At 37.5% G+C, this 115,343-nt stretch carries 120 protein-coding genes, 1 pseudogene and 3 other annotated features (2 of these 124 cut by a window edge); of the genes and pseudogenes, 76 read left to right on the forward strand and 45 right to left on the reverse strand.

The window, feature by feature from the left end; translation table 11 throughout:
* Window positions 1-625, reverse strand: partial view of an exodeoxyribonuclease III gene (locus tag JKP73_RS17775; RefSeq protein WP_160807497.1) — the 5' portion only. It extends 137 nt beyond the left edge of the window; the window shows 625 of its 762 coding nt (coding positions 1-625); it begins with the start codon at window positions 623-625; the stop codon falls past the left edge of the window.
* 240 nt (window positions 626-865) lie between these two features.
* On the opposite strand from JKP73_RS17775, the gene JKP73_RS17780 reads away from it, so the two are divergent.
* The 4 genes from JKP73_RS17780 to JKP73_RS17795 are packed head-to-tail and all read left to right on the forward strand — an operon-like array spanning window position 866 to window position 4,029.
* Complete coding sequence (locus JKP73_RS17780; RefSeq protein ID WP_021288748.1) at window positions 866-1,264, forward strand: GntR family transcriptional regulator; 399 nt, start codon at window positions 866-868, stop codon at window positions 1,262-1,264.
* Complete coding sequence (locus tag JKP73_RS17785; protein ID WP_021288747.1) at window positions 1,257-1,946, forward strand: ABC transporter ATP-binding protein; 690 nt, start codon at window positions 1,257-1,259, stop codon at window positions 1,944-1,946. The genes JKP73_RS17780 and JKP73_RS17785 overlap by 8 nt, the downstream gene beginning before the upstream one ends.
* A complete protein-coding gene (locus JKP73_RS17790) occupies window positions 1,943-2,779 on the forward strand; it encodes a hypothetical protein (protein WP_038245801.1) in 837 nt (278 codons plus the stop codon). The genes JKP73_RS17785 and JKP73_RS17790 overlap by 4 nt, the downstream gene beginning before the upstream one ends.
* Window positions 2,780-2,793: 14 nt before the next feature.
* Complete coding sequence (locus JKP73_RS17795; RefSeq protein WP_200411605.1) at window positions 2,794-4,029, forward strand: hypothetical protein; 1,236 nt, start codon at window positions 2,794-2,796, stop codon at window positions 4,027-4,029.
* Window positions 4,030-4,049: 20 nt separating this feature from the next.
* Here JKP73_RS17795 and JKP73_RS17800 read toward each other — a convergent pair whose 3' ends face one another.
* Complete coding sequence (locus tag JKP73_RS17800) at window positions 4,050-4,391, reverse strand: thioredoxin family protein (protein WP_021288744.1); 342 nt, start codon at window positions 4,389-4,391, stop codon at window positions 4,050-4,052.
* A 110-nt stretch (window positions 4,392-4,501) separates the two neighbouring features.
* Here JKP73_RS17800 and JKP73_RS17805 point away from each other — a divergent pair, with 110 nt between their 5' ends.
* Window positions 4,502-4,669 carry a YczO family protein gene (locus JKP73_RS17805; protein WP_200411606.1) on the forward strand — a complete coding sequence of 56 codons (168 nt, stop codon included), beginning with the start codon at window positions 4,502-4,504 and terminating at the stop codon, window positions 4,667-4,669.
* A gap of 194 nt (window positions 4,670-4,863) precedes the next feature.
* Here the strand turns inward: JKP73_RS17805 and JKP73_RS17810 are convergent, their stop codons facing one another.
* Window positions 4,864-5,406, reverse strand: a complete 543-nt coding sequence (locus JKP73_RS17810; RefSeq protein ID WP_021288742.1) for a CotY/CotZ family spore coat protein — start codon at window positions 5,404-5,406, stop codon at window positions 4,864-4,866.
* A 433-nt stretch (window positions 5,407-5,839) separates the two neighbouring features.
* On the opposite strand from JKP73_RS17810, the gene JKP73_RS17815 reads away from it, so the two are divergent.
* Entirely contained in the window at window positions 5,840-6,043 is a 204-nt protein-coding gene (locus tag JKP73_RS17815) for an SHOCT domain-containing protein (protein WP_101953562.1), read from the forward strand.
* 46 nt (window positions 6,044-6,089) lie between these two features.
* Here the strand turns inward: JKP73_RS17815 and trpA are convergent, their stop codons facing one another.
* From trpA to trpE, 7 genes are read right to left on the reverse strand one after another with little or no spacing between them, the layout of a single operon-like run.
* Window positions 6,090-6,863 (reverse strand): tryptophan synthase subunit alpha, encoded by a 774-nt coding sequence (gene trpA, locus JKP73_RS17820; protein WP_021288740.1) that lies wholly within the window; start codon window positions 6,861-6,863, stop codon window positions 6,090-6,092.
* The gene (trpB, locus tag JKP73_RS17825) at window positions 6,864-8,060 is read right to left on the reverse strand and encodes a tryptophan synthase subunit beta (protein ID WP_200411607.1); all 1,197 of its coding nucleotides are present in this window, start codon (window positions 8,058-8,060) and stop codon (window positions 6,864-6,866) included.
* The gene (locus JKP73_RS17830; RefSeq protein ID WP_021288738.1) at window positions 8,038-8,670 is read right to left on the reverse strand and encodes a phosphoribosylanthranilate isomerase; all 633 of its coding nucleotides are present in this window, start codon (window positions 8,668-8,670) and stop codon (window positions 8,038-8,040) included. Before JKP73_RS17830 ends, trpB begins: the two co-directional genes overlap by 23 nt.
* On the reverse strand, window positions 8,660-9,445 hold the full coding sequence (gene trpC, locus JKP73_RS17835) for an indole-3-glycerol phosphate synthase TrpC (RefSeq protein ID WP_202406577.1): 786 nt from the start codon (window positions 9,443-9,445) through the stop codon (window positions 8,660-8,662). Before trpC ends, JKP73_RS17830 begins: the two co-directional genes overlap by 11 nt.
* Before the next feature lie 6 nt (window positions 9,446-9,451).
* On the reverse strand, window positions 9,452-10,477 hold the full coding sequence (gene trpD, locus JKP73_RS17840) for an anthranilate phosphoribosyltransferase (RefSeq protein WP_021288736.1): 1,026 nt from the start codon (window positions 10,475-10,477) through the stop codon (window positions 9,452-9,454).
* On the reverse strand, window positions 10,461-11,060 hold the full coding sequence (locus JKP73_RS17845) for an anthranilate synthase component II (RefSeq protein WP_021288735.1): 600 nt from the start codon (window positions 11,058-11,060) through the stop codon (window positions 10,461-10,463). Before JKP73_RS17845 ends, trpD begins: the two co-directional genes overlap by 17 nt.
* Window positions 11,041-12,441 (reverse strand): anthranilate synthase component I, encoded by a 1,401-nt coding sequence (trpE, locus tag JKP73_RS17850; protein WP_160807493.1) that lies wholly within the window; start codon window positions 12,439-12,441, stop codon window positions 11,041-11,043. The genes JKP73_RS17845 and trpE overlap by 20 nt, the downstream gene beginning before the upstream one ends.
* Before the next feature lie 70 nt (window positions 12,442-12,511).
* Window positions 12,512-12,765 (reverse strand) — a binding site (T-box leader).
* Between the two features lie 42 nt (window positions 12,766-12,807).
* Window positions 12,808-13,054, reverse strand: a binding site (T-box leader).
* Between the two features lie 370 nt (window positions 13,055-13,424).
* On the opposite strand from trpE, the gene ddlA reads away from it, so the two are divergent.
* Entirely contained in the window at window positions 13,425-14,525 is a 1,101-nt protein-coding gene (gene ddlA, locus JKP73_RS17855) for a D-alanine--D-alanine ligase (protein WP_160807492.1), read from the forward strand.
* A 66-nt stretch (window positions 14,526-14,591) separates the two neighbouring features.
* On the opposite strand, the gene JKP73_RS17860 is transcribed toward ddlA, so the two are convergent.
* The 3 genes from JKP73_RS17860 to JKP73_RS17870 form a co-directional block, all read right to left on the reverse strand.
* Window positions 14,592-15,146, reverse strand: coding sequence for a nitroreductase family protein (locus JKP73_RS17860; protein ID WP_021288731.1), 555 nt, complete (start codon window positions 15,144-15,146; stop codon window positions 14,592-14,594).
* Window positions 15,147-15,516: 370 nt separating this feature from the next.
* The gene (locus JKP73_RS17865; protein WP_021288729.1) at window positions 15,517-16,278 is read right to left on the reverse strand and encodes a DeoR/GlpR family DNA-binding transcription regulator; all 762 of its coding nucleotides are present in this window, start codon (window positions 16,276-16,278) and stop codon (window positions 15,517-15,519) included.
* A 96-nt stretch (window positions 16,279-16,374) separates the two neighbouring features.
* Window positions 16,375-17,475: an alcohol dehydrogenase catalytic domain-containing protein gene (locus JKP73_RS17870; RefSeq protein ID WP_160807490.1), complete on the reverse strand. Its 1,101-nt coding sequence runs from the start codon at window positions 17,473-17,475 to the stop codon at window positions 16,375-16,377.
* A 203-nt stretch (window positions 17,476-17,678) separates the two neighbouring features.
* Here JKP73_RS17870 and JKP73_RS17875 point away from each other — a divergent pair, with 203 nt between their 5' ends.
* The 4 genes from JKP73_RS17875 (at window position 17,679) to JKP73_RS17890 (ending at window position 22,000) form a co-directional block, all read left to right on the forward strand.
* Entirely contained in the window at window positions 17,679-19,361 is a 1,683-nt protein-coding gene (locus tag JKP73_RS17875) for a ribulokinase (protein WP_188943701.1), read from the forward strand.
* 193 nt (window positions 19,362-19,554) lie between these two features.
* The gene (locus tag JKP73_RS17880; protein WP_188943699.1) at window positions 19,555-20,592 is read left to right on the forward strand and encodes a PTS sugar transporter subunit IIC; all 1,038 of its coding nucleotides are present in this window, start codon (window positions 19,555-19,557) and stop codon (window positions 20,590-20,592) included.
* Between the two features lie 73 nt (window positions 20,593-20,665).
* Window positions 20,666-21,529, forward strand: a complete 864-nt coding sequence (locus tag JKP73_RS17885; protein ID WP_038245792.1) for a fructosamine kinase family protein — start codon at window positions 20,666-20,668, stop codon at window positions 21,527-21,529.
* A gap of 18 nt (window positions 21,530-21,547) precedes the next feature.
* Window positions 21,548-22,000 (forward strand): DUF2269 family protein, encoded by a 453-nt coding sequence (locus JKP73_RS17890; protein WP_038245791.1) that lies wholly within the window; start codon window positions 21,548-21,550, stop codon window positions 21,998-22,000.
* 145 nt (window positions 22,001-22,145) lie between these two features.
* On the opposite strand, the gene JKP73_RS17895 is transcribed toward JKP73_RS17890, so the two are convergent.
* The 3 genes from JKP73_RS17895 to JKP73_RS17905 are packed head-to-tail and all read right to left on the reverse strand — an operon-like array spanning window position 22,146 to window position 25,714.
* Window positions 22,146-24,038 (reverse strand): PTS fructose transporter subunit IIABC, encoded by a 1,893-nt coding sequence (locus JKP73_RS17895; RefSeq protein ID WP_200411608.1) that lies wholly within the window; start codon window positions 24,036-24,038, stop codon window positions 22,146-22,148.
* 15 nt (window positions 24,039-24,053) lie between these two features.
* A complete protein-coding gene (pfkB, locus tag JKP73_RS17900) occupies window positions 24,054-24,965 on the reverse strand; it encodes a 1-phosphofructokinase (protein ID WP_021288721.1) in 912 nt (303 codons plus the stop codon).
* Complete coding sequence (locus JKP73_RS17905) at window positions 24,962-25,714, reverse strand: DeoR/GlpR family DNA-binding transcription regulator (protein WP_021288720.1); 753 nt, start codon at window positions 25,712-25,714, stop codon at window positions 24,962-24,964. The genes pfkB and JKP73_RS17905 overlap by 4 nt, the downstream gene beginning before the upstream one ends.
* A 224-nt stretch (window positions 25,715-25,938) precedes the next feature.
* On the opposite strand from JKP73_RS17905, the gene JKP73_RS17910 reads away from it, so the two are divergent.
* On the forward strand, window positions 25,939-26,475 hold the full coding sequence (locus tag JKP73_RS17910) for an HD domain-containing protein (protein WP_021288719.1): 537 nt from the start codon (window positions 25,939-25,941) through the stop codon (window positions 26,473-26,475).
* A gap of 39 nt (window positions 26,476-26,514) precedes the next feature.
* Here JKP73_RS17910 and JKP73_RS17915 read toward each other — a convergent pair whose 3' ends face one another.
* Window positions 26,515-27,537: a D-alanyl-D-alanine carboxypeptidase family protein gene (locus JKP73_RS17915; protein ID WP_038245789.1), complete on the reverse strand. Its 1,023-nt coding sequence runs from the start codon at window positions 27,535-27,537 to the stop codon at window positions 26,515-26,517.
* 154 nt (window positions 27,538-27,691) lie between these two features.
* Between JKP73_RS17915 and JKP73_RS17920 the strand changes: the two genes are divergently transcribed.
* On the forward strand, window positions 27,692-28,897 hold the full coding sequence (locus JKP73_RS17920) for an MFS transporter (RefSeq protein WP_200411609.1): 1,206 nt from the start codon (window positions 27,692-27,694) through the stop codon (window positions 28,895-28,897).
* A 7-nt stretch (window positions 28,898-28,904) separates the two neighbouring features.
* On the opposite strand, the gene pepT is transcribed toward JKP73_RS17920, so the two are convergent.
* On the reverse strand, window positions 28,905-30,134 hold the full coding sequence (gene pepT, locus JKP73_RS17925) for a peptidase T (RefSeq protein WP_200411610.1): 1,230 nt from the start codon (window positions 30,132-30,134) through the stop codon (window positions 28,905-28,907).
* Window positions 30,135-30,358: 224 nt separating this feature from the next.
* Here pepT and JKP73_RS17930 point away from each other — a divergent pair, with 224 nt between their 5' ends.
* On the forward strand, window positions 30,359-31,207 hold the full coding sequence (locus tag JKP73_RS17930; RefSeq protein ID WP_200411611.1) for a sulfurtransferase: 849 nt from the start codon (window positions 30,359-30,361) through the stop codon (window positions 31,205-31,207).
* Entirely contained in the window at window positions 31,204-31,767 is a 564-nt protein-coding gene (locus JKP73_RS17935; RefSeq protein WP_200411612.1) for a DNA-3-methyladenine glycosylase I, read from the forward strand. The genes JKP73_RS17930 and JKP73_RS17935 overlap by 4 nt, the downstream gene beginning before the upstream one ends.
* A 114-nt stretch (window positions 31,768-31,881) precedes the next feature.
* On the opposite strand, the gene JKP73_RS17940 is transcribed toward JKP73_RS17935, so the two are convergent.
* Window positions 31,882-33,648 carry a methyl-accepting chemotaxis protein gene (locus tag JKP73_RS17940; RefSeq protein ID WP_200411613.1) on the reverse strand — a complete coding sequence of 589 codons (1,767 nt, stop codon included), beginning with the start codon at window positions 33,646-33,648 and terminating at the stop codon, window positions 31,882-31,884.
* Between the two features lie 161 nt (window positions 33,649-33,809).
* On the opposite strand from JKP73_RS17940, the gene JKP73_RS17945 reads away from it, so the two are divergent.
* The 10 genes from JKP73_RS17945 (at window position 33,810) to rsgA (ending at window position 44,306) form a co-directional block, all read left to right on the forward strand.
* Window positions 33,810-34,322 carry a hypothetical protein gene (locus tag JKP73_RS17945; RefSeq protein ID WP_200411614.1) on the forward strand — a complete coding sequence of 171 codons (513 nt, stop codon included), beginning with the start codon at window positions 33,810-33,812 and terminating at the stop codon, window positions 34,320-34,322.
* A 140-nt stretch (window positions 34,323-34,462) separates the two neighbouring features.
* The gene (locus JKP73_RS17950) at window positions 34,463-35,878 is read left to right on the forward strand and encodes a glycoside hydrolase family 18 protein (protein WP_200411615.1); all 1,416 of its coding nucleotides are present in this window, start codon (window positions 34,463-34,465) and stop codon (window positions 35,876-35,878) included.
* Window positions 35,879-35,945: 67 nt separating this feature from the next.
* Window positions 35,946-36,059, forward strand: coding sequence for an RAxF-45 family protein (locus JKP73_RS23565; protein WP_021288710.1), 114 nt, complete (start codon window positions 35,946-35,948; stop codon window positions 36,057-36,059).
* Window positions 36,060-36,243: 184 nt separating this feature from the next.
* Window positions 36,244-37,869 carry a ribosomal protection-like ABC-F family protein gene (gene abc-f / locus JKP73_RS17955; RefSeq protein WP_200411616.1) on the forward strand — a complete coding sequence of 542 codons (1,626 nt, stop codon included), beginning with the start codon at window positions 36,244-36,246 and terminating at the stop codon, window positions 37,867-37,869.
* Between the two features lie 74 nt (window positions 37,870-37,943).
* Entirely contained in the window at window positions 37,944-38,768 is an 825-nt protein-coding gene (locus JKP73_RS17960) for an aldo/keto reductase (RefSeq protein ID WP_021288708.1), read from the forward strand.
* A 242-nt stretch (window positions 38,769-39,010) separates the two neighbouring features.
* Window positions 39,011-39,967, forward strand: a complete 957-nt coding sequence (locus JKP73_RS17965; protein WP_021288707.1) for an ABC transporter permease — start codon at window positions 39,011-39,013, stop codon at window positions 39,965-39,967.
* A complete protein-coding gene (locus JKP73_RS17970) occupies window positions 39,954-40,910 on the forward strand; it encodes an iron chelate uptake ABC transporter family permease subunit (protein WP_038245784.1) in 957 nt (318 codons plus the stop codon). The genes JKP73_RS17965 and JKP73_RS17970 overlap by 14 nt, the downstream gene beginning before the upstream one ends.
* Window positions 40,907-41,683, forward strand: a complete 777-nt coding sequence (locus JKP73_RS17975; protein ID WP_021288705.1) for an iron ABC transporter ATP-binding protein — start codon at window positions 40,907-40,909, stop codon at window positions 41,681-41,683. The genes JKP73_RS17970 and JKP73_RS17975 overlap by 4 nt, the downstream gene beginning before the upstream one ends.
* Before the next feature lie 229 nt (window positions 41,684-41,912).
* Window positions 41,913-42,932, forward strand: coding sequence for a siderophore ABC transporter substrate-binding protein (locus JKP73_RS17980; protein ID WP_101953570.1), 1,020 nt, complete (start codon window positions 41,913-41,915; stop codon window positions 42,930-42,932).
* Window positions 42,933-43,241: 309 nt separating this feature from the next.
* On the forward strand, window positions 43,242-44,306 hold the full coding sequence (gene rsgA / locus JKP73_RS17985; protein WP_038245783.1) for a ribosome small subunit-dependent GTPase A: 1,065 nt from the start codon (window positions 43,242-43,244) through the stop codon (window positions 44,304-44,306).
* A 329-nt stretch (window positions 44,307-44,635) separates the two neighbouring features.
* On the opposite strand, the gene JKP73_RS17990 is transcribed toward rsgA, so the two are convergent.
* Window positions 44,636-45,178 carry an HD domain-containing protein gene (locus tag JKP73_RS17990; RefSeq protein ID WP_200411617.1) on the reverse strand — a complete coding sequence of 181 codons (543 nt, stop codon included), beginning with the start codon at window positions 45,176-45,178 and terminating at the stop codon, window positions 44,636-44,638.
* A gap of 2 nt (window positions 45,179-45,180) precedes the next feature.
* On the reverse strand, window positions 45,181-45,780 hold the full coding sequence (locus JKP73_RS17995; protein WP_021288701.1) for a TetR/AcrR family transcriptional regulator: 600 nt from the start codon (window positions 45,778-45,780) through the stop codon (window positions 45,181-45,183).
* A gap of 85 nt (window positions 45,781-45,865) precedes the next feature.
* Here JKP73_RS17995 and JKP73_RS18000 point away from each other — a divergent pair, with 85 nt between their 5' ends.
* The 6 genes from JKP73_RS18000 (at window position 45,866) to JKP73_RS18025 (ending at window position 51,099) form a co-directional block, all read left to right on the forward strand.
* Window positions 45,866-46,411 carry a hypothetical protein gene (locus tag JKP73_RS18000; RefSeq protein ID WP_021288700.1) on the forward strand — a complete coding sequence of 182 codons (546 nt, stop codon included), beginning with the start codon at window positions 45,866-45,868 and terminating at the stop codon, window positions 46,409-46,411.
* A 128-nt stretch (window positions 46,412-46,539) separates the two neighbouring features.
* On the forward strand, window positions 46,540-47,595 hold the full coding sequence (fni, locus tag JKP73_RS18005; protein ID WP_021288699.1) for a type 2 isopentenyl-diphosphate Delta-isomerase: 1,056 nt from the start codon (window positions 46,540-46,542) through the stop codon (window positions 47,593-47,595).
* 188 nt (window positions 47,596-47,783) lie between these two features.
* Complete coding sequence (locus JKP73_RS18010) at window positions 47,784-48,242, forward strand: DUF2188 domain-containing protein (RefSeq protein WP_021288698.1); 459 nt, start codon at window positions 47,784-47,786, stop codon at window positions 48,240-48,242.
* A gap of 92 nt (window positions 48,243-48,334) precedes the next feature.
* The gene (locus JKP73_RS18015) at window positions 48,335-49,204 is read left to right on the forward strand and encodes an MBL fold metallo-hydrolase (protein ID WP_021288697.1); all 870 of its coding nucleotides are present in this window, start codon (window positions 48,335-48,337) and stop codon (window positions 49,202-49,204) included.
* A gap of 72 nt (window positions 49,205-49,276) precedes the next feature.
* On the forward strand, window positions 49,277-49,993 hold the full coding sequence (locus JKP73_RS18020) for a DsbA family oxidoreductase (RefSeq protein ID WP_021288696.1): 717 nt from the start codon (window positions 49,277-49,279) through the stop codon (window positions 49,991-49,993).
* Window positions 49,994-50,361: 368 nt separating this feature from the next.
* Window positions 50,362-51,099 carry a SurA N-terminal domain-containing protein gene (locus JKP73_RS18025; RefSeq protein WP_021288695.1) on the forward strand — a complete coding sequence of 246 codons (738 nt, stop codon included), beginning with the start codon at window positions 50,362-50,364 and terminating at the stop codon, window positions 51,097-51,099.
* Between the two features lie 38 nt (window positions 51,100-51,137).
* On the opposite strand, the gene hisC is transcribed toward JKP73_RS18025, so the two are convergent.
* Genes hisC through hisZ form a run of 9 tightly spaced genes read right to left on the reverse strand, consistent with a single transcriptional unit; the run spans window position 51,138 to window position 58,690 of the window.
* A complete protein-coding gene (hisC, locus tag JKP73_RS18030) occupies window positions 51,138-52,202 on the reverse strand; it encodes a histidinol-phosphate transaminase (protein WP_021288694.1) in 1,065 nt (354 codons plus the stop codon).
* Entirely contained in the window at window positions 52,195-52,836 is a 642-nt protein-coding gene (gene hisIE, locus JKP73_RS18035; protein ID WP_021288693.1) for a bifunctional phosphoribosyl-AMP cyclohydrolase/phosphoribosyl-ATP diphosphatase HisIE, read from the reverse strand. The genes hisC and hisIE overlap by 8 nt, the downstream gene beginning before the upstream one ends.
* The gene (hisF, locus tag JKP73_RS18040; RefSeq protein ID WP_021288692.1) at window positions 52,827-53,600 is read right to left on the reverse strand and encodes an imidazole glycerol phosphate synthase subunit HisF; all 774 of its coding nucleotides are present in this window, start codon (window positions 53,598-53,600) and stop codon (window positions 52,827-52,829) included. Before hisF ends, hisIE begins: the two co-directional genes overlap by 10 nt.
* Window positions 53,590-54,312: a 1-(5-phosphoribosyl)-5-[(5-phosphoribosylamino)methylideneamino]imidazole-4-carboxamide isomerase gene (gene hisA, locus JKP73_RS18045; protein ID WP_200411618.1), complete on the reverse strand. Its 723-nt coding sequence runs from the start codon at window positions 54,310-54,312 to the stop codon at window positions 53,590-53,592. Before hisA ends, hisF begins: the two co-directional genes overlap by 11 nt.
* Window positions 54,309-54,914, reverse strand: a complete 606-nt coding sequence (hisH, locus tag JKP73_RS18050; protein ID WP_021288690.1) for an imidazole glycerol phosphate synthase subunit HisH — start codon at window positions 54,912-54,914, stop codon at window positions 54,309-54,311. The genes hisA and hisH overlap by 4 nt, the downstream gene beginning before the upstream one ends.
* Window positions 54,915-54,940: 26 nt before the next feature.
* On the reverse strand, window positions 54,941-55,525 hold the full coding sequence (gene hisB, locus JKP73_RS18055; RefSeq protein ID WP_021288689.1) for an imidazoleglycerol-phosphate dehydratase HisB: 585 nt from the start codon (window positions 55,523-55,525) through the stop codon (window positions 54,941-54,943).
* Window positions 55,512-56,810 carry a histidinol dehydrogenase gene (gene hisD, locus JKP73_RS18060; RefSeq protein ID WP_021288688.1) on the reverse strand — a complete coding sequence of 433 codons (1,299 nt, stop codon included), beginning with the start codon at window positions 56,808-56,810 and terminating at the stop codon, window positions 55,512-55,514. The genes hisB and hisD overlap by 14 nt, the downstream gene beginning before the upstream one ends.
* A 2-nt stretch (window positions 56,811-56,812) precedes the next feature.
* The gene (gene hisG, locus JKP73_RS18065; protein WP_200411619.1) at window positions 56,813-57,442 is read right to left on the reverse strand and encodes an ATP phosphoribosyltransferase; all 630 of its coding nucleotides are present in this window, start codon (window positions 57,440-57,442) and stop codon (window positions 56,813-56,815) included.
* A complete protein-coding gene (gene hisZ / locus JKP73_RS18070; protein WP_200411620.1) occupies window positions 57,443-58,690 on the reverse strand; it encodes an ATP phosphoribosyltransferase regulatory subunit in 1,248 nt (415 codons plus the stop codon).
* Between the two features lie 114 nt (window positions 58,691-58,804).
* Here hisZ and JKP73_RS18075 point away from each other — a divergent pair, with 114 nt between their 5' ends.
* The 3 genes from JKP73_RS18075 to murB all read left to right on the forward strand — a co-directional run bounded on the left by JKP73_RS18075 (window position 58,805) and on the right by murB (window position 61,476).
* Window positions 58,805-59,596 carry a histidinol-phosphatase HisJ family protein gene (locus JKP73_RS18075; protein WP_200411621.1) on the forward strand — a complete coding sequence of 264 codons (792 nt, stop codon included), beginning with the start codon at window positions 58,805-58,807 and terminating at the stop codon, window positions 59,594-59,596.
* A gap of 103 nt (window positions 59,597-59,699) precedes the next feature.
* The gene (locus JKP73_RS18080) at window positions 59,700-60,512 is read left to right on the forward strand and encodes an alpha/beta fold hydrolase (RefSeq protein WP_021288684.1); all 813 of its coding nucleotides are present in this window, start codon (window positions 59,700-59,702) and stop codon (window positions 60,510-60,512) included.
* Between the two features lie 58 nt (window positions 60,513-60,570).
* Window positions 60,571-61,476, forward strand: a complete 906-nt coding sequence (gene murB / locus JKP73_RS18085) for a UDP-N-acetylmuramate dehydrogenase (RefSeq protein ID WP_234447132.1) — start codon at window positions 60,571-60,573, stop codon at window positions 61,474-61,476.
* Between the two features lie 87 nt (window positions 61,477-61,563).
* On the opposite strand, the gene ehuA is transcribed toward murB, so the two are convergent.
* The 4 genes from ehuA to ehuB form a co-directional block, all read right to left on the reverse strand.
* Window positions 61,564-62,334, reverse strand: a complete 771-nt coding sequence (ehuA, locus tag JKP73_RS18090; protein WP_188943669.1) for an ectoine/hydroxyectoine ABC transporter ATP-binding protein EhuA — start codon at window positions 62,332-62,334, stop codon at window positions 61,564-61,566.
* Window positions 62,334-63,044 (reverse strand): ectoine/hydroxyectoine ABC transporter permease subunit EhuD, encoded by a 711-nt coding sequence (gene ehuD / locus JKP73_RS18095; RefSeq protein WP_021288681.1) that lies wholly within the window; start codon window positions 63,042-63,044, stop codon window positions 62,334-62,336. Before ehuD ends, ehuA begins: the two co-directional genes overlap by 1 nt.
* Window positions 63,044-63,670, reverse strand: coding sequence for an amino acid ABC transporter permease (locus JKP73_RS18100; protein ID WP_038246092.1), 627 nt, complete (start codon window positions 63,668-63,670; stop codon window positions 63,044-63,046). The genes ehuD and JKP73_RS18100 overlap by 1 nt, the downstream gene beginning before the upstream one ends.
* A 178-nt stretch (window positions 63,671-63,848) precedes the next feature.
* Window positions 63,849-64,742, reverse strand: coding sequence for an ectoine/hydroxyectoine ABC transporter substrate-binding protein EhuB (gene ehuB / locus JKP73_RS18105; protein ID WP_021288679.1), 894 nt, complete (start codon window positions 64,740-64,742; stop codon window positions 63,849-63,851).
* A gap of 478 nt (window positions 64,743-65,220) precedes the next feature.
* On the opposite strand from ehuB, the gene JKP73_RS18110 reads away from it, so the two are divergent.
* The 4 genes from JKP73_RS18110 (at window position 65,221) to JKP73_RS18125 (ending at window position 68,131) form a co-directional block, all read left to right on the forward strand.
* Complete coding sequence (locus JKP73_RS18110; RefSeq protein ID WP_200411622.1) at window positions 65,221-66,138, forward strand: ketopantoate reductase family protein; 918 nt, start codon at window positions 65,221-65,223, stop codon at window positions 66,136-66,138.
* A 17-nt stretch (window positions 66,139-66,155) separates the two neighbouring features.
* Entirely contained in the window at window positions 66,156-66,338 is a 183-nt protein-coding gene (gene ytzI, locus JKP73_RS18115; RefSeq protein ID WP_021288677.1) for a YtzI protein, read from the forward strand.
* A 4-nt stretch (window positions 66,339-66,342) separates the two neighbouring features.
* Window positions 66,343-67,323 (forward strand): Gfo/Idh/MocA family protein, encoded by a 981-nt coding sequence (locus JKP73_RS18120; protein WP_038245777.1) that lies wholly within the window; start codon window positions 66,343-66,345, stop codon window positions 67,321-67,323.
* A 94-nt stretch (window positions 67,324-67,417) separates the two neighbouring features.
* Window positions 67,418-68,131: a nitroreductase gene (locus tag JKP73_RS18125; protein ID WP_200411623.1), complete on the forward strand. Its 714-nt coding sequence runs from the start codon at window positions 67,418-67,420 to the stop codon at window positions 68,129-68,131.
* Window positions 68,132-68,173: 42 nt separating this feature from the next.
* On the opposite strand, the gene JKP73_RS18130 is transcribed toward JKP73_RS18125, so the two are convergent.
* A complete protein-coding gene (locus JKP73_RS18130) occupies window positions 68,174-68,734 on the reverse strand; it encodes a M15 family metallopeptidase (RefSeq protein WP_188943661.1) in 561 nt (186 codons plus the stop codon).
* Window positions 68,735-68,869: 135 nt separating this feature from the next.
* Here JKP73_RS18130 and JKP73_RS18135 point away from each other — a divergent pair, with 135 nt between their 5' ends.
* The 9 genes from JKP73_RS18135 (at window position 68,870) to JKP73_RS18175 (ending at window position 76,619) form a co-directional block, all read left to right on the forward strand.
* The gene (locus tag JKP73_RS18135; RefSeq protein ID WP_200411624.1) at window positions 68,870-69,487 is read left to right on the forward strand and encodes a glycerol-3-phosphate acyltransferase; all 618 of its coding nucleotides are present in this window, start codon (window positions 68,870-68,872) and stop codon (window positions 69,485-69,487) included.
* Between the two features lie 18 nt (window positions 69,488-69,505).
* A complete protein-coding gene (locus JKP73_RS18140; RefSeq protein WP_021288672.1) occupies window positions 69,506-69,991 on the forward strand; it encodes a DUF456 domain-containing protein in 486 nt (161 codons plus the stop codon).
* A gap of 19 nt (window positions 69,992-70,010) precedes the next feature.
* Window positions 70,011-70,577, forward strand: a complete 567-nt coding sequence (locus JKP73_RS18145; RefSeq protein WP_038245776.1) for a cysteine hydrolase family protein — start codon at window positions 70,011-70,013, stop codon at window positions 70,575-70,577.
* Window positions 70,570-71,109, forward strand: coding sequence for a GNAT family N-acetyltransferase (locus JKP73_RS18150; RefSeq protein WP_021288670.1), 540 nt, complete (start codon window positions 70,570-70,572; stop codon window positions 71,107-71,109). Before JKP73_RS18145 ends, JKP73_RS18150 begins: the two co-directional genes overlap by 8 nt.
* A 35-nt stretch (window positions 71,110-71,144) precedes the next feature.
* Window positions 71,145-71,367 (forward strand) — a binding site (T-box leader).
* 69 nt (window positions 71,368-71,436) lie between these two features.
* Complete coding sequence (gene proS, locus JKP73_RS18155) at window positions 71,437-72,876, forward strand: proline--tRNA ligase (protein ID WP_021288669.1); 1,440 nt, start codon at window positions 71,437-71,439, stop codon at window positions 72,874-72,876.
* 372 nt (window positions 72,877-73,248) lie between these two features.
* Window positions 73,249-74,403: a M20 family metallopeptidase gene (locus JKP73_RS18160; RefSeq protein ID WP_200411625.1), complete on the forward strand. Its 1,155-nt coding sequence runs from the start codon at window positions 73,249-73,251 to the stop codon at window positions 74,401-74,403.
* Between the two features lie 22 nt (window positions 74,404-74,425).
* On the forward strand, window positions 74,426-75,211 hold the full coding sequence (locus JKP73_RS18165) for an ABC transporter substrate-binding protein (RefSeq protein WP_373308334.1): 786 nt from the start codon (window positions 74,426-74,428) through the stop codon (window positions 75,209-75,211).
* Window positions 75,212-75,244: 33 nt separating this feature from the next.
* On the forward strand, window positions 75,245-75,904 hold the full coding sequence (locus JKP73_RS18170) for an amino acid ABC transporter permease (protein ID WP_021288666.1): 660 nt from the start codon (window positions 75,245-75,247) through the stop codon (window positions 75,902-75,904).
* Window positions 75,897-76,619 carry an amino acid ABC transporter ATP-binding protein gene (locus tag JKP73_RS18175; RefSeq protein ID WP_021288665.1) on the forward strand — a complete coding sequence of 241 codons (723 nt, stop codon included), beginning with the start codon at window positions 75,897-75,899 and terminating at the stop codon, window positions 76,617-76,619. The genes JKP73_RS18170 and JKP73_RS18175 overlap by 8 nt, the downstream gene beginning before the upstream one ends.
* Window positions 76,620-76,664: 45 nt before the next feature.
* Here the strand turns inward: JKP73_RS18175 and JKP73_RS18180 are convergent, their stop codons facing one another.
* Window positions 76,665-77,144 carry a glutathione peroxidase gene (locus JKP73_RS18180; RefSeq protein WP_021288664.1) on the reverse strand — a complete coding sequence of 160 codons (480 nt, stop codon included), beginning with the start codon at window positions 77,142-77,144 and terminating at the stop codon, window positions 76,665-76,667.
* Between the two features lie 76 nt (window positions 77,145-77,220).
* The gene (locus tag JKP73_RS18185) at window positions 77,221-78,096 is read right to left on the reverse strand and encodes a LysR family transcriptional regulator (protein WP_200411626.1); all 876 of its coding nucleotides are present in this window, start codon (window positions 78,094-78,096) and stop codon (window positions 77,221-77,223) included.
* 143 nt (window positions 78,097-78,239) lie between these two features.
* On the opposite strand from JKP73_RS18185, the gene JKP73_RS18190 reads away from it, so the two are divergent.
* Complete coding sequence (locus JKP73_RS18190) at window positions 78,240-79,565, forward strand: aspartate aminotransferase family protein (RefSeq protein WP_438874671.1); 1,326 nt, start codon at window positions 78,240-78,242, stop codon at window positions 79,563-79,565.
* Window positions 79,566-79,615: 50 nt separating this feature from the next.
* On the opposite strand, the gene trhO is transcribed toward JKP73_RS18190, so the two are convergent.
* On the reverse strand, window positions 79,616-80,584 hold the full coding sequence (gene trhO / locus JKP73_RS18195) for an oxygen-dependent tRNA uridine(34) hydroxylase TrhO (RefSeq protein WP_038245771.1): 969 nt from the start codon (window positions 80,582-80,584) through the stop codon (window positions 79,616-79,618).
* 230 nt (window positions 80,585-80,814) lie between these two features.
* On the opposite strand from trhO, the gene JKP73_RS18200 reads away from it, so the two are divergent.
* The 18 genes and pseudogenes from JKP73_RS18200 to yxiS all read left to right on the forward strand — a co-directional run bounded on the left by JKP73_RS18200 (window position 80,815) and on the right by yxiS (window position 99,333).
* On the forward strand, window positions 80,815-82,548 hold the full coding sequence (locus JKP73_RS18200) for a PrpR N-terminal domain-containing protein (protein ID WP_038245770.1): 1,734 nt from the start codon (window positions 80,815-80,817) through the stop codon (window positions 82,546-82,548).
* 291 nt (window positions 82,549-82,839) lie between these two features.
* On the forward strand, window positions 82,840-83,829 hold the full coding sequence (locus JKP73_RS18205; protein WP_200411627.1) for a 2-keto-3-deoxygluconate permease: 990 nt from the start codon (window positions 82,840-82,842) through the stop codon (window positions 83,827-83,829).
* An 83-nt stretch (window positions 83,830-83,912) separates the two neighbouring features.
* Window positions 83,913-85,211, forward strand: a complete 1,299-nt coding sequence (locus JKP73_RS18210) for a four-carbon acid sugar kinase family protein (RefSeq protein ID WP_038245768.1) — start codon at window positions 83,913-83,915, stop codon at window positions 85,209-85,211.
* Window positions 85,208-86,206: a 4-hydroxythreonine-4-phosphate dehydrogenase PdxA gene (pdxA, locus tag JKP73_RS18215; RefSeq protein ID WP_038245766.1), complete on the forward strand. Its 999-nt coding sequence runs from the start codon at window positions 85,208-85,210 to the stop codon at window positions 86,204-86,206. The genes JKP73_RS18210 and pdxA overlap by 4 nt, the downstream gene beginning before the upstream one ends.
* A gap of 391 nt (window positions 86,207-86,597) precedes the next feature.
* Window positions 86,598-87,947: an NAD(P)-dependent oxidoreductase gene (locus JKP73_RS18220; protein ID WP_200411651.1), complete on the forward strand. Its 1,350-nt coding sequence runs from the start codon at window positions 86,598-86,600 to the stop codon at window positions 87,945-87,947.
* 29 nt (window positions 87,948-87,976) lie between these two features.
* On the forward strand, window positions 87,977-89,257 hold the full coding sequence (gene preA, locus JKP73_RS18225; RefSeq protein ID WP_200411628.1) for an NAD-dependent dihydropyrimidine dehydrogenase subunit PreA: 1,281 nt from the start codon (window positions 87,977-87,979) through the stop codon (window positions 89,255-89,257).
* 19 nt (window positions 89,258-89,276) lie between these two features.
* Window positions 89,277-90,704 carry a dihydropyrimidinase gene (hydA, locus tag JKP73_RS18230; RefSeq protein WP_200411629.1) on the forward strand — a complete coding sequence of 476 codons (1,428 nt, stop codon included), beginning with the start codon at window positions 89,277-89,279 and terminating at the stop codon, window positions 90,702-90,704.
* Window positions 90,705-90,889: 185 nt separating this feature from the next.
* On the forward strand, window positions 90,890-92,248 hold the full coding sequence (locus JKP73_RS18235; RefSeq protein WP_308436510.1) for an NCS1 family transporter: 1,359 nt from the start codon (window positions 90,890-90,892) through the stop codon (window positions 92,246-92,248).
* Window position 92,249: 1 nt separating this feature from the next.
* The gene (locus JKP73_RS18240; RefSeq protein ID WP_021288652.1) at window positions 92,250-92,474 is read left to right on the forward strand and encodes a hypothetical protein; all 225 of its coding nucleotides are present in this window, start codon (window positions 92,250-92,252) and stop codon (window positions 92,472-92,474) included.
* Between the two features lie 43 nt (window positions 92,475-92,517).
* A complete protein-coding gene (locus JKP73_RS18245; protein ID WP_200411630.1) occupies window positions 92,518-93,753 on the forward strand; it encodes a Zn-dependent hydrolase in 1,236 nt (411 codons plus the stop codon).
* Window positions 93,754-93,887: 134 nt separating this feature from the next.
* Window positions 93,888-94,448: a biotin transporter BioY gene (locus JKP73_RS18250; protein ID WP_200411631.1), complete on the forward strand. Its 561-nt coding sequence runs from the start codon at window positions 93,888-93,890 to the stop codon at window positions 94,446-94,448.
* 99 nt (window positions 94,449-94,547) lie between these two features.
* A complete protein-coding gene (locus JKP73_RS18255; protein WP_200411632.1) occupies window positions 94,548-94,802 on the forward strand; it encodes a hypothetical protein in 255 nt (84 codons plus the stop codon).
* Between the two features lie 200 nt (window positions 94,803-95,002).
* Window positions 95,003-95,305, forward strand: a complete 303-nt coding sequence (locus tag JKP73_RS18260) for a metal-sensing transcriptional repressor (protein ID WP_021288648.1) — start codon at window positions 95,003-95,005, stop codon at window positions 95,303-95,305.
* A 23-nt stretch (window positions 95,306-95,328) separates the two neighbouring features.
* Window positions 95,329-97,481: pseudogene (locus JKP73_RS23430) on the forward strand (heavy metal translocating P-type ATPase); the annotation flags it as partial.
* Between the two features lie 63 nt (window positions 97,482-97,544).
* Entirely contained in the window at window positions 97,545-97,751 is a 207-nt protein-coding gene (copZ, locus tag JKP73_RS18270) for a copper chaperone CopZ (protein WP_021288644.1), read from the forward strand.
* 271 nt (window positions 97,752-98,022) lie between these two features.
* The gene (locus JKP73_RS18275) at window positions 98,023-98,220 is read left to right on the forward strand and encodes a cold shock domain-containing protein (protein WP_021288643.1); all 198 of its coding nucleotides are present in this window, start codon (window positions 98,023-98,025) and stop codon (window positions 98,218-98,220) included.
* A 115-nt stretch (window positions 98,221-98,335) separates the two neighbouring features.
* The gene (locus JKP73_RS18280; protein ID WP_200411633.1) at window positions 98,336-99,022 is read left to right on the forward strand and encodes a class I SAM-dependent methyltransferase; all 687 of its coding nucleotides are present in this window, start codon (window positions 98,336-98,338) and stop codon (window positions 99,020-99,022) included.
* Entirely contained in the window at window positions 99,019-99,333 is a 315-nt protein-coding gene (yxiS, locus tag JKP73_RS18285) for a protein YxiS (protein WP_038245759.1), read from the forward strand. The genes JKP73_RS18280 and yxiS overlap by 4 nt, the downstream gene beginning before the upstream one ends.
* A gap of 34 nt (window positions 99,334-99,367) precedes the next feature.
* On the opposite strand, the gene JKP73_RS18290 is transcribed toward yxiS, so the two are convergent.
* Complete coding sequence (locus tag JKP73_RS18290; RefSeq protein ID WP_188943639.1) at window positions 99,368-100,240, reverse strand: NAD(P)-dependent oxidoreductase; 873 nt, start codon at window positions 100,238-100,240, stop codon at window positions 99,368-99,370.
* A gap of 107 nt (window positions 100,241-100,347) precedes the next feature.
* On the opposite strand from JKP73_RS18290, the gene JKP73_RS18295 reads away from it, so the two are divergent.
* Together JKP73_RS18295 and JKP73_RS18300 are read left to right on the forward strand one after the other, a co-directional pair.
* Window positions 100,348-100,797: a GNAT family N-acetyltransferase gene (locus JKP73_RS18295; protein ID WP_021288639.1), complete on the forward strand. Its 450-nt coding sequence runs from the start codon at window positions 100,348-100,350 to the stop codon at window positions 100,795-100,797.
* A gap of 108 nt (window positions 100,798-100,905) precedes the next feature.
* Complete coding sequence (locus tag JKP73_RS18300) at window positions 100,906-101,241, forward strand: hypothetical protein (protein WP_200411634.1); 336 nt, start codon at window positions 100,906-100,908, stop codon at window positions 101,239-101,241.
* A 1,012-nt stretch (window positions 101,242-102,253) separates the two neighbouring features.
* Here JKP73_RS18300 and JKP73_RS18305 read toward each other — a convergent pair.
* Window positions 102,254-102,604, reverse strand: a complete 351-nt coding sequence (locus tag JKP73_RS18305) for a P-loop NTPase family protein (protein WP_051739228.1) — start codon at window positions 102,602-102,604, stop codon at window positions 102,254-102,256.
* 138 nt (window positions 102,605-102,742) lie between these two features.
* Between JKP73_RS18305 and JKP73_RS18310 the strand changes: the two genes are divergently transcribed.
* The 3 genes from JKP73_RS18310 (at window position 102,743) to JKP73_RS18320 (ending at window position 104,911) form a co-directional block, all read left to right on the forward strand.
* Window positions 102,743-103,711 (forward strand): helix-turn-helix transcriptional regulator, encoded by a 969-nt coding sequence (locus JKP73_RS18310; RefSeq protein WP_021288636.1) that lies wholly within the window; start codon window positions 102,743-102,745, stop codon window positions 103,709-103,711.
* 259 nt (window positions 103,712-103,970) lie between these two features.
* Window positions 103,971-104,639 (forward strand): TraR/DksA C4-type zinc finger protein, encoded by a 669-nt coding sequence (locus JKP73_RS18315; RefSeq protein WP_021288635.1) that lies wholly within the window; start codon window positions 103,971-103,973, stop codon window positions 104,637-104,639.
* A 65-nt stretch (window positions 104,640-104,704) separates the two neighbouring features.
* Window positions 104,705-104,911 carry a zinc ribbon domain-containing protein gene (locus JKP73_RS18320; protein WP_021288634.1) on the forward strand — a complete coding sequence of 69 codons (207 nt, stop codon included), beginning with the start codon at window positions 104,705-104,707 and terminating at the stop codon, window positions 104,909-104,911.
* 54 nt (window positions 104,912-104,965) lie between these two features.
* Here the strand turns inward: JKP73_RS18320 and JKP73_RS18325 are convergent, their stop codons facing one another.
* The gene (locus JKP73_RS18325) at window positions 104,966-106,339 is read right to left on the reverse strand and encodes a S1C family serine protease (protein ID WP_200411635.1); all 1,374 of its coding nucleotides are present in this window, start codon (window positions 106,337-106,339) and stop codon (window positions 104,966-104,968) included.
* A gap of 306 nt (window positions 106,340-106,645) precedes the next feature.
* Here JKP73_RS18325 and JKP73_RS18330 point away from each other — a divergent pair, with 306 nt between their 5' ends.
* The 5 genes from JKP73_RS18330 (at window position 106,646) to JKP73_RS18350 (ending at window position 112,605) form a co-directional block, all read left to right on the forward strand.
* Entirely contained in the window at window positions 106,646-107,335 is a 690-nt protein-coding gene (locus tag JKP73_RS18330; RefSeq protein ID WP_021288632.1) for a response regulator transcription factor, read from the forward strand.
* Window positions 107,332-108,672, forward strand: a complete 1,341-nt coding sequence (locus JKP73_RS18335) for a sensor histidine kinase (protein ID WP_021288631.1) — start codon at window positions 107,332-107,334, stop codon at window positions 108,670-108,672. Before JKP73_RS18330 ends, JKP73_RS18335 begins: the two co-directional genes overlap by 4 nt.
* An 82-nt stretch (window positions 108,673-108,754) precedes the next feature.
* Window positions 108,755-110,584 carry a translational GTPase TypA gene (gene typA / locus JKP73_RS18340; RefSeq protein WP_021288630.1) on the forward strand — a complete coding sequence of 610 codons (1,830 nt, stop codon included), beginning with the start codon at window positions 108,755-108,757 and terminating at the stop codon, window positions 110,582-110,584.
* 441 nt (window positions 110,585-111,025) lie between these two features.
* Window positions 111,026-112,108: a PQQ-dependent sugar dehydrogenase gene (locus JKP73_RS18345; protein ID WP_200411636.1), complete on the forward strand. Its 1,083-nt coding sequence runs from the start codon at window positions 111,026-111,028 to the stop codon at window positions 112,106-112,108.
* A 224-nt stretch (window positions 112,109-112,332) separates the two neighbouring features.
* Complete coding sequence (locus tag JKP73_RS18350; RefSeq protein WP_200411637.1) at window positions 112,333-112,605, forward strand: YkvA family protein; 273 nt, start codon at window positions 112,333-112,335, stop codon at window positions 112,603-112,605.
* 22 nt (window positions 112,606-112,627) lie between these two features.
* On the opposite strand, the gene JKP73_RS18355 is transcribed toward JKP73_RS18350, so the two are convergent.
* From JKP73_RS18355 to JKP73_RS18370, 4 genes are all read right to left on the reverse strand, one after another.
* Window positions 112,628-113,494 carry a dimethylarginine dimethylaminohydrolase family protein gene (locus tag JKP73_RS18355; protein ID WP_200411638.1) on the reverse strand — a complete coding sequence of 289 codons (867 nt, stop codon included), beginning with the start codon at window positions 113,492-113,494 and terminating at the stop codon, window positions 112,628-112,630.
* A gap of 105 nt (window positions 113,495-113,599) precedes the next feature.
* Window positions 113,600-113,779, reverse strand: coding sequence for a hypothetical protein (locus JKP73_RS18360; RefSeq protein WP_021288625.1), 180 nt, complete (start codon window positions 113,777-113,779; stop codon window positions 113,600-113,602).
* A gap of 107 nt (window positions 113,780-113,886) precedes the next feature.
* Window positions 113,887-114,843 (reverse strand): ABC transporter permease, encoded by a 957-nt coding sequence (locus tag JKP73_RS18365; RefSeq protein WP_200411639.1) that lies wholly within the window; start codon window positions 114,841-114,843, stop codon window positions 113,887-113,889.
* Window positions 114,836-115,343, reverse strand: the 3' portion of a protein-coding gene (locus JKP73_RS18370; protein WP_021288623.1) for an ABC transporter ATP-binding protein. It continues 410 nt past the right edge of the window; only the last 508 of its 918 coding nucleotides appear in the window; its start codon lies off the right edge, out of view — the gene reads right to left on this strand; it ends in the stop codon at window positions 114,836-114,838. The genes JKP73_RS18365 and JKP73_RS18370 overlap by 8 nt, the downstream gene beginning before the upstream one ends.

The following is a 115,343-nucleotide window of genomic DNA, read 5'->3' on the forward strand; positions in this document are numbered from 1 at the left end:
TTTCCCGAATTGTCTTCATATAGGACCACCAAGAATATAAGCCTTCCGTATGCGGGTGAAAATGTCGAAGGCTATCGGTAAATCCATTTTCTAGTATGCGTGACATTTTGCCTCGTTCTTCTGTGGTGAATCCTGAATTTCCATGATTTGTTTTATGATTTCTTAAGTCAATCTCTTGATGGGCGACGTTTAGATCGCCGCAATAAATAACTGCTTTTTTTGTATCTAATGCTTTTAAGTACGTATAAAGTTCGTTCTCCCATGCCAAGCGGTAATCTAATCTTGTTAAATCTCGCTTTGAATTCGGTGTATAGACATTAACTAAATAAAAATCTTCATACTCTAATGTAATAATCCGGCCTTCTTCTTGAGACGATTCGTTACCTAAGCCATAAGAAACGGATAACGGTTTTTGTTTGGTAAATACAGCTGTTCCAGAATATCCCTTTCTTTGTGCGTAGTTCCAATATTGGTGATAACCGTTTAGGTCTAGATCAATTTGTCCTTCCTGTAATTTAATTTCTTGAACGCAGAATATATCTGCATCTACTTCATAAAAATAATCTAAAAATCCTTTGCGTATACAGGCACGAAGCCCATTTACATTCCACGATACAAGTTTCATAGATTTATCTGTTCCCTTCTAAAATTCAGTCTGCTGTGCTTTATTCTAGCATATTTATGGCATTGTTCGCTTCCTATAATAACACGGTGAAAATAAGGCATTGACAATTTTAGTGTATCAACCGTATAATACACTTCAGGAGCGTATTACGTGGTTAATACAATATATATTTTTGCATCGCGTGTATTAATTGGTTAATACACAATGGAGAACATCAGACGAATAATAGGAGTTGTTGCTATGAAGGTTAATTTTAATAATCGGGATCCGGTTTATGTTCAAGTTGTTCGTTATTTTAAACAACAAATTGCTACCAATATGCTTGAACCTGGTCAGGAGATTCCTTCACGTAGAGAATTAGCAAGTGAATTAAAGATTAATCCAAATACCGTTCAGCGAGCTTATAAAGAAATGGAGGAAGCAGGCTTGATTTATACAGAACGTAATTTACCTAGTAAAATCACCAAGGATGAAAAAATGCTGCATTCCGTGCGCGAGGAACTTATTATTGAGGCGGTTGATTCGTTTGTTGCTTCCGTTCATTCGATACAGGTGCCATTCGAAGAAGTAGTTGCTATCTTAAAAGAAAAATATGAAGAAGTAAGTGATGAGAATAAAAGGGGGGAGAGCAATGATTGAAGTTCATAATATTATAAAGAAATTCGGCCGAAAACAAGTACTAAAAGGCGTGAATTTCACAGCAAAAAAGGGAGAAATTACTTGTCTAATTGGTATCAATGGGGTTGGTAAAACAACTATTATGAATGCCATTATGGCTTTAACACCAATTAACAAAGGCAGTATACAGATTGACGGTAAGGCTATAAAAAAAGACACCTTTGATAGAATTACTTTTATTCCTGATGCAATTACTGTCCTTCCTCATATGACAATTGAAGAATCGATGCAATTCATGCGTGATTATTATAAATCATGGAATGATCAACGAGCATTGGAGCTATTATCGTTTTTTAAGTTAAACCCAGATGAGAAAATCGCAAGTTTATCGAAAGGAAATACAGCAAAAGTAAATTTATTGCTCGGATTAGCGTTGGATGTGGACTATGTATTAATGGATGAACCCTTTTCCGGAATTGATATGTTTAGTAGAGAACAAATTGCAAATGTGTTTACAAGTCATCTGATAGAAGATCGTGGTGTCATTATTACTACACATGAAATCAATGATATAGAACATCTGATTGATAAAGTCATATTGCTAGATGATGGTGTGGTAATTAAACAATTTAACACCGAAGAAATGCGTGAAGTAGAAGGGAAATCTGTTGTGGATGTCATGAGAGAGGTGTATCAATCGTGAAAAGCTATTTAAAACTAACAAACTTTGAAATTGATCGGTTTTTTAAGATTTACCTTGTTTTGATAGCCATTACGGTTACTGTGCAGATAATCGGAACGATTATTGTAGCAAATGACTATATGAATAGAGCTAGTCGTATTATGAATGAAGAGTCTCTGCAAACATCAGCGTTCATTCATAATTATGGATATTTTAGTTTACTTAATTTAATGGACAGCCTTTGGTTTTTTGGGCCAATTGCATTCTGTGTTGCCGGCCTTATCTTTTATACTTTCTTTATTTGGTACCGTGATTGGTATGGTAAGAATACATTTATTTATCGTCTGCTTATGCTGCCTACTTCGAGGTTAAATGTATTTTTTGCAAAAGCGACAGCTATTTTCTTAATGGTATTGGGGTTAATTGCTTTACAACTCGTGCTTCTTTATATCGAAGAACTGATCGTAGAGTTAATTGTACCGTTGGAGTTCATTCAATTTACCAGTATTCCACAGATCATGAATGCGATTAATAGTGCATATGTAGTGCTTTTTCCGAAGACTTTCATCGAGTTTATTCTTATTTATGGAACTGGTTTAATAGCAGTATTCACTCTATTCACCGCTATTTTATTAGAACGAAGCTATCGTTGGAAGGGCGTATTAATGGGGGCTGGATACTGTATCGTGGCAAGCGGAATCTTCCTCTCACCTGTACTTATTAGTGAACTCAGTGGAAATTATTATCTGTATATCGGTGAGATTATTATCTTAGAGGTTGCTTTGGGCTGTATCATCATTGCTAGCTCTATCTGGCTTAGTCGTTTTTTACTAAATAAAAAGATCACGGTATAGAGGGGGTCACAATAATGGGACGATTTTGGAAATTAATACTAATACCGTTCGTTGTAATGATTTGTATTGGCGCATTTTACTTACAAAGAGCGATTGCGAACGGTCAACTGCCAGATTACGATTGGGATACTCAAAGTGGAGATGAGCAATTATTAGAAAATGTAACAATCTATGGTCACCCTATTGATCAAACGGGTGCGATGAAAATAACGAAAAATGATACGATTTATCAAAATGAGCTATTCTTTATTGAGCGAATGAACGGATTAACAACCCATCCGATTATTGAAGATTTAATTGAAGACCATCGTAATTTTATGCGTGGGAAAAGTAAAGAGCTAAACCATTTTTATGAAGATGAAGAACTTCTGGTATCCGTTGAAATAGAATCAAACAGAGAACTTAATCAGGTTAGGGAGACAGACTTCCGATTAGCCGTTGAAGTGTTTAGAAAAGATACCAAAGAAGTAAATTCCTTCAGCGTGAATATTCCAAACGAAGATGCTTACAATTATATAAGCCTATTGGATATTCGAGTAGAAAATGGCAATCTATTTGTTATTACGAATAACGATACAATGGAACCAACATCCGATCATCCATCAAATGAAACAAGGGTATATCGTTTAAATATAGCAGGAGAAAAGCTAATTAGTGAAGAGCGGTTGCTTTCTTTTGTAGGTTATGATAACAATCACCCAAATGAAGTTGCTTCTTTATTGGGTGGTGCGGAGGAAATATATTCAAATGAATACATGGCCGTGTCAGTAAGAGAAGTAAATGAGGAGGAAGTCAACAAACTCATTGTAGTAAACTTGAAAACAGAGGAACAATTCCGTGTTGATCTTCCTAAAGATACCCTTTCGCAAGAGGCATGGATAGACAAGCAGTCGAATATGTTATATTTCTGGAAAAGTACGGAAGGCGGATTAGAGATCACCCCTTATGATCTTTCAAAGCAAGCAGTACAAAATACGATAGAAGTAAAATTACCAGAATCGACATTTACTGAGCCTCGTTCATTTGATGGGAAAAATCCAGGTTCAAATGCCATTCAAGAACCCTATCGGATGAATGTGATTCGTATCCATGAAGGGAATGCCTATGTACTGAGTGGACAGAATCCGGACAAGACGGATGTTTATTTGCATGTTGTACGTCTTTCCGATGGAGAAGTCTTATATAAAGGTAAATTAGATAACCGTCAAAAAGATGGTGGGTTTGAAATTTACAATATGACCATTAGATAAGAAAAAATGTGGTTGGTTCGTTAATCCGTTCCAACCACATTTTTGTAGATACGCTTGATTTTCGCTTCGAGTAAGTCTAAATGCACAATACGTGCTTCGCGGATATATTCTTTTCCATTGACAAAGAGAAGGAGCACCGGGACGGTAAAGATGGAAAAACGACTGGCGACTTCTTCTACCAGTTCAGCTCGAATATGCACTGCTGTTATTTGTGGATAATCGGTTAATAATTGCTGTACTTGTGGTAATAGACTATGACAAACACTACATCCCTCACGCGATATAAACAGAAAAGCCAGTTCATGTTCCTCAATAAAGGAATTGATATCATTTATCTGTTTTAATTCTTGAAATGTATGCATGGCAAGACCTCCTTTTATTAGAATAGCACAGAAGATATGTTTCTACTCATTCTACGTTTTACGCATGAAGAATGCAGGAATAGGTAAGTAAAAACAATGAGGTGGTATATATGAGCAATGAGCATAAACCAGAAAAACGAAAAAAAGAAGATCGAACAAAATTAGATGAATTTGAAGACCAAAAGCATGTCGATGCTATTCCATTAGAAGATTTGAGAAAGGAAATGAAAGAGGAAAAACAAAAAAGAAAATCTAAAAACTCCTCTCAGAGTGAGTAAAGGGCCCGAAAAGAATGAAAACGAGCGCTCGATAATGAACCGCCAAATGATTCATTCCTTTTGGTAGGAATCATCTGCTTGCAAAAATAAACGATAAAAAATCTGAACTACTTTTCGAATCTAGCTTCGGCTTTAGATGATCGTTCAGATTTTTTATCTAACTTACTTTTTTTAAGACTCCTAGGGGAGTGCATCTATTCCCATGGAGTAATGGGGTCTAAACAAGTAATTGCAAAAAAATGACTTAAATCAACGGTGATACATACGCCAGTTGCTTGAAAATCAGTGACCCTAGTATCGTCTGGAAAAAAGGCGCAAGCATGACTGCAATGCCCAGTAGAAGTTTCGTATCCATCTGATATCGGTAACAGCAGCTCAAGATTTACACAGCATTTGCTTCCCTTCGCAAAGTGTTTGGCACGGAAAATTGGTGATTCAATGCATTCAAATCCGTGGCGATGACACGAGCAAGTCTTCGAAACACCACTACCAATAAATGGTTCACAACTACATTTATCATACAACATAAAAGGGATGGTAGTATGCCTTGGTCCGTGTTTTTTCCCACGTAATTGTTCAATCGAGGTGTGACAGCTGGAATCACAATGACAGTCGTTACGTACTTCATGTTGAGCATCTATAATTCGGCGGACAATATCACAGATGCAATCCTTTCGTTGTTTTTTTGAAGAACAGCCTTTTGAACAGGTCTTTTTCTTTCTTTTATTACAACCCATATGATCTCTCCTTTTGTACAGCTAACGAATTATAATAGTTTATGCTTCGCTCTCATTTTAGCCTGTATAAAAGTCTAGTTTTTAAAAAATAAGGTAGTAGTCTAGTAAGTAATTAAAAATGTATGGATACCCTAGTGGATATGCCGATGCCTTTATAGGAATAAGTCATATGATAATATAAATCATTACAAGCTTGTATAGATTTTACCCATGAATTGTTCTCCCAGAAAAAAGCCGACTGATCCTCGGCTTTTTTCGTTTTATGTAGTTTGTTATGTGTCAATCAGCATTCTAGTGATATCGGAGTGGCCGCTGTTAGAGGTAGATATTATTATGAGCGGCAAAAATGTAACATCAGATGGATGCGCGTGCGCGTGGGGAAAATAATGCTTAAAATGATGAAAACGGGTTATCGTATAAATAGAGGTGATAGATGATGACTGCAATATTTATGGATCAAACCTTCCGTTTTTGGTTATCGCTTGCTTTAGTGATCATTATCCTGGGGATTCTTTTTCGCTTTCGTGCCAAAAAGAACCCAAAGAAAGATTCGCTTGAATTGTTAAAGGAACGATTTGAGCGTGGGGAAATAAGTAAGGAAGTGTATGATAGGGCACGTAAACAAAGGGGGAAATGATTAAAGAACAGAAAGAGATCGATCAGTGACCAACCTCTTTCCAGTTCTAGATGCTTGCTTGAATTAATTGTTTAATTTGTTCTGTCTTTCCTTCATGAAAAAGATCGACAATCTTGCTTCCGACGACAACGCCGTCGCAATAAGAACCAAGCTCTTTCGCTTGTTCATTAGTGGAAACGCCAAATCCGGCTAAAACAGGAACAGGACTTTGTTGTTTTACTTGTTGAAGGTATGTCTTTACCTTTGATTCATAAGAAGATCTCACGCCTGTCGTTCCAGTGACTGTAACCGCATATAGAAAGCCTTCTGATCGATGGGCCAATGTTTCAATCCGTTCACTAGAGCTAGTTAGCGCTGCAAGTCGAATCAGTGCAATTGCCCTATGTTGAAGCGCATCTGTTACCATGGCTTCCTCTTCTAATGGCAAATCTGGAATAATCAGCCCATCTATGCCAGCTTGGACACAAGAATCTGCAAATGATTCTACGCCATATTTATATATTGGGTTGATATATGCCATTACAATAATTGGCACTATACGCTTCTCTTTAAAGGATGCGAGCTTATCTAATACTGCAGTTAATGTTGTTGCATGATCTAGGGATCGTTTGCCGGCATTTTGTATGGTTGGTCCATCTGCGACGGGATCGGAAAATGGAATACCAACTTCGATAGCTGCTGCACCACATTCTTGTAAAAATAGAATGCGTTCTTCTAGGTTATCTAGGCCACCATCTCCAGCCATAATATAGGGAACGAAGAGGTTTTTATTTTCACTTTGAAGTTGATTAAGGTAATTATCTAGTTTTTCTTTCCCCATTTATTTCTCCTCCAATACTTGTTTTATTTGCTCAACATCTTTATCTCCGCGTCCAGAGAGACAAATGACCAACCTTTGATCTGAATTCATTTCTGCAGCTAATTTTTCAGCATAAGCGATCGCATGTGCACTTTCTAGTGCGGGAATAATTCCTTCGGTTTGCGACAATGATTGTAATGCAGTGACCGCTTCATCATCGGTAATCGATACATATATAACGCGCCCCGTATCATTTAAATGGCTATGTTCTGGGCCGACACCAGGATAATCTAGTCCAGCTGATATAGAAAAAGCCTCTTGAATTTGTCCATGTTCATCCTGAAGTAAATTCGTCATGGTCCCATGTAAGATCCCTGGGTTTGGATTTACTAATACGGATGCATGTTGATTCGTATCTAATCCAGCTCCCCCGGCTTCGACCCCGTACAACCTTACTTGCTTATCTTCAATAAACGGGTAAAACATTCCCATCGCATTACTGCCTCCACCTACACATGCAATCACGGCATCGGGTAATGAACCATCTTGTTTGAGGATTTGCTGTTTTGTCTCTTTGCCAATAACGGATTGAAAATCACGAACAATTTTCGGAAATGGATGAGGTCCAACTACTGATCCGAGGATATAATGGGTATCTTCGACATTCGTCACCCAATATCTTAGTGCATCATTGACAGCATCCTTTAACGTACCACTTCCGTTTTTGACACTACGTACTTCTGCACCTAATAACTCCATCCGAAATACATTTAACTTCTGTCTCCGCATATCCTCTTCACCCATAAAGACAACACATTCCAGGCCAAGAAGGGAACAAACCGTAGCAGTAGCAACTCCATGTTGTCCAGCTCCTGTTTCTGCGACTACCTTTTTCTTTCCCATTCGTAATGTTAATAGAGCCTGGCCAATGGTGTTATTTATCTTATGTGCTCCGGTATGGTTTAAATCTTCCCTTTTTAAATAGATTTGTGGACCACCAAGCTTCTTTGTTAGGTTCTCTGCATAGTATAAAGGTGTTTCTCTACCAATATATTGATTCAGGTAATAATGTAATTCCTCTACAAATGCAGGATCATTTATTGCTTCTCCATACGCCTTTTCTAATTCAAGTAGAGCGGGCATTAGTGTTTCTGGAACATATCTTCCCCCAAACTCTCCAAATCTTCCATTGGCATCAGGCATTGTGTAGGTTGTCATGGAACTCATCCTTTCGTTTAGCATTAGCTATAAATTGCTTTATTTTCTCTGGATCCTTTCTACCTTTCGTTTCTACTCCGCTTGATACATCAACAGCATATGGGCGAAGTGTTCGAATGGCCTCTCCGACATTTGCTGGTGTCAGACCACCAGCAATCATAATTTTATCCCTTGGAATTGATAAACGATTGAATAGACTCCAATCGAATGTAACACCATTACCACCTGGCCTTTCCTTTACTGGTCCGTCTAACAAATAAACATCACATGGATAGGTTTTAATACGAGATAGCTGCTGGGCATCTACGGGATATGCTTTTATAACCTGACGTTGAAGTTGCTTAGCAACGGTGGTACTCTCTTCACCGTGAAGCTGGATATAATCAAGCGGAACAAGTGAAGCAATTGTATTCATTGTTTCAATGCTTTCATTTACAAAGACACCTACTTTTTTAACTGACTGAGGCAGGTTATTTACAATGGTGGCAGCCGCTTCGGGAGTGATGGATCGCTTGCTGCCGGCAAACACAAAGCCGATGAAATCAGCACCTGCTTCAACTGCTGCCTGAGCTGCATCCATTGATTGAATGCCACATATTTTAACGCGCATGTTTTGCACTCCTTTGCTTTGCAATTTTTAAGTGATTAAACGTTTTGGATAAGTTATCGGAACGCATTAATGTTTCGCCGATAAGTAGCACCTCTGCGCCGGCATCACGTGCTAAAATTGCATCTGCACGAGTTTGTAATCCACTTTCACTGATAATTAATGTATTTCTATTTTTTATACGAGCTGCTAGGTGAGTTGTTGTTCGTAAGTCTACTTCAAATGTTTTTAAATTTCGGTTATTAATTCCAATGATTGCAGGATCTAACGCTAGTAAATCCTCCAATTCCTCTAATTGATGAACTTCGCAAATGACTTCTAATTCCTTTTCCGTAGCATAATGATATAACTCGTATAATTGCTGTTTAGATAATGCAGCAACAATTAATAGGATAATGGAAGCGCCAGCAGCTTTAGCTCGGTCTATTTGGATAGGGTGAATGATGAAATCCTTACATAAGACCGGTATTTGCACAGCGTCAGAGACTGCTTGCAAATCCTGAATGGATCCTTTAAAAAAGGTAGTATCCGTTAATACGGATATAGCGGCTGCACCATTTGCTTCATATTGTTTCGCCTGCTGTACATGGTTTATCTTTGTTTTTATATCCCCTTTTGAAGGGGAGGCCCGTTTTATTTCCGATATAATCTGCACATGTGTTGAAGCGGCAATTTTGCTTTTAAAAGGGACCGGTTGTTTTGCTGAATCAAACGTCATTCCTTTGTTTACGAGTTCCTCTACTTCGATTTGTTTCTTCGCTAGGATTTTTTCCAACATTGTCACTTATACCACCTCGCTATCGTATTTTTTACTGAAATGAACTAAGTTAGTTAAACACTCCAACGCTTTTCCTGAATGAATACTTTCCTTTGCTAATTCGATTCCATGCTTGATGGAGGATGCTGTACCATGTGCATATAGTCCAAGTCCAGCATTTAAAATCACTGTATCTAAATAAGCACTGGGGTTTCCTTGCAGAACATTTTTTGTAATGGTGGCATTTTTCTTAGCATCGCCACCTTGAATTTCTTTAATGGAATATACTGGCAACCCAACTTCTTCTGGATGTAAAGTGAAGGGTTTTAGTTCACCATCCTCAAGTAAAATAAGGTGATTTTTACCTGCCAGCGATGCTTCATCCATTCCTCCAGCACCATTCACTACTAACGCTCGTTTTCTACCTAAGTTTCGTAATGCCTGTGCAACGATATGAAGTTTATCTTTACGATAGACACCGATAAATTGCGAATTTAACATAATCGGGTTCGTTAACGGTCCAATTACATTGAAAATAGTTGGTAAACCTAAATCTTTGCGCACCTTTGTAAATGGTTTTAACGCGTTATGCACATGGGGAGCGAATAAAAAAGCAATTTGATTTTGTACTAACGATTCTTCTACTTGAGAACGGGTGAAAAATAATGACACTCCCAAATATTCTAAGACATCGGCACTGCCTGTTTTACTGGAGACACTGCGGTTTCCATGTTTAGCAACAGGAACGCCGGCACCGGCAATCACAAATGCTGAAGTTGTACTAATATTAAAGCTTCCTGACATGTCTCCTCCAGTTCCGCAATTATCCATTGCGTTCACTATGGAGTCAGTGTTAAAAGCGGATTGAGATAGAATAACTTCTACTAAACCAGTAACTTCTTCTGCAGTTTCTCCTTTTACTTGTAAAGCTGTTAGTAAAGCTGCAATTTCAGATTCTGTAATAGACTCCTTGAAACAAGCAAGAGCTGCTGCCTTCATCTCTTCTATACTTAAATTATTTCCTTGAATTAATTTCTCAAGATAAGTTCTCATGGGGAGTCTCCTCTCTAAGTTCTTGAATGAAGTGATTCATTATTTTACGTCCAATCGATGTACCAATTGATTCTGGATGGAATTGTACACCATATACCGGATAAACAGGATGTTGAATCGCCATCACCGCATGGTCATCCATTGAAGTCGCCACCACTTCTAACTGTGGTGGGATGGATGCTGCTTCTAGTATATTTGAGTGATAACGCATGACTTCGAGTGGTTGAGATAAATATTGAAAAATTCCTGTTCCTTTATGCGTAATTAATGATGTTTTTCCGTGCATAATTTGGTTTGCTTGGCGAACAGAAGCTCCTAATGCTTCTCCAATAATTTGATGTCCTAAACAAACGCCTAATATTGGAAGCTGTCGATAAAATGCTTGAACTAAATCAAGACAAATTCCTGATTCTTTAGGTAGCCCTGGTCCGGGAGAAATAATGATTGCTTGTGGCTGTAGAGCATTCACTTCATCGACGGTGACGTGGTTATTACGAACTACTTGAACATCGAATCCCGCTTCAGATACGTATTGATAAATGTTGTATGTGAAAGAATCATAATTATCGACTAATAGAATCATGAGCTGGCACCTCCATAAGTGATTGGGCTTTAAATAATGTTTCTTCATATTCCTTATTCGGCTTCGAATCATAAACAATCCCTGCACCTGTTTGCAGGTATGCATAATCTTCTTTAATAACAAGCGAACGGATAGCGAGTGCAATCGTTAAGTCGTGATTAAAACTAATAAAACCAACTCCACCGCCATAGACACCACGCTGTTTATCTTCTAAATCATTAATGATTTGCATCGCTCGTATTTTAGGGGCACCAGAAACGGTACCTGCAGGTAGGCAAGATTTCAGGGCATCGAATGATGTCGTATCATCTCGAAGCTCCCCGTGTACTTCTGAGACAATATGCATGACATGCTGGTATTTTTCGACCACCATATAGGTAGGAATGGTAATACTTCCGATTGCACATATTCGTCCGAGATCATTTCTGCTCAAATCAACAAGCATGCGATGTTCGGCAATTTCCTTTTCATCGTTTAGCAACTCTTTCATATGCTGTTCATCTTGTAATGCTGTTTTGCCACGCGGCCTAGTCCCAGCAATTGGATTCGTCATGACTGTTTTTCCGCTTGTTTGAATAAGACTTTCCGGTGAAGCACCGAGTAAAAGATAGTCTTTAAAGTCAATATAGAACATATACGGAGATGGGTTTACCTTTCGTAGTTGGCGGTAAAAGGAAAAGGAATCGCCATGGACGTTTGCTTTCATTCGTTGCGATAAAACAACCTGAAAGATATCCCCGCGCTCTATATGCTGTTTAGCGATTTCTACATTTTGTTCAAAATGTTTGCGTTCGATCTCTGGATAAAAATGAAAAGTGGTTGTGCCCTGATCAGTTGTAGCCGTTGGCTGGAGTATTTGTTCCTTCATACTGTCTATACGTTTAGATAAATCAGTGCTTTGGTCGTCTGGTAATTGTATGGCAACGATATAGACGGATTCGCTAGTATGATCAAACACAATAATCTCTTGATAGAGCATTAAGTGGATATCGGGCATTTCAAGGTCATCAGGCAGATTTTCTCCGATATCTTCTACACAACGGATCGCATCGTAACCAATATATCCAATGGCTCCTCCATAAAAGGGGAGGGGGAGGTCAATTTCGATACATGGCAAGTGCTGTTCCACATAAGTTAAGGCATCTTGATTAATTTTCGTAACGGTGTTTTTTTTAGAATCGACAACCGTTGTTTGTTTCCCATCGCCAATAATTTCTTGGTAAGGATTGCAACCAATAAACGAATACTTTCCCTTTGTTTCGTGTTGAAATGTACTTTCTAGGAGAAATTTTTTGTTTCCAGTTAGCCGTTTATATAGCTCAATCGGGGTTAAGGTATCGGCATTTAACTTTAGTATTTGATGATTTGTTTTAGTTGGCATGTCTTTCATCCTTTCCTTTCTGTTTTTCGTTTCATAAAAAAAGTCCTCTATAAACACATCAGTTGTGTTTATAGAGGACGATTATGGGACCGCGGTGCCACCTCTGTTGAAAAGCAAATGCTTTTCATCTTTGTTCGAATACGGGATCTAATACAATCCGATATTCTATCCGTGTAACGGCGGAACTCCGTGTTTCCCTACTACTTATTTCAAGAAACCTCTTGTAAGTCCATTCAGCAGGGTAGATCGTGCTAGCATCCCAGCATCACTAGCTCTCTTTGAACGACCTAATCCTTGCTTACTCCTCTTACGCAACGATTTTCATTATTTAATTACGTACACGAAAACGAAAAAGCCCCTCATCCAAAAAAGGACGAGGGGACCGTGGTACCACCTTTATTAGCTAAATACAGCTCACTTTGACAATAGGAAGCTAAAACTGCTGCCTATCTGTCTCAGGTAACGATAAGACGAATTCGCCAAAGCCTACTGCAATTATGGTTCGGTTTGGAAGCTCAGAAGTCCATTCTTCTAATGAATCACACTGATTCTCACCAGCCATCAGCTCTCTTATGAGTTCAATTAGAATACTACTCTTCTTCAATGCTTAAGTTGATTAAGTTTATTGTCATTAATACTAAGAGAGTTTTTTCAAAAAGTCAACCCCATTTTTGCTTTTTTTGGAATATAATTGATTTACTATATGAGGAGCATGCAATGAAATGAATCATATTCATTCCTTTGGATTTGAGATATAATTGACAATAAAATAGTACTTTCTTATCCAAGCCACTTTGTGCTATTTTTAATATAGCCTTCATCCTTAAAATGGGTGAATGGTCAAAAATTTTAGCGCTAATTATTGTTATTTTTCTGTGAAAATCATTAGGATTCACATAGGTTAGGAGAAAAGCAACCGATGTAAAAGTTAAACCATTCGTTGCATGTTATAGGTTGTGTATTGTAGGAAAGGACGGAGGAGAATGGAAAAGAAAAAGGTGGGTATCATCTTTGGTGGTAAGTCTGCTGAGCATGAAGTATCGCTTCAATCAGCTAAAAATATTGTAGATGCAATTGATAGGGATCAATACGAAGTTGTGTTAATTGGAATTGATAAAGAAGGAAAATGGCATTTGAATGACCAATCATCTTATTTATTGCATGCAGAAAATCCAAAACTTATTCAATTAAATAAATCGAACGATACGGTAGCTGTAATACCTGGAGAACGTGATAACCAGTTCATTCATGCATCAACTTCGTTACAAGTAGACCAACTTGATGCTGTTTTCCCTATTGTTCACGGGACGTTAGGGGAAGATGGCAGCCTGCAAGGGATGCTGCGACTAGCGAATATTCCATTTGTAGGATCAAGTGTGTTAGGTTCTTCGGTATGTATGGATAAGGATATTGCGAAGCGTCTCTTACAGGCTGCAGGAATCAATGTAGCTAAAGGAATGGTATATTCTAAAGCGAAAAAGCATCAAATATCGTATTCGGATGCAGTTGATCAGCTTGGGACTCCAATCTTTATCAAACCAGCCAATCAAGGATCTTCGGTAGGTGTAACAAAGGCTGCGACAGAAGAAGCGTTTTACAAAGGTATTGAAGAGGCGTTTCAATATGATCATAAAGTTGTGGTAGAAGAAAATATAATTGGTAGGGAAATCGAATGTGCTGTATTAGGCAATACAGAACCAAGAGCTTCGTTGCTTGGTGAGATTCTACCCCAAACGGAATTTTATTCGTATGAATCAAAATATATTGATGAAAAGGGAGCGGATTTAGCAATCCCAGCGGATGTTTCAGAAGAAACAACCAAGCGCGTTCAAGAAGAAGCGATTAGGGCATTTGAAGCTCTTGAATGTGAAGGATTGGCTCGAGTTGATTTCTTCATCACAGAAGATGAGGCGATTTATGTTAATGAAGTGAATACACTTCCTGGGTTTACAAAAATTAGTATGTATCCAAAGCTTTGGGAAATTAGTGGTCTCCCCTATAAAGAGTTAATTCATACATTAATTGAACTTGCTATGGAAAGACATGAGCAGGATAACCAATTAAAAAGTACAAAGTGGGAGTAAGCTGCTTTTATGTATCAATATAAAAAAGGCTGCTGCATCAAGATGCAGCAGCCCTTTTTTATGCTTTTAAAAAAGCGAGAATTTTTCTTCAATAGGGGTCCGTTCTTTGACAGCAGGTTTTTCGTCAAAATAGCCTAAATGTAGGAAGCCAATAATTTTTTCATTTTCTTTCAGTTGTAATAAGTCATTTACTGCAGGATCATATATATGCGGATTTGTTTTCCAAACAACGCCTAATTGTTTCTCCCATGCCAATAGCCAGAAATTTTGAACCATACAAGCAACGGCACCATAATTCTCCTCCCACTGCTTTTGAATTTCTGCTTCTTCCATGACGACGACTAATATAGCATTTGGTTCATTCAAATAATCTTCACGGTTTTTTTGTCTTTCTTCAGGATAAGTTGCCGCGACTTTTTTAGCAAAATCAGGACGTTTATTCTGTCCGACGAAGATAAAACGCCAAGGTTGTCTCATCCCATGGTTGGGAGCCCAAATAGCATCTTGGAGTAGTTCTAATATCGTCTCTTTCTTTACTTCTTTATTATTATAGCCTTTTTTAACCGCACGGCGTTCACGGATAACCTTAGCCAGCTGTGATTTAGTTGCTGTATATTCCATGTAATACATCTCCTTATATACATGCTGCATTATATTCGAACAATTGATAATTATTTTCAATGAAAATTGTAGCCGATAAGAAGGAGAAAAGCAAATCTTCATACATTAGGTAGAATTCTGTTGATATATGCATGCGCATAGTAGTCTATTCAACCTTATCGGAAGATGTTACAACATGAATAATAGGATTAACCCTAATGATAGGTGCTGAGCTCATGTTTTAATAGTCCCATCCATAATAGAGTTCTGAAATTCACGTCTAACTCTTGATTTTCAATAGGTCTTAGAAATACTCTGGACAATTCGAGAAACTTCATCATAGAGAAGTCGAAATTCTTTGGCATGTATCCCCCTTTCCGTTAATAAGTGGTCAAACTGTATATACGGTAAGTCCAGCATCTCTAAACTGCTGGATTTGTGCTTCTGATGCCTCTTTACCAGTGATTAGTTTATTTATTCGATCTATAGGTGATACCGTATGAAGCGAAACACCACCTAGTTTTGTGTGATCGGTTACAACGATAGTCTCTTCTGCAGCCTCAATCATGCTTTTTTTTGCCGATATAAGTTGTTCATCAAAATGTGTTAACCCACGTTTCGGATGAAATGCAGGGATGGCAACAAATGCTTTTGAAACATACAAGTTGTTTAACACGCTATCTGTATAGACCCCATTAAGAATGTAGCTGTCCGGAAAGAGAATCCCGCCAGTTACAATTACCTTGATGGAAGCACATGCTTTAAATTCAGCGGCAATATTGATATCATTCGTAACGATGGTGATATTTACTTTATTCGTTAACTCTTGAGCAATTTGATAGGTGGTCGTCCCTGAATCAAGAATGATATTATCACCTTCATCCACCATCGAAGCTGCCTGCTTAGCTATTCGTTGTTTCTCATCAATCCGTTCACTTGCACGTATGGTGAATGTTGGCTCTGAACTTACATCTTCTACTAACACCACTCCGCCATGGGTTCTTCTAAGCTTTCCTTCTTTTTCAATTTCATTTAGGTCTCTTCGTATCGTCGCCTCATGAACTTGGAAAGTGGAAGATAGCTCAGCTACCGATGCGGTTTCTTTGTGCTTAACATATTCTATGATTTTTAGCTTTCTTTCTGCTGCGAGCAAGGCAATTAACTCCTTTAACAAAATACTAGTTAATGCTAGTCTAGCATACATGTAATTGATTATTCACTTTTGCTCATACTGACGTATTAGATAATTTTATGACCATTTAAAATCTAGTATAGTTTTTTTCCAGCCTTTATGGTTCGAAGCATCATTCATTGCGTTTTGAAAATCATGGGCGCTATATATAGAAGTATAATGATCGGGGATAATTTCTTTTAGTGCATGTTGGTAGTTAAGATTTTCAAAGGCTTCCATAACAGCATGGTAATCTGGTACGGAACTTCTACTGCTACCATATAAAGAAATCCCTTTCTCAAGAATATCTCTCGTATTAATTGGCACTCTATCCTCAGAAACACCCATTAGGATTAACGAGCCTCCTGGATATAACAAATTAATCGCCTGATTAATGGCTGATTCACTAAATGTCCCTCCAGTACAATCAATGGCAACGTCTATTCCGTTTGTCTTTTTAAAATCAACCTCATGTACTAACTGACAGGTTGCAAAAGTAAAGTGAGATAATTTTTCAGGTATTGCACCGAAAACAAGTAAACGAGAATAATCGACCCCGAACAGGAAGCGTAGCATGGCAGCAGTCAAATATCCAACTGGTCCATCTCCAAAGACAGCTATTCTGGTACTGTTTGCGTTTAATGTTCCTTTAAGAGGATGTAATGCATGGTAAGATACGGTACAAAGTTCACTTAGAACTGCAATTTCATCTGGTATGTGTTCCGGTATAGGTATTGCGCATGATGAAGGTACCACAACACGATGTTGCGCAATGCCATCATAACCACTTCCCATAAATGAACTTTTTTCGCAGTAGTTATCCGGATTACCTTTACGGCAAGAGTTACAACAGGCTTCTTTTTCATTTCCTTTGAGTAAATAGTTTGGTAGATTTGGTACGATCACGACACGTTGACCGAATTGGAATTCCGAATCATTACTTTCAACGATGGTTCCAATTCCCTCATGCAATAAAGCCATTGGTAACTTTTTAGCCAAAGCTTCTGGTTTTCTTAACCCAGCATAATAACGTATATCAGCATGACAAATGCTAGCTAAAGTGGGTTCGATGACTACATAACCTGCTTTTATATCTTTTTTTTGAACGTTTTCTTGAATCTTGCCTGGCTGTAGGAGCTGATATGTTTTGGATGAAACGGAATGTAAGGTTCTAGCCATAATAATACCTCCTCATATCTTGTTTTTTATCTATCTTAATGTTCATTTATGCTTATGTCAATTTAAAACAAACATAAATAAACAGTGATAATTAGGTTTTTAATACATAATCACGAATATATTTATCGCATTGTTGCTCGAATTTGCTCGTTTTGATAAAATGAGTTTATGTGAAAAGGGTTTCAATACAGGGAGGGTATGAAATGGTGGATAACTATTTTTCGATCGGAATAGATTTTGGAACGGAATCGGGAAGGGTTCTGCTTGTAAATGTGCATAGCGGTTCAATTGAGGCGATAAAAGTTATTCCCTACAGGCATGGCGTGATTGAAGATACGTTGCCTATTAATAAACAACGAATTCCGAAAGGGAGTGTGCTTCAACATCCCGGGGATTATTTGCATGTATTGAAAGAGGGTGTTGCGCATGTACTTGCTGAATCAAAAGTCAATCCAACACATATCATCGGTATCGGTGTTGATTTTACTTCTTCAACAATCGTGCCGGTGGATCATACATTAACGCCATTATGTTTTTACTCTAACTATCATCAATCACCGCATTCATGGGTGAAGTTATGGAAACACCACCATACAAAGGCAGAAACAGAAAAGATTTATCGTGTAGCCACACAACGAAAAGAAAAGTGGATGCGGAAATTAGGCTATAATATATCTGAAGAATGGATGATTCCTAAGATTCTTGAGGTGTTTGAACAAGATAGAGAAATATATACCCATACAGCCTATTACTTAGAAGCGGTTGATTGGATTGTATCAACACTTGCATCGAAAGTATCAAGAAATAATTGTTCATTAGGATTTAAAGCGTTTTGGAATGAAAAAGATGGCTATCCAGAGGAGTTTTTCACTGCAATAGACCCGGAGTTTGGAAAGACAATTCTTCCAAAACTAGCAGGAGAAGTAAAAAATATTGGGGAATGTGCGGGGTATTTAACAGAGGAATGGGCCAGAAAACTTTCACTACCTGTAAATCTTCCTATATCAACAGGAGTTATTGATGCTCATTCAGCAGTGCTTGGAACAGGCGTTTACCAAAGTGGAGAGCTATTAATGGTAATGGGAACGTCGACTTGTCATATGATGTTACATTCTGAAGAAAAGGAGATTCCGGGAATATCTGGAGTGGTTAAAGATGCCATTATCCCAGGCTTATACGCTTATGAAGCTGGACAGTCAGCAGTGGGTGATCTGTTTGGGAGTTATATTAAGAACCATGTACCCGAATCATACAAACAGGAAGCTGACAAACAAGGGGTTTCCATGTTTGACTATTTAGAGAAAAAAGCTGCTAAACTTTCGCCAGGGGAGAGTGGATTAATAGCATTGGATTGGCATAATGGTAATCGCTCTATTTTATCGAATACGGATCTTTCTGGTTGTTTAATTGGCCTAACACTTCATACGAAACCTGAAGCCATTTTTCGAGCGTATTTAGAAAGTACAGCTTTTGGAGCGAATATGATTATTGGAGCTTATCGTGATTGGGGAATGGACGTAAGAGAAGTGGTAGCTTGCGGCGGATTACCACAAGCAAACAAACTATTAATGCAGTTATATGCTGATATATTAAATATGCCAATTCATGTATCCCAATCAAATTACGCTCCGGCAATTGGGGCGGCAATATTAGGTGCTGTTGCAGCAGGGAGGATCAATAACGGATACGATGATATGGAGGCAGCTATTCGTTACATGGCTCAACCAATAGAAAAAACGTATTATCCAATAAAGAAACATGTGGAAGTTTATCAACAGCTCTTCGCTCATTACAAGGAATTGCATGACTACTTTGGGATGAAACGATTATCGATGATGCGAAATTTAAAGCATGGAATTGATAAAGAAACAGAGACTATATATTAAGAAAGATGTGTTTCAAAATTTTGATGAACAGTACGAAAGCATGACAATGAGCTGTCTATGGTGCAGCTCTTTTTTGTTTGTATAAATAGTACTTGATTATGGGAGCGTTTTAGCGTAATAATAGAGATTGGACGCGAACGTGTGAGGAATACTGAAATATTTGTGAAATGAATCACAAAAGGAGGGCAATCAGATGCGGGATTTTTTAAAGCGTAAAGGCGTTTCGTTATCTGGGAGAACCTATTTTATTACAGCTTTAGGTTATATGGCGTTAGGTTTGTTTTCATCATTAATTATTGGACTTATAATTAAAACAATCGGAGAACAAATTATTATTAATTTTTCCCCAAGTATTGCCCAAACACTAATTGAAATGGGCAGCTTTGCGATGGATACGAAAATAATGGGCGGCGCAATCGGGGTAGCTATTGCTTATGGACTAAAGGCACCGCCATTAGTGCTGTTCTCTGCTTTATTTGCCGGAGCGTTCGGAGCGGAATTAGGTGGTCCAGCTGGCAGCTATGTGACAGCATTATTAGCCACAGAAGTTGGAAAACTTGTCTATCAAGAGACGAAAGTGGACATAATTGTTACTCCATTTGTAACGATTGTATTCGGTTTTACAATAGGAACTTTTGTTGGTCCAGCAATTAATCAATTTATGATTGGGTTTGGAGAGATGATTAATTGGTCCACAGAGCAACAGCCATTCATCATGGGAGTGCTAGTTGCTGTGCTTATGGGGATAGCATTAACTGCTCCAATTTCATCAGCAGCTATTGCTATCATGCTATCCTTGGATGGATTGGCAGCAGGTGCTGCTGCTATAGGTTGTTCTGCTCAAATGGTAGGCTTTGCGATAGCAAGTTATCGTGATAACGGCTTTGGCGGGGTAATCGCCCAAGGTGTAGGAACTTCTATGCTCCAAGTTGCGAATATTGTAAAAAAACCAATCATTCTGTTACCTCCAACACTTGCTGGTGCGATCTTGGCACCATTTGGAACGGTTTGGCTTGAACTAACAAATAATGCCTCTGGAGCAGGAATGGGAACGAGTGGTTTTGTTGGTCAAATTATGACGTTTGAATCGATGGGATTTTCAATGGATGTTTTTTGGGCAGTGCTAGTGCTGCATATAATAGCTCCAGCAATTATTAGTTTTTTACTAGCCGAAATACTACGAAGAAAAGGCTGGATTATGCCAGGGGACATGAAGATAACATATGAATAAGGTTTATCATGAATCTGGATCATGATAGGATGTGTACAATTCATTTGTATAATCATAAAGGAGTATCTATAACATGAATACTTTATTCAAAAGTGCGCTAGAGAGGGCAGGAGATAGTAGTACCTTGCTTACAATCAAAAAAGTGGCTGGCGGTTCGATTAATGAAAGCTATATTGTTGAAACTAAGAAAAGGAGCTACTTTATTAAGTATCATAAAGATGCCCCCGAACGTTTTTTTGAACTGGAAGCTAAAGGGCTGCAATTGATAAAATACACAAACACAATTGATGTACCAGAGGTTATTGATTATTCAGATGAACAGAAGGAAGCTTACTTAGTGCTTGAACATGTACAAGGAGAGCGTAATAATCATACGGAGAGACTGTTAGGGGAACGCCTTGCTGGGTTACATCAAACCATAGGACAAGCACATGGCTTTAGAGAACCAACATTTATTGGTACGTTAACGCAGCCTAATGGATTGTATGACAGTTGGCTGGAGTATTATCGCGATCGTCGATTAGCTGCTCAGTTGAAGTTAGGGATAAGAAATAAGCGAATGGTTGGTAAGCGTAAAAAGAAATTAGAGAATTTACTGAATCATTTGGATCAGTGGATTCCTAGAGACATTGAACCTTCCTACTTACATGGAGATCTATGGGGAGGGAATTGGATCGTTGGGGGAGATGGGCATCCTTATTTAATTGATCCTTCATTCTTATATGGGGACCGCCATTTTGAATTGGCATTTACTGAAGTATTTGGGGGATTTTCCAAGCAATTCTATCAAGCATACGAAGCTACATATCCAACGAGCAATCATTACCAATCGTGCAAGAAAGTATATCAGCTCTATTATTTACTTGTACATTTAAATCTATTTGGAGAAATGTACGGCTCAGAAGTGGATGCAATTCTTAACCATTATGTTCGCTGACTATCCGGGGGCATTAAAATGACTTTTTACGATCTTCTTGCTTTCGTTCATATATTCTCCGCTATTTTAGGGCTAGGTCCTGGTTTTATGATGATTCCTGTCGTCTCGAAAGCAAAAACTATGGAAGAACTACGCTATGCTTTTGCTATCAGGGGAAGACTCCATCGTTGTGTAATGATAGGAGGAACTTTGTTATTAGTAACAGGTTTAATAATGGGAAGTCTTCGACCACATTTATTCACAGAAGGTTGGTATGTACTAAGTTTAGCTTTATTCCTAATAGGATTAGCATTCGGACCATTGGTGTTGTCGCCAAAATCAAAACCAATAAAGAAATTATTGAATGAATATCAAGGAAAAAATATACCGGTGGCGTATGATCAACTTTCACGTAAGTTATTCTTCTACGAAAACATCGAGAACTTTTTATTTTTACTTATTATCGTATTAATGATTAGTAAGCCATTTTAGTAATAAAAATAGCAGCACACTTTAGTGTGCTGCTTTACAGGCTGTCGACTTTTTGACAGTCGTTTTAAATAAAAGAACGGTACTTGATCATGGTGTCAATTTTGAGTGTATAAATCAAAGATTTGGAGTTAGAACTCGTCTGTATTTAAGCCTCTATTTTTTTCTTTAGTACTCCTGCTAGTAAGGCAGTGACTATTGCACCAATAATGATTGCTAGACCGTAGAGGAGTGCAGAAGAAACGCCGCCTTCGACTAGTCCAATTACAAAGATTCCACCATGTGGTGCACGTAGTCCAATATCGAATAACATCGTGAGCCCGCCTGTAATGGCTGCCCCGGTCATAACGGATGGAATAACTCGAGCAGGGTCCGCTGCAGCGAATGGAATAACTCCTTCGGTGATAAAGCATGCACCAAGTACATAAGAAGTTTTACCTGCTTCTCGTTCTGTTTGCGTAAAACGATTTTTAAAAAACGTCGTCGCTAAGGCCATACCTAAAGGTGGTACCATACCGGCTGCCATTACAGTTGCAATAAACGAGTAATTTCCAGCATCTAGCATTGCGATGCCGAAAGTGTAAGCTGCCTTGTTAACAGGTCCTCCAAGATCAAATGCCATCATGGTCCCCAACAATAATCCTGCCAGAATTTGATTTGTTCCTCCCATTCCTTCTAAGAAGGAAGAAATACTTGTGTAAACTTGTGTAAGAGGGGGATTTATCGTCATCATGATCAACCCAGTAACAGCAATACTAATTAATGGATAAAATAAGACAGGCTTTAAACCCTCTAATGCTTCTGGTAATCGGGAAAGTATCTTTTTTATTAATAAGGTAATGTATCCTGCTAGAAATCCGGCGATTAACCCTCCGAGAAATCCAGAACCCCCATCTGCTCCTTCAACCCCAGATACAGTAACGGCAATTAATCCACCTATCATTCCGGGGGCAAACCCTGGACGATCGGCTATGCTAGAAGCGATAAACCCAGCAAGCACTGGCACCATGAGGAAGAATGCTTTACCCCCGCCTATTTCATTTAACATGGCAGCGAATACATTATACTGATCGCTGTCAGGGTTGCTTGATTCTACGCCCCAAAAGAATGAGAGGGCAATTAGAATTCCTCCACCTACAACAAATGGAAGCATATTGGAAACGCCGTTCATGAGATGTTTGTAAAAGCCATTTTTTCCTTCCTTTTCTTTAGAACCATTACTGTGTGCTTCTTGGTAAATAGGTGCCTCTTTTTGGATGGCACGTTTTAGCAAATCCTCTGCTTCATGAATGGCTTTACCTACAGGTACCTGAATAACAGGTTTTCCATGAAAGCGAGCCATTTCTACTTTTGTATCAGCAGCGACGATGATAGCGTCAGCAGCTTCGATGTCTTGTTTGGTTAGTTGATTTTTCACCCCACCTGAACCATTCGTTTCAATTTTAATAGAAGTACCCATGTCTTTCGCAGTCTCAGATAATTTTTCAGCAGCCATATATGTGTGAGCAATCCCTGTAGGACATGCGGTTACTGCTAATAGCTGTTGGTTGGTTGAATTGGTACCTTTATTAGATTCTTCATCCACGTCTAATTCTTTCTTGCTTATCGCTTGCAGGACCTGAGAGATATCCGCAGCTTCATATAATTTGGTTCGGAATGTTTCATCCATCAAGAACGTTGATAATCGAGATAATGCTTCAAGATGTTCATTATTCGCGCCATCTGAAGCGGCTATCATAAAGAATAGATGCGCCGGTTCTCCATCAAGTGAATTATAATCAATTCCAGATAGTGACCTACCAAATACAATAGCGGGTGTTTTTATTGCAGATGATTTGGCGTGAGGGATGGCAATCCCTTCGCCGATTCCGGTAGTACTTTGAGCCTCCCTTGCAAAGATATCTTTATGAAAAGCCTGTTTATCTATTAATTTACCAGTTTTGTTTAATTGATCTATGAGTTCATTCAATACCGCTTCTTTGGTGTTCGCTTGTAGATCTAATAAGATCGTATCATCACCTAATAATTCCGTAATCTTCATTTATTTACCCCCCATTTATACCTGTGTTATGGATACGCGATCTATTAAATGCTCGATATGTGATTTATCGCATAAGTCGTGACTGAACGCCGTAGCACTTCCTGCTGCTACCGCATAGCGAAAAGCTTCTTGGCTTTCTTGGTTAATTAAATAAGATGCTAAGAATCCAGCTACCATTGAGTCTCCAGCTCCTACCGTGTTTATTACGTTTCCTTGTGGCGATTCAGCTACCAAAGTAGTATCCTCGTTAACTAAAATAGCGCCCTTTTCTCCCATAGAAACCATTACATGCTTAATACCTGTACGCATAATTTGCTTTGCACGATCAATTACTTGCTCTGTCGTGTGAAGTTTCGTGTTAAATAATGCTTCCAGCTCTGTTTGGTTCGGTTTAATCAAAAAAGGTTCTGTCTGCAATAATTGATGTAATGCTTTCCCTGATGTATCAATTACTAAATGTACTCCTTTGCGATTGCAAGTAGCAGCTATCGCTTCGTAGAAGGATGAGTCAATGGTTTCTGGAAGACTCCCAGCTAATAAAAACCAATCGTTTTTTTGAAATTGTTCTATTTTTGTAAGTAGCGCACGCTGTTGTTGTTTTGAAATAATTGGTCCTGGTCCATTTAACTCTGATTCCTTTTCTGCCTTAATCTTTACATTAATCCGCGTAATTTCATTGGTTGCTATAAAGTCTGTTTGAATCCCTTCTACAGTCAATGCTTGTTGAATAAACTCGCCAGTAAAACCACCTGCAAATCCGAGTGCTGTAGTAGATATACCTAAACGATGGAGTACTCTCGACACATTAATCCCTTTTCCGCCTGGATAATAATGAACATGTTCCGTTCGGTTCAGCTCTCCCGGTTTAAAGGTTGGTAGATGGATTGTATAATCGATTGATGGTGTCATTGTGCAGGTATATATCATTGGTTTGCCACCTTTACTGTTGTTAAGTCGGAGAAAATTTTGTACGCTTCTTCAGAAAGGTGACAAGTAATGAGGGCGGCATCGCTTATATCAGCTATTTTTGCAAAACTAACGTTATTTCTTTTCGTTTGGTCAGCCAACATGAACGTTTCAAGAGCATATGCACTTGCTTGTCTCTTTGTACTTGCTTCTTCAGGATCAGGAGTTGTATAACCGAATTGTTTATGGAATCCATTTACTCCTAAGAAGCTTTTATCAAAACGATAATTGCTAATTGATTGAATGGTTTGGGCTCCAATTAGAGCTCCTGTTTTGGTCTTTATATATCCCCCTGTAACATAAGTAGGGATGCCATAATTCATTAAAGCTTCTACATGAGTCAGACCATTTGTAACTACAACAACCTCTTTATCTTTAAGAAAAGGAATCATTTGCATCGTAGTCGTACCGGCATCAAGGAATATGCAATCTCCTTTATTCAAGAGGGAAACAGCATATTGAGCAATTTGAACCTTCTCGTGAAGGTTTTTGGTGGATTTTTCTTTGATACTGAATTCCTGTAACTTCCGTTTAGGTAAAGTGGCACCACCGTGAATTCGAACTAATTTATCTTGTGCTTCTAGCTCGGTTAAATCTCTGCGAATCGTTGATTCAGAAGCGTATGTTAACTCGATAATATCTTTTATTGTAAGGTTTTTATATTTCGTTAATTGTTCTAAAATAAGGGAATGTCTTTCTGTAGTCAGCATTTGAATTCCTCCTATATCGATTACGTATTCAGTATATAGTAAACGATTACAAAAATCAATCATATTCGTTCATTTTTGTTCAAAATCATTCATTGAATGTTAATGTGGATGAAGGAAAAGTTTAAAATATGTAAAGTTAGGGAAATAAGTATTGCAAAGTATAGCTGATTTATGCTATATTTTTAAAAATTTATATTTCATTAAAAAAGAAAGGAGTAGTTTAAATGCGAAATGTTACTCTTGAAGACGTATTTGTTCACCCAATCACACAAAGACATTTAAAGCGTTCAGGCATTGCTCATGCTATTGCAGTAGCTGAATATGCATTTATGTTATCCAAAAAATATGGCGTGAATCCAGATCATGCTGCAAAAGCTGGATTATTGCATGATGTAGGACACTATAATTGGTATCGAGAAGGTAAATGGGATTATGAATTATATAAAGAAAATGATATTCATGCGATTAAAGGTGCAAGTAGAGCGCATAAATTATTAATACGAATTGGTGAAGAACGTCACGTAGCAAAAGAGATTGCGGTTGCTATTCTGCTTCATACTGATTCGTATTTGCCTAAAGGTGAATTACAATTAAAACCATTGCAGCAAGTGGTGAACCTTGCAGATGAAGCGGATGAGGAAATCGGTGGAAATCACCATTATAAGGTAATTGAAGATCATGTAGCATTAGAGCGAATTCGTGTCTTGGATAAGCAAATTGATCATTGGATAAATAAAAACCAGACAAAGGAAATTGTCTGATTTTTACTCATTCTCCATGTTATTTCTTCTCATTCTTCTCTAATTTTCTTCTTGCTTTAAATACTCTTCCAGTGTTACATCCTGTTCCGTAATTTCTTCTGCGGCCTTCTTCCCTACATAACGAATATGCCAGGGCTCATATTGGTATTCTGTAATATCCTCTTTCCCTTTAGGAAATCGAATAATAAAGCCATAATCAGCTGCATGCTGTGCTAACCATTTACCTTCATCTGTATTTGCGAATTCCGTTGTTAACTGAAAATCAATATCAGGGCTGGTAACATCCATTGTGAGCCCGGTTTGATGCTCGCTTTCCCCTGGACGTGCGCTAAATTTATTAGCTGCTTCCTCACCATCTGCCTCCACATTTGATGCGAAAATTGTTTCTTGTCTTTCATAGGAACGATAGCCAGACTGAGCAAATAAATCAAGTCCTGCTTCGTCAGCTGCAACAAATAGCTCTTCTAAAGAACTAGCAGCGATTTTTCTCATTTGTTTTTTTGGTAAATCTTCAGTGAACGGAAAACGAACGTCAGGAATTACTAAATCTTCTGGTATATAATCTTCAGGAAGTGCATGTTGTTTGTTTACTAGAGCCAATTGTTCATAAGGATTTGCAATGACTTCTGTACCATGATTAGTTGTAGCAGTTTCTGTTTTCGCAGGTAGTCCATTTCCTGGTTCGAATGTTCCTGTATTCTCATGGAGAAGCGTGTCTATTGTTTGAGCTGTATCTTCTGTGTAGATTCCAGTAACCAGTAAAGCATCATGTTGAAGTTGAATATCTGTAATTGCCCATACAGTAGAAGCATCAAATTCTCCGTTTATTGTGATTTCATAACCTAATTTATTTAGAACTGTTTGTAGAGATTGAACAGCATCACCATTGTCTAATTTTTGTAATTGCTCTTTTGGAAGTTCCATTGTATCGTTTTCTGCATTTGAAGTATTCTTTTCTTGGTCTGGTTGTGTAGTTGTTTCAAGGCTTTCTTTATCGGTGCATGCGGCAGCGATAAGCAAAATTATAAACACTACGAATACAACAATTCGCTTATGTTTCATGACGTTCCTCTCCTGTGCGAAATAATTTTAAAGGTCTTAATAAAACCATCTTTTATTCTCTCATAGTTTTCGCTCAGGTGGCAATCCATTTTTATAGGCACATCATCTTTTAGCGTCTCATATGGATAAAAGAAGAGTGAAGAGGGTGACATAAGTGTTTCAAAATAGCTCAAAAAGATATTATCTATATACGTTTATTCTTTTTTGGTGTGCGCTAGTCGTTGTTTCAAGTGTATATGTTGTAACGCCATTAACAGATACCTTTTCCAGTTATTTTCAAGTAAGTGAACAAGAAACGACTTGGATAGGAAGTGTGTTTTCTGGATGTTATGCAATTGGATTCCTTTTATTTGTACCGCTCGTGGAAAGCTTTGGAAAAAGGCAGCTAATTGTATTTGGGCTCGTTATGCTTACATGGTTAACTTTTTTGCTTGCTTTCGCTGAAGCTTTTTGGTTTATGTTGATGTTTCGTGCCTTGCAGGGCCTTTTTGCTGCAACATTTGCTCCTACTGCACTCGCATATGTATTTGACCTGTTTCCAAAAGAGAAAAGGATGGTGGCAATTAGTTACATTAGTTTTGGATATGTTCTAGCAGGGATCTTTGGTCAAGCAGTCGCAGACATAATTAATCAAACGTTTGAATGGCAACTTGTATTTTACGTGTTTTCGGTAATCTATTTGATTAGTATATTTCTTGTTTATTGTTTTCTTCCATCTACAACACAAACAGTCAGACAACTTAAAGTAAAAAGTTATATTTTGCAAATAAAGCAATTAATAATAAGAAGAGAATTACAAGTATGTTATTTCATTGCGTTTACTCTCTTGTTTACGTTTCTCGGTATGTATAGCCTTATTGGGGACTATTTACAGGGAAATCCGTATTATCTTCTTGATCGGGAGGTTTTTAATGTAAGAGTATTAGGTATCACTGGAATGCTGTTGTCTCCATTTGCAGGGTTCTTTGTCAAACGATGGGGAGAATTAATTGTACTGCGTTTTAGTCTCAGTATGGCGCTCATAGGGTTATTTTTCATGTTAATTAGTAATAACCTCTGGTTTACAATTAGTGCGAGTGTTGGATATGTAGCAGGGATTTCGCTTACTTTCCCTGTACTAATGAAAATCATTGGCGATTTAGGCGGGGAAGCTAGGTCTGTTGCATCTGCACTTTATGCATTTATATTATTTGTGGGTGCTTCTCTAGGGCCGATGACTTCTTTATATTTTAAGGGGATAGCTGGTTATCATGGTGCGCTTTTAAGTTTAGCAAGTTGTTTATTTATTTCATGTTGGGTTGCTTTTCTCTCTAAGTTATTAAGAAAAAAGTCAGATGCTTCGTTTAGTGAAAGCACCTGACATTAGCTTATCGCTGTTCAAATAATTTGCAAATTTCGATTATGGTGTTGGTTGCTTTAATCATATTATCTACAGAGATGTATTCATATTTACCGTGAAAGTTTTCTCCACCTGTAAAAATATTTGGTGTCGGTAATCCCATATAAGAAAGCTGAGAACCATCAGTACCACCGCGAATTGGCTCTACAATTGGTTCAATAGCGAGGTTTTTCATTGCTTGATGTGCGATATCAACAATTTCTTTTACAGGTTCGATTTTTTCTCTCATGTTATAGTATTGGTCGATTAATTCTATCGAAATAATATTTTCGCCGTATTTCTCCTGTAACTCATCGACAAACTGAATAACTGTATCTTTTCGTTTCTGGAAAATACCCTTATCAAAATCACGAATGATGTAAGTTACTTCTGCATACTCAACATCTCCTTGAACAGAGATTAGATGATAAAAACCGTCGTAGTTTGCTGTATGCTCTGGAGCTTCTAATTCTGGAAATTTACTAATAAATTCTGCTGCCATTTTACCAGCGTTTATCATTTTATTTTTGGCGGTCCCTGGATGTACGCTATTTCCCTTGAAGATAACCTTTGCCGCAGCTGCATTAAAGCTTTCATATTGCAATTCACCTAATGGCCCCCCATCAACCGTATAAGCGTATGATGCCTCAAATCGATCTACATCAAATTTATGTGGACCTCTACCAATCTCTTCATCTGGAGTAAATCCTACACGAATGCGTCCGTGTTTAATTTCTGGATGGTTTACGAGGTAATCCATGGCAGTCATAATTTCTGAAATACCAGCTTTATTATCTGCACCTAACAATGTCGTGCCATCTGTTGTAATCAAAGTATGACCTTCGTATTTGGTTAGCTCTGGAAAATCTTCATTCGATAAAATGATATTTGAATCTTCGTTTAGAACAATATCACTTCCATCAAAATTCTCAATCACTTGGGGTTTTACGTTTTCGCCAGTAAAATCGGTGGCGGTATCCATATGAGCTAAAAAACCAATTGTTGGTATGTCTTTATCGGTATTTGCAGGTAGTGTGGCCATTACATAACCGAAATCATCCACGGTTACATCAATTAGGCCAATCTCTTGAAGTTCGTTACCTAATTGATTAGCTAATTCTAGTTGTCCCGGTGTAGATGGAGTTTGATCATTATTTTCATTTGATTGTGTATTCATTTTTGCATAGGTAATAAATCGTTTCATTAAGTCATCTTTCATTTTGAATTCATCTCCTATTTAAATAATTCTAATTTTATTATAGCTTATTCTTACGTGCGATCTAAATAGAAATTTCCATTAGGGGTATGGAACGCTTGATAGATCGATAGTCATGAAATTGTTGAATAGGGTAGGAATGCATGAATACTTCGTTTAAAATAAAAGGTAATAAAATATTGTCTGTTACTTTTATCCGAAATAAATTCCAGTTTGGAGGTCTGAATATGACGTACTTAATTAGTGTAAATCGGTTAAAGAATCGCTTAAATAATAGTCTAAATAATACGGTAATTATTGATGCTCGTTTTGAACTAACGAAACCAGATGCAGGAAGGAAAGCATACTTGAAGGACCATATTCCTGGAGCTGTTTATATGGACTTGGAAAAGGATTTATCTGGTAAAAAGGAAAAACATGGTGGGAATCATCCTTTGCCAGATCTTGATATGTTGGTTAATAAACTCAGTAATATTGGAATTGATCATGAAACGACAGTTGTTGTATATGATCAACGCAATGAAATGTATGCGTCAAGAGCATGGTGGCTCCTGCATTATTTAGGACATGATAAAGTGTATATTCTTGAAGGAGGCTATCAGCGTTGGAAGGAAGAAGGAAATCCAACGACAGATGCTATTCCAGAGTTATATGCAAAGGAATTTGAAGCGAAGCTGAGACAGAATCAAACCGTTGAGATGAAAGAGGTAAAAGATAAGCTAGCGAAGCAAACGGCGGTTGTCATTGATTCAAGGTCGAAGGAAAGGTATTTAGGCGATGTAGAGCCATTATATGCTCGAGCAGGTCATATCCCGGGAGCAACCAATTATTTTTGGAAAGACGTATTATCGAAAGTCGATGGTAAGTGGAAGGATAAACATGAATTAGAGCAGCAGTTTGCTGGATTATCCAAAGATGATGAAATTATTGTATCTTGTGGTTCTGGTATCTCGGCGTGCCCAAACATTCTCGCTTTAAAATCACTCGGATTTACAAATGTAAAATTATACCCCGGAAGCTTTAGCGATTGGATTTCATATGATGAAAATGAAGTAGCTATAGGAGAGGATTCATGAAGCAGAGATGCCATTGGGTAACTAATGACCCTATATATATCGAATATCATGATAATGAATGGGGAAGAGCCGTATACGATAATCAGAAATTATTTGAAATGTTATCTTTAGAAGGAGCCCAAGCAGGATTAAGTTGGATTACAGTCCTTAAACGAAGAGAGAATTATAGAAAGGCTTTTGAACAATTTGACCCAGCTGCTGTCAGTGGGTTTTCGGAATCAAAAATAAATGAATTAGCGGCAAACGAAGGAATTATTCGACATAGAGGAAAAATTGCATCGGTTGTCACAAACGCACAAGCATTTTTGCAGATTCAACAAGAATTCGGTAGCTTTTCAAGGTATATCTGGAATTTTGTGGATGGGAAGCCAATTGTAAATAATTGGCAGTCCTATGAAGAGGTTCCTGCTTATACAAAAGAATCTGAAAATATGAGTAAAGATTTAAAACGTCGTGGATTCCGATTTGTTGGGCCGACGATTTGTTATGCTTTTATGCAAGCTACTGGCATGGTAAATGATCATATTCAAGGGTGTTTCTTGTATAATGGCGACATTTAACTGTGTTATCAAGGAATTTATTCTAGTTTCTCATTACATAACCCGTAAGCTTTTCCCAGTTCCGCTCTGGAAGTATTGGCTTACGGGTAAGGTAACTTCATGCTCCTATATTCCTTATAGTTTAAATACATTTACTTCTTTATTTAGTTGTTCGGCAAGCACCGATAATTCATTTGCATTACCCGAAACTTCTTCCATGGAACTGGAGGATTGTTGGGCAGAAGCGGCAGCTTGTTCAACAGCTGCGGCAGACTCCTCAGATACAGAAGCAATTTCTTCAATTAAATTGTTCATATCCATACTGCTCGCTGCTATATCGTTGAGATTCTGGGAAATATCATTTATTCTGCTAGTCATTTCTAATACAGCGGTGTTAATTGAGTTAAAGTTGTCGCCAGTTGCTTCAATTTGATTCGTACCTTCCTTCACTTCGTGATACCCATTATTCAATGATTGAACCACTTGATTGGTTTCGTCCTGAATAGTTGTCACAATCGAGGTAATCTCTCCTACAGAAGAAGCGACCTGCTCAGAGAGCCGACGAACTTCATCTGCAACCACAGCAAAACCTTTACCGTGTTCTCCTGCCCTTGCTGCTTCTATAGCTGCATTTAACGATAATAAATTTGTTTGGTCAGCAATATCTTTAATCACTAATACAAGCTTAGAAATTTCAGTTGATTGATGTTCTAATCCTTGTACCTTGTCTACGGCTTCAGCAACAATTGTATCAATTTGCTTCATTTGTGTGACAGATTGCTGCATCAGTTTTTTACCCTGATTCGTTAATTGTTGTACTCCTTCAGAGCTGGTTAATATGTCTTTGCCTTTTTCTTCAGAAGAACGAACTTTATCTACAAAGCTTAGCATCGTTTCGGATAGGTTACTTGCACTATTCGCTTGGGATTCTGAACCTGTTGATAATTCTTCCATCGTTGTTGCAATTTGGTTACTGCCTTCTTTCACCTCATTAGCTGATTGTGTGAGTTCTTCACTTCGAGAAGAGACAGAGGAGGAAGCGTTTTGTACTTTCATCAGTATTGCTTTAATATTTTCTTTCATTAGATTAACAGAAGTAGCTAATTGACCGATTTCATCCTTTCCATGATCCTTTATTGAATCGGATTGTAAATCTCCATTTGCCACTCTTGAGGTTAAATGGACGACTTGTTTTAACCTTGAAGTGATGCCGCGGCTGACAATTATCATTAATGGGATTCCGATAATTAATACGAGTAGATTGGCACTTGCTAAAACATAAATACTCGTATTTGAACTGTTTTTCGCTTGGGTTAGTGCATTCGATTGATCCTCTTTCATTAATTCCATAAGCTCATTTACTAAAAGTATCGTATCGTTTCTCATCCTAGACGAATAATCTCGTAATGTATTAGCCATGATGTCATTATCACCTTCTAAGGAAGAGACCATTCGATCGAGAAAAGCAGTGTCGATGGATTCATTTTTTTCTCTGATCTCTTGAAACAAGCTTCTTTGTTCTTTTGTAACCAATGTGGATTCGAGTTTGCTTGCTAATTCATTAAAATCATTTTGATATTCTTTAAAAGAATCAATATACTGCGCATTTTGTGTCAGAAGGTAGTCTGCAGATTGTACATCTTTTGCCTGGATAAGAATTGCTAATTGGGATACGTCGTTTAATTGGTTACTATAGTCGTCTACTGCTTGTATATCTTTTTGACCATGATTTAATTGTAAGTACACAATAATGGCAGAGGTGACAAATAAAGCGATCGTAAGGAAAAAAACGATCATGTATTTCTTGCTGAGCTTTAGGTTTCTCCATTTTAAGAATAGAAGTTTCGGGTGTTTCCTGTTTCCTTTCTTATGTTTTACTTTTTCCAACTTTTTCTTTTTCATTGTTATCCCCCAATTAATAAGACAGCTTTTCTTCATTATCGACATAATTGATGTAGGTATGAAGTACTATTTCAAATTTTTTAACATTTGCATCATTTAAGCATATCCTGTACAATGCACCATTGTGTGTTTTATTTTAGATAAATTGCAGGTGATTAAAATTGAGTTATACTGCATTCGTTGATATAGATAGGAATAAGGAAGAATTAAAAGAAGAACTGGATTCTATAGAGTTTCAATTATTTCGAATGCAAGAAAATGTAAAAGAAATAGCTAAAAAGTTTGAGATTATCAGTATCGATCGAACAAAGGAAGAGAACTGGGCTGTTATCTATGTTGATAAAAAATCCACCACTTTCCAAATTATGCTACATGCGTGCACAAAGCCATTTCGTGGAAATTGGGACTCTGCGATCGAAGTAGAATATAAAAATGAAAGAACCATTCACATCTGTGATATAAAGGGAGAAGAGAATAAAGGATTTGGTTCTGTCCTAATCAATCAGTTAAAAGAAATAGCCCGTGAAGAAAATAAGCAATTTATCACAGGTGATATTGTCCAACGCGATTTTGATCATGTTCATCGACTAAAGCATTTTTATTGTAAACATTATTTCAATGTAAACATAGACCATAACCAACAATCTGGAGAAATTATTTGGACAGATAGTTGATGTGTGAGGCTGTTCCGCGAATGGAGTGGAATGGTCTTTTTTATTCTCTGATTTAGATAACAGGACAAACACCCAATGAATAAAATATGAAGTAGCAAGATCGAAACATATCTAATTGTTTACATGGGGAGCGAATAGAAATGCAAATACATGTGATAAGTCGTAATGATACATTATGGAATATTGCTAATAATTATGGTTCTGACGTAAATCAAATTGGTTTACTTAATCAAATAAATAATCCAAATACATTGGTAGTCGGGCAAGCTTTAGTTATTCCAAATGCCCAACTGGAGTACGTAGTTCAATCTGGGGACAATTTATGGGCGATTGCTCAAAGGTATCAGATATCGGTTAGTGAGCTCGCCTCGTTTAATAATATTACAGATCCATCCTTGCTTTTCGTTGGTCAAATGCTGCAGATCCCTTTTTTAACATATGTTATTCAACCAGGGGATTCCTTATGGGCAATTGCTAATCGTTTTGGGGTGAGTGTGGATGACATTGTCAGGGAGAATGAAATCGTTGATCCTTCCCTTATTTATTCTGGACAGCGCATCAGGATTTCACAACCAGCAAGGCCAACTACAGAGATAAATGCATATTCCACAAATACTAATCAGCAAGGAGCTCAAGAAGTAATGGCCTATGGAAGGCTTCTAACGTATCTATCCCCATTTTCGTATCATATTCAGTCTGATGGAGGAATAAATGAATTAGATGATAGGCCAATTCTTCAAGCAGCTGAAGCAACCAATACGTTTCCTTTACTTGTGTTGACTAATTTTGTAGAGGGAGAATTTAATTCAGATGTAGCTGCTAGTCTTCTACGTAATCCGGAATTGCAAGAAACAATGATTACAAATTTACTAGAAATTATGCAAGAAAAAGGCTACCAAGGGGTTAACTTTGATTTTGAATATGTCTATCCAGAAGATAGAGAAAATTATAATGCGTTTCTAAGACGTGTCGTTGCTCGGCTACATCCAGAAGACTATATTGTTACAACTGCTTTAGCTCCTAAAATTAGTGATGATCAAGAAGGTTTATTATACGAAGCCCATGATTATCAAGCACAAGGTGAGATCGTGGATTTCATTGTGTTAATGACCTATGAATGGGGATGGGCAGGAGGCAGGCCTTTAGCCATAGCACCGATTAACAACGTTCGTGAAGTATTGGATTATGCAGTTACCGTCATGCCACGTGAGAAGATTATGATGGGTATTCCCTTATATGGTAGAGATTGGAAGATTCCATGGCAAGAGGGGACGGTTGCTCGAACTGTCAGCTCACAGGAGGCAATTCAGCTGGCTGCAACGTATGGAGCAGAGATTGAGTACAATGATACGTATCAGTCCCCCTACTTCCAATACACAGATGAAGAAGGTCAAGCACATGAAGTATGGTTTGAAGACGCAAGAAGCATACAGGCAAAATATAACACAGTAGAGGAATATAACCTAAGGGGGGCTAGCTACTGGGTAATGGGGGTACCATTTCCTCAAAATTGGCCAGTATTGCAAGATACCTTTGCTGTGCAGAAAATTGAGTGAGGGGATGTATTGACATTAATCTGAATTTTTCGGTACACTAAACGTAACACAAAAGGAGGTGGGTTAGATGAATCATACTGGTAGTGTAACGAAGCTTATGGAATATCTCTATATTCGTTATGCGATTTTTTCCGGAATTGCCACTAAAGGGATACGTATGTCCTTTTTAGCTACCAATTAAATGGAAAAAATACCAGTAAGAGGCATCTACCTACAAACGGATATTGCATGGACTCAGCTTACTATTCTGATGATTGAAGAGTAGCTGCTAAACTATGCTTTATAAAGACACGGATGGGAGTAGAAACGTCTTCGTGTCTTTTTGTGTATCGAAAATGCCTCTTCTGACGATGGAGGAAGGGCAAATGATTATTAGTAGTTTGCAACAGGTTACTCAAATGCTAGGAGCAAATGTAATATTTACAGATTTATCATTGGAAATCAAACAAGGAGAACGAATTGGACTTATTGGAAGAAATGGAGCAGGCAAGTCTACATTATTACATTTACTGGCCAAGAAAACAAAACCTGCAAGTGGTGAGATAACGTGGAAAAAGAATGTAACGATTGGCTTATTAGAACAAGCTCCCGACATGGAGGGAAGTGCAGTAGTTGAAACATTATTGTTTGATGTTTTCACTGAATTAAATCAATTAAAGGCTCAGATGGAAGAATTGGAAAGCAAAATGGCTAATGAGAAGAATCACAAAAAATTAAATGAACTTATGGAAACATACGGAAAACTTCAAGAACGGTTTCAAGATGGTGGTGGATATGTAGTAGCTGCTGATGTAAGACGTGTTATGAAAGGCCTGCAAATGGAGCGCTTATCCAATAAAAAATGGAATACCTTAAGTGGCGGTGAGAAAACAAAGGTTGGTTTAGCGAGACTATTATTAACAAAACCGGACCTGCTTTTATTAGATGAGCCAACCAATCATCTTGATTTTTTAGCCATCGAATGGCTAACTACATTTATAAATCAATACCAAGGTACGGTGGTTATCGTTTCTCATGACCGTTACTTTCTGGATGAAACGATTACTTCTATTGTAGAAATAGATCAAGGAGATATTTTGAAATATCATACAAATTATACAAATTATGTAAAAGAACGAGAGGAACGCTTACTTCAAGAATTTCAAGCGTATCAGGATCAACAAAAGAAGATAAAGAAGATGAAGGATACGATAAAACGCTTAAAAGAGTGGGCAAATCGAGCAAATCCCCCAAATGATGGTTTACATCGACGAGCAAAAAGCATGGAAAAAGCTTTAGAGAGAATGACAATTCATAAACGTCCGATCTTAGAAAACAAACGAATAAAAGTTGACTTTCAAATGGAAAAACGAAGTGGGACAGATGTAGTGAAGTTAGAGAATGTATCAAAAAAGTATGATGATAAGCGGGTGCTTCACCGTGTGAATATGCACATTCGCTATCAGGATCGTATTGCTATTGTTGGTAAAAATGGAACGGGGAAGTCTACATTATTAAATCTAATTTTAGGTTTCATTAATAGCGATGAAGGAAAAGTTGACTTAGGCAGTAATTTGTCCGTTGGTTTTCTCTCGCAACATATGATAGAAATGGATAACGAACGGTCTGTTTTACAAGAATTTCGAGAACATGTACATGTGGCTGAAGGAGCAGCGAGGGGAATACTCGCTCAATTCCTTTTCTATGGCGCCAGTGTTTTTCGTAAAGTAAGCCAGTTGAGCGGAGGAGAGAAAATGCGTTTACGTCTTGCAGAACTGGTACATCAAAATCATAATTTGCTTGTTTTAGATGAGCCAACGAACCATCTTGATATTGAATCGAAAGAAGTACTTGAGGAAGCATTGGAACAGTTTGATGGTACGATTGTTGCTGTTTCCCATGACCGGTATTTTCTGGATCGTTTATTTCCTGTAACCTATTTGATTGACCATTATTCGTTAGTAAAGTTTGAAGGTACCTATTCAATGGTAAGAAAGAAATGGCATCTTTAAAAGCATATTAATTAATATGGGCTAAAAGCTATGATAAGATGAGATTAATTAAATCAAAGGGGTGTTTTAATAGGATGCAATTTATTACACTTAATAATGGTCTTAAAATGCCACAGTTAGGCTTTGGTGTATGGCAAGTGCCAAATGATGAAGCAGTACCTGCAGTAGAAAAAGCACTTGAAGTTGGCTATCGCTCGATTGACACGGCGAAGGTATATGATAATGAGCGAGGTGTTGGGGAAGCACTAGCTAGTAGTAATATTCCGAGAGAAGACTTGTTTATTACTACAAAAGTGTGGAATACAGATCAGGGCTATGAGAATACATTAAAGGCTTTTGATAAAAGTTTAGAAAAATTAGGGCTTGATTATGTGGATCTTTATCTTATTCATTGGCCAACTCCAGAATATGATGAATATGTGGAAACGTATAAAGCGTTAGAAAAGCTGTATAAAGATGGACGAGTGAAAGCGATTGGAGTATGTAATTTCAATGTGGAACATTTACAACGATTGTTAGATGAATGCGAAATTGTTCCTGCAGTAAATCAAATAGAATGTCACCCATACCTACAGCAAAAAGAAGTAAAAGAATTCTGTGCCAAGCATGATATTTATGTGGAGGCATGGAGCCCATTAATGCAAGGCGGAGATGTGTTAAATAATGAAGTCATTACCAACATTGCAGCCAACTATAATAAAACAGCAGCTGAAGTAGTGCTTCGCTGGCATCTGCAATATGATAATATTGTAATTCCAAAATCAGTTACTCCATCAAGGATTGAAGAGAATTTTGATGTGTTCGATTTTGAATTGAGTGCAGATGAACTAGAAAAAATTAAAGACTTGGATCGTAATGAGCGTAAAGGCCCAGAGCCTAGCGAAATGAATGTACGATAAATTTTATATCTATTATGTTAGGACCAGACGAGAGGATAGCGTCTGGTCTATTTTTTGGGTAGAATTTTCATTACCTATGATTGATTTTAACTCTTGTCTATACTAGGTTCGATTTTATTATTTATCTAGCAGCAGTATAATTCAGGTTGATTTTATACGATGTATTTTATATAATAAATTTACATTTAGAATGATAATCATTTTCAATTATAAAATGACAACAACACGTGTGAGGATAACCTATGAGACTATGGATATTAATTATAATTACTGTTATCCTGTCATTTATTTCGCTATTTATTGGTGCTATAGATATTCAACTAAGTGATTTGTTAGATTGGGAGTCCGATAAAGCGCAGACATTTCTTATTAGTAGAGTGCCTCGTTTAATAGCAATTATTTTGGCAGGAGCAGGGATGAGTATTGCAGGATTAATTATGCAGTCGTTAAGTCGGAACAAATTTGTATCACCGACTACGGCAGGTACGTTGGATGCAGCAAAACTTGGGATATTGATCTCCATGCTGTTCTTTACAAATGTTACATATACCCAGCAAGTGATTTTTAGTTTTGCTTTTGCATTAATCGGATCGTTTTTGTTCATGCAGATTTTGGATCGTATAAAATTTAAAGATGCCATATTTGTTCCTTTAATAGGAATTATGTATGGAAATATTTTGTCCTCCATTACGACATTTTTTGCTTATGAAGCAGACTTGTTACAAAATATTTCCTCTTGGTTAATGGGAAGTTTTACATTAGTTATTGCTGGTCGATATGAACTATTATATGTCAGTGTTCCGGCAGTTATATTAGCCTATTTGTATGCGAATAAGTTTACTGTTGCTGGTATGGGTGAAGAATTCGCTAAGAATTTAGGGATGAGCTATAAAGTTGTGTTAAATATTGGGCTTCTTCTTGTTGCTGTAATTTCTACGACGGTGGTATTAACGGTTGGAGTTATTCCATTCCTGGGTCTAATCATACCAAATATCGTTTCACTTTATTTGGGTGACAATCTAAGAAAAACAATTCCACATACTGCTGTCATGGGAGTTGCTTTTTTACTGGCTTGTGACATTCTTGGAAGAGTGATTATTCATCCTTTTGAAATTCCAGTTAATATTACGGTTGCTGTAATTGGTAGTGCGATCTTCTTAATCATGTTGTTTAGGGGGAGAGCATATGCGCAAAAATAGGATCAGGTTATTTATTCTAGCTGGAATTGGATTGGTTTGTATATTACTCTACGCTTTTTATGATATAAAGGGTGGTTTTGACTACGCCTTCCCTAGACGAATGATACGTATTGCCGCAATGATTGTAACAGGTATCGCTATTTCATATGCAACAGTAGTGTTTCAGACAATTACTAGGAATCGAATATTAACGCCCTCAGTAATGGGATTAGATTCGATGTATGAAGTTGTCCAAACGTTGATTTATTTTTTTGCGGGATCTATGTCGGTATGGGTGTTGAATCAATACCTGAACTTTGGAGCTGCAATCATTGCGATGGTGGTTTTTGCTCTCCTATTATATCGATTCTTATTTCGGGCGGATAAACATCCGATTTATTTACTATTATTAATAGGAATGATTATTGGAACGTTCTTAGGAAGTTTTGTTACATTTTTACAAGTTATTATTGATCCAGTAGAATATTTGGCTTTACAATCTCGATTGTTTGCAACATTTTCAAATGTTAATTCTGATTTATTACTGGTTTCTGTAGGTATGTTATTGGTAGCATTCATTTATGGATACTCGATAATGGACAAATTAGATGTGATGTCACTTGGCAGGGAGAATTCAATTAACCTAGGTATTAATTATGATCGTATGGTAATGAATGTCCTGATTCTTTCTTCTATTCTTATAGCGACATCAACAGCTTTAGTTGGTCCAATTACATTCTTTGGGTTAATTGTAGCGAATCTATCTTATCAATATTTAGCTTCTTATAAGCATTCTGTATTAATATTAGGGGCAAGCTTGATCAGTATTATTGCTCTAGTTGGCGGACAATTTCTCGTAGAGCATGTGTTAGAGCTTCGTACAACCTTGAGTGTAATCATTAATTTTGTTGGTGGAATTTACTTTATTTACTTATTAATCAAAGAAAGTAGGTCTTCCCGATGATAGAGATAAAAGGATTAACGAAACGATTTGGTAAGAAACCAGTAGTAGAAGATGTTTCCGTTACTATTGAACCTGGAACGATAACTTCATTTATAGGTCCCAATGGCGCAGGGAAATCAACACTGCTATCAATGGTTAGCAGGTTATTAGATGCGGACACTGGGGAAGTATTGGTAGATAAAAATAATGTGAAGAAATGGAAATCAAATGAATTTGCAAAAAGGGTTTCTATTTTAAGGCAATCCAATTTTATTAATGTCCGATTGACAGTACGTGAATTAGTAGCTTTTGGCAGATATCCTTATTCAAAGGGAAGATTGACAGACGTAGATATCAATTACATTGAACAAGCATTGGATTATATGAATTTAGTTAATATACAAGATAAATTCTTAGATGAATTATCCGGGGGGCAAAAGCAGCGTGCATTCATTGCGATGGTCATTGCACAGGATACGGAGTATATTCTGCTTGATGAACCATTAAATAATTTAGATATGAAACATTCTGTTCAAATTATGAAGACTTTACGAAGGCTTGTAGATGACCTTGGTAAGACAGTAATTATTGTTTTACATGATATTAATTTTGCATCGGTTTATTCAGATAGAATTGTGGCATTAAAGGAAGGTAAACTCGTTAAAAACGGTAAAACGAATGAAATTATCAATTCTACAGCTTTAAGAGAAATATATGATATGGATATTCCTATACAGGAACAAAATGGTTGTAGGATTTGCGTTTATTTTAATTCACACACAGAGGCAAACTAAATAAAGCTGTATGTAGTCTAGAGTTACGGTTGGTTAAACAGTTGCTCTAGACTTTATTTCTTGTATATGACAAATCGATGAAATGTTGAAAGTTTATTAAAGAGTCTTGACGGTTGATGTGAAAGGGATTATACTATAAATATAACAGATGATAATGATTATCAATATCATTTGTTGCGAATATATTACATAATTTTGAGGGGTGTCATAAAGCGTGAATAAATTTAGAATGGCAGTTGTACTTATATTTTTATCATTCGTACTTGTTGCTTGTGGGTCAAACGAAGATAGTGCCACAGAACAATCAGGTGATTCAAATGCTGAAAGCCAAGGTGCTAATTCTGAAGATCAAAGTAAAGATTCAAAATATCCGATGACAGTTTCTCCAACTGTTTCTAACAGTGAAGGTAGGGACGGATCATCTTATACTTTCGAAGATGTAGAATTCGAATCGATGCCAGAGAATATTGTAGTTTTTGACTATGGCATGTTAGATACTTTAGATGCATTAGGTGTTGAGGGTATTGTAGGAGTAGCTAAAGGTTCTACGTTACCATCTCATTTGGAAAAATATGCATCGGATGAATATACGAACATTGGTACATTAAAAGAACCGTTACTTGAAGATATTGCTGCTTTAGAGCCGGATGTTATTTTTATCTCTGGGCGCCAGTCAGCATTTTATGACCAATTAAAAGAAATTACACCAAATGTTGTTTTTGTTGGAACACAGCAAGATGATTATTGGAATACTTTCCAAGAGTCCGTTAATATTGCAGCAACAATGTTTGATAAAGAACAAGAAGCAGATGAATATCTTGCTGAATTTGATTCCGCATTAGAAGAAGTAAATGAACTAGCCGGAAATTATGAGACTAGTTTAGTTACCATGTATAATGAAGGTAACTTATCTGGATTTGCTAGTAATTCTCGGTTCGGCTATCTTTATGATGTATATGGTTTCAACCCTGTAACAGAAGATATTGAATCTTCTTCACACGGTTCAAACTTTGGCTTTGAAGCATTACTAGAGTTTGATCCAGAAGTGTTATTTGTTATTGATCGCACAGCTGCTATTGGTGGGGATTCGAATATTAATAAGGATATGGAAAATGATATTATTAAACAAACTAAAGCTTATAAGAATGATCAAATTATTTATTTAGATGGTCCGCTTTGGTACTTAAGCGGTGGCGGATTACAATCTGAAATGGATAAAATTAATGAGATTCTAGACGAATTAAAATAATTATACCTATAAGCCTTTCACCACTAAAACAGTTAGTGGTGAAAGGCTTTTTATTAAGATAAGAAAGTGTCGCTTCGACGAAACACACTTTGACAGCACGCATATTCTCTTGTTCATTTCTCTTTTACAAACTTTACGTATACATAAAAATGATGTATAACTAATCTAAGAGTATAAGGTTTTTCCATTTGAAAGGAGTGATGTTTTATGAGTGAATTCGTAATAAAAAAGCAAACCACCCATATTACACGTAAAATGGAGGAACGGTCGGTATAATGGCTTTCCTCCAGAAAATAGGAGGAAACAATCGTGAGTAATTTAGAAAAGTTAGGCTGGGATGAACATTTTTTCCCTGCAATAGATACGGATAAGCTGGCACGCGTTGCAGCGGTTCAACGTAATCAGTATCGAATTACCGATGGGGAGAATGACTATATTGCCCATGTAAGCGGAAGATTTTTAAATGGTACTACCTCCATATTAGAATTTCCAACCATTGGTGACTGGGTTCGCGTAGATAAATTGATGGAGGAAGGAAAAGCAGTTATTCATCAAGTGGTGCCGAGAAAGAGTCAATTTATCCGGCAAGCGGCAGGAGAGAAAACAGAGGGTCAGCTCGTGGCGGCAAATGTAGACACGATCCTTATTGTTAATTCATTAAATGAGGATTTAAATATACGGCGGATGGAGCGTTATGTCCTTGCTGCCTATGAAAGTGGAGCTACACCTATTATTGTTCTAACAAAGAAGGATGAATGTACAGAAGCGGTACTAGCAGATGCGATTAGCGAAATCGAAGAGATAGCGATTGGAGTGCCAATTGTTGCTTTAAGTAGTTTGACTGGTGAAGGGTTGAACGATCTTTTGGAGTATGTAGTTCCGAAGAGAACAGCAGCATTACTGGGGTCTTCTGGTGTAGGAAAGTCAACACTAGTTAATATATTGTTGGGCGAAGAAGTACAGACGACGAAAGCTATTCGTAGTCAGGATAGCAAAGGACGTCATACGACAACCCATCGAGAGTTGTTTCAATTGCAAAGTGGCGCATTGCTTATTGATACACCTGGAATGCGTGAACTACAGCTATGGGAAGGCGATCATTCTTTTAACACTACATTTCAAGATGTAGAAAGTTTTGTTGAAGCATGCTATTTCACAGATTGTCGGCATGATACAGAACCAGGTTGTCGGGTGAAAGCTGCAATAGCTTCAGGTGAACTATCGGAACAACGCTTTCAGAGTTACCTCAAATTGCAGCGTGAACTGGCATATGAAAAAAGAAAACAAGACCAAAAAGCACAATTAGAAGAAAAAAACAAGTGGAAACAGATATCGAAGACCATGAAAAAACGATATAAATATCACAAACGGTAGAAAGAATCACGGATTTAAACCATTTATTGAATGGGGGGACATATAGACCCCCCTCAAACTTAAAATGAAGAAAAGGAACACACTTGCTTAATAGTTAATTATACAGTAGAAAAACATTACAGAGCTTCTATGGCTGCAGCAGTGGTTGTAATGATCCACTCGGGTAAGCGATTTCTTACTCGAGTCAGCTGAGGCCGATCCAGTGAAAAAGCGAAACGATTTTAAACTGCAATCGAATGAAGGGCCCGAATCGAATGTAATAGAGATCGGGTTTACGTGCCGGTTTTATTTAGCTATATTACTTTCCCATAGCAGCTTTTTTATATTTGTTATGAAACAAAGATTCGATGAACGAGTTCTTCATACGTCTTAAAATAATCTGGTATGTCTTCTTGATTGATCCCGTTATACATTACTTTAGCAATCGCTTGGTTATACCATTTCTGTTGATCATATGGAGCATTAAAATGATCCCATACTGCATCACCTTGATTAGCTAAGTCAGCCTCTAGACTTAATAAATTATCAAGTTTATCGGCTATTATTAACTGTTTGATTTCTTTACCACCTACTCTGACAGTATCAATGGTATGTTGTTTTCGTTCTTTCCAACGTAAGGATTTATCCTCTGTGTGAGCTGCAACCAAATAAGCTACATGACTGCCAAAGTGTTCTTTAATGTCTTCAATTGTATAAGGCGTATCCTCAACGACATCATGTAGATAGCCTGCACAAATTAATTCTTCACCGAAACCAGCCGCTTCAAGTCTTTCAGCTACACGAACTGGGTGTGTAATATATGGGGCATTCGAACTTTTTCTCCGTTGCCCATGATGTGCACTTGTTGCAAAGTGTTTGGCTCTTTGTTTCATCTCTACCCCTCCTGTTTACATAATGTTTGTAGATGATGCTGGATAACAGCATGCATGGTATCCACAGATAAACTGTCTGGTTGGAGTATATGATGGATCGCAAGTCCATCAATGAGTGCATATAACCGTTCAATCTCGACTTCCGCCGCAAAATCATTTGCTACGAATTGTAAGGATATAAGGCTATGGATAACCGTAGAAACAACTTGCCTTAAATCATGATATACTTGTCGATTTAAATTCATTAAATCTGGATCGACAAGGCTTCTTGCTGTGAAGCTGAGCCATACCTCCATTTCTATTTTTCTATTGTTATCGAAAGGCAAAAATTCGAAAAGTATTTCCTGCATGACTTGAAGTGGTGGCCCTGTGTAATGTTTATTGGCCATCCGTTCGCTTACTCGTTCAGAAATGAGCTGCATCGAATAGCGTAATAATTCAGGTTGTGTCGTAAAATAATGCCTTAAAGAGCCGACGGATAGTTGAGCAGCTTCAGCCACATTCCGAACAGTCGCTCGTTCTATCCCAGCTTCGGCAATTACTTTCCATGTTGCTTCAGCTATAATGATTTTTCTTTTTTCATGATCTACTTTTTTTGGCATGTTTTTATTATAGCACAGTTGTATTATTTAAATAAGTCGCATATAATTTAATTAGTACAACTGTACTAAAAAAGGGGTGGAGATAATGATTGGTTGGTTGATCATAGCTTGTGAAATAGGCTTTTGGATATTTGTTGCAGCTGGATTGGTAACAAGGTATATCTTAAAAAGGCAACGGCTGAGTACGATTTTGCTTATTCTTACACCGGTTGTCGATTGCATTTTGTTAATAGCAACCGTCATCGATTTAAAAAACGGTGCAGTGGCTTCGACTGTCCATGGTATTGCTGCAATTTATATTGGTGTGAGTGTTGCATATGGCCATACTATGATTAAGTGGGCAGATCAGCAATTTGCTTTCCATTTTGCAAATGGAGAGAGGCCTGCCAAAAAGAAAAAATATGGCAAAGAGCTTGCTAAACGTGAAAGAGTTGGCTGGTATCGTCACTTAGCAGCTTGGTGTATCGGAAGCTTATGTCTAGGAGGAATTATCTTATACATCAATGATACAGCACAAACTTTTGTACTTCTTGGAACACTTCGTTTATGGTCGTTGATTTTATTAATTGATTTTATCATTAGCTTTAGTTATACCGTGTTTCCTAAAAAAGAAAAAAATTCGTATACTTAGCGTATGCTGGCTTAGAACTAGGCAAAAGAATATGGAAGCAAACTTCTTCATTTCTAATCGAAACATACGATTTCATAGACAAGTTATGTTATGATAAGATCCGAGGTCAAATATTGGAGGTCTATAGCATGGAAGAGGGAATCAACCGCAGGAAAACCGAACACATCAGGCTCTGCTTAACCGAAAATGTGGAAGGTGTTAACAAAGCAACAGGGCTAGAGGGTATTTCATTTATACATAATGCACTTCCAGAAATTAATTTTGATACCATCAAAACCGATACAAGTTTTTTAAATAAATCGTTAAAGGCTCCTTTCTTGGTTAGTTCGATGACAGGTGGATCAGAATTAGCAGCTGAAATCAATCAAAACCTAGCAATAGCAGCAGAAGCAAAAGGTTGGGCTGTTGCACTAGGTTCTACAAGAGCGTTGTTAGAAAGTGATTCGCATAAAGCTTCTTTTTTGATTCGCAAACAGGCTCCGACAGCGCCATTAATTGCTAATCTAGGGGCAGTTCAATTAAATTATGGTTATGGAGTAGAAGAAGCTCAGCGGATTGTTGATCTAACGGAGGCTGATTCGCTTGTTTTACATTTGAATAGTTTACAGGAAGCCGTGCAAGATGAAGGCGACTTAAATTTCGAAAAATTGTTACCAAAGATTGAAGAAATTTGTAATAAATTAACAGTACCAGTTGGTGCGAAAGAAGTTGGTTTTGGGATTGATGGCACTGTGGCAGAAAAACTATATGGCGCAGGTATTTCCTATATTGACGTATCTGGAGCAGGCGGTACATCCTGGAGCCAAGTGGAAAAACTTAGATCTCAGGATCCTTTAAAAAAAGCTGCAGCTGAAGCGTTTAATAATTGGGGAATACCTACGAAGGATTGTATTGTTTCTGTTAAGAGTAAGCTTCCAAGTATTCCACTAGTGGCAAGCGGAGGGATGAAAACAGGAGTTGATGCTGCCAAAGCAATAACAATTGGTGCTGATGTGATCGGTTTTGCTCGTCAGTTATTACAGGCAGCAACTGAATCAGCTGAAGCAGTTGTTACGACCATGGATCAAATCGAATTAGAGTTGAAAATGGTTATGTTTGGAATTGGCGTAACCACACTTGAAGATTTAAAAAATACGAAACGTGTGAATATAATGGGAACATCATTATTAGAAGAAAACAGCTAATGCTTATATAAGCATTAGCTGTTTTTTCAAAAGATAAGAAAGTGTTCAGTTACTCCCGCTGATATGCCCGTTAGCATATAATAAAAATGCCTCTTTCCTGCTTGGATGAATAACGTATATCATGTGTTTTTAATGATATCGAAAAGGGTAGTCTATAACTAAGAATTTTCGTCGGGAGGTTTTTTTCTATGCCATGGACACGAACGGATTATCCATCCTCTATGAAAAACTTAGAAGCTATTACGAAGAAAAAAGCGATTGATATTGCAAATTCGATGCTTGATGAAGGGTATGAGGAGAGTAGAGCTATACCGATTGCAATTGAACAAGCCAAACAATGGCGCAAACAAGCTTCAACTGAAGAAATAAATCAGTATAAAAATAACGGCAAGCCAACGAAACGTTCAAGCGAAGGAAAGCAATATGAAAATAATCCAGAGCGATTAGAGGAAGGCGAGCATGTCGTTGCTCATGAAGGCGGCTGGGCTGTACGATCAAGTAATGGGAAGAAGCCAAGTAATGTTTTTCAAGATAAGCATGGGGCTATCCAACGTGCTCGAAAAATAGCAAAAAATAAAGGAACGTATTTGATTGTACACCGACAGGATGGTTCTATTGAAGAAAAGAAGAAGTATGCTTCAACATAACTATTCATGTATAAATAACTGCTCTTAGAGTGGTTATTTTTTTGCTCCCTGATAAATACTAGAGGTAATACGATACAAAGGAGCTAGTTATTATGGATAACGAATTTCATCAATCCGAACATCATAAATTTATTCCAATGACATCGATCACGAGTGGTGGGGGAATTCAAGTTAAAACCGATATATATTACTACACGGATCAAATCGTCAATATTGGGTTTATTGGCAATCCAGAGACAGGTGACTGGGTGTTAATTGACGCTGGTTTACCAAATGCTGCTCCGGAGATAAAGTCAGTGGTTGTGGATCGTTTCGGAAGAGGGAGTCAGCCGAATGCAATCTTATTGACACATGGGCATTTTGATCATGTTGGAGGGATAGCTGATTTATTAGAGGAATGGGATGTTCCTGTATATGCTCATCCACTAGAAATCCCTTATTTGACGGGTGAGAAGAGTTATCCAGATCCTGACCCCTCCGTAGAAGGAGGGGTATTAGCTAAAATATCCTCTATGTATCCAGTAGAACCGATTGATTTAGGAGAAGCAATTCAATCTTTACCGGAAGATAATTCCGTTCCGGGGTTAGCTGATTGGAAATGGATTCACACACCAGGACATACGCCAGGGCATGTTTCGTTTTACCGTGAACGTGACGGATTTTTATTCTCAGGTGACGCGGTGGTTACGGTTCGACAAGATTCATTGCCACGTGTTTTTATGCAAACACAAGAGGTATGTGGTCCACCAAGATATCTTACAACCGATTGGAAAGCTGCACGAGCGTCGGTTGAAAAGCTGGCTGAGCTTAATCCATCAACTTTGGTATCTGGACACGGTGCAGTTATGAAAGACGAGAAACTATCCAAAGGATTTCAAAGGTTAGTATCTTCTTTTGATGAATTAGCTATGCCTAACCATGGAAAATATGTCGATCAAGATGACTCTCCCAATTATCATTAATCGGGACCAAGCAGGATTCTTCATTAGGAAAGTTCAGCTATGCTACAATAATAGGAGAAATGAGGTGCAGCTATGAAAATTGAAATTTGGTCTGATTTTGTGTGCCCTTTTTGCTATATTGGAAAAAGAAAGCTAGAGAACGCTTTAGAAACTTTCTCTCATCGAAACGAAGTAACATTAGAATTCAAAAGTTATGAGTTGGATCCAGAATCAGAGGCGATGCCAAATGAAACCATACATGAACACTTATCAAATAAGAAAGGTATGTCATTGGATCAGGCAAAGCAAATGAACAAAAATGTAGGAAAGCAAGCGGAGCAAGTTGGTCTAACCTACCGTTTTGATACAATGCAGCATACAAATACGTTTGATGCACATCGATTAGCTAAATATGCTGAAAAGCAAGGAAAAGGGAGGGATATGGCAGAACGGTTAATGCATGCGTATTTTACGGAATCCAAATTAATAAGCGATTATCCTACACTAGCCGAATTAGCAGCTGATGTTGATTTAAATAAACAAGATGTTCTAGGAATGCTGGAATCTAATGAATATACAAAACATGTAAGAGAAGATGAATCACAAGCACGAGAAATTGGAGTTCAAGGAGTTCCTTTCTTTGTCTTTAATGAAAAATATGCACTATCTGGTGCACAGCCTCAAGAAGTGTTTGAAGAAGTACTAAATCAGATATGGGAAGAAGAACAAAAAGAAAGTAAACTCAAATCCCTAAATCCTACTTCTGCTAAAACAACTTATTGTACAGATGAAGGCTGTGAGAGTGAATAGGGAAACTATGCCGCTTATTAGAGTTTTTTCTCTGATAAGCAATTTTTTTGCAGAAAATTGCATTTAGACAAGTGTTGTTGATTATAATTCATGAAGTAGCTAGGGTAAAATAATCTCAGCTAAACACTTGAAAACCTATCATTAAAAGGCGCTCCTGCTAGTGTCGATAATTAAGTAGGTACATAAAAGCCTGTCGAATGTGGCATAATTGAGAAAAAGGCCCGAGTATTGTTGATAAACTGTAAATGGGGCTTTATCCCTTGCTACAGTTGTTTTTTCACTGAAAAAAGCACATTTGGCACTTGAAAAGGTTATACGAAGTATGTTTGAATGAAAGGACATTCACGAAGAAAAGAGGGATTGTACGAATGAAGAAATTGATTTTGTTAGGTTTCACTTTAACTTTAGCAATTGTATTAGCAGCTTGTGGTGACGACAACGCTGAAGGAGATAATAGTAACGAACAAGCTACAGAGCAAGAGCAAGGGAGTTCGTCTGAAGAAGGTCAGCAGCAACAACAGCAAAAAGTAGAAGTAACAGATGAGGAGAAAGTAGCTGCCGATAAAGCAGTAGCTTCTGTAAATGGGGAAGAAATTAAAGGTGACCGTTATAACCCAACATACTCTCAACTAAAGATTACAATGGGACAATATGGCCAAGATGTTAGTGATCAAGAAAAGTTGAAAGAACAAGCAATTACAGTTCTTGTTGAGCAACATTTAATTCGTGAAGATGCTAAGAGTAAAGGGATTGAAGTATCAGATAAAGAGGTTCAATCTGAATTCGATACACTCAAAGAACAAAATGGCGATCAATTAACTGCAGCGATGGAACAATTCCAATTAAATGAAGAACAATTCAAAACGATGTTAAAAGATGATTTAATTACAACGAAATATATTGACTCACAGTTGGATATTAAAGTAACGGATAAGGAAATAGAAGAGTACTACAATCAGATCAAAGAACAAAATCAAGAGATTGGTGAGTTGAAAGATTTAGAGGAACAAATAAAAGCTCAAGTTGAACAGCAAAAAACAAATGAACAGCTTCAAGCAAAAGTGGATGAATTGAAAAAAGATGCTGAAGTAGAAACCTTAATATAGACAATAAAATGGATCTCCCTTCTACAAGGGAAGATCCATTATTTTTTGCTGAATATATCATCAATAATACCCAGGAACTGTTCCATGGATTCTTTTGTCCCTATCGTAATTCGCAAGTAATTCGATATCCGCAGTTTATTAAAATGACGCACTAAAATGCCGTTTTCTTTTAACCCTTTATAAAGCGATTCAGCATGAAACATTGGGTGATGGACAAAGAGAAAATTCGTTTCGGAAGGCAGTACCTTAAAGCCACGTTTTTTTAACTCCGATAAGAGCCAGTTCCTCGTATTCATTATTTTTCTCGTTGTTTCTTGATAATATTTATTATCTTCTATTGCAGCCTCTGCACCGGCGATAGCTAGACGGTCAACAGTATAAGAATTAAAGGAATCCTTTATTCGGGTGAGCCCTTCAATTAGTTCTTTATCTCCAATAGCGTACCCGATTCTTAATCCAGCTAGCGAGCGCGATTTAGACATCGTTTTTACAACGAGGAGATTCTTGTATTGCTTAATAAGTTCAACCGCACTATCAGAAGCGAAATCACTATAAGCTTCGTCAATGATAACGACATTATCATTATTATTCTCGATAATGGCTTGAATTCGGTCCAATGCAGTATGAATACTTGTTGGTGCATTTGGGTTCGGTAGAATAACGCCTCCCTGAGATCCAAAAAACAGCGTTTCATCCAAGGTGAAATCCTGTTTTAATGGCATTTCTCTATAGGGAATTTGAAAGAGGTTGGCGTATACTGGGTAAAAGCTATAAGAAATATCAGGAAATAAAATCTGTTGATGTTCTTCAAAAAATGCCATAAAGGAAAAAGCTAATACTTCATCTGAGCCATTTCCGATGAAAACATTTTCTTTATCTACTTGGTAGTGATAAGCTATTTTTTCTCTTACATTATCCAATGTAGGAGAAGGGTAGCGATTCATTTGGTTTTCCACTTCTTGTTTAATTGCTCCCACTACAAGAGGGGAGGGAGGATACGGGTTTTCATTTGTATTTAGTTTAATAATATTTGGATCATTTAATTGCTCACCAGGTACATAAGGTGTACATCGTTTCGCTGCTTCACTCCAAAATTTAGTCATTTTGTTCAGCCTTTTTTTGAATATGTCTTTCGCTTAACTCATCATAAATATCCGTGACAGCTACTCCCAATACTTCCATGAGTACAAGCGTATGATAGGTTAAATCAGCAACTTCCCAAGTGACTTCTTCTTTATCGGTGTTTTTAGCACCAATAATGACTTCACTCGCTTCCTCTCCAACCTTTTTTAAAATTTTATCCACCCCCATATCAAAGAGATAGGTTGTATACGAACCTTCTACGGGATTATTTCTTCGTTCAGATATCCGATTTGTCAACTGCTGAATTACTTCAAAATTTGCTGGTTTATTCTGGTATAGCATGTCATGAAAACATGTAACATCACCTGTATGGCATGCAGGTCCGAACGGATTAACTTTTAGTAACAAGGCATCTTGATCACAATCTAAGGAGATTTCTTGAACAACTTGTTTGTTTCCTGAAGTCGCTCCTTTATTCCATAGTGCTTGACGCTTTCTGCTGAAAAACCATGTTTCCTTTGTCTCTATTGTTTTTTCAAAGGCTTCTTTATTCATATAGGCTAGGGTTAATACTTGTCCTGTGTTTGCATCTTGTACAATAGCTGGAAGCAAACCATTCTCATCAAATGTGATATTATTAAAATCTATTTCCATTGCAAATCTCTCCTAACTTCTATTCCAGATTGATACAATTCCGTTTTTAATTCAGGTATGGAAATTTCTCCATAATGGAACACAGAGGCAGCTAAGGCAGCATCTGCAATCCCATCTTGTAACACCTCAGCAAAATGCTGTGTTGTACCTGCACCACCACTTGCAACGATCGGGAGATTTACTTCAGCTGCAACGGATTGCATTAATGCTAGGTCGTAGCCATTTTTTTCTCCATCTGTATTAATTGCATTTAGGACAATTTCTCCTGCACCTAGTGCTTCCCCCTGTTTGGCCCAATCGACAACATCTAGGTTTGATTGTTGACGTCCTCCATTAATATAAACACCCCATCTATTATTGGCAGCTTGCTTTGCATCAATGGAAAGTACAATACATTGAGATCCAAATCTCAGCGCAGCTTCTTTAATGACCAATGGGTTTTTAACAGCTGCGCTATTGATTGATACTTTATCTGCCCCAGCCCGTAGTACTTGATGAATATCTTCTACGGTACGGATTCCGCCTCCGACAGTAAAGGGGATAGCTATTTCTGCAGCAACACTCTCCACCATATCTAGGAAAATATTTCTTTCTTCATTAGAGGCTGTTATATCATAAAATACGAGTTCATCTGCACCGTCTTGATTGTATTTCTTTGCCAAATCAACCGGATGAGCGACATCTTGGATATTTTGAAATTTTTTACCTTTTACGACTCGGCCTTTATCGACATCTAGGCAGGGTACAATACGCTTAGCCAGCATTGCTGATCAGCTCCAATCCTTGTTTTAATGATAAGGATCCATCATAAAGCGCCTTTCCGATTATTGCGCCATATAACTGTTTTTGATTTAATTGAATAATATCATCCAATGTTGTTACTCCTCCTGAAGCAATGATATTCATGGAGGTGGAGTTATTGACATTTTCTAATTCCTCCAAATTAGGGCCTTGTAGCATACCGTCTTTCAAAATATCTGTGTAAATTAATGTTTGTAAACCTAAGTCCTCTAAGTTTCCAACAATTTCTGTTGCCTCTACTTTACTTGTTTCAGTCCACCCATTTGTAGCAACAAAACCATTTCGTGCATCAATGGAAACTGCCGTTTGAGTCGGATAATTCTTAACAGCAGTCTCTAAGAACTGTTTATCTTTAACTGCCGCTGTTCCTAATATAACTCGATCGACTCCAGCATTTAAGTAATCTTCCATAACTGTGATGGATCGGATCCCACCGCCGATTTGGATCGGAATATTCGTTTGCTTGGCAATTTCTTTAATCAAATCTGCATTGATAGACAAGCCAGATTTTGCACCATCGAGGTCAACTAAGTGTAAATAAGCCGCTCCTTGTTCTTCCCATTGCTTCGCAACAGAAACTGGTGAGTCACTATAAATTTTTTCTTTCCTGTAATTTCCCTGTGTTAGGCGGACACACTTTCCATTTTTTATATCAATTGCTGGAAATAGAATCATCTTATCATCTCCCCGAAATTTTCTAATAGCTGCAATCCGATATCGCCACTTTTTTCTGGGTGAAATTGCATTCCAATGATATTGTCCTGTTGGACAAATGCTGGAATCATCCCTCCGTATGTTGAACTTGCAATTAATGAATTATGTTGAAACGCTGTTACAGCATAAGAATGAACGAAATAGACATACGCATCATCTGGGATATCCTTATATAATGCACTGTTTCGATGCGTGGTTAAATTATTCCACCCGATATGGGGTACTTTTACGGAGTTGCTAATTCTACTTACCTTGCCTTCAAGTAGTCCGAACCCTTCCCATTCTCCATCTTCTTCACTTGTTTCATAGAATAATTGCATGCCTAAGCAAATACCAAGTATAGGTTTCCCATTATTCGCTTCATGTTTCAGAATATCAATGAGGCCTTTTTGATCTAACGTTTTCATTGCGTCTTGAAATGCTCCTACACCTGGTAAGATAATTGCATCACTGTTAGCAATCTCATTAGGATCTGTTGTTAAGTAGGATTCCATGCCTTTTTTGGTCAATGCAAACTGAAGACTTTTAATATTTCCAGCTCCATAGTCAATAATCGCAATCATTTTCAACGCCCTTTCTGTATTCGCACTTATAGGCTTCCCTTTGTGGAAGGAACACCTTTGATCCGTCCATTTTTTTGACTAGCTGTATCAAGCGCACGTCCAAATCCTTTAAATATCGATTCAATGATATGATGGGTGTTTTTGCCGTAAACCTGGTGTATATGAAGAGTGACTTTAGCGTTGCTAGCAAATGCTTGAAAAAATTCTTCAACCAGTTCTGTATCAAAATCCCCTACTTTGTCTTTAAGTCCCTCTACTCCATAGACGAGATAGGCACGACCACTTATGTCTATCGAAACTGTTGATAGCGCCTCATCCATTGGCGTTGTTACGCTAGCATAGCGAGTGATCCCTTCTTTATCGCCTAATGCTTGGTGAAATGCTTGACCGAGGGCAATACCAATATCTTCAACAGAATGATGTTGATCAACGTCTAAATCGCCTTTACAAATGATATTGATATCAAATAATCCGTGTTTGGTCATTAAGGTTAACATATGGTCAAAGAAGCCAGCTCCGGTTTGAATGGAGCTAATTCCTGCCCCGTCAATCGTTAATCCTAAAGTGATCTCTGTTTCTGAAGTAGCTCGGTTAAGCTCATGCTTTCGCATTGGAATCATCCTCCTTTCGAATTTGAATGGCCTGGGCATGGGCAGTCAACTTTTCTGTAGTAGCTAATTCTGTAATTGCATCAACTGTGTTAAGTAACGATTGTTTGTCATATTGAATCACGCTGGATTTTTTCATGAAATCATAAACCCCTAATGGTGAAGAAAAAGCAGCGGTACCATTTGTTGGTAATGTATGATTCGGTCCTGCCATATAATCTCCAAGTGCTTCTGGGGAATAGTTACCTAAGAATATGGCACCAGCATTCTTAATGTAACCTAGCTTTTCAATCGGATTTTCAATCATTAATTGCAAGTGTTCTGGAGCAATATCGTTAGCGATGTCCATTGCCTCATATAGATCTTCAACGAGGATGAATTTGCCATTTTGCTGTACAGATTTAGTGATAATTTCCTCTCTTTCCAGCAGCGCGGTTTGTCTTTCCATTTCCTCTTGTATCGCTGTTGCTTGCTTGTTATTCCAAACGATACAAATAGGGGTAGCAGCCTCATCATGTTCTGCTTGTGATAGTAAATCAGCTGCAACAAAATCAGCTGGAGCTGTATCATCTGCAACTATACAAATCTCACTTGGTCCTGCTATCATATCAATGGCTACTTCTCCAAAAACCCATTTTTTTGCGCGAGCCACATATGCATTACCTGGACCAGTGATTTTTTGAACTTTGTTTATCGTTTCCGTTCCATAAGCGAGTGCTGCAATCGCCTGCGCCCCTCCAATTTTATAAACCGTATCTGCTCCGGCCTTCTCGGCAGCAACTAGAATATGTGGGTTTACCTTGCCGTTTGGTTGTGGGGGTGTCGTTATTACGATGGATTCAACCCCAGCAATTTTTGCAGGGATGACGTTCATTAGCACGGTAGATGGATAAGCAGCTTTTCCCCCAGGAATATAGATACCAACACGTTCAAGGGGAGTAACCTGCTGCCCCAAGACAATTCCAGGGATACTTGAATCTATCCATGATTGTTGCAGTTGTCTCTGGTGAAAACGTGTAATATTTGTCTTCGCTTGCTCTAATGCAGGCACAAAAGCAGGAGAAACTCGATCTCGTGCTTCTGCAAATTCATCTTTCGTTACTGTAAAGTCATCTAATTTGATTCCATCGAATTGATTTGTTAAAGAATTGACGGCCCGGTCACCAGCTTCCTTAACCTGACGAATAATATCAAGAACGGATTGATCGATGGAGTTTTCAAGTTGATCTTCGATAGCTTGTGAAGATATCTTGCTGCTCCAATATTGAGCTCCAGTTAGCCATTTCATGTCTATTCCTCCAAGCTTATTTTCAGTTTTTCAATAAATTGCTGTATGTGATTTGCTTTCATGGCAAAACTTGCTTTATTAATAATTAAACGAGTACTTATCGGTTCCACATGTTCAATTACGACCAACCCATTTTCCTTTAGCGTATTACCTGTCTCTACAATATCGACGATCACATCAGAGAGGCCGATCAATGGAGCTAATTCAACAGAACCATTCAGCTTTACGATCTCAACGTTATTCCCTTTACGTAAGAAGTGTTTTTTTGCAACGGTCGGATACTTTGTTGCGATCGTTAAAGATTGTAATGTATCAATGTTTACACCTGGTTTTCCGGCAACGGCAAATTTACATTTTCCAATTTGCAGATCAAGAATCTCATAAATATCAGCTTCTGATTCCAAGATATTATCTTTCCCAGCAATCCCGATATCGGCTGCACCTTTTTCTACATAGGTGGGCACATCCACAGCTTTAACAAAAATAAGCTTAATCGTGTGTTTTTTATTATAAAAGACCAATTTTCTACTGGAAGGGGTTAAATCTTCAAAGAAAATATCCATTTGCTCTAATAATCTAATGGTGTGATCTGCTGTACGGCCTTTTGCTACAGCTAGAGTAAAAGCTTCCATCTATCCATTCTCCTTTTTTGCTTGTAATAATCCCTGTAAATCTACGAAATTTTTAAATTGATAGATTTGATTGTCTACAGCAGCTGTATAAACGTTTTCTGTGTACATGATTTCCCAAGTAGCTTGAATAGTCGCTGTTTCGGATGTTTCCTTAGGAAAAGAAATAACTGAATATCCTTGGTTTCTAAGGTGAAACGCTGCAGCTACAGCCTCTTGTTGCGTATTTGTATCATAATATAAACAGATATCAATGGATGACTCTGGTTCGGACAATAAATGATGTTGACTAGCAGCATGGATTAATAAATCTACATCAAAAGCAAAGCCAATAGCAGGAATATGTGTACCAAACTGATCACCTAGGTTATCATACCTTCCTCCCATAACGACTGGTCTACCAATCTGATTGATAAATCCTTGGAAAATTATATCTGAATAGTAATCCATATCATTAATCAGTCCTAAGTTAAACACAATATCCTCTGACAGGTCATATGCCTGGAGGTTAGTATAAACATCAATTAGTTTTTTTAATTCAGCTTTCACCTCGTTATCCAAGCCATATTGATTAATTTCATTAATGACAGATTTTGGCTGCCCATATAGAAAAGGAATATTCCGAATGGCTGTTTTTAAAGGCTCATCAATAGTTAATGATTCTAAATAAGCTGTCATTTCTGCTAGATTCTTTGATTGTATAAATCTTTGAATATTCGTGATTTCAGTTGTCGAAAGTGATGTTTGTGCAATGAGTGCCTTAAAAAAACCAGCATGCCCAATTTCTATTTTATAGTCGGAAAAACCGCAGTCATGTAAGGTATGAATAGCTAATGCGATAACCTCAGCATCTACTGTGGGTGAAGAGTCTCCAAAGTATTCAATACCTGCTTGGGTACGTTCCTTCTGTTCATTCCATTGTACATGACGAAATACATCCATAACATAAAAGTAGCGATCATGTTTTACAGTTAATTGATTTTTATTGGTCATCCATTGCGTCAATGGAATGGTTATATCTGGGCGTAATACTAACACTTCTCCCGATGCATCGATGATTTTGATCATATCTTCTGTGTTAACAATTCCAGTTTTCGTTGCATACATATCATACTTTTCAAATGCTGAAGTTTGAATTTGTTTATATCCATACGTCTTAAAGCGATGTTTTAGTTTAGAAATCAATTCTTCACGTTGCTGAAACCTTTCGATTTGATCGGCACGATAATGGTTGTTTACTAATGAATGCATAAAGTTAATACTCCTTCCAGAACACTTCATCACTTTATCGCTTTATCTAAATAAAGTTATATAGTATTCTAATAATTATAAAAGAAAAAGTCAACCAAAGGAGCGATATTTTTTATGTTTGATTATCACATGCACAGTACTTTTTCGGCAGATTGTGATACACCAATGGAGAAGGCAATCGAAGAGGCAATTCATAGAGGGCTTAGAGAAATCTGCTTTACAGAGCATATTGATGAAGATTATCCAGATCCTACGATTACCTTTGATTTAGATCTAGCTGCTTATGATAAAAAAATTAGAGAAATGCAACAAGCATATGCAAATAGGATAAATATAAAGAAAGGGGTAGAAATTGGCATTCAGCCACATCTTATTTCTAATTGTAAACGGGTGGTTGAGCAAGAAGTTTTTGACTTTGTTATTTGTTCAATGCACACCACTCAAAAGAAAGATTTACATTCCGGTGATTTCTTTAAGAATCAAACGATAGAGGAAGCATATCAGCAATATTATCAGGAATTATATGTATGTATTACGCAATTTAAAGAATTTCAAGTACTGGGACATATTGATTTAGTAAAGCGATATACGAAAGGACAAGAGAGTAATCATGATTTTCATTCCATTCTTTCACAAATATTTCATGAAATAATTCCAGCTGGGAAAGGTATAGAAATAAACACCTCTGGTTTCCGTTATGGGCTTAACAGTGCCATGCCAAGTACAGATATCTTAAAGCTTTATAAAGACTGTGGCGGAGAAATTATAACTGTGGGTTCAGATTCACATGTAGAAACGACAGTAGGCTCAGGGGTTGAAGATGCAATTCGTTTATTACGCTATCTAGGGTTTAAATATGTCACGACATTTGAAAACAAACAACCGATCTTTCATCCCATTACGTAATGTTTATCGAATGTCCTTGTTTTGAAAGAAAACAATCATGAGACATGCTATAATTGGGTAGAACAAATTAGATTCAACAGGTTGTATAAATGAGGGAAAATGTTTGAAGAAGAAACATATTATAACAATAACGTCAATTGGTCTAATCATCCTTGGTTTCGCGGCCCTTTTATACATGCCAAATAAGGCAAATTCAGATTATGATAAAGTAAGGCCAACCCTATTTGTACATGGTTATAAAGGTACCATAAATTCATTTGGTAATATGTTAAACCGTTTTGAATATGACTATCATTGGGGAAATAAAGCGATCGTGTATTATGTGAAGCAGAACGGAGTTGTTCAAAAATATAATCTCAGTAAAGGAAAAAAAGAACCGGTATTTATTCAAGTTGTGTTTGAGGATAATCGGGCAAGCTTTGAGGTGACGGCAAGTTGGCTTGCAAAAGTGTTAGAGGATATGAAGCAAGTTTATTCCATCGAAAGTGTCAATATAGTCGGGCATTCAATGGGAGGAATTGTGTCATTAGAATACTTGAAGCAATTTCAGGGTGTGAATTTTCCAACAGTACGTAAATTTATTGCTATTGGTAGTCCGTTTGATGGAATTTATAGTGAAGAGTATTTTAAAATAAATCGTGATCCTGCAGCTGCGGATTTACATCCTGATTCTCCTGCATTACAATACCTTCGTGAGCGTCCGTTTCCAGATCATATCGAAGTACTTAGTATTGCAAGTACAGGAGATGCAATTGCTGTGCCAGAAAGTGTACACTCATTACGAAATATTGTACCAGAGGCACAGCTACAGGAGAAAGTTATTCATAATGATCAATTAAGTCATAGTGGCTTACATGAAAGCAGGAAAGTGGATCATCTCATTTATAAATTTCTGTGGCAAGATCATATACAATAGCTTACAATATATTGGAATAATGTTTAAAGGAATGATACGTGTGGGATTGAATCATCATATGTACGATAAATTAACGGAAATAACCCCGAAGAAAAATGTGATGGTGGATGAACCATTAAAGAATCATACGTATACTCGCTTAGGCGGGAAGGCTGATTTTTTAGTAACACCGGAAACATATAATCAAGTACAGGAAATAGTCAAACTAGCAAATAGGGAGGAAATCGCATTTACCCTACTCGGTAATGGATCTAATCTGATTGTAAAAGATGGTGGTATCCGGGGGATTGTTATGAATTTGAAGCAGTTAACCGATATTTCAACAAATGGATCAACCATTGTAGCTCAAAGCGGTGCTAGGATCATTGACGTTTCCAGGGAAGCCCTTGATAAGACATTGTCTGGATTGGAGTTTGCTTGTGGAATCCCAGGATCTGTCGGTGGTGCCTTATTTATGAATGCAGGGGCTTACGGAGGCGAAATAAAGGATGTACTCGTGAGCTCGAGAGTAGTAGATAGAGAAGGAAATCTTTTAACAAGGACAGCAGATCAACTGGATTTGGATTATCGTACGAGTAATATTCCTGAGAGAGGATATATTGTTCTTGAAGCAACGTTTTCCTTGTCGCAAGGTAGTTATCTAGATATTAAAGCAATTATGGATGATTTAACGATGAAACGAGAAACGAAACAGCCATTAGAATATCCTTCATGTGGGAGTGTATTCAAACGACCCCCAGGTTATTTTGCAGGGAAATTAATACAAGATAGCGAATTACAAGGATCACAAATTGGTGGTGCTCAGGTTTCCTTAAAACATGCAGGATTTATTGTGAATAAAGACCAGGCAACGGCAACGGATTATATTCAATTAATTCGTCACGTGCAAAAAACAGTAAGTGATAAATTCGGGGTTCAGTTAGAACGAGAGGTAAAAATTATAGGGGAAGATCCAATACATTAACAAGAAGCTGTAGCTCCGTTTTAATGGAAGCTGCAGCTTCTTGTTTTTATAGCAAACTTCAAGTTGGTGTTCTCTGCTTTTAGCCCTTTAATTTCTAAAACGGTGTAAAAAGCTTTGTAAACGGTCGTTTTTAGAGTGTTCAATGACTTCGCTCGCGGTTCCTTGTTCAGCAATGACACCTTCATCCAAGAACAATACTTTATCTGCGACGTCAAGAGCGAAATCCATTTCATGGGTTACAAGAATCATTGCCATCTCACCGTCTTTAGCAATATCTCGGATCACTTCAAGCACTTCACCGACTAATTCTGGATCCAAAGCTGAAGTTACCTCATCAAATAACATGACTTTTGGTCGCATAACTAAAGCTCTTGCCATAGCTACACGCTGCTTCTGACCTCCGGAGAGCTGGCTAGGATAGTTATCTAATTTATCACCAAGTCCCACTTTTTTTAGCATTTCAATGGATCGGTCTTTGGCAGAGGATTTGCTTTCCTGTTTCACATGGATGGGTGCAGTCATACAGTTTTCTAAAATTGTCATATGAGGAAAAAGATTAAAGTGTTGGAATACCATTCCGATATCTCCTCGAACTGCTCGTAAATGTTTTTCATTTGCTGTAACCTGTTTTCCTTTTTTATCCATCTTCCATAAGTTCGTTCCATCTACAATAATGTCACCAGAAGTAGGCTGTTCCAATGTCATTAGCATTCTAATGATGGTGGTTTTCCCAGAACCACTTGGCCCAATTATAGCTACTTTTTCTGCTGGTCTTATATCTAAATCAATTCCTTTAAGTACTTTTACATCACCAAAGGATTTATGAACATCATTAAACGTAACAATCGGTTCTGTCATTATGCTGTCGCTCCTTTACTACTATTAAGTGCTTCCTTCTTGTCAAAGCGGCGGTTCATTTTCTTTTCTAGCTTATTAATTAGTATAGCAGAAGGATAACTCATTATTAAAAATAATATTGCTACAATGGTAAGAGGTTCTAGATAAGTCCAATATTGTGCTCCATAGCTGTTCGCCATATGAAGTATTCCTGCAACTCCAATTGTAGAAGCAAGAGGCACCTCTTTAAACATAATAATAAGATAGTTTCCTAACATTGGTATTGTTGGTGGAATAGCTTGCGGCAATATAATTTTAGTCCACTTCTGTTTCGTAGAAAAGTTTAGTGATTTGGCTGCTTCCCATTGCCCTTTATCTACTCCGTCAATACCAGAACGGTATACTTCTCCAATATAAGTACTAAAGTGAATACCTAGCCCAAGAATCGCACTTGTGAAAGGATCCAGGGTGACCCCTACAACTGGAACCATCGGCCATGCATAATAAATAAAGAATAGTTGTACTAACGGTGGCGTTGAGCGAATAAATTCCATTACCCACGTTACGATCCAGTTAATTGGTTTAAAAGGAATTCTACGCAGGAATGTCCAAAAAAAGCCGAATATAAGAGCAAATAAATAACAAGCGATGGTTAATCCCAGTGTTATTCCTAGCCCTTCTAAAACAATAGGAAATGCTTCTGCAAATACTTCCCAACTCCAATTACTCATTAATTAGCCACCCCTTTCTTTGAAATACCCTCCAATTTCCGAGTTAAGAAGATTAACGGGAGAGCAAGTATGAAATAGAAGAACAATACTAAGATATAAACTGTCGGCGCCTGGGATAGATTAGAGCTTCGAATAATATCTCCATAGTAAAGAATATCGGTCATTCCAATTAATGATACAAGAGAAGTTGCCTTTAACATTTGAATTAAATAATTTCCGAACTCGGGTAACATCATTCGCACTGCTTGGGGAAAGATAACAAGCCGCATTCGCTGAAATCGCGACATATTCAAAGCAGTCGCAGCCTCTGTTTGTCCTTTGGCAACTGCGAGAATCGATCCACGTACAATTTCTGACATATAGGCGCCATAATTTAATGCTATCGCAATAACACCGGCCCACCAGTTACTACCAAGTTCAATACCAAATAGCATCGGAATGGCATAATAGAGCCAAAACAATTGGACAATTAATGAAGTTCCCCGGAATACCTCGACATAGAATCCAGTAAATTTACGTAGAAAAATATTAGAAGAAAGTCGGCAAAGCCCAGCAATAAATGCAAATAGATAACCAAAAAAGGCAGAACCGAGCAGAACAGTAATCGTGATTGTTAATCCCTTCATTAGGGAAGGGAATATTTCTATGACCGCATTAATGATAATCACTCCTTTAGTAGATTGGCTGCTTCTTTAATACGTAAGATAAAAAATATAGGGCCAGACACCCTGGGCGAGGGAGCCGGACCCTATGGAGTCATCATGTTTATAAACTGTAAAGTTGTTCAGTTTCGTGGAAGGTAGATTAGATGTCACCGTTACAAATTTTTTCCGTAGTAATATCTGCTTCCACCATATTATTTTGTTCGCTGAATCCATTCTTCTCCAGTAATTCTGCTACTGTGCCATCTTCTTTCAATTCAGCAAGTTTTTCATTATATGCATCACGCAATTCCGTGTTATCTAGATGGAAAGCTGCCGCACCATAACTTGGTACACCTTCAACATCTGGTTGTTCAAATCCTTCTACGAATTCTAATTTATCGCTATTCAACGATTCGTATGCCATTTTAATTGTCATCTCTGTACCGGTTGTTGCATCTGCTCTACCAGATTCTACAGCTGATAAAGTAGCTGGTATATCATCTGCATTCGTTATTTGATCTTCGCTTACACCTTCAGATTTAAGAAATTCATTTTCTGTTGCCCCAGCCATAACCGAAACGGTAGCATCTGGATTATCTGCTATATCTGTGTAGCTTTTAAGATTTAGTGGATTTCCTTTTTGGACAATAAGTCCCTCACCGTATTTCATTTCAGGTTCACCGAAGGCTGCGTTCTCACAACGGTCAGGATTAATAGCCATCCCTGCCGTAATAACGTCGAATTGGCCAGCTTTAAGGCCTGGAATTAATTGTCCAAAATCAGCTAATTTCGAATCCATATTTTCCACACCAAGTTCCTTAAATACAGCTGCTGCAATATCAACTGCAGCTCCCTTCAATTCGCCATCTTCCCCCTCATATGCATATGGTTTTTCATTAGCAAAACCAATAGTTACGGTTCCTGCCTCTTTTAATTCGTCTAATTTACTTCCGCTGCTTTCGCCATCTTCCCCGCTTGCACTATCGTCTGACCCGCATGCTGCTAGTGCGAACATGGTTAATCCTAGAACAAGCATAAGTAAGAGTTTCTTCATGTAATTAATTGCCTCCCTTTTTTATTTAAAAATCTATTTTTCTATGTATTGCAGTGCCCAGTTGGTCGGCGCTAGCAATCTTGCGTCTTTATTCCTGGGTAAAAATCACTGCATTTTTATTAAAAAAATAGATTTAAAGAATGGATAGCCTCCTTTATATGCAGTTATATTAAAATGTTACAGGGCTTTTACAATTGATTCAAACACAGTAAATTTTGATAATTTGCAATTTATTACGAAAAATCGATGTATAGGGTATATAAAATTTATATACATAAATATACTGTGGTATCATCCTTTAAGCTTTGGTATGTTCATAAATATGTTGATATAGGGAATAATTACCATTTTATTGAATAGTTATTGTTAGACACCTATCCATTAAAAAAGTACCATTAAGATAACCAAATAAACATGATAAGATAGCATTGGACGACTATCTCTTAATAGCTATATTATTCAAAGGGGAGGGGAAAATATGCATGTTGTTATACTAGGTGCTGGCGCATTGGGGGGGTATTTTGGTTTACGGTATCAAGAGGCAGGTGCTAAGGTTACCTTTTTAGTTCGGGAGAGGAGAGCTGAACAGATTCAAAAGCATGGGCTTGCCATTCGTAGCCCTCGAGGTGATTATGATGTTAAAGATCCTATATTGTGTACGGATCCAAATAATATAGAAAAACCAGATATAGTGATTGTAAGTGTGAAAGGCTATCATTTAGCTGGGACGTTAGATTCTTTACAAGTACTCGTTCAAAAAGGGGCATATATTCTTCCGGTTCTAAATGGTATTGAACATATGGACATTTTGCAGGAAAAATTAGGCGAGAAGAACATAATTGGCGGACTTTCCTTTATTATTGCTACATTAAATGAGCAGGGGTATGTGGTACATTCAAGTGATTTTCATGAGCTTGTGTTTGGGCCACTAAACTCTAGTCAAGAAGAGGTATGTAAGCGATTAGAAGAACTTAGTAGTAAAGCTGTCATGACTGCAACATACCATCCATCCATTTTATATGAACAATGGAAGAAATACATGTTTATTAGTGCTTTTTCCGGAATTACCACGGCCATCAATTTACCAATCGGTCCAATTAGAGAGCATAAAGAGACATTTGCGATTGCAGTAAATCTATTACAAGAGATGAAAAAGTTAGCAAATGCATGCCAAATTAAGCTTACCGACGATGATGTAGAAATGGCAAAAGAAAAACTACTAGGTCTGAATAATGAAGCAACATCATCGATGCACCAGGATAGACGTAAACAATCCCCACTCGAATTGGATCATTTACATGGAGCAGCCATTCGACTTGCTAAACAAAAAGGTCTTACGCTCCCCTATACAAATATGGTGTTAGGGATGGTTAAGCCATTTGCAAATCTAACATAAAGTGAGGTATGTTCTTTGTGTCTACTTATATTGTAGTAATTATCGCCTGTATTATTGTAGTCGCAATCGTTCTTATCTTGTCCTTAGTGACGATCTCAAAAGGATACGCTTATAAGCATGAAATCGATCCATTACCAGATGAATGGGAAACAACAGAAGGAAAGCACGAAGAAGATAGTACGGATAAAAGGGGAGAATAGAGCTTTGAAGTATTCTACAATAGGAACAAGTTGGATAACCGATGCTTTTATTGATGCTGCGCAACAATCAGGGGTAGCTGAATTAGTCTCGGTCTATTCAAGAAATGAACAAAAAGCCCATCGTTTTGCAGAAAAGCATGGAGCAGCTCATATATTTACGGATCTGCAAGCGATGCTTACGGATGAAAGTGATGTTGTGTATGTTGCTTCACCCAATAAATTGCATGCCGATCATATCAAATTATGTATACAGAATGGGAAACATGTATTTTGTGAAAAACCAATGGTATATACTGTGCAGCAATTAGAAGAGATAATGGACTTGGCGAGGGCCAATGATGTCTTCGTTTTTGAAGGGTTCCGGCATCTATTCTCTCCTAATTACAAAATCTTAAAAGAACAACTATTACAAATTGGCGTTATTCGTAGTGCCATGTTTCAATATGTGAAATATTCATCAAAATATGATCAATATAAAGAAGGTAAAGATCCAAATATATTCTCTAAAACTTTTGCCGGTGGTGCATTAATGGATTTGGGTGTATATCCGTTAAGCATGGCAATTGATTTGTTTGGACAGCCCGAGAAAGTCAATTATTTCCCAGTTTTATTATCTAATGGGATTGATGGTAGTGGCACAATTGTATTAACCTATAAGGGTTTTATTGTAACTATTCTTTGTTCAAAAATTGCCAATGCAAGCCTGCCGTCAGAAATTCATGGTGAAGATGGTTCCTTGACGATGGATAGTGTAGCTCCAATTAGTGATCTGCAATTATATGACCGTATTGCTTCAAAAACAACTTCGCTTGCAAGTCAACAATATGAGGCTGACATGATCTATGAAATTCAAGCTTTTGAGAAAATGTTGAAAGGAAAAGATAGGAAATGGCATGATGCCTGTCTGGAAAGAAGCCGTATCGTTGTCCAAATAACTGAACAACTTAGAAAAGAAAATGGAATCCTTTTCCCAGGTGAATCATGATATAATATAGAAACAAATAAAGCTGTTGGTCGCATTCAACAGCTTTATTACTTTTGATATGATAATCGATCATTTATGATATACATATAGAATAATGTACAAGCTATACAGATATCTAAGGAGGGGTCGTCCCATAGATAAGAATTATTTTCAAAAGTTAGTCCGTAGTAGAAGCTCAATCAGGGGATTTAAATCGACGCCGGTAAATAGCGAGACCATTACGGAAGTTTTGGAAGATGCTCAATTTACTCCTTCCAATTGTAATACGCAACCCTGGGACGTCCATATTGTATCCGGGAATATAAAAGATGAATTAAGTCGCAAGATTTTAGAAGCGAATCGTAATGGCCAACATACTGCTGATTTTTCATTTGATACAAAAGATTATTATGCGCGTTATTCTGAACGTCAAATAGAACAAGCCATTGCTTATCAACAGGCGATGGGAATCGATAGGAATGACCGTGAAGGCAGAATGCGTGTCGTTAACTTAAACTATGAATTCTTTCACGCTCCTCATGTTGCCTTTCTATTTATGCCATCTTTTGGGGATAACGTTCGAGTAGCCGCCGATATTGGGATGTATGGTCAGTCATTTTTATTAGCTCTTGCAGCGAGGGGATTAGGTGGCGTTCCGCAAACATCATTAGGCTTTTTTGCTAATCAAGTCAGAGAATCTCTAGACATATCAGAGGACATGAAACTATTATTTGGTATTTCATTTGGTTATCCGGATGAAGACTTCCCTGGAGCTTTGATGCGTGTTGGTCGAGATTCCGTTAATAAAAATGTAGCTTTTCATTCATAAGGAAAAGCTACATTATTTATTAGAAAGTGGTAACAAAATAAACTATTCCTGTGCAGGCTTAGGGCGTATACCACGTTGCAATTGCTCAATGCTTAAGCCAAATGTTATTTGTAAATGTGGATAATCTTTAAATCCTTCCCAGTCTCCACCCCACTCAAATCCTAGATTTTTTGCAATATTTGCAACCTCGAACCAATCGGATTGATTATTATTATTGCCATCGTAATGGATATCCCAAATTAACTCGCCGTTTTTGTTTTCAAGTGCATAGTCGATAGCAAGTCCATAATTATGATAGGATTCGCCACCTTGTGCGTATGTCACAATCTCGCCATCTGTCGCTCTTCCTTGCTGATATAATTCTTCTTGGCGTTCAAATGAGCGAACGTCATCCGTTATCACTACATGGATATCTTTCGTTACTGCTTGTTCAATTAATTTATCTTTCTTCTCTTCCACCGTTGGATGTAATTCCGTTGCTGCTCCAACATCTTCTCTTTGGTCTGTATACTCTTCGTTTTGTCCTTGATAAAGTTGGAATAAGATGATGAGAAATACGGAAATTAGCAGCCATGGAAGTAGTATTTGTTGCAATTTTCTCATGGTGATCTCCTCTAATGTAAAAATAAATATTTTTTCTTCTTTAAAGGGTATTAAGTTGAAATACCAAAATCTTAAAAAATCTTCATTATTTTCTTCCAGTTTTACGTTATAATGAGTAAAAGGAAGGGGGATATAATGATTACGTTAGCTGTCTCAATTATTGGATACTTAGCAGGCTGTCTGCATGGATCGCAGCTAGTAAGTATATATAAACAGGTGGATATAAAGAAGAATGGAGTAAAAAACGCAGGCGCTTCTAACGCGACTATTTTACTTGGATGGAAATATGGGATACTAGTTGCATTAATTGATATATTTAAAGCTACGTTTGCAATATTACTTGTACTCTATATTTTAAATGAAAATGGGATCAATGGTAAAGAGCAAACATTGCTCGTCTATATTACAGCTTTATTCATTATTCTAGGACATAACTATCCAATTACAATGAAATTTAGTGGAGGAAAAGGGACTGCTTCACTCGTCGGCATCTTATTAGCCATAGATTGGAAAATTGCTGTTATTGGAATAGGAATACTGTTATTATTTACTTTTGCAACGGATTACCTAGTTGTTGGTGTATTATGTATGTATCTTTCTTTTTTAATTACAACGTTTGTTTTTTTTGGCCCAGAGCCCACTTCTATCGTCATTTTTTTATCAATTTTAAGTGCAGCGAAACATATGGAGAACTACAGACGTATAATTACGAAGCAGGAAACAAAACTATCATATATGTTTTCAAAAAAGTAAGTGACGTTGGAGGTAACTATGTTAGACATAATCATGTGGATTTTAATTAGTGCATTGTTTATTTTAAGTTTTGTAGGGGTCATTTTCCCAATTGTTCCATCCGTACTTGTGATATGGATTGGTTTTCTCATCTATCACTTTGTAATAAACGCAAATGAATTAACGATGTCATTTTGGATAGCAATGTCTATTATTACGGTAATTCTCATTGTTGCAGACGTTATTGCAAATGGTTATTTTGTAAAAAAATACGGTGGAAGTAAGTGGGGAGAACGTGGTGCAGCGATTGCTGTTATTGTAGGTTCATTCATTATTCCTCCATTCGGGATATTAATCGTTCCGTTTTTAACCGTGTTTATCATTGAATTAATGCAGCAACGAACCGTACAAGAAGCACTTTTAGCTTCTTTTGGTTCATTAGTAGGTTTTCTAGGAGGAACGATAGCTAAAGTAATTATCCAGCTGTTTATGATTATTTGGTTCTTTGTTGCTATCTTATTTTAGTGTATAGGGGGATGCTGTAATGAGAAAGGCTTTGATCAATGTAGATTATACGAATGATTTCGTGGCTGATGATGGTAAGTTAACGTGTGGAAAGCCAGGTCAAGCTATTGAAACATCTATTGTTAACTATACAACTAACTTTATACAACAAGGGGAGTTTGTTGTGTTTGCGATAGATACACATGTAGAGGGAGATAATTACCATCCAGAGTCTTCGCTTTTTCCAGCGCATAATATACGTGGCACTTCAGGCAGGAACTTATATGGAAAACTTGCAAAAGTTTATCAAGAACATCAAGACAAAGAAAATGTTTACTTTCTTGATAAGACAAGATATAGTGCATTTCAAGGTACGGATTTAGAAATGAAGTTACGTGAGAGAGATATAACGGAAATACATCTTGTAGGAGTTTGTACAGATATTTGTATTTTACATACAGCCATGGATGCCTTTAATAAAGGATTCAACATTATCGTCTATGAGGATGCAGTAGCAAGCTTTAATCACACAGGGCATGAGTGGGCATTGGCGCATTTTGAAAAGACATTAGCTGCAAAAGTTCTTTCCAGGGGGGATTGTGATTAATATTGCGTTGAACGATCCATATAGTGGATATACAGTTAGAAAAGCAAAATTGGAAGACATGGATGAAATTATTCATTTACTGAAAACTGCTGCACAATGGGTACAAGCAAAGGGGATAGAACAATGGGGTCATTTACTAACTGGAGAGGAAGACGCTAAGATTCAATCAGACATCCAATCTGATACGACATACGTTGTAGAGCAAAATAATCAGCTAGTTGCTACATTTAATCTTTCTAATCAACAGAATGAATGGGATATTTGTATGTGGGGTCATCGAGAAGATAATGCCTTTTATCTTCATCGCTTTGCTGTGGGCAGCAGGTATCATGGCAAAGGGATTGGAAAACAAATTCTACAATGGATGGATAATCAGTTAACTGGAACAAATTGCTTTCTTCGACTTGATTGTGTGGCTGATAATTCAGGTCTAAATCAATTATATAAACACGCCGGTTTTGTGTATCTTAAACAGAAGGATATCGATGGTGATTTGTTTTCCTTGTATCAAAAGTCCTTCGTTAAATCTTGACTTTGTTAATTGTAAACTATATAGTGAAGGTAATATCTGTAGCAATGAAGGAGATTAGTATAATCTGGATGTCTTTTTAGAGAGGGAATGGCCGCTGAGAATTCCTAAGGCAATGGTTAGAACCTGCTCCCTGAGCTCACTGTCGGAAAGGCTTCTATGTTATAAGGCAGTGCGGATCGTATCCGTTATCAACATAGAGTGTACGTAGTGTCATTATATACGTAAACAAGGGTGGTATCACCAACCTCGGTCCCTTTATTGGATGGAGGATTTTTTTAATGTTTTTAATCGTATTTTATTACTATATATCGTAAAGAGGTGTTTGATTTGGGCAAAAAGAATAAGCAGTTTGTAGAAAAGATAACTGCAATGGAAGATGATTTTGCACAATGGTATACAGATGTAGTAAAACAGGCTGATCTCGTTGACTATGGTCAAGTTCGTGGCACTATGATTATTAAACCTTATGGTTATGCTATTTGGGAAAATATCAAAGATGAGCTTGATAAAAAATTTAAACAAACAGGCCATACCAATGTTGCCTTCCCATTATTTATTCCTGAAAGCTTATTACAAAAAGAGAAGGATCATGTAGAGGGATTTGCACCAGAAGTTGCATGGGTGACTCACGGAGGAGAAGAGGAGTTAACAGAACGCCTTGCGATTCGTCCTACTTCCGAAGTGTTATTCTGTGATTACTATTCCAAAAACATTCATTCCTATCGTGATTTACCTAAATTGTATAATCAGTGGGGGAATGTCGTTCGTTGGGAAAAAACTACACGCCCATTTTTACGTTCCTCGGAATTCCATTGGCAGGAAGGCCATACTGCTCATGCTACAGATGAGGATGCATCAAAAGAAACGAATCAAATGTTAACTATTTATGCGGATCTCGTTGAAGAATATCTAGCAATTCCTGTCTTGCGTGGTAAGAAAACGGATAAAGAGAAATTTGCTGGTGCAAAATACACGTTAACAATCGAAAGCCTTATGCATGATGGGAAAGCTTTGCAGTCAGGTACCTCGCATCATTTTGGATCTGGATTTGCCGAAGCATTTGATATTACGTACTTAGATGAAAATGGAGATAGTCAATATGTTCATCAAACCTCTTGGGGGCTTTCCACGCGTATTATGGGAGCATTAATTATGGTACACGGTGATAATCGAGGGCTAGTAATTCCACCTCGCATTGCTCCAACACAAGCAATGATTGTTCCAATTGCACAACATAAAGAAGGTGTGTTGGACAAAGCTTATGAATTGCGTGATCAATTAAAGGATATTGTTCGTGTTGATATTGATGCTAGTGATAAGATGCCTGGATGGAAGTTTAATGAATATGAAATGAAGGGTATCCCAGTTCGAATTGAAATGGGGCCAAAGGATATGGAAAAAGAGCAAGTGGTTCTTGTACGTCGCGATACAGGCGAAAAAGAATTCGTTCCTTTAACTGAACTACAAACAAGATTGACGGCACTTTTAGAAGAAGTCCAATTGAATTTGTATACGAAGGCAAAGAATCATCGTGATAAAAAAACAAGTATTGCCACTACGATAGAAGAATTTAGTCGTGTATTACATGAAAATCCTGGCTTTATTAAAGCAATGTGGTGTGGAGACCTAGCTTGCGAAGAGAAAATCAAAGAAGATACGTTAGCTACTTCCCGTTGTATTCCATTTGAACAAGAGCAAGTTGCGGATATCTGTGTATGCTGTGGAAAACCAGCAAAAGAGTTAGTTTTTTGGGCAAAAGCTTATTAAAAAGAGACGAAGATAAAAAAATCTTATTCCAATAATAATCCGGACGGTTTCTTTCGAATCTGTTCGGATTATTTGTTTACACTTAAAATTTCTTCTATCATTACGCCATCAACATACTTCGCTTCTGCTATACGTACTTAAACTGTGCTTTGTTTCACCTTCAATTAATAGTTATTTTACCATTCGGGTTTTGGATTAGCTATTCTAGTTGTGTCCAGAAGTTTTTTATGCATTTAATCATAACTAATTGACAATGTAAAAGAGACTGCCGTTCTGTGAAATGGTGGAATAAAATAACTATTGCATAGCTATACATATTGTGGTATAAATATACATATAAATTAATAAATATGCATATGGGTGGGAACGAAGATGGATGCGTTTTTGAAACAACAAATAGAAGAAATTCATTTAGAGTTATGTACAATTAGTGATGACTTATACAAGCATCCAGAGTTAGGAGATCAAGAATATGAATCGATGAAAGCTCTCGTTCATTTACTAGCAAGTCATGGATTTACGATTGAAACTGGTATTGCAGATCGAGAAACTGCTTTTAAAGCGACATTTAAAGGTAAACAACCAGGACCTGTGATTGCATATTTAGCTGAGTATGATGCTTTACCAGAAGTTGGACATGGTTGCGGTCATAATTTAATTGGCACGATGAGTGTTGGAGCAGGTATTGCGCTAAGCAAACAGGTAGAGGAGGTTGGGGGAAGTGTTATAGTTTTAGGGACTCCTGCTGAAGAGACAAATGGTGCCAAGGTGCCAATGAGTGAACAGGGGTTTTTTGATGAAATGGATGTAGCAATGATGGTTCATCCTAGTGACAGTTCCTATGAGAGTGGAGAATCATTAGCTATGGATGCAATTCAGTTTACTTATTACGGGAAGTCTTCACATGCAGCAGCCTCTCCTGAGCAGGGAATTAATGCACTTGATAGTGTTATTCAATTATTTAATGGGATAAATGCTCTACGCCAGCATCTTTCGTCAGATATTCGAATTCATGGCATCATATCAGAAGGTGGACATGCTGCCAACGTTGTACCTGATAAGGCGACTGCTCAGTTTTATGTACGGGCGAAGGAGAGACGCATGTTAAATGAAGTTGTTAATCAAGTGAAACATATTGCAAATGGTGCAGCGATGATGACAGGAGCAACACTCGAGATATCTAACTATGAATTGAGTTATGACAATATGCTAACAAATCAACCATTATCAAAAACGTTTACAAATCATTTACAAGAAATAACAAAAAAACCTGTGCAAGCAGCTAAACAAAACTATGGATCTATTGATATGGGCAATGTTAGCCAAGTTGTGCCAGCCATTCACCCTTATATTGGTTTGGATGAGCCAGGATTAATCGCGCATACAAAGGAGTTTGCGGATTTAACGATAACAGATAAAGGTCATCAGGTAATTGCAGATGGGGCTCTGGCTCTAGCAAAAACAGGTTTTGAAATCATAACAAACCCTATATTGCTCTCTGAAATTAAAGGGGCATTTAATAAATAAAAACGAAATTGAGGGGAAGAAAATGATGAAATTAACGAACTTATTTATCGTATTCATGCTAATTGGTGCGGTATTAGCCGCGTGTGGAAGTCAAGGTAATAATGGCGAGGCTTCTAGTGATGCGAATTCAGAAGGCAAGAAAGTACTTAAGATGGCTACTTCTGCGGATTTCCCACCCTTCGAATCTCGTGACCCAGAAGGTAACTTTGAAGGTTTTGATATTGAACTAGCACATATGATTGCGGACGAATTAGGTTATGAATTAAACATAGAAGATATGAAATTTGATGGATTAATTGGTGCTTTACAAGCAGATCGAGTAGATATGGTTTTGTCTGGTATGAGTGCTACAGAAGAACGTAAAAAGAATGTTGATTTTTCGACGGAATATCATCATTCAGGAGAATCATTCCTAACCAAAGCTGATTCGGATATCCAATCACTCGACGATCTGAAAGGGAAAACAGTTGGTGTGCAGCTTGGTACGATTCAAGAGGAAGGTGCAGAGAAACTAGCTGAAGAATATGGTTTTGAAGTGAAGAAAGTTGATAACTCTGGCCTACTTGTTCAAGAATTAAATTCCAATCGAATTGACGTCGGGTATATGGATAAGACCGTAGCAGTAGGCTATCAAGAGGAGCAAGGGTTAAGCGGATTTGATGATCCAACAACTAGCTCACCTGGCATGGCTATTGCTTTCCCGAAAGGAAATGACTTCGTTAATGAAGTGAATGGAGCATTAGCGAAATTAGAAGAAGAAGGAAAAATTAAAGAACTGGAAGAAAAATGGTTATCTAACGTTGAATAAAGCAATAGATAGAGAAAAGCGAGGTGATAAGGCATGAATTTGGACTTCAGCCAAATCGTGCCTTATATTCCTTTTATACTTGAGGGAATATGGGCTACATTAAAATTTGTAAGTGTTTCGATTCTAATGGGATTTATATTAGGTACGCTTTTATCCCTATGTAAAATTACAAAAACCCCCCTATTAAAGTGGTTAGCGGATGCGTATACGTCAATATTTCGAGGGACGCCACTTATTTTACAACTCATGATTATTTATTATGCTGTACCACAATTAACGGGGTATGATATCTCTGCGTTTTTATCAGCTGTTCTCGCCTTCGGTTTGAATTCGGCAGCATATATTTCCGAAATTATTCGCGGTGGGATTTTAGCAGTAGATAAAGGACAAACCGAAGCAGCAGAAGCTTTAGGGGTACCATATAAACCGATGATGCTAAATATTATCTTACCACAGGCATTTAAAAATATATTGCCTGCAATGATGAATGAGTTTATTACATTAACAAAGGAATCAGCACTTGTATCTACCATAGGTTATTTAGATATTATGCGAAGAGCGCAAGTTGTTGGTTCAGATTTGTATCGTAACTTCGAACCATTGTTATTTGCTGGTCTCATATATTGGGTAATTGTTTATATTCTTACCTCTGTAGGAAGATTAGTGGAACGGAGGCTTCGTCAAAGTGATTAAAGCAAACAATATTACGAAAGTATTTGGTGAAAGTACAGTTCTTCAGCAAATAACTACTACAATCAAGCAAGGGGAAGTAGTGACTATAATTGGACCTTCTGGGTCAGGTAAATCTACTTTTCTACGTTGTTTAAACCTATTAGAAGACCCAACAGAAGGACAAATATTTCTTCACGATCAGGAAATTACGCTGCCTAAAACCAATAAATTAGTTATCCGTAAAAATATCGGAATGGTTTTTCAACATTTTCATTTATTTCCACATATGACCGTACTAGATAATGTTTCTTATGCGCCGCAAAAGGTGAAGGGTGTATCAAAACAAGAAGCAGAGAAAACGGCCAAGCAGTTACTAACGAAAGTAGGATTAACGGATAAAGAGGATACGTATCCCAACCGTTTATCTGGTGGACAAAAACAACGAGTTGCGATTGCAAGGGCATTAGCAATGGAACCAAGTATTATGTTATTTGATGAGCCGACTTCAGCATTAGATCCAGAAATGGTGAAAGAGGTACTGGATGTGATCAAAGATCTGGCACAGACGGGTATGACGATGGTGATTGTAACGCATGAAATGAATTTTGCGAAAGAAGTAGCTGATCGGGTCTTGTTTTTGGATAACGGTAGATTAGTAGAAGAAGCAGAACCTACGAGATTTTTTGAACAGCCAACTTCCGAACGAGCTAGAGATTTTCTTGATAAGGTACTATAAGGTAAGAGAAAGGGGAGACCAAATGTTCATTGGCCTCCCTTTAAATTATGCTTTTAATGCAGCTTCAATATCTTTCGCTAGTTGATTTGGTTTTGTTTGAGGAGCATAGCGGGCAATTACCTCTCCTTGTTTATTAATCAGAAACTTGGTGAAATTCCACTTGATCTGCTTTGTTAACATACCTTTCGCCTCTTCTGTAAGGTGCTTAAACAATGGATGAATATTTTCTCCTTTTACATCTACCTTGCTAAACATGGGGAAGGTAACCCCATAATTTAATTGACAGAAATCTGAGATTTCATCGTCCGAGCCAGGATCTTGATTATTAAATTGATTACATGGAAAACCAAGTACATTAAATCCTTGTTCCTTATAAGAATTGTATAGGTTTTGTAAGTCTTCCAATTGAGGCGTGAATCCGCATTTACTTGCTGTGTTTACAATTAAAAGAACATCCCCTTGATAATCTGCTAAAGATTTTTCCTTCCCATCTATTAAAGTAGTTTGAAAATCATAGACATTCATACCAATAGCCTCCTTTAAAAAAAGAATAGCAATAGGGGGTGTCACTGTCAAAATGAATGGTTTAGTTAGTAACCGGTTAGTTAGTTATGAAATCAATAAATAATTTTGTTGCATCATCAACGGTTTGTTCTTTTTTAATAATTAATTCAAAATCTCGTTCTATTTTAGGAATTCCGTCTATTTTAATTGTATGTAATAAGCCATTATGCAAGTCATTTTTAACAGAAAAATATGGAAGAAACGAAGCACCTATATTATTTTTAACCATTTCTTTCGCACCATCAATACTATCAATCTCAGCAACAATATTTGGAGCCAGTTCTACCTTTTTAAAAGCGTTTTGAATTAATTTCCAATCTTTGGTCTCTGGCTTATATAAAATTAGTGGTGAATTAGCTAGATCCTCAAGGGTTGGCTTATCTAATTTACTTAAGGGATGATCTGAATGGTAGACTAGTATCATTTCATCTTCTTCGATACAGAAACTTTCGATTTGTGGGTGATAAATAGAGCGAACAATTCCGGCGGAAACGTCTTGATTAAGTACCATATCTAAGACTTGATCAGAATGGCCGGAGAAAACGCTGAATTTAATGTTTGGGTAAGTATCTCTGAAGGCTTGTATGCTACTAGGGAGGAAGTAGCCAGCACCTGAAAATACAATAGAAAGAACTACTTCACCATCAAATAGTTCGTTCCGTTTTTGAATAGAGCGTTTTCCTTTTTGAATGGAGTCGACAGCTGCTTGTGCAAAAGCAAGAAATGTTTCCCCCTCCTCAGTTAAATAAACGTTTGAATAATTACGTTCAAATAATGGCGCGCCTAGCTCCTTTTCTAAAACTTTTATCTTAGAACTAATAGATGGCTGCGATAAAAAAAGTAATTCACCTGCTTTACTAAAACTCCCTGTATTAGCAATATAAATAAAGGCCTCAAGCTGATCAAAGTTCAACTGTATTCCCACCTTATTATTAATTTTTATATGATCATAAAATATTTCAATTCGACTTGTCAATGTAATTCCATTACCATGAAAACGATACAATAAATATCTCGTTATTCAATCAAAAAATACAGACGAACTAACGCAAAGAGGTGGGCAGGTTGATAAAACGTATGAATCAATCGTTGGCATATATGGACAGAGCTAAACAGGTGATGCCAGGAGGAGTGACAGCCAATATTAAATATTTTGAACCACATCCAATTGTTATGAAGAAAGGCCATGGTGCATATTTAACGGATGTGGATGATAATGAATATGTCGATTATCTATTGTCCTATGGTTCATTAATGCTAGGACATGGACATCCTGTAATTAAACATGCAATTCAATCCCAACTAGATACAAGTGGTACGTGGTTATTCGGAACTCCGCATGAGTTAGAAGTAGATTTTGGAGAGAAGTTAAAGCAATACTTTCCAAGCATGGAACTTCTTCGGTATACGAATTCAGGAACAGAGGCAACCTTGCTTGCTTTACGTCTAGCAGCAACTTATACTGGAAAACATAAAATAGCTAAATTTGAAGGACATTATCATGGCGGTTATGATCAGGTGTTATTAAGTGTGGATCCAGATGTTAATGAAGCTGGCCCAGCAGAGGAACCTCTATCTGTACCTGCATCAAAAGGAGTGGGAGCCTATCATCAAGACCATACGGTTATTTTGCCGTTCAATCATTCATATGCGTTTGAGTTACTAAAGCACCACAGGGATGAAATCGGAGTGGTAGTATTAGAACCTATCCAAAGCGGGTTTATCCCGGCACAAAAAGTGTTTATGGAAGAATTGCGTCGTCTTACAAAAGATTTAGGTATTGTTCTCCTATTTGATGAAGTGAAAACTGGATTTCGAATAGGTATGGGAGGGGCACAAGGCTACTATGGCATTGAGCCGGATTTAACTGCTTTAGGAAAGGTCATTGGAGCTGGATTCCCGATGGGGGTTGTCGGTGGAAAACGGGAGATATTGATGGAAAGTGCGCCTGTTAAAAATAATGCTACCAATTTAAGTTCCAAAGATGTACTTTTCCATAGCGGTACGTACAATGGTCATCCAATGATCTTAGCAGCAGGACTTGCAACCATTCAAGTGTTAGAAAATGAGTTTGACTTTGTAGTCATGCAAACAAATGAATTAAAACAGCAATTAGAAAGGCTGTTTGCAACAAAAGGAATTGCTATGCAAGCAATTGGGATAGGAGCAATGTTTAATATAGTATTTACGGAAGAAAAGGTTACCAACTATCGTGAATATCAAATTGCTGATTTTCGTTTAAGGAAAGATTTAGATGCTCATTTGTTAAAAGAAGGTATATATGCAAAGCCGTGTAATCGATATTCCTTATCTACACAGCATGGAGAAAAGGAAATAGAAAAGACAGTAACAGCTGTGACTGGTTTTCTTAACCAGATGTAAAATAAAAAGAAGACGTCCTTTATAAAAGAAGGACGTCTTCTTTCTTGTCATTACGCATTTTGCATTAAACTTTCACCAATTCGTGCTAATCGTTGTTCCACTTCTTCTTGTGAAAGCTCCTGTTCTTTAATATATAAATTTCGAGGACTCACCCGACATTCATGTGTACAACCCCGTAAATACGTATGCTCATTTTCTTCAGAGCAAAGAATTTGTTTATTACAATCTGGGTTTGCACAGTTTACATATCGTTCACAAGGTTTTCCATCGAAATAATCCACACCAACTACTACGTGTTCTTTTTGATTTACTGGAACAGAGATACGTTCATCGAATACGTAACATTTTCCATCCCATAAATCACCTTGAACTTCAGGATCTTTTCCGTACGTAACGATTCCACCATGTAATTGGTTTACATCTTCGAAACCTTCTTCTAATAACCAACCAGAAAATTTTTCGCAGCGAATACCGCCAGTACAATACGTTAATACTTTTTTATCTTTGAATTGTTCCTTATTCTCACGAATCCATTCTGGTAATTCACGGAATGTTTCTATATCTGGACGGACGGCACCGCGAAAATGTCCTAAATCATATTCATAATCATTACGTGCATCAATCACGACAGTGTTTTCATCCTGCATAGCCTCGTAGAATTCCTTAGGAGATAAATGATTACCTGTTGTTTGTAACGGATTTATATCATTCTCTAATCGAAATGTAACTAACTCTTTGCGAGGGCGAACATGCATTTTTTTGAAGGCATGTCCATCATGCTCATCAATTTTAAAAACCATATCTGCAAAGCGAGGATCTTGATGCATCGTATCCATATACAATTTGGTTTGTTCTTTTGTACCTGATACAGTACCATTGATCCCTTCCTGTGCTACTAAAATTCTACCTTTTAAACCAATGTCTTTGCAGAATTTAAGATGCTCATCAGCATAGCTTTCTGGGTCATCAATTTGGACATACTGATAGTACAATAATACTTGATAATTATTGTTCTCCATGTTGTTTACCACCTATCATTTATATTTGCAAGATACAAATGTTTGGTAGCCGTTATTCAATTTTTTCTATCTTGCAAGAGATATTATACCAAGGTTTGATATGAATTTCAAAACAGCTTTATTTTGCATCATGTTCCTTATTTTATCCACTGAAAGAGCGTTGATGTACAAGAGAAACGAACTATGTAATAATAGAGTTGTTTAAAAATGGAACAAAAAGAGGGATGACATTGATTAAAGCATTATTAATTGCCCCTTATCCTGGGTTAGTTGAAATCGCAAAAAACCTTCAGATTCCCAATTATATGCAGTTAGATATACAGACAGCAAATTTAGAACAAGGGGTAGAAATTGCTCGCAACGCCGAACGACAGGGGTATGAGATTATTATAAGTCGCGGTGGTACCGCAACAATGATACAAGATGAAGTATCGTTACCTGTTGTTCATATTGATATTACTGGATATGATATGCTTCGAGTTTTTACATTGATAAGCGGCCTGCAAAAGAAGGTTGCACTTGTAGGATTCGCTAATATATCACGCGGTGCTGCAACTTTGTGCAATATATTAGAACTCAATGTAAAAATGATTACTATCCAATCTAGAAGTGAGGTAAAACACCATTTACAAGAATTAAAACAAGAAGGATATTCTGTAATAATCGGGGATGTTGTAACCGTTCAGGAAGCTAAACAACTTGGCTTACGTGGAGTGTTGATTACTTCAGGAAAAGAAGCGTTAATGGATGCTTTTGAAGAAACGAAGAGGTTACATCACTTAGCTAATAAAATTAGATATCAAACAAAATATTTATCTGATATGTTTGCCGCTTTACCAATACCTGCAGTTATAATTGATGAATCGAAGCAAATCGTTGATTACAACAATGTTTTTCAAGTACATCCAAGATATAAAGAAATCTTACATACGAAGCAATTGAACAACATTATCCGTAAAGTTTTGAGTTCAGGAGCAGACTGTTGGAGTGAAATTAAGGGAGAAAATCAGGTATTTATGACTCAGGCATATAAAGTAAATGAAGAAGATTCACTTGTAGGTATTCTGGTACACGCAGAAGTGGAGAAACCAGAATACGTTCATTTAAAGGTAACTAGTCATCCTTCTCCCTTACCGATTATCGGGGATAGTGAACAAAGTAAAAGCTTAACTAACAATATGCCTACCTATGCGTCCACTAATCATTCCATTTATATTTACGGAGAAATTGGTACTGGTAAAAAGACATTAGCCAAGATTATACATTTTGAGCGTTTTGGAAGTCATGTACCTATCATCGAAGTAGCTGGTTCATTGAATCATGCTGAGTTAAATAGCTTAAAAAAACTGGTTCGAACTATTAAACAAGCAACATTGCTATTAAGGGATGCCGATAAAATGAGTAAGAGTGAACAATCAAGCTTGTTAAAAATAGTAAGCAATAAATCAATAGATGTACAAGTAATATCAGTAAGTAATGCATCGATAGAAAAGTTGGTAAAAAAGGGTGCATTTAGCCAAAAGTTATACGATCAGTTAACGGATCATACGATTCATATGATTCCATTACGAGAAAGGAAAAGGGATATTCCAGCGTTTATCAATTATTTCTTAGCTGAATTCCATACGGACAGTGGCTATGAAGCGATTGGAATGAAAGAAGATGCAATGGAATTACTTATGCAATTGGAGTGGGAATTAAATGTAGCGCAATTAAAAAAGGTTTGTAGAGAGCTAAGCTTAATGACAACGGGTTATTATATTGAAGCAAAGCATGTAGAGAAACTGATACAAAATAAAGGAATTGGTGATTTTTCCATACCAATAGAGGGTACATTAATGGAAATGGAGCAACGGGTGATTAAGCGCGTGCTCGAGGAGGAGAATAATAACCAATCCAATGCCGCAAAACGATTAGGGATTAGTCGCACAACATTGTGGAGGAAACTTCATAACGAAGGCTAACGAGTGAACATGAAGGGAAGCAGAACATTGCTTCTCTTCTTTTTTGTTTAAAAATGAAACGATATTTAGTAGGAATAAATTAACTGTTGCAAAATAATATACGAAAAGGTACAATTATCACTGAAATCGCTTTAATTTTTGTTTCATATTTGAACGATAATAATTAGTCCATAGACTATAGTTTTTTTTAATCGATTATGAAAGGGCTTTATAATTGATTCATTAATAATGAACTGTGGATTCCGTTCTTATCACTTGTATTTATATCTAATTTTTGAGGGGGAGAAAAAAATGAAGATTAAAGCCACATTAGAGAAAATACCTGGAGGTATGATGGTTGTACCATTATTATTTGCTGCATTATTGAACACTTTCGTGCCAGAGTGGTTACGTATTGGTAACTTTACGCAAGCGCTTTTTGTAGATGGTGCTAGCACATTAATTGCTCTGTTTTTACTTTGTACGGGTGCTCAAATTAATTTACGTAATGTAGGGGTTAGTTTAGGGAAAGGTGCTACATTACTTGCGACAAAATGGGGCGTTGGTGCAATCGTTGGTTTGCTTGCTTACATGTTTGCTGGGGATAACGGGCTTTGGATGGGGCTAGCTCCGATTGCTATTATTGCTGCCATGACAAATAGTAATGGGGGATTGTATGTTGCTATGGTTGGTCAGTATGGAGATAAAACAGATAGAGCGGCATATTCCCTCTTGGCATTAAATGATGGACCGTTTTTCACGATGGTAGCATTAGCTATCTTCGGTACGATGGGCTTTGTAGATGGTATGTTTTCTGTAGTATCATTTGTATCCGTTTTATTACCAATTGTTGTAGGAATGGTTCTTGGTAATTTAGATGGAGACATGAGAGAGTTTTTGAATAAAGGAAGTTCTATGTTAATTCCATTCTTTGCATTTGCACTAGGTATGGGAATCGATTTTGCAAGTATTATTGAAGGTGGACTTGGCGGTATTGTGCTTGGTTTACTAACTGTATTTGTTACTGGTACAGCAGGATATTTTGTATTTAAAATGATGAAATGGAATCCTATTGCTGGTGCGGCAGAGGGATCCACAGCGGGTAATGCTGTAGCAACTCCTGCTGCAATTGCTGCGGCGAGTTCTGCTTTTGCTGCTAATGTGGAATTAGCAACTGTGCAAGTTGCGGCATCTACGGTAACGACGGCTATATTACTCCCAATCTATGTTGCTTTCTTAGTCAAACGACTGGAGAAAAAAGGAGTAAATATACCCGAAGATTATGTTATTGAAGAATCATAATTCATAAACGGAAATAGAAAATCAAATTACGGCTTTCACTATTATATTAGGGGAATTCAAGCTTGCTAAAATGAGGGATAGGAATGACGAGACAAATAGGAATAATTGCAGATGACCTAACTGGTGCAAATGATAGTGGTGTTCAGCTTGCAGAAAAGGGAATTAGCACTTCTGTATTTTTTGAAACGCCAACATCTGAAACAACGATTGATCGTGGAATTGTCATTGATACGAATTCACGAGCTTTAACCAGAAGAGAGGCGGTTGAGGCTACTAAAAGGGCTGCTGCGTTTATTAAACAGGCGAGATATCAACAGGTTTACAAAAAAATGGATTCCACATTACGCGGGCATATTGGTGCTGAGTTAAAAGCCGTCGGTGACATACTTGATCCTGACTTTATAGTTGTAGCACCTGCATATCCGAAACTTGGGAGAACTACAGTTAACGGTATTCATTATGTGAAAGGAGACAAAATAGCAAATACGGAAGTTTCTATAGACCCGAAACACCCAGTTTTGGAATCATCTATACCAGCTATTATCCAAAATGAAATAGGAGAACATGCAGAAGTTCTAACAAAGGAAATGATTGAAGCCTCGTTATCCGATTTTACGCTATGGATCAATCGCATGGTAGAAGATGGGATAAAGTATATCGTGTGTGATGCCAATACACAAACAGATTTATTCCAAGCAGCCAAAAAAATAAATTCTTTATCTAAAGATATTGTTTGGGCAGGGTCTGCGGGGTTGGCAGAAGTATTGCCTGAAGTATTAGAAATTGACCAATTACATGATGAAACTAAAAAAATCGGTTTATCCCAAGTAATGACCGTATGCGGTAGTCTGTCTCAAGTAACCCAATCGCAAATCGTATATGCAAAAAAGCAACCGAATATACAAGCTGTTGAGATTGATACGTCAGCTATTTTTAACGATAATTGGCAAAGGGAGCAACAACAGTACATACAACAGTGTACCAATGCTTTGCGGGAAGAGCAAGATGTTGTGCTGTTTGTTCCATCCAATGAGGAAATAAGAAGGGAAGTTAAACAATTAGCAGACCAGCTATCTCTTACACCTAATCAGATTGGAGAGAGAATTTCTTCAGCAATTGGAGAAATGGTGGCACAAATCGCCAAAAGAAATGAACAGTTAACTGGATTGGTTCTTACTGGTGGGGACACGGCAAAAGATACGGCAAAACACCTTGGTGGTGTGGGGATAAATCTGATTAAACAGGTAGAAGCCGGAATACCTTTAGGTACTTTAATTGGAACAGATAAGTTGTATCATGTAGTTACGAAAGCTGGTTCTTTTGGAAAACTAAATTCTATATATGAAGCCATGCAAGTGTTGAAAGGAGAAGAAACAAAATGAACAAAAAGCCGATTATTGGTATAACCATGGGAGATGCTGCTGGAGTAGGGCCGGAAATTATTGTGAAAAGCTTACAACAAAAGGAATTATACGATCGAGCACATCCAATTGTTATAGGTGATTCGAAAATGCTAAAAAGGGCCGCATCTATAGTAAAGACTGATATGACGATTAAAGAAATTAATATAGATTCAGATTTTACAGAAGGAAATAATCGTGAAATTACATGTGTTGACTTAGACCTGCTTCCGGAGGATTTGCCATATGGGCAAGTATCAGCAGAGGCTGGGAATGCTGCTTTTCAATATTTACGTACAGCTATTGAATTAGCGAATAAACATAAAATTGACGCCATATGTACGGCGCCATTAAATAAGGAAGCATTGCATAAAGGTGGTCATCTTTATCCCGGACATACGGAGATATTGGCGCAATTAACCGATACAACAGATTTTTCTATGATGCTTTCTTCTCCTAAACTAAAAGTAATTCACGTAACAACACATGTGGGAATCATTGATGCAATTAACCAAATTAAGCCAGAACGTGTATATAATGTTATACGTCTTGCGCATCATACATTAGCTAAATCCGGTATAAGTGAGCCGAAAATCGGAGTTTGTGGAATTAATCCGCATGCTGGCGAAAATGGATTATTTGGTTATGGGGAAGAAGAAGAGAAGATTATACCAGCTGTTACGAAAGCGCTGGAAGAAGGGATTCAAGTAGAAGGGCCACTTCCGGCAGATACATTATTCTTCCGTGCGCAGCGTGGGGACTTTGATATTGTTGTTGCTATGTATCATGATCAAGGCCATGGTCCTATTAAGGTGTTAGGCTTGGAGGCAGGAGTGAACATAACAGTCGGATTACCAATTATTCGTACAAGTGTAGATCACGGTACAGCATTTGATATTGCTGGTAAAGGAATGGTTGATGAAAGAAGTATGTTAGAAGCATTGAATCAAGCTATTGAATTAGCACCAGAAAAATAAAACGGAAATGATGAACGAGCTTAGGCTATCGACAATAGATGGCCTGAGCTCTTTTTGTATTAGAAGCCATCTCTAAATGCGACTGCCTTAAACAAAGGTAAACATCATTTACCTTTGTTTAAGGAGATTGCGTTTGTAGAATATTGAAAATAAATGTAAGAAAATCTCACATTATCTGATTCGGACATTACATAAATTGAGGAATGATTTGACGGTATGTCCTGTTTTTGTAAATAAATTTTAACACTTTGTCTAATGTATTTGAAAAATAAAAAAATTATAATAATTTATGTAAGGAAAGATAACATGTTTGAAGTGTAAATGATAATTAAAAATGAACTGTCAAGATGTAGAAGGAGGTTTACGATTGAACGATTCGAAACAACCGTCTATGACTTTAACGACCCTATTAGAAAACTTTGAAGAAGCTAAGCCGAGTTACAATTCTGCGGAAGCGATCAATGAAGCAAATCGGTGTCTATACTGTTATGATGCGCCATGTATGGAGGCGTGTCCGACAGGAATTGACATACCATCCTTCATTAAAAAGATAGCATCCGGAAATTTAAAGGGTTCTGCAAAAACAATTATGACAGCAAATCCAGTGGGGGCGAGCTGTGCTAGGGTTTGCCCAACAGAAGAGTTATGTGAAGGAGCTTGTGTATTAAATCATTCTACCAGTCCAATCATGATTGGAGACTTACAACGATACGCAACAGATTGGGCCATTAAAAATGAACAATTACTATTCCAACAGGGAGAGAAGCATGATAAGCGCATTGCAATAATCGGAAGTGGACCAGCAGGTTTATCAGCTGCACGAGAATTAGCTTTATTAGGTTATCATGTTGTGATTTATGAAGCGAAAGAGGAAGCCGGTGGATTAGATACGTTTGGAATCGTCCCATTTCGCTTACCGAAAGAGATTTCGTTATGGGAAGTGGATCAAGTAAGCAGACTGGGGGTGGAGATTTGTACCGGTGTAGAAGTCGGCAAAGACATTTCGCCACAGGAACTTTTGGATAATCATGATGCTGTGATACTAGCTATTGGGATGTCTAAGGTACCAATGTTAGGAATTGAAGGTGAACAATTGGCAGGCGTTTACGATGCCATCGAATTAGTTGAACGTACAAAAACATATGGAGTAGCAGATGAATTTGTTGATAAGCGGGTAGCAGTGATTGGTGCTGGTAATACAGCGGTTGATGGAGCCACTACTTCAGTAAGACTTGGTGCTAAGAACGTTAAAATACTCTATCGTCGTACGGTTGAGGAGATGTCAGCTTACGACTTTGAGTATGAATTCGCTAAGCAAGATGGAGTCGAATTTAGATGGTTAACAGCACCTAAACGGCTTATTGGCGATGAACATGGACGAGTTACCAAACTAGAATGTATCGAAATGGAATTAATAGAGGAAAAGGTGGGTGGCAGAAAACGTCCAGTAGAAGTAAAAGATTCATCGTTTATGATGGATGTGGATATTGTCGTAAAAGCAATCGGCCAAACAAGATATCGGTCACTAATAGAGGAATTTCAGTTAGTACATCATGATGGTGTTGTTCGTGTGAATCAAGAAACTTACCAAACTTCTAATCCGAAAGTCTTCGCTGCGGGTGATGTCATATTTGGGAAAGGACAAGGTGAGGCAATGGTTGTTTCTGCAGCCCAACAAGGCAAAGAAACTGCTTATGCTATTCATAGATCAATCAAACCATCAAAAACAGAAACTGCATAATGAAAGAAATCAATGATCGGAGGATGGATATGGCTGATTTACGTATTAATTTTGCGGGGATCAAATCCCCTAATCCATATTGGTTAGCATCTGCACCGCCGACGAATACAGGTTATCAAGTACAGCGAGCTTTCGAGGCCGGCTGGGGTGGAGCCGTGTGGAAAACGCTTGGTGATCCTGTTCTTAATGTAACTTCTAGGTTTGGAGCGCATCACTTTAATGGACAGCGAGTTGCTGGATTCAATAACATAGAATTAATATCTGACCGACCGATTGAAGAAAACCTGAAAGAAATCTATGAAACGAAGAAGCGATTCCCTGATCGCGCAATTATAGCATCGATTATGGTTGAACCAAAACAAGCGAAATGGCATGAGATTGTGAAACGTGTCCAGGCTGTTGGAGTGGATGGATTTGAATTAAATCTTGGCTGTCCTCATGGCATGTCGGAACGCGGCATGGGATCTGCTGTGGGCCAGCAGCCAGATTTAGTAGAAAAATCTACCATGTGGGCAAAAGAGGCTGCTGAGGTTCCTGTGATTACCAAATTGACGCCGAATATTACTGATATAACTGCTACTGCTCGTGCTGCAGAACAAGGAGGAGCAGACGCCATTAGTATGATTAATACAATCAATAGTTTAGTAGGTGTTGATTTAGATACGTGGAATACGATTCCGAATGTAAATGGGAAGGGGGCCCATGGTGGTTATTGCGGCCCTGCCGTTAAACCAATAGCCCTAAATATGATAGGGGAATCAGCTCGAAATCCGCATATTACCATTCCTATTTCTGGGATTGGCGGTGTATCCACTTGGCAAGATACAGTTGAATTTATGCTAATGGGTGCAGGTGGCGTGCAAATTTGTACAGCGGCTATGCACCATGGTTTTCGGATTATTGAAGATTTAGTGGATGGTTTAAATAACTACCTAGATGATAAAGGGATTGTTTCTGTTAGCGACATTGTTGGAAGGTCTGTAGAAAGGTATACTGATTGGAGCAATCTTGATCTAAATCATAAGATCGTTGCACGAATAAACACCGATGTTTGTATTAATTGCAATAAGTGCCATATCGCTTGTGAAGATACATCGCATCAATGTATTGATATGTTACAAGATAAACATGGAATCGAATATCTAGAAGTTCGAGAAGAAGACTGTGTCGGCTGTAATTTATGCTCGATCGTTTGTCCAGTTGATGGTGCTATTGACATGGTTGAAGCTGAGAGGTTGGAAACACCAATGTCTTGGAATGAACGGCAAACAGCAATCCAAATGCTTGAGCAAAATATTGTTAATTCATAGTGTTAAGGAGGAATATGCAATGAAAAGAGTAATTAAGAATGGGACGATTGTGACTGCATCTGATAAGTATGTAGCGGATATTTTAATAGAAGATGAAAAAATCAAATCAATTAGTGATCAAATAGATGAACCAGAAGCAGAAATAGTTGATGCATCGGGCTATTATGTAATGCCTGGTGGGATAGATCCCCATACACATATGGATATGCCGTTTGGAGGAACAGTAACAGCTGATAACTTTGAAACAGGTACGATTGCGGCAGCGTATGGTGGGACAACAACAATCATTGATTTTTGTTTATCCGATAAAGGGAAGTCATTAAAAAGTGCACTAGAAAAATGGCATAGCAAGTCCCAGGATAAAGCGGTAATTGACTATGGATTTCATCTGCAAATATCCGAAATCAATGAGGATGTACTAAATGAAATTCCAGAAATTATTGAACAAGAAGGGGTAATTTCTTTTAAAGTTTTCATGGCTTATAAAGGTGTATTTCAAGCAGATGATGAAGTTTTATTTAAAATACTGGTGGCTGCGAAAGAGCATGGTGGGCTAGTAATGGTACATGCAGAGAATGGAGATGTCATCAACTATTTGACGACAAAGGCGTTAGCTGAAGGTAAAACAGATCCTATCTATCACGCACTGACCCGACCTCCAGAGGCAGAAGGGGAAGCGACGGGTAGAGCAGCTAAATTAACTGCATTAGCAGATTCTCAATTATATGTGGTACACGTTACATGTGAAGAAGCGGTTGAACAAATTGCTGAAGCGCGTAGTAAAGGTTTTCGTGTATATGGAGAAACATGTCCACAGTATTTGGTCTTAGATCAATCTTACCTAGAAAAAGCTAATTTTGAAGGTGGGAAATACGTTTGGTCACCACCATTGCGAGAGAAATATAATCAAGAGGTGTTATGGAATGCTTTGAAAAGTGGACAATTGCAAGCCATTGGTTCTGACCAATGTTCGTTCAATTTTAACGGCCAGAAGGATCTTGGCAGGGATGACTTTACGAAAATCCCTAATGGCGGTCCGTTTGTGGAAGATCGATTTAGTTTGATGTATTCAGAGGGAGTCCATAAAGGAAGAATCTCCATTCATGAATTTGTTGATATGGTATCTACGCAAGCAGCTAAATTATTTGGATTATTTCCACGTAAGGGAACAATTGCACCAGGAAGTGATGCAGATATGGTGCTATTTGACCCCGCTGTGGAACGGACAATCTCTGCAAAAACACATCATATGAATGTCGATTATAGTGCATTAGAAGGGATAAAGGTAATCGGTGAACCAGTGAGTGTTTTTTCCAGAGGGAAATATGTCATCAAGGATAGACAGTTTGTCGGTAGACCGGGGGTGGGGAGCTATCTGAAATGTAATAAATTTGGGCTTAAAGCTAAAGACGAAGCAAAAGCTACGACTTTAATTAAAAACTCGTAAAAGCAAGATAACTGCTTGATGTTCCTAACACGTCAAGCAGTTATTCTATATAACTTTGGGATCAGAAGGGATGAGAAAAAAATGCAAACAAACCAGAAATCCTATTTGAAATCTCCAGATCTGCTGCCAGTTCATATCAAAAGCGAAATATTAATGTAGTTGGCTTTTGTGCCATGTGGGTGGGAATGGCTATTCTTCTGGCAACCTTTGATATAGGAGCTTCGGGTATACAAAATATTCCTTTACCACTGGTTATACTTGCAACATTAATCGGATCAATTGCTATTGGTGGTTTTATTTCCATCATTGGTGATATCGGTGTAGAGCATGGAATTTCGTTTCCAGTTTATATGTGCGCACCATTTGGTACATTGGGAACGCATATACCTTCCATTACTCGTGCATTAGCTGCTTCATTTTGGTTTGGAATCAATACATACTTTGGTGCAACCGCAATTAATGCTATTTTACATACGTTTTTCCCTTCATTTGATTATTTATTAGGGTGCTATATTGTATTTGCAGTCTTTCAATTAATTAATACAGCTTCAGGGATTAAATGGGTCGAACGATTCGCTGATTTAGCAGCTCCGATTATTGTTGTTTTGTCCTTAATTATTTACATGACATTGTCAGAGGAAGCGAAACTCGGTGGAAGTGATGTATGGACATGGATTGGTAGTCCGGTAACTGGAGGGGCAGCTTTTACCGCTTTTATGATTGTAGTTTTCGCTAATATGGGGTTCTGGGCAACTATTGGAACTGATATTCCGACGATTTCCCGCTTTTTTAAGGCTCCTAAATTTGAAAGAAACTGGTTCAAAAGAAATAAGACAACCTTCATTAGCAGTGTCATTGCTCTTCCATTAACAGAGGCATTTATGATTATGATTGGCGCAGCGGCTTTTGTTGTTTCTGGTACTTCGAATCCTGTTATTGCCTTACAAGATGCTTCATCTGGATGGATGTTAGCAATGTTACTGTTAATGGTGGTTTTAACACAATGGTCTACAAATACGGCTGCGAATATCATTCCCGCTTCTGCGGTATTTTCTAATGTGTTAGGACCAAAAGTCTCAAATATGGTTGCTGTATTTATTGTAGGAATCGTAGGTACGGTTATCCAACCATGGAGTGTTTATGAAGTATTAACACAGGTATTACTATTTATTGGAGCGGTATTAGCATCGATTACGGGAATACTTTTTGCAGATTATTATTTATTACGGAGGCGAAGAGTTAATGTACAAGATTTGTATCGCTCAGATGGTCAATATCGATTTGCTGGAGGGATAAATGTAGCTGGGTTTATCGCTTGGGCGATTGGGGGAGTAGCCGCAATATTCTTAATGGAATATTCGTTTATAGTAGGTTTTCTTATAGCTGGTGCTAGCTATTATATTTTAGCTAAATATTGGTACTTCAGAAAATATCAGCAGAAGGAGATTGAGGATCCTAGTTTAGGAATAACAGTAGGAAGGGATTGGGTTATTGAGAGTGTAGAAGAGGAAGGTAGCAATCATTTATTAAAAGAGGAGGCGTAGGATGACAGTTTACGATGTTTTTGAAACGGAAAAGAATCAAATTGATCAATTGCTTCATAGTGGTTTTAAAATGACAAGGATAACAAGTAATTTAGATGGGGATGTGGTCCATATGGAACGGATAGAGACAAATGAGCAAAGAACGATTCGCTTAACCAATCCCGAGAGCAGGAAGTACCTGACGACATTACTTATTAGGCAAGGAAGAGAAGGAACGATTACTTAATCAAGTGACTTGTGCAACACTAACAAAAGGGGAGATGAAGGAAATGGAAAACCAAAAAGTTTTGGTTAATGGAGAACGTTTAAGAGATACATTGGAGAAATTCGCAGATTTTGGCAGGACTGCAAATAATGGCGTAACTCGCCTTGCCTTATCAGAGCAGGATTTAAAAGTGAGGTCCTACTTTCAATCATGTTGTGAAAATCTAGGAATGGACGTATTCTATGATGATATGGGAAATATGTATGCAAGACTAGCGGGCGTCAATAATGAGAAGCAACCAATTGTAATTGGATCGCATCTAGATTCTGTAGAAAAAGGCGGACGATTTGATGGCGTATTGGGAGTAGTAGCTGGACTTGAAGTGGTACGAACGATCGTCGAAAATAAGGTTAAACCGCAAATACCTATTGTTATTGCTAATATAACAAATGAAGAGGGCGCAAGGTTTGAACCCTCGATGATGGCTTCAGGGGTCATCTCAGGAAAATTTGATAAAACCAGAATGCTACAGTCCACAGATAATCAAGGGATAACGTTTAAGGAAGCGTTGGAAGCAAGTGGTTATATTGGACAGGAAGCGAATCGACTAACTGAGGCCGAGGCTTTTCTGGAGCTTCATATTGAGCAAGGACCAATTTTAGAACAGGAATACTTAAAAATTGGTGTTGTAGAATGTGTGGTCGGAATGGTTTGTTATGAAATAGAAATTACAGGTGAATCGGATCATGCTGGTACAACACCAATGCAAATGAGAAAAGATGCACTATTTACTGCGAATAGCGTAATTAGTCAATTACGGGATAGGTTAAGTCAATTGGATGAAAGCATAGTATTTACAATAGGTAGGGTAGATGTTAGCCCCAATATTCATACGGTTATTCCGAATAAGGTTGTATTCTCTTTAGAAGCACGTCATCAAGATGAAGCGATTATTAAACAAGTAGAAGAAATTATTCAAGCTATTCCATCTTCTCCCATGAAAGAAGATTGTGATGTCACCTTGCGAAAACTGTGGGGCAGAGATACGGTTTGGTTTGATTCAGCTATTGTAAACATACTGGAACAATCCGCCAAAGGCTTAGGTTATTCATATAAGCGAATGGTTAGTGGAGCTGGGCACGATGCCCAATTTATTGCGACTTATATTCCATCTGCTATGGTTTTTGTTCCAAGTGTAAATGGAAAAAGTCATGCTGAAGATGAGTTAACAGACTGGGATGATTGTGCAAAAGGTGTAAATGTCCTATTAGAATCTGTATTACGTTTAACAGCCGAATAGCCTCCATTTTTCTCCCAAACGATAGTATGATCTGTCGCTTGGGAGTTTTTTGTCAACCTTAATTAAATGTGGTTGACAAACAAATGTTTTTAAAATAGAATTTAATCTAATTATTCTTAAGGGGAGGTGTGAGGATGAATTCAAAAAGTAAAAAGATGCATAGGATTACAACGTGTGTAATCTTCTCGGCGTTAACAGCCATATTGGCGCAAATTGAAATTCCTTTACCAATTATTCCAATAAGTGGTCAGACATTAGCAGTAGGCATCACTGCAACCATTTTGGGAAGTAGGCTTGGAGCGATAGCAATGATTTGCTATGTATTAATCGGAGCAGTCGGTGTACCTGTTTTTGCTGGTTTTAGCGGGGGTCTTCAAGTTTTAGCTGGTCCATCGGGTGGATACATAATGGGATTTATTTTAGCAGCCTTTGCTACGGGAATGATCTTAGAGAAGACACGTTTTAACTACCTTTATGCTGTTATTGCGAATACAGTTGGTATGTTTATTACCTTAGTATTTGGAACAATTCAGATGAAGTATGTACTGGATTTTAACTGGCAAGAAGCTATGTTAGCGGGGGTATATCCGTTTATTATTGTTGGATTTATTAAAGTGTTAATGGCAAGCTGGATTGGGATTATAGTGAGGAATCGATTAATCCATGCTAATCTAATGGTCGAAAAGATCGCGTAATAATAAGGTAACGATTTTTGACAATTGATCGAAAACGATTGCAAAGTGCTGTTCCCCATGTAATTCTTAAACTAGGAATTTGAATGGGGGCAGAAAAAAGTGAGTGTTGGTTTAATCGTCTTTTTAATTATCTTATTTGTGATTGCTCTAGGCACTACCTTGTTTGCTTTCAAGCAGGAAGAGAATAAACTAAGAAGGTATGAGGAGGAAGGAGATTCTCCCGAAAATGAGCGAATCCGCTCATCTGAATATGAGGTAAATTCGTTAAAAACGAATGTCCCTATTTTAATTGGGATTTATAGTTTGGCAGTACTTATAGGTTTAATTGCATTTATGTTCTATATTTTTAACTGAATACCGTATGGAATCACCTTTTTCGTAGAAGCTGAAAATATAGCTCTTATGGAAAAGGTTTTTTGTATTAACTAGAAAAAGAAAAAACGATACAAAATAGTGATGGGATTTATATGCTTTTTTTGTTGTGCATTATACATTAGAGGGGTATAGTATATAGCGAAAGATGAATGAAACCAATAATAAGGAGATGAAGATAGATGGCAAACCAAAGGCATGACCACCCAGTAACTCCAAGGACAAAGGATGAAAAGGCAGCAATAACGAATCGGCTAAAGCGCATAGAAGGACAAGTACGAGGGATACAAAAAATGGTTGAGGAAGATCGCTATTGCATCGATATCTTAGTTCAAATCAGCGCGATTAATGCTGCATTAAAAAAGGTTGGATTTTCTGTAGCAGAACGACACACGAAACATTGTGTTACAGATGCTGTTAAAAATGGTGAAGGCAATGAAGCGATTGATGAGTTAATGGAAGTATTAAAACAGTTTTCTAAATGAAGGTGTATCCAATGCCTGAAAAACAACATGTTACATTCGGAATAACAGGTATGACCTGTGCTGCTTGTTCTAACCGAATCGAGAAAGCACTTAATGAAAAATCTGAATTTTTAATGCATCGGTAAATCTGGCCAATGAATCTGCTTCGATTGAATACAAATTCCGCAGTTACTGGGGAAGATGAAATAATTAATGTAATTGAAAAGCTAGGGTATCATGCACAGTTAAAGACCGAAAACTAACAAAAACAATCGAAAAAAGAAGAACAGTTAAAGCGAATGAGAAGGAAGTTGGTTGCTGCAGTGTTTTATCTATGCCACTATTAATAACTATGTTTGACCATTTATTTGGTCTACAATTGCCGGGCTATCTTTATGAATCCTTGGTTTTAAATTTGTCTTAGCTACACCCGTTCAATTTTTGATTGGCTGCCAATTTTATATTGGAGCTTATAAGAACCTGCGGAATTATTCAGCAAATATGGATGTGTTGGTAGCTCTAGGTACAAGTGCAGCTTATTTTTATAGGTTGTATGAATCGTTAAAAACCATTGGGGATCCAACTTATATGCCACATCTTTATTTTGAAACGAGTGCTATTCTAATCACGTTAATATTATTTGGTAAATATTTGGAAACAAAAGCGAAGAATAGAACAACGCTGGCAATTTCCAAATTATTGAACTTACAAGCGAAGCAGGCAAGAGTCGTCTGACACGGCGAAGAGTTAATGGTTCCACTTGATGAAGTTGTTCGTGGAAATCGATTAATTGTGAAACCTGGTGAAAAAATACCCGTAGATGGTGTTGTTCGAAAAGGTCTTACCTCCGTAGATGAGTCGATGCTTACAGGAGAGTCCATTCCTGTGGAAAAACAAACGAGAGCAGCGGTTATCGGTGCTACGTTGAATAAAAATGGCACGATCGAAATAGAAGCAACCAAAGTTGGCAAAGAAACAGCATTGGCATCGATTGTCAAAGCTGTTGAAGATGCACAGGGTTCTAAAGCACCGATACAGCGGTTAGCAGTGATATCAGGTTATTTTGTTCCGATTGTTGTTGGAATCTCTTTCCTTACGTTCATGACATGGATGATTTTGGTTACTCCTGGTAATTTAGAGTCTGCTCTACTAGCTTCCATTGGTGTATTAGTTATTGCGTGTCCTTGTGCACTTGGGTTAGCTACTCCAACATCAATAATGGTAGGTACAGGAAAAGCTGCCGAGCACGGTATATTGTTTAAGGATGGAGAACATTTAGAGAGGACCTACAAGGTAGAAGCCATTATCTTTGATAAACTGGTACGATCACAAAAGGGAAACCTGTAGTGACTGATTTTACTGGAGATAACAAGACATTACAACTTGTTGCAAGTGCCAAAAAGGTTCCGAACATCCTTTGGCAGAGGCAATAGTATCCTATGCTGCGGAGAAAGGGCTAAATCTAACTGCTAGCGAAGCCTTCCAAGCAATACCAGGCAAAGGTATTGAAGCAAAAATTAATGGAAAAAATGTTACTGTCGGCACAAGGTCATTAATGAAACAGCGTTCTGTTAACTATCAAACAGTAGAGGAAGAAGTTCAACGATTTGAGGCTGATGGGAAGACGGCCATGCTGATCGCAATTGATTATGACTTGAAAGGAGTTATTGCTGTTGCAGATACAATAAAAGATACTACAATAGAAGCAATTGAACAACTTCAATCTCAAGACTTGGAAGTAATTATGCTCACAGGAGATAATGAAAGAACAGCTGAGGCGATCGCGAAACAAGTTGGAATTAGCCAAGTGATTGCAAAGGTTCTTCCAAAGCAGAAAGCAGAAAAAGTAAAAATGGTGCAACAACAAGGTAAGCAAGTACCAATGGTTGGTGACGGAATTAATTAGCAGTAGCCGATATTGGTATTGCCATTGGACAGGGACAGAAGTTGCTATAGAAGCAGCAGATGTAACGATCTTGGGTGGCGAGTTGCTTTTAATACCAATGGCGATCAAAACAAGTCAAGCAACGATAAAAAATATCCGGCAAATTTATTCTGGGCTTTTGCCTATAACAGTGCAGGTATACCAATTGCAGCTCTCGGCTTATTAGCTCCATGGATTGCTGGAGCTGCAATGGCATTTAGTTCCGTCAGTGTTGTCTCCAATTCTTTACGATTAAAACGGCTGAAACTATAGCAGAAATAAGGTTTAAATGGATATATTTTCGTGGAAAGCAATAATTGAAAGGAGATATAAATGATGCAAACAACATTAGATGTAAGAGGAATGAGCTGTGGCCACTGTGAGCAAGCAGTGAAAGGTGCACTTGAAGCATTGAATGGTGTTACGGGAGTAGAAGTTCATCTGAATACTGGAAAAGTAGATGTAACCTATGATGAAGCACAGGTGAATATTCAGACTATGCGTGAAGCGGTGGAAGAACAAGGATATAATGTCGTAATTTAACGGATGTCTGACAAATAGGTGGAATCGCCTAAAAAAATAATCCAAAATATGAATTATCAAATTATTTTCATAGGAATTATAGAGCAATTGCGAAAAAATGTTGCGAATATCCGCTTATGCACTTGCATTTTATTAAAGAACAAGGTAAAGTTAAAAGTGCAAAAGGAAATTGAAGTTTGAATAATACTTTACGATCTCTTTATCAAAGTGAGTGTAAAAGTATTTATGATTCAATTACTTTGCACGATATTTGTATAAGGAGGTCATTTTAATGACTGGTAAAGTAAAATGGTTTAATGCTGAAAAAGGCTTCGGTTTCATCGAGCGTGAAGACGGAGACGACGTATTCGTACACTTCTCAGCTATCCAAGCTGAAGGTTTCAAAACACTTGAAGAAGGTCAAGATGTTGAATTTGAAATCGTAGAAGGTAACCGCGGGCCACAGGCTGCAAACGTTACTCGTCTATAATAGATATAGAAAAAAGGCTTATCTCTTTTGAGATAAGCCTTTTTTTATACATTAGAAAAGGATAGAATTTAACTATATTACAAATCGAAATCTTTGTTATATAAGGAGGAAACTCATGACAAGCTTTGATTGGAATAAAGAGGCTACTGAACAATGGGACAAACGAGCAGCGTTTTGGAATGAACGAAGTCAGAATATGTGGGAAAATGGGAGTAGGAGCGAGATTATCCCATTTATTAATAACTACTTTCAAACAGGAGGCTATGTTCTGGATATTGGCTGTGGTGATGGATATGGAACATATAAGCTTTATGAGCAGAAGTACCAAGCAGTGGGCCTTGATATATCAGCCAATATGATTAACTATGCAAGAGCAGAGCATCCAAGCAGTATTGAATTCTTACAAGGAAATGTAAATCAGCTTCCTTTCAAAAAGGAAACATTTGATGGTGTGATGGCAATAAATAGTTTAGAGTGGACGGAGAATCCTAAACATGCAATAAAAGAAATAAAGCGAGTAGTAAAGCAGGGTGGTTGGCTTTGTATTGGTATTCTTGGTCCGACTGCCGGTCCGAGAATAAATAGTTATCCACGTTTACATATGGAAAAAGCTATATGTAATACGATGATGCCATGGGAATTTGAAAAACTATGTGAGGAGATGAATCTTTCCTGTACGGATGGATTTGGAGTATATAAACAAGGCGTAACAAAAGAAAATTATGCTCACTTAACGACAGAACTAAAACAAGCACTATCCTTTTCTTGGATATTTATGTTAAAAAAGGCGGGGGAATCATGAACGAAAAAGCAAAAGAGCAGCAAATCATAGATAATTATCAACAAGAAGAAAAAATGATGATTCTTGTGTTCACCCAATGGTGCAAGAATAATAACTTAGACCCGGAAGCTTTGTATAATCAAGCGTATCCTAATCAGACAGGTACAAATCAAGCGTTAGTTGAAGCTATCAATTCAACTGTTTCAAGGGAAGAGTCAGAAATGATTCCAACGGAAACGGTATTACAAGTGCTACAATTATTTGGTAATGATGAATTAGGTTTTATCGTCCAACAAGCAGCAGAGGAAATCAAACACAAGGGGCAACAATAGCATAATTGTTACCCCTTCTCTCAGCATTTTTGTTTTAAGCAAATAGTTTCATTAACGCTTGTGTTCCACTATCAGCTTCACCCTTTTCCTCAAGTTCCTGATATAACTTTAGTGAAAGCGATAATCCGTGTGTGGATAGACCAAGTTCTTCCGCAGACTCAAGCGCAATTCTCATATCTTTGATAAAATGCTTCACATAGAACCCTGGTGCAAAATCACCAGCAATCATTCGTGGTGCTAGGTTGGATAATGACCAACTACCTGCAGCACCAGTTGTAATACTATCCAAAACGCGGCTTGGATCGAGTCCAGCTTTTTTTGCATAAGCAATTGCTTCACAAACACCAATCATATTGGAAGCAATGGTAATTTGATTTGCGAGTTTTGTGTGTTGGCCTGCCCCCGCTTCTCCCTGAAGCATGATATTTTCTCCCATAATCTGAAAAAGCTCTTTAACATCCTGAAATGCTTGCTCTTCTCCGCCAACCATAATTGCTAACTTTCCGTTTCTGGCACCTAAATCACCACCAGATACAGGTGCATCTAAGGCATAACAATTTTTTTGTTTTGCCTGATTTGCAATATCTATTGCTAATTGTGGTTTTGAAGTAGTCATATCAATTAAAAACGAACCAGGAGACACATGATTCAATATGCCATTTTCGCCAAAATAGATTTCTTCTACGTCTGAAGGGTATCCAACCATGGTAATTATTACATGACATGATTTGGATAAGGCTGTTGGGGACGAATACCATGTTGCGCCTTCGGCCAGTAATTCTTCCGCTTTCTGTTGAGTTCGAGTATAAATTGATAATTTATATCCTGCTTTCATGAGATTACGCGCCATACTTTTGCCCATTACACCAGTTCCGATAAATCCGATATTTGTATCTGTGGTTACCAATTTTTTCTCTCCTTTCTTCTCTTTCTAATTCTTTCGACAAAATAAACAAGTTTTCCTGTATGCTATAGTTAAATTATATTGTAAACATAGTGGGGAGGGTTTTTTAAATGGAATGGGTGGTTAAAACATTCAATGAATTAGATGCAGAAGAATTGTATAAAATACTTCAGTTAAGAGTAGATGTGTTCGTCGTGGAGCAACGTTGTGCATATCCAGAATTGGATGGGTATGATTTTCGATCCATCCATTATTATTTAAAAGATGGTGAAGAAATCGCTGCTTATGCACGATTATTACCTGCGGGTAGTATGTATGAAGAAGCATCAATTGGTCGCGTATTGGTAGCGGCTAAATATCGTGGCAATGGTTATGGAAGACAATTATTGGCAAATGTACTACATTATATGAAAAATGAACAAGTGTATACCCTAAAAATACAAGCGCAACAATATTTAAAAAAGTTCTATGAATCCTTTCAATTTAGACAAATATCGGAGCCATACCTTGATGATGGGATTTGGCATATTGATATGACTTGGGTAAATGATCACAATTGATGTTGATATAAGAGCTATTATTAAAGCAATACTTTTATGCTTATTCATCACGAAAAGTAAGTAAATTCAAATGGAAAAAAGTGAAGTATTATTATTCGTATAAATTTGATGGATGATGCAAAAATAATATTGAATTTCAAGAAGAACCAACAAATAAAAAGGATGATAAATATGAATAATCGAGGTATGATGACTTCACTACTTGCCATAGGAGCAACGGGAGCAGCAATTTATGGAATTACAAAGGGAGTACAAAATGGAACATTTAAGAACATGTCCCAAAATTTATCGAATGCAATGAACAATTCAACAGCACAACAAATAACTCAACCCATCCAAAATATGACTAACAATCAAAATGCGCAACAACTAACAAACACACTAAGTGGGTTAAATAGTTCACAACAACAAGCGCCTAACAATCATTCGCAAAGCAGCAAATAACTGTTGACTACATGTGAATCATTGTAACTTTATAAATACTTTTTCTGGTATTGAGCGAGCGATTAGTGAATTACAAACATTTCGTTATTTAAATAAAGCCCCTCGTTTAAGAGGGGCAATTCGCGTGAGACCTTACATATACTATGTTTATATAGAAAGTGAGTAATCTGAAAGGCTAAGAAAAGCCTTAAATTTATGATGTGTCTTTAGTCATATTTAAATACATTGGTAAATATTATCTATAAGGGTTAACCCCATTACCTTGCCCTAGTTCAATTTGCGGTTGTTGTACTAGGGCTATAGTTATGTAATAATTCTTCTTTGGCTTCTAGACTTAAATAGTAGAGGAGTCCGTCCGGATGAGTTGTTTACATAAAATAGGTTCTATCATCGCTCTCGTCAAAATCCTTCGCTTTCCGCGAGCACGGTTCAGCTTCCTTGCCCCGGCAATCCCTCGTCAGCACACTTTCCTTCGGGATCTTCCGCTCGTACTGTTCCGGTATGAGTCTATGTATGTTGACTGCATGTGTATCATCGTTTAACTCATTCCTATTTTATCGTTTGACTTTTAGGTTACCTATTTTAGTTGTCCCCCGTCCCCTGGGTGTTTTTTTAATAGGCATACTCGCAATATAATTTAGGTATCACATATTAAAATGTATATTAAAATATAGAGATGTGAAACAAGCCCTCTTGGAACAAGAGAGGGCTAAAAGAATAACAATGTCTAGAAAGGAGTGAAATGTTATAACCATTTTAATATTAATCATATGAAAGGAACGTTTGTTGGTGTAGTTTAAAAGTTTAATTTTAATTAATTTACATAAAAGCCCCTTCAATAAGAAGGGGGCGGATAGAGAATGAGCTTCATTGTTTGTATGTCGCAATCACGCCATATAATTGTTTTAAAAGGAAAGCGAGTTACAAAACTCATCAACGATCTGCTTTTTTATTTCTTCTATGGGAAACTGCTGTGGATAAGTAGATATCATCATTGAGCGGCTGATTGTTTTCAAAAGTAGTCAGCGACGCGAAGGTTATCGGGTAATTCCTCTGTACCAATTATAAATAAGGTTTTAACAGTCAACTTTGCCAGTCTTTCAGCTGCAGGAGGATTTGGCCAAATCATTTCAAAAGCATGCCAGTTAAAGGTTCGTTTGATATGATGTCGAAGCATTTGTTCAGTCAGTTCCTTGTGAGGACTAGCCTGGACTTTACTAATCGTATCGAAGACGATGGATGACTTCCCTGCTCCGGATACGCCTGTGAATATAGTGATTTTCTTTTTCGGGATTTCAAGGGAAATGTTCTTTAAATTAGTTTCATTTACTTCGCTTAAAATGATGTGATTTTGGTCTTGCATACTGCACCTCCTGGGTAGAACGCTTAGTTATATGGAACAGTGGTCTCAATGAATTACCTATAATATTACACCCTGTTCTTGACAACTTATGTCATATTTTATTAAATAAACATAATAAATGATAAAAAGGTGAGGTTGATGAGAGGGGATCGACTGGTATCTATACTTTTATTATTACAATCACATGGGCAAATGACAGCCAAAGAATTAGCAGAAAAGCTGGAGGTTTCCGAACGAACCATTTATCGAGATATGGATGCTTTAAGTGGAACCGGTATCCCAGTTTTAGCAGAACGGGGGAAAAACGGCGGCTGGTCATTATTGGAAGATTATCGGACTAATTTAACAGGTTTAAAGGAATCTGAAATTCGTGCGCTATTTGTACCTCAGTCCACACAATTGCTAGATGACTTGGGATTTGCCCGTACATCCGAAGAAGCTAGGAATAAACTAATCGCTTCGCTTCCATCTATTTATCGCGAAAACGCTAAAGATGTCTGGAATCGTATTCATGTTGACATGAGCACATGGTTTAAGCGGAGAGAAAAAATAATGTCCTTCGAAGTTCTTAAAAAGGCCATTTGGAACGAATACAAATTAAAGATTGAATATCAGCGTATGGACGGAAATACTAGTGAACGAGTTGTAAAACCACTTGGACTTGTAGCAAAAGGAAGTCGTTGGTATTTCGTTGCTTCCAAAGAAAATGATGACATCCGAAATTACAGGGCGTCGCGTATATTATCCGCAAAACCTTTGGAAGAAACATTTGAAAGACCAAAAGATTTCAATCTTGCTCAGTATTGGGAATTATCAACAAAAGCATTTATAGAAAATTTACCTCATTACGAAGTACGAGTGGAAGTTCTGCCGTCTACCTTGACATGGCTTAAGTTCTCTGGACGATTGGTCCAAAATATGGAGGTTGAAAATATAACGAAGGATGATTGGGTCCCTGTCAAACTTTCTTTTGATACCGAAAATGAGGCAAAAGCCTATATACTGGGGTTTGCAGATCAAATAAGGGTGATTGAACCAAAAGAATTACAGGATAAGATTATTGAAATGGCTGAAAGTGTTGTCGCATTCTATAAACGTGAAGGGTAATAGTAAGAAAAATGATCAACATGGATGTATTTTCTTCTCGCTTTAATTTTTTACATGTATCTTGAAGCGCCTTAATAAAGGGATTTATATATAACCTTTGGCATTCCTGCATCCATAATGTATCAACTAAAAATGGAAATAAATTCTAAATAACCGATTTCGGATTGACATGATTTGGGAGCAAAAATAGAGAATGTCGTCGTCCTCTTTTGTGCATAGTATAGATACATATTCACTCAAAAAGAGAGGACGATCTTCCATGATTACGAACCAACAATTAGCGGCATGTAAGGAAGTCTTATTAAATCGGCAATCTGAGTTGATTAATCAAGTTCAGGATCACTTAGGGCTTACGCTTGAAACGGCACAGGAATCAATTGGGGAACTTTCCAATTATGATAATCATCCTGGAGATACAGGGTCTGAATTATTTGAGAGGTCAAAGGATCTAGCTCTTAATGAGCATGCTGAAAGGGAATTAGAAGAAATTAATGAAGCATTACATGCTATTGAAGATGGCACATATGGTATATGTACGAAATGTGGGGGAGATATTCCGTATGAAAGGCTAGCTGCTGTTCCTACTGCTGATCGTTGTGTGGAACATGCGAATCATAATGCATTTACGCAGCATCGTACCATTGAAGAGCAAGTTTTTAGCCCAAATATAAATCCTGATGAAAGATCTGATGATTCACAGGTTGAATATGATGCAGAAGATGCTTGGCAAGAAGTGAGTGTCTATGGAACTTCTGAAACTCCATCTGACTTCTATGGTGAGAAAGAAGACTATGATGAAATGTATCCAAATAGTGATGGAGCACCAGGAGCAGTAGAAAGTGTAGAAGAATTTTTAGCTGCTGATATTAATGGAGAATATACACATCCGGCTGCTAATCATAATAAATATGAAGAGAATTTGGACTAACTCATTGCAACTTCATTTGAAACCTTTATTCCATTTATTCGTAGTACAAATAAGAGGTGAATGAAATGAATCAAAGTAAAGGTTGTTTAAAATGTGGCAGTACGGATGCGGATCAAAAAGAAGTATCAATGACAGGTTCTGGGTTATCGAAGATGTTTGATGTTCAGAATAATAAATTCCTTGTTGTATATTGTAAAAATTGTGGATACTCGGAGTTCTACAATAAGGAAACTTCTGCAAGCAGCAATATTTTTGATTTATTCTTTGGATAACATTATAAAAAAACCCATCTCCTGTTGTTGAGGAAATGGGTTTTTACATGTTTATCATTCATTTGACTGGTTTGTTTTATTGTCTTCTTGTGCTTGAAGTGTTAATTCTGTTGTTTGCTTCTCACCATCACGATAGTACTCTATTTCGACTGTCTCACCAACGGATGCATCAGAATAGAGGAATTGTCGTAATTCTAAAATCGATGTAATTTCATTCCCATTAATTTTTGTAATGACATCAAATTGTTCTAAACCTGCTTCAGATGCTGCCGAACCATTTTGTACCTCTGCGATAACCATACCGCCCTTTACATCATCAGGCAAGGCAATTTCATTGCGATACTGTTGAGGTACTTGATTAATTGCGGCAGTACTAATTCCGATTAGCGGCCTTTCGATTTCACCTTCTTTTTCTAATTGTTCAATTATCGGAAGTGCTGAATCTACCGGGATGGCAAAACCTATACCTTCTACTTCACTACGAGCAATTTTCATAGAGTTAATACCGACGACAGCTCCATTTTCATTCACTAATGCACCGCCGCTATTTCCAGGGTTGATTGCAGCATCGGTTTGAATAACTTCTGTTACCCAATCTGCTTGCTGGTCACCATTTGTATCAATTTCAATGGAGCGATTTAATCCACTGACTACGCCTTTCGTCACGGTGTTAGCAAATTGCATGCCGAGCGGATTGCCAATAGCCATAGCAGTTTCACCTACTTTAAGGTCTTTTGAAGTACCCATGTTAGCAACAGTTGTTATATTCTCGCCATCGACTTCTAATACAGCTAAATCGGTTAATTCATCTGTACCTAGTACTTTTGCATTTAAGCGTTCCTCTTGATAATTAAGCACAATTTCTACTTCTTTTGCCCCTTCTACAACGTGTTGATTCGTAATAACGTATGCCTTGCCGTTTTCCTTTTTATATATAATTCCTGAGCCAGTACCTGCTTCCTCGCTTTCAGTCCATACGCTTTGCTGTTGCATATTAAGTACACCAACAACAGCTTTAGAAGTTTCTTCTATGTTAGTAGCAACATCTGCGTCATCGGAGGCCAAGGTCTTGACTACTTCTGCTGCTTCATTGTTTGAATTATCTGTAGCGTTATTATTGTTTCCGCTTTGTTGGTTAATAGGTATAATATTTGTTAATACCAATGCTACTATTAAGGCTACAGATACGATACCACCAGATAACCCTCCTAGGAAGAAGTGCAGCATCGATTTATTTTTTGGAGGTTTTTTATTTCCTTTAGAGTCTCTATGATTATCGGAAGTACCTGTATCTGTTTGATTATATGATTCTCTTTGAGTTTGATGGTCTTGATAGGTATCAGATAGTGGCCGTTCATCTTCGAAAGAATTATTTTCATTAGGATATCCATCCCAATCATTACGTTGATTTTCGTCTTTATAATCCATCTTTCCTCACCCTTTCCAAAGATTTTAAAAAACAGGCTTTAGGATACCATCTCTAAGCGACGAGGGGAGTTAGGGGACGCAACAGAGGTGTTATCCACCAGCCTGAATATATGAGTAAATGGCACTTCATGAGAATTTAAAGATGTAATTCAATGAAGTCACCATCGATATATTTATATTGTACCCACGCTATTTGGGATTCATTTGGTATAAATGTGGAAAAAATGTGTAAAACCATTTAGGATGTAAACATTAACTATTTATGTGAGAATAGAAGTAATTAATTTGTAGAAAAGGTGACAGAGTATGAATAATCATATTGGTGTTGTTGAAGATGATTCGAATATACAAAATATTGTATCCGCGTATTTGAAAAAAGAGGGTTTTGAAGTAACCGTACTGGATAATGCTGAGGATGCATGGGAGTTTTGGCAAACCGACCGCCCCGATATGTGGATATTAGATATTATGCTGCCTGGTATGGATGGTTATGAATTCTGCAAAAAAATTCGTAATGAAAGTGAAGTTCCAATTATTATTATATCAGCAAAAGATGAAGAGATAGATAAGATTCTCGGGCTGGAGCTTGGTGGAGACGATTATTTAACAAAGCCGTTTAGCCCGCGAGAATTAGTGGCTAGAGTAAAACGTTTATTCAAACGCTCGCAAGTGTTGGTAGAAAAAGAAGAACTGGAAGATAGAGTAACTGTTGACCAACTAACGATTGATAAGAAAGAACGGCGTATTTTCTTTGATAATCAAGAATTTGAAGTAACCACCAAAGAATTTGATATGTTATCGATACTAACTGAAAATATCAATCGCGCATTTTCTAGAGAAGAATTGCTAATAAAAATATGGGGAGATAATTACTTTGGAAGTGATCGAGCCGTGGATGATTTAGTGAAGCGGATTCGGAAGAAACTACCCGATCTTCCGTTGGAAACTGTATGGGGTTACGGCTATCGATTAAGGCATGAAGGAGATCAAGTATGAGGCTGCAATCTCAGCTAAATGCTGCATTTACTACTCTATTATTAATCGTCATGGCGATAACGGGATATTTGATTTACTCTTTAATTTTGGACATGCTTATTCAAGATGAGCAACGGCAATTAAGGCAAAAAGGAGATTTATTAATTGAGGTTCTAAATGAACAGTACGGTAACACGAGTATAAGTAATTTAGAGGAGTTTCTCCAGGATCAAGATTTACAATTATTTATATATGATCGTAATCAAAATGCCGTCGTATCACCATTACCTAAATCGGTTGTTGCTGAATTCTTTCGTACCAATGATTTTTCCGATAAAAATGAAACGTTATGGGAGTATAAAAATGATAAATACGTTACTTCGCGAATTCTAATTAGACCTGAAAGTACAGGATTAGAGTTAATTTTATTAACCCCACTTAGTGATATTGAATCTGTTCAACAGAATTTTATTTTCCGGTTACTAATTGTATTCTTGATAGGTGGCGCTATTGCAACAATTCTGAGTTATATATTTACACGTAAATTAGTAACGCCACTTTCTAAATTAAAAAAACAATTGAAGAAAATCGAAAAACGTCAATTTAATTCCATGGAGAGAATTCACGCTACTGGGGAAATTAAGGAAGTGGAACAAAGTGTATTTGAGATGGCAAACGAACTACAGAGGTATATTAATTCTCAACAAACTTTCTTTCAAAATGCAAGCCATGAACTAAAAACGCCATTGATGACAATCCAAGGGTATGCAGAAGGAATCCGGGATAAGATTTTTGATGCGAATGAAGAAGAAAAGGGCTTGGAAGTGATGGTAACAGAAGTTAAACGCTTGAAAAAAATAATTAATGAAATGGTCCTATTAGCTAAATTAGATAGTGAACCAGATGTTTATAATCCTGAAATGTTACAGTTATCTGTTATCTTGGAGCAAGTAGTGGATCGGGCTTTGCCAATTGTTAATGAAAATGGAGTTGAATTAAAGCACAGCATGGAGGGGTCACCAGAATTATACGCTGATGGTGAAAAGTTATTACGTGCCCTTTTAAATCTTACCTTTAATGGCATACGTCATGCGAACGAAAAGGTAAGCTTGCATATTAAACAAGAAAACAAGCGAATCCTGATTACTGTAGAGGACGATGGTGAGGGGATATCCGAAAACCTTATCCCGCAGATATTTCATCGATTTGTAAAAGGAAAGGGTGGAGAAACTGGCCTTGGATTAGCAATTGCTCGAGCTATTATTGAACAATCTGGTGGCAGAATAACTGTCGATCGCTCACAACTTGGAGGAGCAAAATTCCAAATAGAATTTTTCGAGCAGCATTTAGAACGATGAAACTTCAAAACTTTTACCTAATACCGGCAAGTGTGTTATAATTGAATGGTTTGAATCAACTCGTAAATAGAGGAGCTTACGTATGCAATTAAGAGAAGATATTCGCAACATCGCTATTATTGCCCATGTAGACCATGGTAAAACGACATTAGTCGATCAGCTTTTAAAGTATTCGGGGACATTCCGCGAAAATGAGCAAGTTAATGAGCGGGCGATGGACTCTGGAGATATTGAGAGAGAACGTGGTATTACTATTTTGGCAAAGAATACCGCGATTAAATATAAAGACACAGCCATTAATATCCTTGATACGCCTGGCCATGCTGACTTTGGTGGTGAAGTGGAACGAATTATGAAAATGGTTGATGGAGTGGCGTTAGTAGTTGATGCTTACGAAGGAACGATGCCGCAAACCCGTTTTGTATTAAAAAAAGCACTGGAGCAAAAACTTACCCCAATCGTCGTGCTAAATAAAATTGATCGCCCAAACGCACGTCCACACGAAGTAATTGATGAAGTGCTTGATTTATTCATTGAGCTTGGTGCAGATGATGACCAACTAGAGTTCCCTGTAGTTTATGCTTCTGCTTTAAATGGAACTTCAGGGTTTGAACCAGAGGAACAAGAAGAGACGATGGATCCTGTGTTCACCACAATTCTGGATCACATTCCGGCTCCAGTGGATAATCGTGAAGAGCCATTACAATTCCAAATAACTTTATTGGATTATAATGATTACGTTGGCCGAATTGGTGTGGGACGTGTAGTACGTGGTAAAATCGCTGTCGGTCAGCAAGTTGTCATTTTGAAAAAAGATGGTTCGGAAAAATCATTCCGTATTACTAAATTATTTGGGTTTATAGGCTTAAAACGGATAGAAATTAAAGAAGCAGTTGCGGGAGATATTGTAGCAGTTGCTGGAATGGAAGATATTAATGTAGGTGAAACGATATGTCCACAGGATCATATCGAAGGACTGCCTTGGTTACGTATTGATGAACCTACCTTACAAATGACTTTTCTTGTTAACAACAGCCCATTTGCTGGGAGAGAAGGAAAATATATTACGTCACGTCGAATTGAAGAACGATTGCTAAAACAATTAGAAACAGATGTTAGTCTGAGAGTGGAGCCAACAGATTCACCTGATGCTTGGATTGTGTCAGGGCGTGGGGAACTACATCTATCCATTTTGATTGAAAATATGCGTCGTGAAGGATATGAATTACAACTATCGAAACCGCAAGTTATTATTAAAGAAATAGATGGTGTAAAGTGTGAACCTGTAGAACGGGTACAAGTCGATGTACCTGAAGAATATACAGGAGCGATTATGGAATCTTTAGGGGAAAGAAAAGGTGAAATGCTTGATATGGTTAACCAAGGAAATGGTCAAGTACGCCTTGAATTTAAAGTTCCATCACGAGGACTGCTTGGGTATTCAACAGAATTCATGTCGCAAACACGTGGGTATGGAATCCTAAACCATACGTTCGATGGATATGAACCAATTATAAAAGGACAAGTTGGTGGAAGAAGAGAAGGTGTCCTAGTAGCACTAGAAAACGGTAAAGCATCAACTTATGGTATTATGCAATTGGAAGATCGTGGTGTTATCTTTGTTAACCCAGGTACGGAGGTTTATTCCGGTATGATTGTAGGAGAACATAATCGGGATAATGACTTAACGGTTAATATTACAAAGGAAAAACATTTAACCAATGTTCGCTCTGCGACAAAAGATCAAACCTCAACCATTCGCAAAACCAGGGAAATGTCTTTAGAAGAAGCAATTGAGTATCTAAATGATGATGAATATTGTGAAGTAACCCCTGAGACAGTCCGATTACGTAAAAAAATCTTAAATAAGAATGAACGTGAAAAAGCAGCGAAAAAGAATAAAATAGACTAAGAAACGTAAAACACTGAAAGTATTGCTTTCAGTCAGCTTGTAGAAAAATCTTATGTTTTTCTACAAGCTTTTTTGTGCGCCCGTGCGGTACCACTCGCTTTCTGCGGACGAAAGCCCGAGCCTCCTCGTGAAAATCCCACTGCAGGGGCTTTTTCCGCAGGAGTTTCGTGGTATTCGTCCTTCACCTAACTTACCTTGGATAGGGTGAGGGGGCACTCCATTTCCAATACATTTTGCCTATCTTTTTTTGATTGAAACAAAACCATTACTGCCTTTAAGAATTCTATCTAAAAATAACAAAGAAAAGATGGAATTTCAGGAAAAAAAGCAAGAAAAGACTGTAGTGTTTTCGTTACTAAATTTAGGGAATAATCAAAATAGATTAGTAAAACGAATAATGATGAGGTGTTGTGTATTCGGGAATTCTACGTATTCTTTATCATGGTTGTTATCGTTTTGGTATCTGCATGTGCACAAGATAACGATTCGAATTCGTCTCAAAAAGATCAAGCGTCACAAGAATCAAAAACCACTGAAGAAACAGATCAAGGAATCGAAAAGAAAGTAATAGCTTCTAATTTGCAAGAACCGTGGGAAATTGAGCAAGTAGATAGCTCGCTGTATATTAGCGAGCGAACCGGTTCTATTGTGAAAGTGGAAGCGGGCGAAGTTAATCGAAAACCCGTACAATTTGATGCTAGTTTATCCCAGCAAGCTGAAGCTGGATTATTGGGGTTAGCGTTCCCAGAGAATTTCTCACAAACAAATACGGCAATTGCTTATTATTCCTACGAACAAAATGGAGCATATTATCAACGTGTAGTGACAGTAGAGGAGACCGAAGAACAATGGAGAGAAAAAAGTATATTACTTGATAAAATCCCAGGAGGAGAGTTCCATCAAGGTGGAAGAATGGAGATTGGGCCAGATAATAAGTTGTATATTACTACAGGTGATGCTACGAATCCTGAATCAGCTCAAGATATGGAGAGCCTTGCTGGGAAAATTCTTCGGATGAATCTTGACGGTACCGTTCCCAATGATAATCCGCAACAAGATTCCTATGTTTTTTCTTACGGTCATCGTAACCCACAGGGTTTAGCTTGGGGGAAAGGCAGTCAGTTATATGCAACCGAACATGGTTCAAGCGCAACAGATGAAATAAATCAGATCGAAGCAGGCAATAATTATGGTTGGCCGGAGATACAGGGTGATGAGACAAAAGAAGGAATGAAAACTCCGATTATCCATTCAGGTGAAGATACTTGGGCTCCTTCTGGAATGACCTATTTACATGGCAAGTTTTATTTTGCTTCTTTAAGAGGGGAAGCACTTCGCCAATTTGATCCCTTAAAGGAAACCGAAACAGCAATTATTTCAGATGTTGGTAGGGTACGAGATGTAATGGCTGACCAGAATGGATTGTATATTATTACGAACAATACAGATGGACGAGGAAATCCAGCAGAGAATGATGATCAGTTAATGTACATTCCAATACCAAAAAATCAGCTGCATCAATAGTATAAAATAGTGGACCTTGTATAAAAACAAGGTTCGCTATCCATCCTTTTCTTAGGGCCTTTTGTGTTACTTCTCCCCAGCTATTTTATAGTGCTATGTCTTTAATTGGCTCATCTTATAAAGATTTTCATATATTATGCGCCATGTTGAATCATTCGGCAAATCACATATATATATGCTAGTATAACTAGGATAAAGGAAATCAAGAAAGGAGCTTGCTTATCATGCGAAGGTTTTGGAAACGTATTGGATTCCTATTTACATTTCAACGGTCTATTTCATTTTTAAAAGATTTCTTTGTGGAAAAGGAAGTTACAAAATCAAAAAAGATTTTGTTTGCTGTATTAATTATCGGCTATTTCTTATTTCCATTTGATTTAATTCCTGATTTTCTATTCGGCTTAGGTCTTGTAGATGATGTTTCAATAGCAATTTTATTATTGCAATGGATGATTAAAATGGCTCCCCAGCACTTAAAAGAGAAGTATTCGTTCTAGAATTAGGTAAGAGCGTCTATTGCTAACCTTCCATTCTTTTCAGTGGCAGTGTGCAGCAGCGGAAGGATCCGCCTGATTTTATAATTTCAGAAAAAGCGATTTCAGCTACTTTAAACCCAGCTTGTTCCATCTTCCTATTTAAGGCGCGGTTTTCAGGTAGACTTACGATTGTGTTGTTACCAATCGCAAGAACGTTCGGCCCCATCGCGAATTGCTCTTCATCCGTGACTTCAATAACCGTGTACCATGTCTTCAAGTATTGATAAGCAGCTTTATCTATCCCAGCTGGATATACGAGGGCGGTATGCTCCCCAATAATAGTCAATACACAATCCAAATGAAGAATATCCTCTCTTAGTTTTACGGATCGTATATAATGGTTAGGCAATACTTGCTGTAACTGTTGGATAGCTTTTCTGCTCGTACGATGGCTGTTTCCTATCCAAATGGTTTTACCATCAACTAGTACATCTCCGCCCTCGATTGCTGATGATATCGTAGCATTGTATTGCAGGTTATTTTGCTGTAGCCAGTCTCTTAAAACAGCAGTCTCTGGATGACGAACCTCTTCTTTCATTAATGATATAAATAACGTATCCTCAATGACAAATCCGATATCTCTTGTATAGACCTGTTCATTTAATTCTTCCTTCGTTGGTAATTCGCTTACATGGGTTCCTTCTGACTCTAAGAAAAGTTTAAAATCATGGTGCTGCTGCAGAGCCTTATCTCGGTTGATGTTATCTTTTAGATAATGCTCCTGTGTTTCATTAATCACTTCTTCAATTTTCATGTTGGTTGGTGGTACAAGAATAACTTCTTGTAATGCGTCATATTCGTTTTCGCAATAAATAGTCATAGGTTGGTTTTCGGGCAAAGCTTTTGTCATTTGTTGAACCTCCATTACTTGTTTACCTATTCTTCCCTGTTTGTTAAAGAAAGAAACAAAAAAAGGACTGCTTACAGCCCTTTTTCTGTAGGATCGTATCCTTTGTCAATGTTTATTATGTTCTTCTTCATTTGGTATATACTTTGCAAAATAAGCTGCGAATAATAAAAATATAAAGGACAATCCCCATGAAACAATACCGTTCCATTGAAAGTCTATACGTAATCCAACAACTAAGATAACCGCACTTAAACCAATGAAGAACACTGTTAAGTAACGTTTCACGTAAAACACCTCGATTACTTAGGTACATAGTTCCATCGTATTGTATGCATATATTATAATATGTGTCTTCAAAAATTTATATTAACAGGTTCTAAAAATTGGACTTTTTATTGCCCAGCAACATCTCTTTTCGTAAAAAACAGCCAAGACAATACTAAAAATACAATATAATAAACAATTAAAACACTGATGGAAAAGCCAAAGGTCATTCCTTCTATCCAGGGAGTATTGCCAGCGGCATATCTACTAAGGTCTGTGTTTGCAAATAATATATACTTGGCCCATTCTTTGTCTGCAAAGAAGCCAACGATAGAATTTCCCGCCATCATTAAAAATATTGCTGTACCGATAGCAAGTGCACTATTACGGAAGATGGAAGATATCATAAACGCAAACGTAGCCATCATAATTAGGTTAACCATACTATAACCATACTCAGTAAAAATGGAACCGACTAGTGAAACAACTTCGAATCCTCCCGAACCATCATTTGTTACAATAGAAGGATTAACCCCTTCTACGCCAAAGAAAATAGCGCCAATAATCCATGAAAAAGCAAAAACAAAAATAGAAGTAAATAATGAGAATAATAACACAGAAAGATATTTTGATAATAAGATTCCACTTCTGCTAATTGGGCGGATAAGCAAAAGCTTAATTGTTCCCCAACGGAATTCGTTTGCTACAATTCCTGCCGCGATAATAATAGTTAGTAAGCTAACTACAGATAAAAAGGCTAGATTTTCTTGGACAAATTTCCAGGCACCATATGCTTCAGGCTGGATATCATGTTCTAAATAATAGTTATTCTTTTCAATTTGTTGTGAATTATAGTCTGCCATCATTTCCTCATTTTGCATCTCTTCTTTCAAGGCAGCATTCTCTTCTTGCAATACTTCTCGCCAGTTGTCATCTTGATATTGTTCTGTTGAATTACCGAAATTGTTTGTCATAACTGCCATGCCAAGAATTAATAAGGCTAAGACAATGTACATTGCCCACGTTGATTTTTGAATATAGATTTTGATTTGTTCATTGTAGATAAGGCTTACCAGTTTACTCAATTGTATTCTCTCCAATCAGTTCAAAAAATTGATCTTCTAGGTTTCCTTTTGCAACATGGATTTGATATACAGCACAATCGTTCTCCATTAATGATTTAATAATTGCGGGAACTTGTTCCTTTTGACTACGAAACGATAAGAACTCATCGATTCGGACAGCTTCCAATTGATATTGCTCTTGCAAAACCTGTGCTGCTTTATCTATCGGTTCTACTTCCATTTGATGAATCAGGTTATGGTCGGCTGCATCACCTCCGACCGTTTGAATAGATATCAGCTCACCATTTTTAATGACACCAATACGATCACACATTTGTTCAATTTCTGATAATAAATGACTCGAAATAATAATGGCTACCTGTTCTTCTTTTGCAAGCTTTCTTATGTATTGACGAATTTCTCGAATTCCTGCTGGATCTAACCCATTTGTTGGTTCATCTAAAATTAAAACAGAAGGATTATGGAGTAAGGCTTGAGCAATTCCTAGACGTTGACGCATC

Source organism: Virgibacillus salexigens, from assembly GCF_014905415.1.
Classification (GTDB): domain Bacteria; phylum Bacillota; class Bacilli; order Bacillales; family Amphibacillaceae; genus Virgibacillus; species Virgibacillus salexigens.

Bases quoted from the DNA above. Each gene is read 5' to 3' on its own strand.
- JKP73_RS17780 (WP_021288748.1), top strand. From the start codon at position 866: ATGAAGGTTAATTTTAATAATCGGGATCCGGTTTATGTTCAAGTTGTT.
- JKP73_RS17785 (WP_021288747.1), top strand. From the start codon at position 1,257: ATGATTGAAGTTCATAATATTATAAAGAAATTCGGCCGAAAACAAGTA.
- JKP73_RS17795 (WP_200411605.1), top strand. From the start codon at position 2,794: ATGGGACGATTTTGGAAATTAATACTAATACCGTTCGTTGTAATGATT.
- JKP73_RS17800 (WP_021288744.1), bottom strand. From the start codon at position 4,391: ATGCATACATTTCAAGAATTAAAACAGATAAATGATATCAATTCCTTT.
- JKP73_RS17805 (WP_200411606.1), top strand. From the start codon at position 4,502: ATGAGCAATGAGCATAAACCAGAAAAACGAAAAAAAGAAGATCGAACA.
- JKP73_RS17810 (WP_021288742.1), bottom strand. From the start codon at position 5,406: ATGGGTTGTAATAAAAGAAAGAAAAAGACCTGTTCAAAAGGCTGTTCT.
- JKP73_RS17815 (WP_101953562.1), top strand. From the start codon at position 5,840: ATGATGACTGCAATATTTATGGATCAAACCTTCCGTTTTTGGTTATCG.
- trpA (WP_021288740.1), bottom strand. From the start codon at position 6,863: ATGGGGAAAGAAAAACTAGATAATTACCTTAATCAACTTCAAAGTGAA.
- trpB (WP_200411607.1), bottom strand. From the start codon at position 8,060: ATGACAACCTACACAATGCCTGATGCCAATGGAAGATTTGGAGAGTTT.
- JKP73_RS17830 (WP_021288738.1), bottom strand. From the start codon at position 8,670: ATGCGCGTTAAAATATGTGGCATTCAATCAATGGATGCAGCTCAGGCA.
- trpC (WP_202406577.1), bottom strand. From the start codon at position 9,445: ATGTTGGAAAAAATCCTAGCGAAGAAACAAATCGAAGTAGAGGAACTC.
- trpD (WP_021288736.1), bottom strand. From the start codon at position 10,477: ATGAGAACTTATCTTGAGAAATTAATTCAAGGAAATAATTTAAGTATA.
- JKP73_RS17845 (WP_021288735.1), bottom strand. From the start codon at position 11,060: ATGATTCTATTAGTCGATAATTATGATTCTTTCACATACAACATTTAT.
- trpE (WP_160807493.1), bottom strand. From the start codon at position 12,441: ATGCCAACTAAAACAAATCATCAAATACTAAAGTTAAATGCCGATACC.
- ddlA (WP_160807492.1), top strand. From the start codon at position 13,425: ATGGAAAAGAAAAAGGTGGGTATCATCTTTGGTGGTAAGTCTGCTGAG.
- JKP73_RS17860 (WP_021288731.1), bottom strand. From the start codon at position 15,146: ATGGAATATACAGCAACTAAATCACAGCTGGCTAAGGTTATCCGTGAA.
- JKP73_RS17870 (WP_160807490.1), bottom strand. From the start codon at position 17,475: ATGGCTAGAACCTTACATTCCGTTTCATCCAAAACATATCAGCTCCTA.
- JKP73_RS17875 (WP_188943701.1), top strand. From the start codon at position 17,679: ATGGTGGATAACTATTTTTCGATCGGAATAGATTTTGGAACGGAATCG.
- JKP73_RS17880 (WP_188943699.1), top strand. From the start codon at position 19,555: ATGCGGGATTTTTTAAAGCGTAAAGGCGTTTCGTTATCTGGGAGAACC.
- JKP73_RS17885 (WP_038245792.1), top strand. From the start codon at position 20,666: ATGAATACTTTATTCAAAAGTGCGCTAGAGAGGGCAGGAGATAGTAGT.
- JKP73_RS17890 (WP_038245791.1), top strand. From the start codon at position 21,548: ATGACTTTTTACGATCTTCTTGCTTTCGTTCATATATTCTCCGCTATT.
- JKP73_RS17895 (WP_200411608.1), bottom strand. From the start codon at position 24,038: ATGAAGATTACGGAATTATTAGGTGATGATACGATCTTATTAGATCTA.
- pfkB (WP_021288721.1), bottom strand. From the start codon at position 24,965: ATGATATATACCTGCACAATGACACCATCAATCGATTATACAATCCAT.
- JKP73_RS17905 (WP_021288720.1), bottom strand. From the start codon at position 25,714: ATGCTGACTACAGAAAGACATTCCCTTATTTTAGAACAATTAACGAAA.
- JKP73_RS17910 (WP_021288719.1), top strand. From the start codon at position 25,939: ATGCGAAATGTTACTCTTGAAGACGTATTTGTTCACCCAATCACACAA.
- JKP73_RS17915 (WP_038245789.1), bottom strand. From the start codon at position 27,537: ATGAAACATAAGCGAATTGTTGTATTCGTAGTGTTTATAATTTTGCTT.
- pepT (WP_200411610.1), bottom strand. From the start codon at position 30,134: ATGAAAGATGACTTAATGAAACGATTTATTACCTATGCAAAAATGAAT.
- JKP73_RS17930 (WP_200411611.1), top strand. From the start codon at position 30,359: ATGACGTACTTAATTAGTGTAAATCGGTTAAAGAATCGCTTAAATAAT.
- JKP73_RS17935 (WP_200411612.1), top strand. From the start codon at position 31,204: ATGAAGCAGAGATGCCATTGGGTAACTAATGACCCTATATATATCGAA.
- JKP73_RS17940 (WP_200411613.1), bottom strand. From the start codon at position 33,648: ATGAAAAAGAAAAAGTTGGAAAAAGTAAAACATAAGAAAGGAAACAGG.
- JKP73_RS17950 (WP_200411615.1), top strand. From the start codon at position 34,463: ATGCAAATACATGTGATAAGTCGTAATGATACATTATGGAATATTGCT.
- JKP73_RS23565 (WP_021288710.1), top strand. From the start codon at position 35,946: ATGAATCATACTGGTAGTGTAACGAAGCTTATGGAATATCTCTATATT.
- abc-f (WP_200411616.1), top strand. From the start codon at position 36,244: ATGATTATTAGTAGTTTGCAACAGGTTACTCAAATGCTAGGAGCAAAT.
- JKP73_RS17960 (WP_021288708.1), top strand. From the start codon at position 37,944: ATGCAATTTATTACACTTAATAATGGTCTTAAAATGCCACAGTTAGGC.
- JKP73_RS17965 (WP_021288707.1), top strand. From the start codon at position 39,011: ATGAGACTATGGATATTAATTATAATTACTGTTATCCTGTCATTTATT.
- JKP73_RS17970 (WP_038245784.1), top strand. From the start codon at position 39,954: ATGCGCAAAAATAGGATCAGGTTATTTATTCTAGCTGGAATTGGATTG.
- JKP73_RS17975 (WP_021288705.1), top strand. From the start codon at position 40,907: ATGATAGAGATAAAAGGATTAACGAAACGATTTGGTAAGAAACCAGTA.
- JKP73_RS17980 (WP_101953570.1), top strand. From the start codon at position 41,913: ATGGCAGTTGTACTTATATTTTTATCATTCGTACTTGTTGCTTGTGGG.
- JKP73_RS17990 (WP_200411617.1), bottom strand. From the start codon at position 45,178: ATGAAACAAAGAGCCAAACACTTTGCAACAAGTGCACATCATGGGCAA.
- JKP73_RS17995 (WP_021288701.1), bottom strand. From the start codon at position 45,780: ATGCCAAAAAAAGTAGATCATGAAAAAAGAAAAATCATTATAGCTGAA.
- JKP73_RS18000 (WP_021288700.1), top strand. From the start codon at position 45,866: ATGATTGGTTGGTTGATCATAGCTTGTGAAATAGGCTTTTGGATATTT.
- fni (WP_021288699.1), top strand. From the start codon at position 46,540: ATGGAAGAGGGAATCAACCGCAGGAAAACCGAACACATCAGGCTCTGC.
- JKP73_RS18010 (WP_021288698.1), top strand. From the start codon at position 47,784: ATGCCATGGACACGAACGGATTATCCATCCTCTATGAAAAACTTAGAA.
- JKP73_RS18015 (WP_021288697.1), top strand. From the start codon at position 48,335: ATGGATAACGAATTTCATCAATCCGAACATCATAAATTTATTCCAATG.
- JKP73_RS18020 (WP_021288696.1), top strand. From the start codon at position 49,277: ATGAAAATTGAAATTTGGTCTGATTTTGTGTGCCCTTTTTGCTATATT.
- JKP73_RS18025 (WP_021288695.1), top strand. From the start codon at position 50,362: ATGAAGAAATTGATTTTGTTAGGTTTCACTTTAACTTTAGCAATTGTA.
- hisC (WP_021288694.1), bottom strand. From the start codon at position 52,202: ATGACTAAATTTTGGAGTGAAGCAGCGAAACGATGTACACCTTATGTA.
- hisIE (WP_021288693.1), bottom strand. From the start codon at position 52,836: ATGGAAATAGATTTTAATAATATCACATTTGATGAGAATGGTTTGCTT.
- hisF (WP_021288692.1), bottom strand. From the start codon at position 53,600: ATGCTGGCTAAGCGTATTGTACCCTGCCTAGATGTCGATAAAGGCCGA.
- hisA (WP_200411618.1), bottom strand. From the start codon at position 54,312: ATGATTCTATTTCCAGCAATTGATATAAAAAATGGAAAGTGTGTCCGC.
- hisH (WP_021288690.1), bottom strand. From the start codon at position 54,914: ATGATTGCGATTATTGACTATGGAGCTGGAAATATTAAAAGTCTTCAG.
- hisB (WP_021288689.1), bottom strand. From the start codon at position 55,525: ATGCGAAAGCATGAGCTTAACCGAGCTACTTCAGAAACAGAGATCACT.
- hisD (WP_021288688.1), bottom strand. From the start codon at position 56,810: ATGAAATGGCTAACTGGAGCTCAATATTGGAGCAGCAAGATATCTTCA.
- hisG (WP_200411619.1), bottom strand. From the start codon at position 57,442: ATGGAAGCTTTTACTCTAGCTGTAGCAAAAGGCCGTACAGCAGATCAC.
- hisZ (WP_200411620.1), bottom strand. From the start codon at position 58,690: ATGCATTCATTAGTAAACAACCATTATCGTGCCGATCAAATCGAAAGG.
- JKP73_RS18075 (WP_200411621.1), top strand. From the start codon at position 58,805: ATGTTTGATTATCACATGCACAGTACTTTTTCGGCAGATTGTGATACA.
- murB (WP_234447132.1), top strand. From the start codon at position 60,571: ATGTACGATAAATTAACGGAAATAACCCCGAAGAAAAATGTGATGGTG.
- ehuA (WP_188943669.1), bottom strand. From the start codon at position 62,334: ATGACAGAACCGATTGTTACGTTTAATGATGTTCATAAATCCTTTGGT.
- ehuD (WP_021288681.1), bottom strand. From the start codon at position 63,044: ATGAGTAATTGGAGTTGGGAAGTATTTGCAGAAGCATTTCCTATTGTT.
- JKP73_RS18100 (WP_038246092.1), bottom strand. From the start codon at position 63,670: ATGAAGGGATTAACAATCACGATTACTGTTCTGCTCGGTTCTGCCTTT.
- ehuB (WP_021288679.1), bottom strand. From the start codon at position 64,742: ATGAAGAAACTCTTACTTATGCTTGTTCTAGGATTAACCATGTTCGCA.
- JKP73_RS18110 (WP_200411622.1), top strand. From the start codon at position 65,221: ATGCATGTTGTTATACTAGGTGCTGGCGCATTGGGGGGGTATTTTGGT.
- JKP73_RS18125 (WP_200411623.1), top strand. From the start codon at position 67,418: ATGTACAAGCTATACAGATATCTAAGGAGGGGTCGTCCCATAGATAAG.
- JKP73_RS18130 (WP_188943661.1), bottom strand. From the start codon at position 68,734: ATGAGAAAATTGCAACAAATACTACTTCCATGGCTGCTAATTTCCGTA.
- JKP73_RS18135 (WP_200411624.1), top strand. From the start codon at position 68,870: ATGATTACGTTAGCTGTCTCAATTATTGGATACTTAGCAGGCTGTCTG.
- JKP73_RS18140 (WP_021288672.1), top strand. From the start codon at position 69,506: ATGTTAGACATAATCATGTGGATTTTAATTAGTGCATTGTTTATTTTA.
- JKP73_RS18145 (WP_038245776.1), top strand. From the start codon at position 70,011: ATGAGAAAGGCTTTGATCAATGTAGATTATACGAATGATTTCGTGGCT.
- JKP73_RS18160 (WP_200411625.1), top strand. From the start codon at position 73,249: ATGGATGCGTTTTTGAAACAACAAATAGAAGAAATTCATTTAGAGTTA.
- JKP73_RS18165 (WP_373308334.1), top strand. From the start codon at position 74,426: ATGATGAAATTAACGAACTTATTTATCGTATTCATGCTAATTGGTGCG.
- JKP73_RS18170 (WP_021288666.1), top strand. From the start codon at position 75,245: ATGAATTTGGACTTCAGCCAAATCGTGCCTTATATTCCTTTTATACTT.
- JKP73_RS18180 (WP_021288664.1), bottom strand. From the start codon at position 77,144: ATGAATGTCTATGATTTTCAAACTACTTTAATAGATGGGAAGGAAAAA.
- trhO (WP_038245771.1), bottom strand. From the start codon at position 80,584: ATGGAGAACAATAATTATCAAGTATTATTGTACTATCAGTATGTCCAA.
- JKP73_RS18205 (WP_200411627.1), top strand. From the start codon at position 82,840: ATGAAGATTAAAGCCACATTAGAGAAAATACCTGGAGGTATGATGGTT.
- JKP73_RS18210 (WP_038245768.1), top strand. From the start codon at position 83,913: ATGACGAGACAAATAGGAATAATTGCAGATGACCTAACTGGTGCAAAT.
- pdxA (WP_038245766.1), top strand. From the start codon at position 85,208: ATGAACAAAAAGCCGATTATTGGTATAACCATGGGAGATGCTGCTGGA.
- JKP73_RS18220 (WP_200411651.1), top strand. From the start codon at position 86,598: ATGACTTTAACGACCCTATTAGAAAACTTTGAAGAAGCTAAGCCGAGT.
- preA (WP_200411628.1), top strand. From the start codon at position 87,977: ATGGCTGATTTACGTATTAATTTTGCGGGGATCAAATCCCCTAATCCA.
- hydA (WP_200411629.1), top strand. From the start codon at position 89,277: ATGAAAAGAGTAATTAAGAATGGGACGATTGTGACTGCATCTGATAAG.
- JKP73_RS18235 (WP_308436510.1), top strand. From the start codon at position 90,890: ATGGCTATTCTTCTGGCAACCTTTGATATAGGAGCTTCGGGTATACAA.
- JKP73_RS18240 (WP_021288652.1), top strand. From the start codon at position 92,250: ATGACAGTTTACGATGTTTTTGAAACGGAAAAGAATCAAATTGATCAA.
- JKP73_RS18245 (WP_200411630.1), top strand. From the start codon at position 92,518: ATGGAAAACCAAAAAGTTTTGGTTAATGGAGAACGTTTAAGAGATACA.
- JKP73_RS18250 (WP_200411631.1), top strand. From the start codon at position 93,888: ATGAATTCAAAAAGTAAAAAGATGCATAGGATTACAACGTGTGTAATC.
- JKP73_RS18260 (WP_021288648.1), top strand. From the start codon at position 95,003: ATGGCAAACCAAAGGCATGACCACCCAGTAACTCCAAGGACAAAGGAT.
- copZ (WP_021288644.1), top strand. From the start codon at position 97,545: ATGCAAACAACATTAGATGTAAGAGGAATGAGCTGTGGCCACTGTGAG.
- JKP73_RS18275 (WP_021288643.1), top strand. From the start codon at position 98,023: ATGACTGGTAAAGTAAAATGGTTTAATGCTGAAAAAGGCTTCGGTTTC.
- JKP73_RS18280 (WP_200411633.1), top strand. From the start codon at position 98,336: ATGACAAGCTTTGATTGGAATAAAGAGGCTACTGAACAATGGGACAAA.
- yxiS (WP_038245759.1), top strand. From the start codon at position 99,019: ATGAACGAAAAAGCAAAAGAGCAGCAAATCATAGATAATTATCAACAA.
- JKP73_RS18295 (WP_021288639.1), top strand. From the start codon at position 100,348: ATGGAATGGGTGGTTAAAACATTCAATGAATTAGATGCAGAAGAATTG.
- JKP73_RS18300 (WP_200411634.1), top strand. From the start codon at position 100,906: ATGGATGATGCAAAAATAATATTGAATTTCAAGAAGAACCAACAAATA.
- JKP73_RS18305 (WP_051739228.1), bottom strand. From the start codon at position 102,604: ATGCAAGACCAAAATCACATCATTTTAAGCGAAGTAAATGAAACTAAT.
- JKP73_RS18310 (WP_021288636.1), top strand. From the start codon at position 102,743: ATGAGAGGGGATCGACTGGTATCTATACTTTTATTATTACAATCACAT.
- JKP73_RS18315 (WP_021288635.1), top strand. From the start codon at position 103,971: ATGATTACGAACCAACAATTAGCGGCATGTAAGGAAGTCTTATTAAAT.
- JKP73_RS18320 (WP_021288634.1), top strand. From the start codon at position 104,705: ATGAATCAAAGTAAAGGTTGTTTAAAATGTGGCAGTACGGATGCGGAT.
- JKP73_RS18325 (WP_200411635.1), bottom strand. From the start codon at position 106,339: ATGGATTATAAAGACGAAAATCAACGTAATGATTGGGATGGATATCCT.
- JKP73_RS18330 (WP_021288632.1), top strand. From the start codon at position 106,646: ATGAATAATCATATTGGTGTTGTTGAAGATGATTCGAATATACAAAAT.
- JKP73_RS18335 (WP_021288631.1), top strand. From the start codon at position 107,332: ATGAGGCTGCAATCTCAGCTAAATGCTGCATTTACTACTCTATTATTA.
- typA (WP_021288630.1), top strand. From the start codon at position 108,755: ATGCAATTAAGAGAAGATATTCGCAACATCGCTATTATTGCCCATGTA.
- JKP73_RS18345 (WP_200411636.1), top strand. From the start codon at position 111,026: ATGGTTGTTATCGTTTTGGTATCTGCATGTGCACAAGATAACGATTCG.
- JKP73_RS18350 (WP_200411637.1), top strand. From the start codon at position 112,333: ATGCGAAGGTTTTGGAAACGTATTGGATTCCTATTTACATTTCAACGG.
- JKP73_RS18355 (WP_200411638.1), bottom strand. From the start codon at position 113,494: ATGACAAAAGCTTTGCCCGAAAACCAACCTATGACTATTTATTGCGAA.